Annotated in this window: 112 protein-coding genes and 1 tRNA gene (2 of these 113 running past the window's edge); 55 read left to right on the top strand and 58 right to left on the bottom strand. The window is 64.5% G+C overall.

All coding sequences use genetic code 11. The features are described 5' to 3' along the window. Together MAB_RS04985 and MAB_RS04990 are read right to left on the bottom strand one after the other, a co-directional pair. Positions 1-748, bottom strand: the 5' portion of a protein-coding gene (locus tag MAB_RS04985; RefSeq protein WP_005113367.1) for a sensor histidine kinase. It extends 566 nt beyond the left edge of the window; the window shows 748 of its 1,314 coding nt (coding positions 1-748); the start codon lies at positions 746-748; the stop codon falls past the left edge of the window. 105 nt (positions 749-853) lie between these two features. Beyond that, positions 854-1,564, bottom strand: coding sequence for a response regulator transcription factor (locus MAB_RS04990; protein ID WP_005063566.1), 711 nt, complete (start codon positions 1,562-1,564; stop codon positions 854-856). Positions 1,565-1,720: 156 nt separating this feature from the next. On the opposite strand from MAB_RS04990, the gene MAB_RS04995 reads away from it, so the two are divergent. Next, positions 1,721-2,302 carry a hypothetical protein gene (locus MAB_RS04995; protein WP_005063565.1) on the top strand — a complete coding sequence of 194 codons (582 nt, stop codon included), beginning with the start codon at positions 1,721-1,723 and terminating at the stop codon, positions 2,300-2,302. Here MAB_RS04995 and MAB_RS05000 read toward each other — a convergent pair. Further along, the gene (locus MAB_RS05000; RefSeq protein WP_005113368.1) at positions 2,282-3,379 is read right to left on the bottom strand and encodes an NAD(P)-binding domain-containing protein; all 1,098 of its coding nucleotides are present in this window, start codon (positions 3,377-3,379) and stop codon (positions 2,282-2,284) included. The two genes, MAB_RS04995 and MAB_RS05000, sit on opposite strands and share 21 nt — an antisense overlap. Positions 3,380-3,394: 15 nt before the next feature. Between MAB_RS05000 and MAB_RS05005 the strand changes: the two genes are divergently transcribed. Beyond that, positions 3,395-4,126 carry an enoyl-CoA hydratase gene (locus MAB_RS05005; RefSeq protein ID WP_005063562.1) on the top strand — a complete coding sequence of 244 codons (732 nt, stop codon included), beginning with the start codon at positions 3,395-3,397 and terminating at the stop codon, positions 4,124-4,126. 2 nt (positions 4,127-4,128) lie between these two features. Next, positions 4,129-5,229, top strand: coding sequence for an MBL fold metallo-hydrolase (locus tag MAB_RS05010; RefSeq protein WP_005113369.1), 1,101 nt, complete (start codon positions 4,129-4,131; stop codon positions 5,227-5,229). On the opposite strand, the gene MAB_RS05015 is transcribed toward MAB_RS05010, so the two are convergent. Further along, positions 5,226-5,903 carry a class I SAM-dependent methyltransferase gene (locus MAB_RS05015; RefSeq protein WP_005063559.1) on the bottom strand — a complete coding sequence of 226 codons (678 nt, stop codon included), beginning with the start codon at positions 5,901-5,903 and terminating at the stop codon, positions 5,226-5,228. The genes MAB_RS05010 and MAB_RS05015 overlap by 4 nt on opposite strands. 117 nt (positions 5,904-6,020) lie before the next feature. Here MAB_RS05015 and MAB_RS05020 point away from each other — a divergent pair, with 117 nt between their 5' ends. Beyond that, positions 6,021-8,423, top strand: coding sequence for a cation-translocating P-type ATPase (locus MAB_RS05020; protein WP_005113370.1), 2,403 nt, complete (start codon positions 6,021-6,023; stop codon positions 8,421-8,423). 29 nt (positions 8,424-8,452) lie between these two features. Here MAB_RS05020 and MAB_RS05025 read toward each other — a convergent pair whose 3' ends face one another. Beyond that, entirely contained in the window at positions 8,453-9,286 is an 834-nt protein-coding gene (locus tag MAB_RS05025) for a class I SAM-dependent methyltransferase (RefSeq protein WP_005115127.1), read from the bottom strand. 54 nt (positions 9,287-9,340) lie between these two features. Between MAB_RS05025 and MAB_RS05030 the strand changes: the two genes are divergently transcribed. The 4 genes from MAB_RS05030 to MAB_RS05045 all read left to right on the top strand — a co-directional run bounded on the left by MAB_RS05030 (position 9,341) and on the right by MAB_RS05045 (position 11,594). Next, positions 9,341-9,556, top strand: a complete 216-nt coding sequence (locus tag MAB_RS05030; RefSeq protein ID WP_005063556.1) for an antitoxin — start codon at positions 9,341-9,343, stop codon at positions 9,554-9,556. A 22-nt stretch (positions 9,557-9,578) separates the two neighbouring features. Next, entirely contained in the window at positions 9,579-10,715 is a 1,137-nt protein-coding gene (locus tag MAB_RS05035) for a lipase family protein (protein WP_005122091.1), read from the top strand. A 36-nt stretch (positions 10,716-10,751) separates the two neighbouring features. After that, positions 10,752-11,195: a type II toxin-antitoxin system Rv0910 family toxin gene (locus tag MAB_RS05040; RefSeq protein WP_005073393.1), complete on the top strand. Its 444-nt coding sequence runs from the start codon at positions 10,752-10,754 to the stop codon at positions 11,193-11,195. Between the two features lie 111 nt (positions 11,196-11,306). Continuing rightward, the gene (locus MAB_RS05045; protein WP_005083106.1) at positions 11,307-11,594 is read left to right on the top strand and encodes a hypothetical protein; all 288 of its coding nucleotides are present in this window, start codon (positions 11,307-11,309) and stop codon (positions 11,592-11,594) included. Between the two features lie 9 nt (positions 11,595-11,603). Here the strand turns inward: MAB_RS05045 and MAB_RS05050 are convergent, their stop codons facing one another. Next, positions 11,604-12,524 carry an LLM class flavin-dependent oxidoreductase gene (locus tag MAB_RS05050; RefSeq protein ID WP_005113373.1) on the bottom strand — a complete coding sequence of 307 codons (921 nt, stop codon included), beginning with the start codon at positions 12,522-12,524 and terminating at the stop codon, positions 11,604-11,606. A 91-nt stretch (positions 12,525-12,615) separates the two neighbouring features. On the opposite strand from MAB_RS05050, the gene MAB_RS05055 reads away from it, so the two are divergent. Next, positions 12,616-13,179 carry a TetR/AcrR family transcriptional regulator gene (locus tag MAB_RS05055; RefSeq protein WP_005113374.1) on the top strand — a complete coding sequence of 188 codons (564 nt, stop codon included), beginning with the start codon at positions 12,616-12,618 and terminating at the stop codon, positions 13,177-13,179. Here MAB_RS05055 and MAB_RS05060 read toward each other — a convergent pair. Then, positions 13,130-15,142, bottom strand: coding sequence for an MDR family MFS transporter (locus tag MAB_RS05060; protein ID WP_005122092.1), 2,013 nt, complete (start codon positions 15,140-15,142; stop codon positions 13,130-13,132). The genes MAB_RS05055 and MAB_RS05060 overlap by 50 nt on opposite strands. 144 nt (positions 15,143-15,286) lie before the next feature. Here MAB_RS05060 and MAB_RS05065 point away from each other — a divergent pair, with 144 nt between their 5' ends. The 4 genes from MAB_RS05065 (at position 15,287) to MAB_RS05080 (ending at position 19,610) form a co-directional block, all read left to right on the top strand. Then, positions 15,287-15,685, top strand: coding sequence for a PaaI family thioesterase (locus MAB_RS05065; RefSeq protein ID WP_005113376.1), 399 nt, complete (start codon positions 15,287-15,289; stop codon positions 15,683-15,685). A 75-nt stretch (positions 15,686-15,760) separates the two neighbouring features. Continuing rightward, complete coding sequence (gene adh, locus MAB_RS05070; protein WP_005090806.1) at positions 15,761-17,281, top strand: aldehyde dehydrogenase; 1,521 nt, start codon at positions 15,761-15,763, stop codon at positions 17,279-17,281. Continuing rightward, positions 17,262-17,696, top strand: a complete 435-nt coding sequence (locus MAB_RS05075; protein WP_005115778.1) for a DUF779 domain-containing protein — start codon at positions 17,262-17,264, stop codon at positions 17,694-17,696. The genes adh and MAB_RS05075 overlap by 20 nt, the downstream gene beginning before the upstream one ends. A gap of 93 nt (positions 17,697-17,789) precedes the next feature. Continuing rightward, positions 17,790-19,610, top strand: a complete 1,821-nt coding sequence (locus tag MAB_RS05080) for a PspC-like choline-binding domain-containing protein (protein ID WP_005092767.1) — start codon at positions 17,790-17,792, stop codon at positions 19,608-19,610. Here MAB_RS05080 and yaaA read toward each other — a convergent pair. Beyond that, a complete protein-coding gene (yaaA, locus tag MAB_RS05085; RefSeq protein ID WP_005083089.1) occupies positions 19,600-20,346 on the bottom strand; it encodes a peroxide stress protein YaaA in 747 nt (248 codons plus the stop codon). The two genes, MAB_RS05080 and yaaA, sit on opposite strands and share 11 nt — an antisense overlap. Positions 20,347-20,471: 125 nt before the next feature. Here yaaA and MAB_RS05090 point away from each other — a divergent pair, with 125 nt between their 5' ends. Then, positions 20,472-21,254, top strand: coding sequence for a VOC family protein (locus tag MAB_RS05090; RefSeq protein WP_005113379.1), 783 nt, complete (start codon positions 20,472-20,474; stop codon positions 21,252-21,254). A 25-nt stretch (positions 21,255-21,279) separates the two neighbouring features. Here the strand turns inward: MAB_RS05090 and dinB are convergent, their stop codons facing one another. Continuing rightward, positions 21,280-22,485 (bottom strand): DNA polymerase IV, encoded by a 1,206-nt coding sequence (gene dinB / locus MAB_RS05095; protein ID WP_005113381.1) that lies wholly within the window; start codon positions 22,483-22,485, stop codon positions 21,280-21,282. 353 nt (positions 22,486-22,838) lie between these two features. On the opposite strand from dinB, the gene MAB_RS05100 reads away from it, so the two are divergent. The 3 genes from MAB_RS05100 to MAB_RS05110 all read left to right on the top strand — a co-directional run bounded on the left by MAB_RS05100 (position 22,839) and on the right by MAB_RS05110 (position 25,905). Next, positions 22,839-24,956 carry a hypothetical protein gene (locus MAB_RS05100; RefSeq protein WP_005113383.1) on the top strand — a complete coding sequence of 706 codons (2,118 nt, stop codon included), beginning with the start codon at positions 22,839-22,841 and terminating at the stop codon, positions 24,954-24,956. 89 nt (positions 24,957-25,045) lie between these two features. Continuing rightward, positions 25,046-25,474: a MarR family winged helix-turn-helix transcriptional regulator gene (locus tag MAB_RS05105; protein WP_005083076.1), complete on the top strand. Its 429-nt coding sequence runs from the start codon at positions 25,046-25,048 to the stop codon at positions 25,472-25,474. Then, positions 25,471-25,905, top strand: coding sequence for a hypothetical protein (locus tag MAB_RS05110; RefSeq protein ID WP_005114003.1), 435 nt, complete (start codon positions 25,471-25,473; stop codon positions 25,903-25,905). Before MAB_RS05105 ends, MAB_RS05110 begins: the two co-directional genes overlap by 4 nt. Here MAB_RS05110 and MAB_RS05115 read toward each other — a convergent pair. From MAB_RS05115 to MAB_RS05130, 4 genes are read right to left on the bottom strand one after another with little or no spacing between them, the layout of a single operon-like run. Continuing rightward, positions 25,885-26,550: an enoyl-CoA hydratase/isomerase family protein gene (locus MAB_RS05115; protein ID WP_005063534.1), complete on the bottom strand. Its 666-nt coding sequence runs from the start codon at positions 26,548-26,550 to the stop codon at positions 25,885-25,887. The genes MAB_RS05110 and MAB_RS05115 overlap by 21 nt on opposite strands. 4 nt (positions 26,551-26,554) lie before the next feature. Continuing rightward, complete coding sequence (locus MAB_RS05120) at positions 26,555-26,998, bottom strand: acyl-CoA thioesterase (protein ID WP_005063533.1); 444 nt, start codon at positions 26,996-26,998, stop codon at positions 26,555-26,557. Next, entirely contained in the window at positions 26,995-28,104 is a 1,110-nt protein-coding gene (locus MAB_RS05125) for an alcohol dehydrogenase catalytic domain-containing protein (protein ID WP_005083072.1), read from the bottom strand. Before MAB_RS05125 ends, MAB_RS05120 begins: the two co-directional genes overlap by 4 nt. After that, complete coding sequence (locus MAB_RS05130; protein WP_005083071.1) at positions 28,091-28,729, bottom strand: TetR/AcrR family transcriptional regulator; 639 nt, start codon at positions 28,727-28,729, stop codon at positions 28,091-28,093. The genes MAB_RS05125 and MAB_RS05130 overlap by 14 nt, the downstream gene beginning before the upstream one ends. A gap of 74 nt (positions 28,730-28,803) precedes the next feature. Here MAB_RS05130 and MAB_RS05135 point away from each other — a divergent pair, with 74 nt between their 5' ends. Both MAB_RS05135 and MAB_RS05140 read left to right on the top strand, forming a co-directional pair. Further along, entirely contained in the window at positions 28,804-30,315 is a 1,512-nt protein-coding gene (locus MAB_RS05135) for a flavin-containing monooxygenase (RefSeq protein ID WP_005113385.1), read from the top strand. A gap of 52 nt (positions 30,316-30,367) precedes the next feature. After that, the gene (locus MAB_RS05140; RefSeq protein ID WP_005113386.1) at positions 30,368-31,123 is read left to right on the top strand and encodes an ArsR/SmtB family transcription factor; all 756 of its coding nucleotides are present in this window, start codon (positions 30,368-30,370) and stop codon (positions 31,121-31,123) included. Positions 31,124-31,126: 3 nt separating this feature from the next. Here the strand turns inward: MAB_RS05140 and MAB_RS05145 are convergent, their stop codons facing one another. Then, positions 31,127-33,997 carry an MMPL/RND family transporter gene (locus MAB_RS05145; protein WP_005113388.1) on the bottom strand — a complete coding sequence of 957 codons (2,871 nt, stop codon included), beginning with the start codon at positions 33,995-33,997 and terminating at the stop codon, positions 31,127-31,129. Continuing rightward, positions 33,994-34,437: an MmpS family transport accessory protein gene (locus MAB_RS05150; RefSeq protein ID WP_005083059.1), complete on the bottom strand. Its 444-nt coding sequence runs from the start codon at positions 34,435-34,437 to the stop codon at positions 33,994-33,996. Before MAB_RS05150 ends, MAB_RS05145 begins: the two co-directional genes overlap by 4 nt. A 66-nt stretch (positions 34,438-34,503) precedes the next feature. Between MAB_RS05150 and MAB_RS05155 the strand changes: the two genes are divergently transcribed. Then, a complete protein-coding gene (locus MAB_RS05155) occupies positions 34,504-35,118 on the top strand; it encodes a TetR/AcrR family transcriptional regulator (protein WP_012296371.1) in 615 nt (204 codons plus the stop codon). On the opposite strand, the gene MAB_RS05160 is transcribed toward MAB_RS05155, so the two are convergent. Then, complete coding sequence (locus MAB_RS05160; RefSeq protein ID WP_005113389.1) at positions 35,047-36,378, bottom strand: HNH endonuclease signature motif containing protein; 1,332 nt, start codon at positions 36,376-36,378, stop codon at positions 35,047-35,049. The genes MAB_RS05155 and MAB_RS05160 overlap by 72 nt on opposite strands. Before the next feature lie 109 nt (positions 36,379-36,487). On the opposite strand from MAB_RS05160, the gene arsC reads away from it, so the two are divergent. After that, a complete protein-coding gene (arsC, locus tag MAB_RS05165; RefSeq protein WP_005092775.1) occupies positions 36,488-36,829 on the top strand; it encodes an arsenate reductase (glutaredoxin) in 342 nt (113 codons plus the stop codon). Here the strand turns inward: arsC and MAB_RS05170 are convergent. Further along, a complete protein-coding gene (locus MAB_RS05170; protein WP_005083055.1) occupies positions 36,826-37,719 on the bottom strand; it encodes a LysR family transcriptional regulator in 894 nt (297 codons plus the stop codon). The genes arsC and MAB_RS05170 overlap by 4 nt on opposite strands. A gap of 164 nt (positions 37,720-37,883) precedes the next feature. Between MAB_RS05170 and MAB_RS05175 the strand changes: the two genes are divergently transcribed. Beyond that, complete coding sequence (locus MAB_RS05175; RefSeq protein WP_005092776.1) at positions 37,884-38,765, top strand: SDR family oxidoreductase; 882 nt, start codon at positions 37,884-37,886, stop codon at positions 38,763-38,765. Continuing rightward, positions 38,758-39,663 carry an LLM class flavin-dependent oxidoreductase gene (locus MAB_RS05180; RefSeq protein ID WP_005115781.1) on the top strand — a complete coding sequence of 302 codons (906 nt, stop codon included), beginning with the start codon at positions 38,758-38,760 and terminating at the stop codon, positions 39,661-39,663. The genes MAB_RS05175 and MAB_RS05180 overlap by 8 nt, the downstream gene beginning before the upstream one ends. Before the next feature lie 264 nt (positions 39,664-39,927). On the opposite strand, the gene MAB_RS05185 is transcribed toward MAB_RS05180, so the two are convergent. After that, on the bottom strand, positions 39,928-41,112 hold the full coding sequence (locus MAB_RS05185) for an FUSC family protein (RefSeq protein WP_005115131.1): 1,185 nt from the start codon (positions 41,110-41,112) through the stop codon (positions 39,928-39,930). Between the two features lie 121 nt (positions 41,113-41,233). Here MAB_RS05185 and MAB_RS05190 point away from each other — a divergent pair, with 121 nt between their 5' ends. The 5 genes from MAB_RS05190 to MAB_RS05210 all read left to right on the top strand — a co-directional run bounded on the left by MAB_RS05190 (position 41,234) and on the right by MAB_RS05210 (position 45,737). Further along, on the top strand, positions 41,234-42,124 hold the full coding sequence (locus MAB_RS05190; RefSeq protein ID WP_005083045.1) for a LysR family transcriptional regulator: 891 nt from the start codon (positions 41,234-41,236) through the stop codon (positions 42,122-42,124). A gap of 156 nt (positions 42,125-42,280) precedes the next feature. After that, on the top strand, positions 42,281-43,465 hold the full coding sequence (locus tag MAB_RS05195; RefSeq protein ID WP_005083042.1) for an NAD-dependent formate dehydrogenase: 1,185 nt from the start codon (positions 42,281-42,283) through the stop codon (positions 43,463-43,465). Positions 43,466-43,583: 118 nt separating this feature from the next. Then, a complete protein-coding gene (locus MAB_RS05200) occupies positions 43,584-43,970 on the top strand; it encodes a hypothetical protein (RefSeq protein ID WP_005083040.1) in 387 nt (128 codons plus the stop codon). A gap of 77 nt (positions 43,971-44,047) precedes the next feature. Then, on the top strand, positions 44,048-44,446 hold the full coding sequence (locus MAB_RS05205; RefSeq protein ID WP_005113392.1) for a DUF4345 family protein: 399 nt from the start codon (positions 44,048-44,050) through the stop codon (positions 44,444-44,446). A gap of 10 nt (positions 44,447-44,456) precedes the next feature. Then, a complete protein-coding gene (locus MAB_RS05210) occupies positions 44,457-45,737 on the top strand; it encodes a thiolase family protein (protein WP_005083037.1) in 1,281 nt (426 codons plus the stop codon). 79 nt (positions 45,738-45,816) lie between these two features. Here the strand turns inward: MAB_RS05210 and MAB_RS05215 are convergent, their stop codons facing one another. From MAB_RS05215 to MAB_RS05260, 10 genes are all read right to left on the bottom strand, one after another. Next, positions 45,817-46,566 (bottom strand): DUF3298 domain-containing protein, encoded by a 750-nt coding sequence (locus MAB_RS05215; RefSeq protein WP_005092780.1) that lies wholly within the window; start codon positions 46,564-46,566, stop codon positions 45,817-45,819. An 87-nt stretch (positions 46,567-46,653) separates the two neighbouring features. Then, entirely contained in the window at positions 46,654-47,343 is a 690-nt protein-coding gene (locus tag MAB_RS05220) for a YfgM family protein (RefSeq protein WP_005083032.1), read from the bottom strand. A 37-nt stretch (positions 47,344-47,380) separates the two neighbouring features. Further along, positions 47,381-48,631, bottom strand: a complete 1,251-nt coding sequence (locus tag MAB_RS05225) for an MlaD family protein (protein WP_005073462.1) — start codon at positions 48,629-48,631, stop codon at positions 47,381-47,383. Beyond that, positions 48,628-49,938 (bottom strand): MlaD family protein, encoded by a 1,311-nt coding sequence (locus tag MAB_RS05230; protein WP_005113393.1) that lies wholly within the window; start codon positions 49,936-49,938, stop codon positions 48,628-48,630. Before MAB_RS05230 ends, MAB_RS05225 begins: the two co-directional genes overlap by 4 nt. Beyond that, a complete protein-coding gene (locus MAB_RS05235) occupies positions 49,938-51,065 on the bottom strand; it encodes an MCE family protein (protein ID WP_005113394.1) in 1,128 nt (375 codons plus the stop codon). Before MAB_RS05235 ends, MAB_RS05230 begins: the two co-directional genes overlap by 1 nt. Continuing rightward, complete coding sequence (locus MAB_RS05240) at positions 51,065-52,111, bottom strand: MlaD family protein (protein ID WP_005066067.1); 1,047 nt, start codon at positions 52,109-52,111, stop codon at positions 51,065-51,067. The genes MAB_RS05235 and MAB_RS05240 overlap by 1 nt, the downstream gene beginning before the upstream one ends. Then, complete coding sequence (locus MAB_RS05245; RefSeq protein WP_005073472.1) at positions 52,104-53,162, bottom strand: MlaD family protein; 1,059 nt, start codon at positions 53,160-53,162, stop codon at positions 52,104-52,106. Before MAB_RS05245 ends, MAB_RS05240 begins: the two co-directional genes overlap by 8 nt. Further along, positions 53,159-54,727: an MlaD family protein gene (locus tag MAB_RS05250; protein WP_005083024.1), complete on the bottom strand. Its 1,569-nt coding sequence runs from the start codon at positions 54,725-54,727 to the stop codon at positions 53,159-53,161. Before MAB_RS05250 ends, MAB_RS05245 begins: the two co-directional genes overlap by 4 nt. After that, positions 54,728-55,585 (bottom strand): MlaE family ABC transporter permease, encoded by an 858-nt coding sequence (locus MAB_RS05255; protein WP_005083018.1) that lies wholly within the window; start codon positions 55,583-55,585, stop codon positions 54,728-54,730. A 1-nt stretch (position 55,586) separates the two neighbouring features. Beyond that, positions 55,587-56,444, bottom strand: coding sequence for an MlaE family ABC transporter permease (locus MAB_RS05260; RefSeq protein ID WP_005063496.1), 858 nt, complete (start codon positions 56,442-56,444; stop codon positions 55,587-55,589). A gap of 431 nt (positions 56,445-56,875) precedes the next feature. On the opposite strand from MAB_RS05260, the gene MAB_RS05265 reads away from it, so the two are divergent. Further along, the gene (locus tag MAB_RS05265) at positions 56,876-59,254 is read left to right on the top strand and encodes a hypothetical protein (protein WP_005113396.1); all 2,379 of its coding nucleotides are present in this window, start codon (positions 56,876-56,878) and stop codon (positions 59,252-59,254) included. Here MAB_RS05265 and MAB_RS05270 read toward each other — a convergent pair. Genes MAB_RS05270 through MAB_RS25285 form a run of 7 tightly spaced genes read right to left on the bottom strand, consistent with a single transcriptional unit; the run spans position 59,251 to position 65,702 of the window. Continuing rightward, positions 59,251-60,396, bottom strand: coding sequence for a glycosyltransferase (locus MAB_RS05270; protein WP_005113397.1), 1,146 nt, complete (start codon positions 60,394-60,396; stop codon positions 59,251-59,253). The two genes, MAB_RS05265 and MAB_RS05270, sit on opposite strands and share 4 nt — an antisense overlap. A gap of 10 nt (positions 60,397-60,406) precedes the next feature. Then, positions 60,407-61,021 carry a YdcF family protein gene (locus tag MAB_RS05275; RefSeq protein ID WP_005083011.1) on the bottom strand — a complete coding sequence of 205 codons (615 nt, stop codon included), beginning with the start codon at positions 61,019-61,021 and terminating at the stop codon, positions 60,407-60,409. Beyond that, positions 61,008-62,012 (bottom strand): CgeB family protein, encoded by a 1,005-nt coding sequence (locus tag MAB_RS05280; protein ID WP_005113398.1) that lies wholly within the window; start codon positions 62,010-62,012, stop codon positions 61,008-61,010. Before MAB_RS05280 ends, MAB_RS05275 begins: the two co-directional genes overlap by 14 nt. Next, positions 62,009-63,307, bottom strand: a complete 1,299-nt coding sequence (locus tag MAB_RS05285) for a lipopolysaccharide biosynthesis protein (RefSeq protein WP_005092783.1) — start codon at positions 63,305-63,307, stop codon at positions 62,009-62,011. The genes MAB_RS05280 and MAB_RS05285 overlap by 4 nt, the downstream gene beginning before the upstream one ends. Continuing rightward, positions 63,300-64,484 carry a glycosyltransferase family 4 protein gene (locus MAB_RS05290; RefSeq protein WP_005113399.1) on the bottom strand — a complete coding sequence of 395 codons (1,185 nt, stop codon included), beginning with the start codon at positions 64,482-64,484 and terminating at the stop codon, positions 63,300-63,302. Before MAB_RS05290 ends, MAB_RS05285 begins: the two co-directional genes overlap by 8 nt. Further along, positions 64,481-65,551: a glycosyltransferase family 4 protein gene (locus tag MAB_RS05295; protein ID WP_005115135.1), complete on the bottom strand. Its 1,071-nt coding sequence runs from the start codon at positions 65,549-65,551 to the stop codon at positions 64,481-64,483. Before MAB_RS05295 ends, MAB_RS05290 begins: the two co-directional genes overlap by 4 nt. Positions 65,552-65,573: 22 nt before the next feature. Next, the gene (locus tag MAB_RS25285; RefSeq protein ID WP_005066086.1) at positions 65,574-65,702 is read right to left on the bottom strand and encodes a hypothetical protein; all 129 of its coding nucleotides are present in this window, start codon (positions 65,700-65,702) and stop codon (positions 65,574-65,576) included. A gap of 620 nt (positions 65,703-66,322) precedes the next feature. On the opposite strand from MAB_RS25285, the gene MAB_RS05300 reads away from it, so the two are divergent. Then, on the top strand, positions 66,323-67,789 hold the full coding sequence (locus MAB_RS05300; protein WP_005092787.1) for a sugar transferase: 1,467 nt from the start codon (positions 66,323-66,325) through the stop codon (positions 67,787-67,789). A gap of 113 nt (positions 67,790-67,902) precedes the next feature. Here MAB_RS05300 and MAB_RS05305 read toward each other — a convergent pair. Next, positions 67,903-67,975: transfer RNA gene (locus MAB_RS05305), tRNA-Arg, on the bottom strand. Positions 67,976-68,263: 288 nt separating this feature from the next. On the opposite strand from MAB_RS05305, the gene MAB_RS05310 reads away from it, so the two are divergent. Beyond that, positions 68,264-68,737 (top strand): MarR family winged helix-turn-helix transcriptional regulator, encoded by a 474-nt coding sequence (locus MAB_RS05310; protein ID WP_005082966.1) that lies wholly within the window; start codon positions 68,264-68,266, stop codon positions 68,735-68,737. Positions 68,738-68,744: 7 nt separating this feature from the next. Next, positions 68,745-70,160 (top strand): alpha/beta hydrolase, encoded by a 1,416-nt coding sequence (locus MAB_RS05315; RefSeq protein WP_005113402.1) that lies wholly within the window; start codon positions 68,745-68,747, stop codon positions 70,158-70,160. A 4-nt stretch (positions 70,161-70,164) separates the two neighbouring features. Here MAB_RS05315 and MAB_RS05320 read toward each other — a convergent pair whose 3' ends face one another. Continuing rightward, positions 70,165-71,259 carry an oxygenase MpaB family protein gene (locus MAB_RS05320; protein ID WP_005113404.1) on the bottom strand — a complete coding sequence of 365 codons (1,095 nt, stop codon included), beginning with the start codon at positions 71,257-71,259 and terminating at the stop codon, positions 70,165-70,167. A gap of 86 nt (positions 71,260-71,345) precedes the next feature. Here MAB_RS05320 and MAB_RS05325 point away from each other — a divergent pair, with 86 nt between their 5' ends. Both MAB_RS05325 and MAB_RS05330 read left to right on the top strand, forming a co-directional pair. Continuing rightward, a complete protein-coding gene (locus MAB_RS05325; RefSeq protein ID WP_005113405.1) occupies positions 71,346-71,948 on the top strand; it encodes a TetR/AcrR family transcriptional regulator in 603 nt (200 codons plus the stop codon). Between the two features lie 108 nt (positions 71,949-72,056). Beyond that, positions 72,057-72,956 carry a hypothetical protein gene (locus tag MAB_RS05330; RefSeq protein ID WP_005088797.1) on the top strand — a complete coding sequence of 300 codons (900 nt, stop codon included), beginning with the start codon at positions 72,057-72,059 and terminating at the stop codon, positions 72,954-72,956. Positions 72,957-73,010: 54 nt separating this feature from the next. Here the strand turns inward: MAB_RS05330 and MAB_RS05335 are convergent, their stop codons facing one another. After that, on the bottom strand, positions 73,011-73,943 hold the full coding sequence (locus MAB_RS05335) for an MPT63 family protein (protein ID WP_005097886.1): 933 nt from the start codon (positions 73,941-73,943) through the stop codon (positions 73,011-73,013). A 119-nt stretch (positions 73,944-74,062) separates the two neighbouring features. Here MAB_RS05335 and MAB_RS05340 point away from each other — a divergent pair, with 119 nt between their 5' ends. Next, positions 74,063-75,052, top strand: coding sequence for an immunity 63 family protein (locus MAB_RS05340; protein ID WP_005087926.1), 990 nt, complete (start codon positions 74,063-74,065; stop codon positions 75,050-75,052). A gap of 3 nt (positions 75,053-75,055) precedes the next feature. On the opposite strand, the gene cynS is transcribed toward MAB_RS05340, so the two are convergent. The 3 genes from cynS to MAB_RS05350 all read right to left on the bottom strand — a co-directional run bounded on the left by cynS (position 75,056) and on the right by MAB_RS05350 (position 76,255). Then, positions 75,056-75,496 carry a cyanase gene (gene cynS / locus MAB_RS05345; RefSeq protein ID WP_005082956.1) on the bottom strand — a complete coding sequence of 147 codons (441 nt, stop codon included), beginning with the start codon at positions 75,494-75,496 and terminating at the stop codon, positions 75,056-75,058. A gap of 36 nt (positions 75,497-75,532) precedes the next feature. Next, on the bottom strand, positions 75,533-75,661 hold the full coding sequence (locus MAB_RS25290; protein ID WP_005063472.1) for a hypothetical protein: 129 nt from the start codon (positions 75,659-75,661) through the stop codon (positions 75,533-75,535). A 99-nt stretch (positions 75,662-75,760) separates the two neighbouring features. Continuing rightward, positions 75,761-76,255, bottom strand: a complete 495-nt coding sequence (locus MAB_RS05350; protein WP_005109716.1) for a MarR family winged helix-turn-helix transcriptional regulator — start codon at positions 76,253-76,255, stop codon at positions 75,761-75,763. A 54-nt stretch (positions 76,256-76,309) separates the two neighbouring features. On the opposite strand from MAB_RS05350, the gene MAB_RS05355 reads away from it, so the two are divergent. Beyond that, entirely contained in the window at positions 76,310-76,720 is a 411-nt protein-coding gene (locus tag MAB_RS05355) for a DUF5313 domain-containing protein (RefSeq protein ID WP_005082955.1), read from the top strand. Between the two features lie 182 nt (positions 76,721-76,902). On the opposite strand, the gene MAB_RS05360 is transcribed toward MAB_RS05355, so the two are convergent. The 3 genes from MAB_RS05360 to ku all read right to left on the bottom strand — a co-directional run bounded on the left by MAB_RS05360 (position 76,903) and on the right by ku (position 79,310). Then, on the bottom strand, positions 76,903-77,085 hold the full coding sequence (locus tag MAB_RS05360) for a hypothetical protein (RefSeq protein WP_005066334.1): 183 nt from the start codon (positions 77,083-77,085) through the stop codon (positions 76,903-76,905). Between the two features lie 89 nt (positions 77,086-77,174). Then, a complete protein-coding gene (locus tag MAB_RS05365) occupies positions 77,175-78,404 on the bottom strand; it encodes an Nramp family divalent metal transporter (protein ID WP_005082954.1) in 1,230 nt (409 codons plus the stop codon). A 96-nt stretch (positions 78,405-78,500) separates the two neighbouring features. Continuing rightward, positions 78,501-79,310: a non-homologous end joining protein Ku gene (gene ku, locus MAB_RS05370; RefSeq protein ID WP_005066336.1), complete on the bottom strand. Its 810-nt coding sequence runs from the start codon at positions 79,308-79,310 to the stop codon at positions 78,501-78,503. Between ku and MAB_RS05375 the strand changes: the two genes are divergently transcribed. Beyond that, positions 79,300-81,651, top strand: a complete 2,352-nt coding sequence (locus tag MAB_RS05375; protein WP_005109719.1) for an ATP-dependent DNA ligase — start codon at positions 79,300-79,302, stop codon at positions 81,649-81,651. The genes ku and MAB_RS05375 overlap by 11 nt on opposite strands. Here the strand turns inward: MAB_RS05375 and MAB_RS05380 are convergent. After that, positions 81,619-81,936 (bottom strand): DUF4873 domain-containing protein, encoded by a 318-nt coding sequence (locus MAB_RS05380; protein WP_005073751.1) that lies wholly within the window; start codon positions 81,934-81,936, stop codon positions 81,619-81,621. The genes MAB_RS05375 and MAB_RS05380 overlap by 33 nt on opposite strands. After that, positions 81,933-82,847 (bottom strand): AurF N-oxygenase family protein, encoded by a 915-nt coding sequence (locus tag MAB_RS05385; protein WP_005066339.1) that lies wholly within the window; start codon positions 82,845-82,847, stop codon positions 81,933-81,935. The genes MAB_RS05380 and MAB_RS05385 overlap by 4 nt, the downstream gene beginning before the upstream one ends. A 110-nt stretch (positions 82,848-82,957) precedes the next feature. Between MAB_RS05385 and MAB_RS05390 the strand changes: the two genes are divergently transcribed. The 6 genes from MAB_RS05390 (at position 82,958) to MAB_RS05415 (ending at position 87,494) form a co-directional block, all read left to right on the top strand. Then, the gene (locus MAB_RS05390; protein WP_005082949.1) at positions 82,958-83,611 is read left to right on the top strand and encodes a TetR/AcrR family transcriptional regulator; all 654 of its coding nucleotides are present in this window, start codon (positions 82,958-82,960) and stop codon (positions 83,609-83,611) included. Positions 83,612-83,617: 6 nt separating this feature from the next. Then, complete coding sequence (gene cobF, locus MAB_RS05395) at positions 83,618-84,367, top strand: precorrin-6A synthase (deacetylating) (RefSeq protein ID WP_005109722.1); 750 nt, start codon at positions 83,618-83,620, stop codon at positions 84,365-84,367. A 15-nt stretch (positions 84,368-84,382) separates the two neighbouring features. Continuing rightward, positions 84,383-85,246: an Fpg/Nei family DNA glycosylase gene (locus tag MAB_RS05400; RefSeq protein WP_005082947.1), complete on the top strand. Its 864-nt coding sequence runs from the start codon at positions 84,383-84,385 to the stop codon at positions 85,244-85,246. A gap of 9 nt (positions 85,247-85,255) precedes the next feature. Continuing rightward, positions 85,256-86,005, top strand: a complete 750-nt coding sequence (locus tag MAB_RS05405; RefSeq protein WP_005087938.1) for an SDR family oxidoreductase — start codon at positions 85,256-85,258, stop codon at positions 86,003-86,005. A 53-nt stretch (positions 86,006-86,058) separates the two neighbouring features. Next, the gene (ppk2, locus tag MAB_RS05410; protein WP_005082944.1) at positions 86,059-86,967 is read left to right on the top strand and encodes a polyphosphate kinase 2; all 909 of its coding nucleotides are present in this window, start codon (positions 86,059-86,061) and stop codon (positions 86,965-86,967) included. Positions 86,968-87,059: 92 nt separating this feature from the next. After that, positions 87,060-87,494 carry a pyridoxamine 5'-phosphate oxidase family protein gene (locus MAB_RS05415; protein WP_005082943.1) on the top strand — a complete coding sequence of 145 codons (435 nt, stop codon included), beginning with the start codon at positions 87,060-87,062 and terminating at the stop codon, positions 87,492-87,494. Here MAB_RS05415 and ctaD read toward each other — a convergent pair. The 3 genes from ctaD to MAB_RS05430 all read right to left on the bottom strand — a co-directional run bounded on the left by ctaD (position 87,491) and on the right by MAB_RS05430 (position 90,606). Then, positions 87,491-89,170, bottom strand: coding sequence for an aa3-type cytochrome oxidase subunit I (ctaD, locus tag MAB_RS05420; protein WP_005098822.1), 1,680 nt, complete (start codon positions 89,168-89,170; stop codon positions 87,491-87,493). The genes MAB_RS05415 and ctaD overlap by 4 nt on opposite strands. A 72-nt stretch (positions 89,171-89,242) precedes the next feature. After that, positions 89,243-90,115, bottom strand: coding sequence for an NAD(P)-dependent oxidoreductase (locus tag MAB_RS05425; protein ID WP_005082939.1), 873 nt, complete (start codon positions 90,113-90,115; stop codon positions 89,243-89,245). After that, positions 90,112-90,606 carry a VOC family protein gene (locus MAB_RS05430; RefSeq protein ID WP_005082938.1) on the bottom strand — a complete coding sequence of 165 codons (495 nt, stop codon included), beginning with the start codon at positions 90,604-90,606 and terminating at the stop codon, positions 90,112-90,114. The genes MAB_RS05425 and MAB_RS05430 overlap by 4 nt, the downstream gene beginning before the upstream one ends. A gap of 81 nt (positions 90,607-90,687) precedes the next feature. Between MAB_RS05430 and MAB_RS05435 the strand changes: the two genes are divergently transcribed. Continuing rightward, on the top strand, positions 90,688-91,248 hold the full coding sequence (locus tag MAB_RS05435; protein ID WP_005092807.1) for a CGNR zinc finger domain-containing protein: 561 nt from the start codon (positions 90,688-90,690) through the stop codon (positions 91,246-91,248). On the opposite strand, the gene MAB_RS05440 is transcribed toward MAB_RS05435, so the two are convergent. From MAB_RS05440 to MAB_RS05450, 3 genes are read right to left on the bottom strand one after another with little or no spacing between them, the layout of a single operon-like run. Next, complete coding sequence (locus MAB_RS05440; RefSeq protein WP_005109725.1) at positions 91,245-92,381, bottom strand: GTP-binding protein; 1,137 nt, start codon at positions 92,379-92,381, stop codon at positions 91,245-91,247. The genes MAB_RS05435 and MAB_RS05440 overlap by 4 nt on opposite strands. Positions 92,382-92,403: 22 nt before the next feature. After that, positions 92,404-93,291, bottom strand: coding sequence for a dihydrodipicolinate synthase family protein (locus tag MAB_RS05445; protein ID WP_005109726.1), 888 nt, complete (start codon positions 93,289-93,291; stop codon positions 92,404-92,406). Continuing rightward, on the bottom strand, positions 93,291-94,097 hold the full coding sequence (locus tag MAB_RS05450) for an aldolase (RefSeq protein ID WP_005082932.1): 807 nt from the start codon (positions 94,095-94,097) through the stop codon (positions 93,291-93,293). Before MAB_RS05450 ends, MAB_RS05445 begins: the two co-directional genes overlap by 1 nt. Before the next feature lie 114 nt (positions 94,098-94,211). On the opposite strand from MAB_RS05450, the gene MAB_RS05455 reads away from it, so the two are divergent. Further along, complete coding sequence (locus MAB_RS05455; protein ID WP_005109728.1) at positions 94,212-94,733, top strand: helix-turn-helix domain-containing protein; 522 nt, start codon at positions 94,212-94,214, stop codon at positions 94,731-94,733. 3 nt (positions 94,734-94,736) lie between these two features. Here MAB_RS05455 and msrB read toward each other — a convergent pair whose 3' ends face one another. The 4 genes from msrB to MAB_RS05475 are packed head-to-tail and all read right to left on the bottom strand — an operon-like array spanning position 94,737 to position 98,145. Further along, complete coding sequence (msrB, locus tag MAB_RS05460; RefSeq protein WP_005109730.1) at positions 94,737-95,267, bottom strand: peptide-methionine (R)-S-oxide reductase MsrB; 531 nt, start codon at positions 95,265-95,267, stop codon at positions 94,737-94,739. A 45-nt stretch (positions 95,268-95,312) separates the two neighbouring features. Then, positions 95,313-96,950: a glucose-6-phosphate isomerase gene (pgi, locus tag MAB_RS05465; RefSeq protein ID WP_005109732.1), complete on the bottom strand. Its 1,638-nt coding sequence runs from the start codon at positions 96,948-96,950 to the stop codon at positions 95,313-95,315. A 42-nt stretch (positions 96,951-96,992) separates the two neighbouring features. Further along, positions 96,993-97,811 carry a hypothetical protein gene (locus MAB_RS05470; RefSeq protein ID WP_005109734.1) on the bottom strand — a complete coding sequence of 273 codons (819 nt, stop codon included), beginning with the start codon at positions 97,809-97,811 and terminating at the stop codon, positions 96,993-96,995. A 43-nt stretch (positions 97,812-97,854) separates the two neighbouring features. Next, on the bottom strand, positions 97,855-98,145 hold the full coding sequence (locus MAB_RS05475) for a chorismate mutase (RefSeq protein ID WP_005092817.1): 291 nt from the start codon (positions 98,143-98,145) through the stop codon (positions 97,855-97,857). A 361-nt stretch (positions 98,146-98,506) separates the two neighbouring features. Here MAB_RS05475 and pcrA point away from each other — a divergent pair, with 361 nt between their 5' ends. Continuing rightward, on the top strand, positions 98,507-100,864 hold the full coding sequence (gene pcrA / locus MAB_RS05480) for a DNA helicase PcrA (protein ID WP_005109736.1): 2,358 nt from the start codon (positions 98,507-98,509) through the stop codon (positions 100,862-100,864). Between the two features lie 108 nt (positions 100,865-100,972). On the opposite strand, the gene MAB_RS05485 is transcribed toward pcrA, so the two are convergent. Further along, positions 100,973-102,019, bottom strand: a complete 1,047-nt coding sequence (locus MAB_RS05485; RefSeq protein WP_005092819.1) for a M23 family metallopeptidase — start codon at positions 102,017-102,019, stop codon at positions 100,973-100,975. Positions 102,020-102,442: 423 nt separating this feature from the next. Here MAB_RS05485 and sucC point away from each other — a divergent pair, with 423 nt between their 5' ends. From sucC to MAB_RS05500, 3 genes are all read left to right on the top strand, one after another. Further along, positions 102,443-103,612: an ADP-forming succinate--CoA ligase subunit beta gene (gene sucC, locus MAB_RS05490; RefSeq protein ID WP_005109739.1), complete on the top strand. Its 1,170-nt coding sequence runs from the start codon at positions 102,443-102,445 to the stop codon at positions 103,610-103,612. A gap of 35 nt (positions 103,613-103,647) precedes the next feature. After that, positions 103,648-104,550, top strand: a complete 903-nt coding sequence (sucD, locus tag MAB_RS05495) for a succinate--CoA ligase subunit alpha (protein ID WP_005063434.1) — start codon at positions 103,648-103,650, stop codon at positions 104,548-104,550. Between the two features lie 241 nt (positions 104,551-104,791). Beyond that, complete coding sequence (locus MAB_RS05500) at positions 104,792-105,394, top strand: hypothetical protein (protein WP_005109742.1); 603 nt, start codon at positions 104,792-104,794, stop codon at positions 105,392-105,394. Here the strand turns inward: MAB_RS05500 and MAB_RS05505 are convergent. Further along, positions 105,391-106,239 (bottom strand): LLM class F420-dependent oxidoreductase, encoded by an 849-nt coding sequence (locus MAB_RS05505; RefSeq protein ID WP_005073792.1) that lies wholly within the window; start codon positions 106,237-106,239, stop codon positions 105,391-105,393. The two genes, MAB_RS05500 and MAB_RS05505, sit on opposite strands and share 4 nt — an antisense overlap. 119 nt (positions 106,240-106,358) lie before the next feature. On the opposite strand from MAB_RS05505, the gene sfnG reads away from it, so the two are divergent. The 6 genes from sfnG to MAB_RS05535 form a co-directional block, all read left to right on the top strand. Next, entirely contained in the window at positions 106,359-107,480 is a 1,122-nt protein-coding gene (gene sfnG, locus MAB_RS05510; RefSeq protein ID WP_005092820.1) for a dimethylsulfone monooxygenase SfnG, read from the top strand. 137 nt (positions 107,481-107,617) lie between these two features. Beyond that, positions 107,618-108,643: a DUF5336 domain-containing protein gene (locus tag MAB_RS05515; RefSeq protein ID WP_005082920.1), complete on the top strand. Its 1,026-nt coding sequence runs from the start codon at positions 107,618-107,620 to the stop codon at positions 108,641-108,643. A 60-nt stretch (positions 108,644-108,703) separates the two neighbouring features. Beyond that, positions 108,704-110,035, top strand: a complete 1,332-nt coding sequence (locus MAB_RS05520; protein WP_012296377.1) for a cell division protein PerM — start codon at positions 108,704-108,706, stop codon at positions 110,033-110,035. Continuing rightward, positions 110,032-110,697 carry a phosphoribosylglycinamide formyltransferase gene (purN, locus tag MAB_RS05525; protein WP_005109748.1) on the top strand — a complete coding sequence of 222 codons (666 nt, stop codon included), beginning with the start codon at positions 110,032-110,034 and terminating at the stop codon, positions 110,695-110,697. Before MAB_RS05520 ends, purN begins: the two co-directional genes overlap by 4 nt. Beyond that, the gene (purH, locus tag MAB_RS05530; RefSeq protein WP_012296378.1) at positions 110,667-112,247 is read left to right on the top strand and encodes a bifunctional phosphoribosylaminoimidazolecarboxamide formyltransferase/IMP cyclohydrolase; all 1,581 of its coding nucleotides are present in this window, start codon (positions 110,667-110,669) and stop codon (positions 112,245-112,247) included. The genes purN and purH overlap by 31 nt, the downstream gene beginning before the upstream one ends. Before the next feature lie 22 nt (positions 112,248-112,269). Beyond that, positions 112,270-112,701, top strand: the start of a protein-coding gene (locus MAB_RS05535) for an ABC transporter ATP-binding protein/permease (protein WP_005092824.1). Its footprint extends 1,434 nt past the window's final position; 432 of the gene's 1,866 nt are visible here — the first part of the coding sequence; it begins with the start codon at positions 112,270-112,272; its stop codon lies beyond the right edge, outside the window.

The following is a 112,701-nucleotide window of genomic DNA, read 5'->3' on the forward strand; positions in this document are numbered from 1 at the left end:
TGGAGAGCACTTCGAGATTGGTCCGCATCGCGGTGAGCGGGGTGCGCAGCTCGTGTGAGGCGACGGCCGCGAAATCACGTGCGGATTCCAGTGCGGCCTTGGTCTTTTCCTGTTCGGTGTTGATGCGCTCGAGCATCCCTTCGACGGCCTCGGAGATCTCGACGGCCTCACGTACACCGCGAACGTTCACGTCATCGGGGTTGGACTGTGCGTTGATCAGACGGGCCTGCTGCGCCAGCAGCCGGAACGGGCTTACCACGATGAGCGAGATGACCCAGCCGACGATCACGGTGCCGATCAGCACGCCGCCGCAGATCGCCAGGATGCGCATGTGGTACCGGTCGATCTGGCGTTGTGTCTCGGCGACCGGGGCTCCCACCGCCACGGGGATGTTTCCCGGGGCGATGAACGACCGGACGCGGTATTCGACACCATTGATCTTGGTGTTGGCGTAGCCCGGCTCCAACAGCGGAAGCTCGGTGTCGGTAGGGATGGATTTGGTGAGGCCGGCCACGCGGGCGGTGAGCACCAGGCCGTCGGGGGTGTCGAGTTTCTTGTCGGAGCTGATCACCGAATTCAGCAGATTCGACACGGCACCGAGGCTGGACACCGAATCAAGGCGCCGATCCAGCTGGCTGTACTGGTCTTCCTCGACGCCCAGCCACACCCAGGTGCCCAGTGTCACCACCAGCACCATCACGCCCAGCGCGGCGATGGCGACCAGGGTGCGCAGCGAGAAGATCCGCATGGGCTTCTCCAATAACCGGTAGGACAGATCGGTGATCCGTTGACTGCGGTGCTTGCTGGGGCGGCCCATGACTGGCGGGTTCTCGTGCGAGGTGCTCATCCGTCGCTACTGCGAACGCAGCACGAACCCGACACCGCGCACGGTGTGCAACAGCCGGGGTGCACCGCCGGCCTCCAGCTTGCGGCGCAGGTAACCGATGAACACGTCGACGACGTTGGTGTCGGCGGCAAAGTCGTAGCCCCACACCAGCTCCAGCAGCTGGGCGCGTGACAGCACCGCGGTCTTGTGTTCGGCCAGTACCGCCAGCAGATCGAACTCGCGTTTGGTGAGATCGACCTCGACACCGTTGATGCGGGCGCGCCGGCCCGGAATCTCCACCTCCAGGGGCCCCACGGTGATGGTTTCCGTCGACGACGTGGCTACTGCGCCGCGGCGGCGCAGCAGCGCTTTGACGCGGGCCACCAACTCGGCGAGCACGAACGGCTTGGTCAGATAGTCGTCGGCACCGGCCTCCAGGCCGGCGACCCGATCGTCGACCGAGGTGCGTGCGGAGAGCACACAGACCGGTACGTCGTTGTCCATCGCGCGCAACGCGGTCACCACACTGACACCGTCCAGCACCGGCATGTTGATATCGAGCACTATCGCGTCCGGACGGTGTTCGGTGGCGCAGCGCAGCGCCTCGGCGCCGTCGCTGGCGGTATTCACCTCGAATCCGGAGAGGCGCAGGCCGCGTTCCAGCGAGGCGAGCACGTCGGCGTCGTCGTCCACCACCAGTACGCGCGGGGAGCCCTGCCCATCAACCATGCCTGCCATCTTGCCCGATGAGATGGGTAAAACGGTCGAACTATCGTCGCCGGTGCTGTGCCGGGCGTCGCCAGTATCATGAAAGCTGATAATCCGGCGTCTCATACCGAAAGCTTGCGCATGTCGACATCAGTACCTGTAAAGCTAGTTTCCTATGTTGCTGGCGTGTGTGCAGCGCTTGGCGTTGGGCTGCTTTCCGGAGGTGCGGCCGTTGCGCACGCGGACCCGGCCTTCCCCGATTTGAGCGGGTTCGCCGTGGTGCCGCCCGATGGTTTCTTCGTCACCAACGAGAACTCTTCGGTGCGATCGATTCACTTCTCCACCCCTGACGGCATCGGGTGCATGTTCCGTGCCTCCCCGAACATGACACCCACCTCGCGTCAACGACTCAGCTGCGACGGCGCGGTTCCCGGGATTCCCGGAGACGCCCCGAACGCTCCGAATGTGCCCGGTATCGGTGGCGCGAGCGCGAATGTGCCCGGGCTGGGCGGTGTGAACATCCCCGGCGTCGGCACCTGCCCCATGGGCACCGTCGCGCAAAAGGGTGACGGCGCCTTCGAGATCAGCAAGGGCGCGTGGTCGTGCGGTACCAAGCCTGAAGCACCGTTGCTCAATGTCGGCCAGAAGCTCACCTATGGCAACGTCACGTGTGCCGTCGGGGCGGGTAGCGTCACCGCCTGCCAGGTGGTCACGGGCGATCAGAAGCACGGTTTTGTCCTGCAGCCCTCAGGCAGTACGTCCTTCTAGATAGTTCATCAGCTCGACCACGGCGGCACGGGATGCGCGGTTGGCTCCGATGGTGCTTGCCGACGAGCCATAGCCGAGCAGATGGATGGCGGGCTGCCCCGCGACCTGAGTGAGCAGCCGGCCGGTCATGGTGATGCCGCCGCGTCCGTTGCGTAGGTGCAGGGGTGCCAGGTGGTCCAGCGCGTGCCGAAATCCGGTGCACCACAGGATCACGTCGACTTCCAGGGAGCTGCCGTCGGGCCAGGTGACCCCGGTCGGGGTGATCCGGCTGAACATGGGGCGTCGGGTCAGGACCCCACGCCGCGAGGCTTCGGCGGTTTCCGCGGTCCACGGCAGCCCCGTCGCCGAGACCACCGACCGCTGCGGTTCGCCCCGACGCGACCGCTCATCGACACCCGCCACCGCCGCGCGCAGCCGCTCGACGGTGAGGTCGGTGACGAACACCGGCTCGCGCCGGGTCACCCACGAGGTGGTGACGGAGGCGATCCCGGAGATTTCCATGAGCAGCTGCACGGCCGAGATACCGCCGCCCACCACGAGCACATGCTGGCCGGTGAACTCCTCCGGTCGCTGGTAGTCGTGGGTGTGCAGCTGACGTCCCCGGAAGGTGCCGGCGCCGGGCACGAACGGGACGAACGGTTTGTCCCACGTCCCCGTGGCATTGATCAGCCCGTCGACGGGAAATTCGCCCACCGAGGTGTCGATCGTGAAGCCTCTCCGGGCCGGCCGCACCGCGCGCACGTGAACCGGCCGGCGCACATCGAGGGCATACCGGTCCTCGTATTCGCCGAAGTACCTGGGCATGGCGGTGGAGGCCCGGATGGTCCCCATCTCGTCGAACGGCAGCCCGGGCAGCTGGTAGATGCGGTTGGTGTTATCCAGCGTCAGCGTCGGCCAGCGGAACTGCCAGGCCCCGCCCGGGCCGGGCGAGTGATCCAGGATGACGAACCGGTGGCCGGGCGCATCGGCGGGCTGTCGCCGGCTCAGCGGCTCCAGACCGCGCCGGCGTAGGAAGTATCCCGCCGCGATCCCGGCCTGCCCGCCACCAATCACGGCGACGGTAGTCATGGGCGCCATATTAGGGTGGTTGCCATGATCGGTGTAACTAGCGACGGTCCCGTCACCACCATTGAGCTGCAGCGCCCGGAGCGGCGTAACGCGGTGACCTATGAGCTCGCGCTCGCCTTCGCCGAGGAGGTCAAGAAGGCCGCGGAAACCGCACGTGCGATCGTCGTCACGGGGCAGGGCACGTCGTTCTGCGCCGGCGCCGACCTGTCCAGCGGCGCTCCTGATCCCGACAAATTCGCCGATGCGTGGCAGCACTCGATCAAGAGTGTCGATGCGGCCGACATCCCGGTCATCGCCGCCGTCAACGGCCCCGCGATCGGCGCGGGCGTCATGCTGGCAATGGTCGCCGATCTGCGGGTGGTCTCCGAGACCGCGCGTTTCCAGTTCCCCGTCGCCAAATATGGCATCGCCCTTGATAACTGGAGTATCCGTCGGCTGACCTCGCTGGTGGGCTACGGGCGCGCGCGTGCCATGCTGCTGGCCGCCGAGCCGCTTGACGCGCAGACGGCATTGCAGACCGGCATGGCCAACCGCATCGGCGAACTCGCCGATGCGCAGGCCTGGGCGGCCGAGCTCGCCGGGTTCGCACCACTTGCTCTCAAGCACGCCAAGCGCGTGCTCAATGACGACGGCGCCTTCGAGGACCAGTGGCCCGAGCACAAGGAACTGTTCGACAAGGCGTGGGGCAGCCAGGACATCATCGAGGCCCAGGTCGCCCGAATTCAGAAGCGTCCCCCCAACTTCCAGGGAGCCTGAGCGTGCGGGCGCTCTGGGTTGGTGCCGGCGCAGCCATTGCGTCGACGTGGATCGGGCGCGCCCTGCGTGATGTCCCGCAGACGCTGGGTGCCAGCAAGGGGCGCATCGCCGAGGTCGCCAAGGGGTCCCCGCAATACCGGGGTGGCACTTTCCACAATGCCGAACCGGCGCGGCAGTTTTCGCCCGATGCCGAGACCACCACGGTGGTGTGGGATGTGCTCACGCGCCGCGGTGTGGGGACCCCGAAGGGGCAGGTACCGCTGGCGGTGCCGGAGCTCTCCGGCCCGCCTGCCGATCTGGCGGCCACCTGGTTCGGGCATTCCAGTGTGCTCGTCGAGATAGACGGCTATCGCGTGCTCACCGATCCCGTCTGGAGCGACAGATGCTCGCCCTCGCGTGTGGTGGGGCCGCATCGGCAGCACCCGGTGCCGGTGGAACTTTCGGCGCTGCCCGCGCTGGACGCGGTGGTGATCAGTCATGACCACTACGACCATCTCGACATGGATTCGATCATCGCCCTGACGCGCAGCCAGAACGCCGTGTTCGTGGTGCCACTGGGGGTGGGAGCGCATCTGCGTGGCTGGGGTGTCTCACCGGCTCGGGTCATCGAGCTCGACTGGGATCAGAGCCATCAGCTCGGAAAGCTGACGCTCACCTGCACCCAGGCCCGCCACTTCTCGGGTAGATCGATCACCCGCAACACCACGCTGTGGGCGTCCTGGGCCTTCGCCGGACCGAAGCACAAGGTCTTCTTCGGTGGCGATACGGGATACACCAAGGCGTTCAAGGTGATTGGTGACACGTACGGGCCCTTCGACCTGACCCTGTTGCCGGTCGGCGCCTACAACACGTCGTGGGCCGATATCCACATGAATCCGGAAGAGGCGGTTCAGACACATCTGGATCTGGCCACTGCGCAGGCACCGCTACTGCCCATTCACTGGGCCACGTTCAATCTGGCGCTGCACCCGTGGGCCGAGCCGATCGAGCGGGTGCTCGCCGCCGCTGAGGAGCAGGGGGTCACGGTGGTCGCGCCCAGGCCAGGACAGCGGGCCGATGCTCGGCAGCCCGCCGCCCCGGACGGCTGGTGGCGTCTTACCTAACGTTTGTGCGCCTGCAGCAGGAACGCGGGCTGCTTGTTGCGTCCCTTCTCGTCCTTGTGGAACACCGGCATCTCGAAGTTCGCGCCGGGGATCACCTCGGGGATGTTCGAGTGGATATACGCCGAACTCAGCTCGTCGATCGCCCAGTAGGGTTCGACCGCCGCGCGTAGCTCGTCTTCGGTGACGGCGTTGGGGCCGATACCCGGTGGGAAGGCGCCCACGGCGAACACCAGCACGAAGTACGACGCGTCCGGAGCCGCCGCGCGTGAGATCGACTGCAGGTAGGCCTCGCGCGCCTCGACCGGGATGGAGTGGAACAGCGTGCTGTCGACGATGGTGTTGAAGCGCCCGTCATAGCCGGAGAAGTCGGTGATATCGGCCACCTCGAAGGTGGCGTTGGTCAGTCCGCGCTCGGCCGCCGCGGCTCGCGCCGCCTCAATGGCGGTGGGGGATAGATCGAGCCCGACGGTGGTGTGTCCCAGCGCCGCCAGCCGCAACGAGGTTTCGGCGTGCCCGCATCCGACGTCGAGAACCGTGCCGTGGAACTTGCCGGCATCGATCAGCGCGGCGAGTTCGGGCTGGGGCTCGCCGATATTCCACGGTGGTTCACCCTGGAAAAGCTCGCCCTTGCCCTGATAGGTGGCGTCCCAATCCGGGAGCTCATTCGATGTCATACCAACTGACATTACCCGCGTCGGAGGGGAACGTGGCGTGACGATTGCGCCAAATAATCGTGCGAAGTTGGCGCTCGATGGCCGTGCCGGGCGGTCACAGGTCGCTACTGTGCAGGGGTGGCAACGATCGAGGGATTGACCATCAGCGGCCTGACCGCCGCCGAGGTCGCTGAGCGCGTGGCGCAGGGGAAGACCAATGATGTTCCGTCGCGTGCGGCACGCAGTGTGTCGGACATCGTGCGGGCCAACGTGTTCACCCGGATCAACGCGATTCTCGGGGTGCTGCTCATCATCGTGCTGTCCACCGGTTCGATCATCAACGGCGCATTCGGTCTGCTGATCATCGCCAACAGTGCCGTCGGCATCATTCAGGAGCTACGCGCCAAGCAGATACTCGACAAACTTGCCATCGTCGGCCAGACCCGGCCCTTGGTGCGGCGCGACGGGGCGGCCACGGCACTGGCGCCCAATGAGGTGGTGCTCGACGACATCATCGAGCTCGGGCCCGGCGACCAGATCGTGGTGGACGGAGAGGTCATCGAGGAGTCGGCCCTTGAGATCGACGAGTCACTGCTGACCGGCGAGGCCGATGCCATCGAGAAGACCATTGGTTCGCAAGTGCTTTCGGGTAGCTTCGTGGTGGCCGGCAGCGGTGCGTACCGGGCCACCAAAGTGGGGCGGGAGGCCTACGCGGCCAAGCTCGCCGAGGAAGCCTCCAAGTTCACCCTGGTGCACTCCGAGCTGCGCAACGGTATCAACAAGATTCTGCAGTTCATCACCTATCTGCTGCTGCCGGCGGGCGCGCTGATCATTTACACCCAGCTGTTCACCACCGATGACAGCTGGCAGGAATCGGTGCTGCGCATGGTGGGCGCGCTCGTCCCGATGGTGCCCGAGGGCCTGGTGCTGATGACGTCGATCGCCTTTGCGGTCGGCGTGATTCGGCTGGGGCGGCGCCAGTGCCTGGTGCAGGAGCTGCCTGCTATCGAGGGGCTGGCCCGGGTCGATACGGTGTGCGCCGACAAGACCGGGACCCTCACCGAGAACGGGATGCGCCTGGCAGACGTGCACTTCCCCGACCGTGACGGCGACGAGGACGCGCTGGCGGTGCTGGCGCAACTGGCTGCCGACGATCCCCGGCCCAACGCCAGCATCGCTGCCATCGCCGAGGCTTATGACACCCCGCCGGGGTGGGAAACGACTGCGATAGCCCCATTTTCGTCGGCCAAGAAGTGGAGTGGCGCTTCGTATGGGGAGCATGGCAACTGGGTGATCGGTGCGCCGGATGTGCTGCTGGATCCGGCCGACGCCATTGCCACCGCCGCCGAGGAGATCGGGGCGCGGGGCCTGCGAGTGCTGCTGCTGGCCTCGGCCGAACTGTCCGTTGACGACGCGCATGCACCCGGTGCGGTGACTCCCCGGGCGTTGGTGGTGTTGGAGCAGAAGATCCGGCCCGACGCTCGCGAGACGCTGGACTACTTTGCTTCCCAGCATGTCTCGATCAAGGTGATTTCGGGTGACAACGCGGTGTCGGTGAGTGCGGTGGCCCAGACGCTGGGGCTGACGGGCGCCGCGGTGGACGCCCGCACACTGCCAACCGACACCGACAAGCTGGCCGCCACGCTGGCCGACGCGACCACCTTCGGCCGGGTGCGCCCCGACCAGAAGCGGGCGATGGTCAAGGCGCTGCAGTCGCACGGGCACACGGTCGCGATGACCGGCGATGGCGTCAACGATGTGCTGGCCCTCAAGGACGCTGATATCGGTGTCGCGATGGGAGCGGGTAGTTCGGCCTCCCGCGCGGTGGCGCAGATTGTGCTGTTGGACAACAAGTTCGCCACCCTGCCCTATGTAGTTGCCGAGGGGCGGCGTGTGATCGGAAATATCGAGCGGGTGTCCAACCTGTTCCTCACCAAGACGGTGTATTCGGTGCTGCTGGCGCTGACGGTGGGACTTGCGGGGCTCGGCTCGAAGATCTTCCATTACGGCGCGGTGCCGTTCCCGTTCCAGCCGATCCATGTCACCATCGCGGCCTGGTTCACCATCGGCATCCCGGCATTCATCCTTTCGCTGGCACCGAACAACGAGCGCGCGCAGACCGGATTCGTGCGCCGGGTGATGCTCTCGGCGATTCCGTCGGGCCTGACGGTCGGTATCGCGACGTTCCTGTCTTACCTGTTGGCACGCCAAATCCTTCACGTATCCGGTAACAGCACACAGGCCTCGACCGCCGCACTGATCACGGAACTGGTGGCGGCGGTGTGGGTGCTCGCGGTGGTGGCCCGGCCGTACCAGTGGTGGCGGGTGGCACTGGTAGCGCTCTCGGGCCTGGGTTATGTGGCGATCTTCGCGATCCCGTTGGCGCGGAAGGCATTCATGCTCGACCCGGGCAATCTGGCCGTCACCGGTCCGGCCTTGGGTATCGGCATCGCGGCGGCCGCGGTGATCGAAGCGGTGTGGTGGCTGCAGGGCAAGTGGTCCGGCCAGCCCCGGCACTTCTGGGCCACGGGAGACGACTGACCGCCCCTCGTCTGCTCGCGAGGTTAGGGCTAGAAGGAAAACCGCATGATCCTGCCGATGTCGCGCAGGGTGGGGATGTGGGAGATGACTTTCATCTGGATGCGGCCGGATAGTGGCAGGTGTTCCTCACCCGCCACATCGGTACTGCGCAGATCGCTGACGCAGCGCAGGCCCGGGTGCAGCGCCTCGATCTGTCCGGGATCGTCGATTCCCCAATGCAGTGTGGCTCCCGCGTTGCGCACCGCCGGCACCAATTTCTGTAGTTTGATGCCGATGCTGCCGTAGCAGTCGAAAGCCAATTGACCACTGGGGAATCGGCCGGTGATACGCCGGATGAGTGACTGCCCCTCGGCCTCGGTCAGGTACATCGTCAAACCCTCGAACACCGCGAGAGTGGGACGGTCGGCCGGGATGCTGTCCAGCCACGTCGCCTCGCTGACCGAACTTCCGATCATCCGGTAATCGCCGTCGCGGCACGGGAGCAGTGCGCGGCGCAGGGCGATCACATCGGGATAGTCGACATCGGCCCAGCGCACCATCTCGGATGGGTTGATCCGGAAGACCCGGGTATCCAGGCCGCAGGCCAGGTGCAGCACCGTTGCCTCATGGTGTGCGGTGAGAAACTCCGAGGTCCAGTCGTCGAGTTGACGGGCACGCAACGCCACGCCGATTGCCTGGGTGCCCTTGATCTTGGTCTTGGAGAAGTCGTAGTCGATGCGCGCGACGGCCTCGGCGGCGTAGTGGTCATGAAGAACCGAATCGGGTGATGTGGCGTCCTGCGCCCTGCCGTACAGGGTGGCCAGCATCGTCTCGGGAGCCCCGGTCAGCGTGATTTTCACTGGGTCCGTCACTCGAACCAACATACGCCCCGATCTCGTATTACAGTTGCGCCGTCCCAGACGAAGGAGAACAAGCTCATGGCTGATTTCAAGGGCCTCATCGACAAGCTGAAGAGCCTGTTGGCGGGCAACAAGGACAAGGTGAACGAGGCCGTCGACAAGGTCGGCGACACGATCGACTCCAAGACCGGTGGCAAGTACTCGGCGGTGGTCGACAAGGTTCAGGACGCTGCCAAGAGCGCGGTCGAGAAGGTCGAGGGTGCGGCGGCCCCGAAGGACGGCGACGCCCAGTAGCCGACTGGCGCCGCTGCTTGCGGTGCTGGTGTTGATCACGGCGGCCTGTGCTCGGGTCGAGGCGGAAGGTGTTGCGCCCCAGCCCCCGTCGCCCCCGCCGGGTGAAGTGCTATCCGACGTGCCGTTGTCGTTGGCCCCGGATCTTGATGCCATCGCCGATGGTCATCTCATTCGCTATATGTCGACGTCGGGTGCCACCGGTACACCCACCGAGGTGACCGGTGTCGTCTTCGCGCCGAAAGGCGAACCACCGCAAGCGGGTTGGCCCATCGTCTCGGTGGGCCACGGCACCACAGGGCTGGACGACGAGTGTGCGGTCTCGCGTGCCCCCGACTTGCGGGGTTACATCTGGCTGGTGCGCAATCTCAGCAAGCGTGGCTGGGTGGTGGCCATCACGGACTACGAAGGGCTGGGCGTTCCGGGGCCGCATCCGTATCTGGAACCCAGATCGGAAGGATTCAACGTCATCGACGCCGCCCGCGCCGCGGTATCGCTGATTCCAGGGGCGTCGACGAAGTGGGCGGCTATCGGTGCGTCCCAGGGCGGCCAGGCGACCTGGGCCGCGTCCGAGCTGGCCGGCGACTATGCCTCCGAGCTGGAGTTCGTCGGCTCGGCCAACCTGTCACCGGCCGCCGACCTCACCGACATGGCGACGCATGTGGGCGACGGCAGGTACCACTGGAGCCAGCTCTCGATGATGCCGACCTTGCTGACGGGATTGTCGGTGACGGTCCCCGAGTTGCGGCCGGAGAATTTTCTGCACGGCTCTTTCCAAGATATTCCGCGGGACAAGGCTCTGCTGTTGGGATGTCACAACGGACTCGATCCCGCTCGATCAGCTGCCATAATTAGGTTGCGCGCCAAGGATTTTCACGGCACCAGTCCCGCAGACCCGATCGTCTTCGCCGCCGCACTGAAGCGGATCGCGTTGCCGTTGGGCCCAGCCTCCGGGCCGATGTTCGTCTACGCCGGCGGAGCCGACCGGCTCATCGAGGCGGGCTGGATCCATGCGGCGGTCCGCCGGGCCTGCGCGCTGGGGGACACGGTTCAGGAGGTCGTGTCGCCGGGTAAGGGCCATGTGGATCCCGAGGGAGAGCGGCTCGGGGTGCAGTGGATTGCCGACCGGTTTGCCGGACTACCGGCGCCCAGTAACTGCTAGCGGTCTGTTCGGATCTCTCCGGTATCGTCTGCCCACGTGGCAGCCAAACTGAATTCCTCCATCGATGTGCCCCTCCCTCCCGAGGAGGCCTGGGCGCACGCCTCGGATCTGCGGCGTTTCGATGAGTGGCTCAGCGTTCACACAGCGTGGCGCAGTGCGTTGCCCGAGACCCTGGAAAAGGGCACCGTCATCGATTCGATCGTGTGCGTGAAGGGCATGTACAACCGCGTCAAGTGGACGCTGCAGAAGTACGACCCGCCGACGGGCCTGTTTCTGGACGGGCAGGGCAGGGGTGGGGTCAAGGTGAAGCTCAGAGTCACGATCTCTCCCAAGGGCTCCGGTTCGGTCGTCGATTTCAACCTGCACCTGGGTGGGCCTGCGATGTTCGGCCCCATCGGTGCGGTGGTGGCCGCCGCGTTGCGCAGCGATATCGATGCTTCGCTCGCGAAATTCGTGCAAGTTTTTGCGGCCACGCCGTAGTCGCCATTTTCGCGGTCTACCTGCGAAAACATAAGCGACGGTTTGTGATTGGCGAGCACCGAATTCGTGTCGGTGTTTGGCATGCTCCGAATTCAGTAGCAATATGGATATATGTCAATCACACGGAAGATCATCGGAACGGTGTTCGCTGCTGGTGCTGGCGCGGCCATTATCGCTGCCGCGCCTGCCACCGTGATGAGCACCGGGGTGCCGACAACCACGTCCAACCAGGTCGTTCTTGCCGATCCCGGCGGCTCGGGCGGCGGTGACGCGGGTGGTGGAGGCGGCTGCTACAACGGCGTGTGCGGTGGCTGGAACCCCAGCCAGGGCGGCTGGGGCCACGGCTGCTACAACGGTGTGTGCGGCGGCTGGGATGGCCAGCGCGGCTGGGGCAACTAGCCCCTGCGGCTAATCCGTTTCGTTCGAGAGCGGGCGCAGGGCCTGAGCCAAGGCGTCATAGGCGTCGCGGCGTGCTGATCCGCTGCCCAGCAGATGGTCGGGCAGGATCACCTCGTCGACGCCCTCCTGTGTCCACGGTGCCATCTGTTCGGCGATGCGTTCCGCGGTGCCGTACAGCACCGGAATCGGCGATGCCGCAGCGGTTTCCGCCGCCCGCGCTTCGGATTGCGGGCCATCGGTGACGATCACGCGCGCCTGTGTGGAACGCCAGATGGTGGCGGGATCGCGGCCGATCTTCTCGGCCGCGGCATCCAGGCGGCCGGATACCTCGCGGAAAGTGCCGGGCGACGACCACTGATTCCATTCGTGGGCGTAGCGGGCGGTCAGGGCGAGCATCCGCGGCTGAGTCGCGCCGATCAGGATCGGTAAGGGCCGTTGCAGCGGTTTGGGCTCGCAGATCCCCTCGGCCAGCCGGTAGTACTGGCCGTCCACCGTGGTCACTGGCTCGTTGAGCAACCCCGTGATCACTTGTAGTCCTTCGGAAAACCGGTCGACTCGCGCTCCCGGCTTACCCAGCTCGAGGCCGTAGCGTTGGTGCTCGTTCTCCTGCCAGCCGGCCCCCAATCCGAGCGTGAAACGCCCCTGGCTGACGTGGTCGACGGTGGCGGCCCAGTTGGCAAGCACGGCCGGGTGGCGGAAGGTCATCGACAGCACCAGGGGTGCCAGCCGGATCCGGGAGGTGGCGGCGGCGAGCGCGGCAAAGAGGGCAGTCGCCTCGTGGAAATCGGTGCGCTCCTCGGCCGTGTCGGCATGGGACATGAAGTGGTCGGCGGCGTAGAAGGCGCGCCAGGTTCCGTCGTCGGCGTACTGCGCGATGTCCAGCAGATCTGCCCAGGATTGGTTGGTTTGTCCCCATATCGAAAAGCGCATGACTCCGATCCTAGGGGCGATCCACATATCGCCGTTATGGCGTACTACCCTCGCAGTGGTGGAGGAGCAACCGAGGGGCCGGCGGGCAGAGGTGCTCGCGGCCGCCATTGAAGTGGCGGGCACCATGGGTATTGGTGGGCTCACCTACCGCTCGGTAGATGCGGCCGCTAACGTGCCGAGTGGCACGACCTCGAATCACTTCCGTACTCGTGATGCCCTGCTGCTGGGTGCCATTCTGGAGATCGAGAAACTGCGCCGTGCCTTCTGGCGGGCGCTTGTCACCGAGATCAACCCGACCACGGTCTCCGATCTGGTGGGTATCGGCACCGCGTATGCCAACGGCGCCGTCGGGGCGATGAGCACCCGGGTGCGGGCCTATATGGCGCTGCTCATGGAAGGCTGGAGTCATCCGGAATTGAGGGAGCCACTACAGCGGGGCAGGGATGCGCAGATTCCCCGCACACTGCACTTGATGTGCAAGGTCGATCCGAAGACGCCCCAACTGCATGCGGAAATTTTCCAGGACTACCTCACCGGCATCATCTACCAGCAGCTGGCCAACCCGGTGGCCGATTTCAACCCCCGCCCGGGGATCGAGGCACTGCTTACCGCGCTGGTGACGCCGCCCCAGACGCCGCGGGCAGCGCAGCGATAGGGTTCTCGCGCCAATCGGTGTCGGTGACAATTCGGCGCGAAATGCGTTCCAGTGCCGCCTGAATCTGCTCCCGGTCTGCGCGATCTTCGAAATCTGGTGTACGGGAAAGCCGTTCGATCAAATACTGGTTGATGGCCTCGCTGATCTTGTCGACCTCTTCCCGGCCGCTATCGGTGAGCCAGATGTGATCGTTGGTGCGCAGGGCGTAGCCGTTGGCGACGAGTTCGTTGAATGCGGGGTCGACGATCTCCGGCGGTATGCGATACCACTGTGCGATGCGGGACACCTCGGCGGAACCGGTTGCCCGCAGGAAGCGGTTGGCCTGCACCAGTGCCCACAGCGGCGCGATGGGCATCGAGACGCCCGCATGTTCGCGCAGCTTATGCAGGCCCACGTGCGGGAATCCACGCATCGCATTGCCGATCGCGATCTCCAGCAGCTTGTCCGGCGAGACAGAATTGGGCATACCGAAGCCTTCGCCCATATCCACGGCAAGGCTCGTGTCGGCACCGCGCAGCGGGACCTCCTTGAGGAACAGCGCGAGCACGAACCCGACGGCGGCGACCGGTGCTGCGCACAGGAACACCAGGTCCAGGGAATCGGCATATGCGTGGATGACGGGTACCGCCGCGTCATGCGGTAGTGCGTGCAGCGCCTGCGGCGATTGGGTGGCCTCGGGAGGTGTGTTCACCGAGCTGAGTTCGCGCGTAAGGAAATTGGAGAACAGTGAGCCGAATATGGCCGCGCCGAAGGAACTGCCGATGGTGCGGAAGAACGTGACACCCGATGTCGCGACGCCCAAGTCGTCGAAGCGGGCGGTGTTCTGCACGATGAGGGTGAGCACCTGCATGGATGCGCCGATGCCTACACCCAGGATGAACAGGTACAGCGACTGCAGGACGAACGGCGTGGAGTCGTCCATCCTGGATAGCAGTGCCAGCGCGATGGCCATGATGGCGGTACCCGCGACCGGGTAACGCTTGTACCTACCGGTGCGTCCCACCAGGGTGCCGGTTCCGGTGGACGTGATGAGCATGCCCGCCACCATGGGCAGGGTGCGTAGGCCGGAGACGGTGGCCGAGACGCCGTTGACGAACTGCATGAAGGTGGGCAGATAGGTCATCACGCCGAGCATGGCGAACCCGACGACGAAGCTCAGCACGCAGCAAATGGTGAACACCGGGTCACGAAACAGGCGCGGAGGCAGGATCGGTTCGGGCACTCGGGATTCCACCCAGACGAAGGTGCCGATCGCGGCGATCGAGCTCGCGAACAGGCCGATGATCACGGGCGAGGACCAGGGGTACGTGGTGCCGCCCCAGCTGGTGGCCAGAGTCAGCGCGGAGGCGCCCAGGCCGATGAGCACGATGCCCCAGTAGTCGATGACGGGGCGCGTCGCCTTCGCCAACGCCGGGATGGCTCCGGCGGCAACCATGATCACCACAACGGAGATGGGCAGATTGATGTAGAAGGCCCAGCGCCACCCGAGATGGTCGGTGAACAGCCCGCCGAGCAGAGGGCCGATCACCGTGGTCACCCCGAACACCGCGCCGAGAATGCCCTGATATCGGCCGCGTTCGCGCATCGGGATGATCTCCCCGATCAGGGCCGTCGCCGTCACCATCAGGCCACCGGAACCGAGCCCTTGAATGGCGCGCGCACCCACCAGCATCGCCATGGAGCCGGCCATGCCGCACAGCAGCGAGCCGCCCGCGAAGATGACGATGCAGGTGATGAAGACGGTTCGCCGTCCGAACAGGTCACCGAACTTGCCCATCACCGCGGTTGCCACCGTGGAGGCCAACAGGTAGCTGGTGACCACCCAAGACTGGTGTCCCGCATCGCCGAGATCGGCGACGACGGTGGGTAGAGCGGTGGCGACGATGGTGCCGTCCAGCGCGGCGAGCAGCATTCCTAGCAGGACCGCGACGAAAATCAGGTTGCGTCGCTGCACGCTGATCATGGAGCTAGCCGCTTCCTGGTCGACTGTTCCGGACTCAGCTGAGTGCTTGTGTGATTCGGCTGGCATGACTTACCCATGCTAAAGGTATGCGGCCTCGCGCATCATGAAGCTGCGTTGCTCGCCCGCCAACGGACAGGAAGCCAGATGACAAGCGAACACCTGCCCACAGACCAATTTCCCGGATTTCTGGGCATCGAGTCGGTCTCGTTCGACGACGGCCGGGTCACTGCCGAGTTGCCGATTCGTGGAGAACACTTCGCCCCGAACGGCTTCGTGCATGCTGCCGTCATAGTGGGGCTCGCGGACACCTTGTGTGGCTACGGATGCCTGGCCTCGTTGCCCGAGGGGGCATCAGGATTCACCACTGTCGAACTGAAGACGAATTTCCTGGGCGCCGCCCGTGAAGGCAAGCTCACCGCCGTCGCCGTGCCGGTACATCGCGGACGTTCCACGCAGCTGTGGGATGCGACGGTGACCTCCCGCGACGGGCGCACCGTGGCGGTGTTCCGCTGCACCCAACTGGTGCTTTGGCCGCGCGGCTGACGGGCCGTGTCTGTGCTGCTGACGCGGGTGTAACGTACGTCACAGGGCTGGTATCGATATCGACAGGAGCAGGCAATGGCGAAGTACGCGGCACCCGGAACCGAGGGCAGTGCAGTCACTTTCGCGCCCAGGTACGACAACTTCATCGGCGGGGAATGGGTTGCCCCGGCGGATGGCCAGTACTTCGAGAACGCCTCTCCGATCGACGGCAAGGTGTTCACCCGGGTTGCCCGCGGTACCGCGCCGGATATCGAGAAGGCGCTGGACGCGGCGCACGCCGCGGCCGAGGCGTGGGGTAACACCTCGGCCGCTGAACGGTCGAACGCCTTGCTGCGGATCGCCGACCGGATGGAACAGCACATCGAGAGGCTCGCGGTCGCCGAAACCTGGGATAACGGCAAGCCGATTCGGGAAAGCCTGAACGCTGATATCCCGCTGGCAATCGATCACTTCCGCTACTTCGCCGGCGTGCTCCGAGCCCAAGAGGGTTCGATCTCCGAGATTGACCACGACACCGTGGCCTATCACTTCCATGAGCCGCTGGGCGTTGTCGGGCAGATCATCCCGTGGAACTTCCCCCTGTTGATGGCCGTGTGGAAGCTGGCTCCGGCGCTGGCGGCGGGCAACTGTGTGGTGCTCAAGCCCGCCGAACAGACGCCCGCCTCGATCCTGGTGCTGATGGAGCTGATTGCCGACTTGCTGCCATCCGGAACCGTCAACGTGGTCAACGGTTTTGGTGTGGAGGCGGGTAAGCCGCTGGCCTCCAGTCCGCGCATCGCCAAGATCGCGTTTACCGGCGAGACCACCACGGGGCGCCTCATCATGCAGTACGCGACGGAGAACATCATCCCGGTCACGCTGGAACTCGGCGGTAAGAGCCCCAACATCTTCATGCCCGACGTGATGGCCGCCGACGACGCCTTCCTGGACAAGGCGCTTGAGGGCTTCACCATGTTCGCGCTCAACCAGGGTGAGGTGTGCACCTGCCCCTCGCGTGCGTTGGTGCACGCATCCATCTACGACGAGTTCATCGCGCGTGCCATCACGCGCGTGGAGGCGATCGTAGGCGGTGATCCGCTCGACGAAGACACCATGATCGGTGCGCAGGCAAGCAATGACCAATATGAAAAGATCTTGTCGTACATCGATATTGGGCGGCAAGAGGGTGCGCAGGTACTGACCGGCGGAGATGCGCGCAAGGTTTCCGAATATCCCGACGGCGCCTACATCCAGCCCACGGTGTTCGCCGGTACCAACAACATGCGCATCTTCCAGGAGGAGATTTTCGGCCCGGTGCTGTCGGTGGCGAAGTTCGACTCATTGGATGAGGCATTGAAGATCGCCAACGACACCCTGTATGGCCTCGGCGCCGGGGTGTGGTCGCGCGATATGACCAACGCCTACCGGCTGGGTCGCGGTATCAAGGCCGGGCGGGTGTGGACCAACTGCTACCACCAGTACCCGGCGCATGCCGCTTTCGGCGGCTACAAGAAGTCGGGCATCGGGCGTGAGAACCACAAGATGATGCTCGACCACTATCAGCAGACCAAGAACATCTTGGTGAGCTATTCGCCCGATGCCGCGGGCTTCTTCTGATGAGGGTTCACCGGAAGAAAGTGGGATCCTGATCAATCGCGTCGAACTCACGCCGGCTGCGGCGGAATTGTTGGCTTCGCTGGTGGCCAAACATGGCCCTGTGATGTTCCACCAGTCCGGTGGCTGCTGTGACGGCAGCGCGCCGATGTGTTATCCGCGGGGAGAGTTCCGCGTCGGTGCATCGGATGTACTGCTCGGCGAAGTTAGCCGCGATACCCCATTCTGGATGAGTGCAGACCAGTTCGAGTACTGGTCGCATACACATCTGACGGTCGACGTGGTACCTGGGCGGGGATCGGGATTTTCGCTGGAGGCACCCGAGGGGGTGCGGTTTCTGATCCGCTCCAGGCTTTTCACCGATGACGAGGTGCTGGCATTGGCGAATCAGCCGGTCCGAACCGGCGCCGACGGCTGAGGCGGCCGCACCGCGTTCGTGTTGTCCGCGGCGCGGGTAGGTAGTAGTTTGCCCTTGTCGGAGTCGGTCTGGTTGGCCGTGGGGAGTGTTGTTATGCACGTAGGTATTCGGACGGTTGCGGTCGCCGCGGTGTGCGGGCTGTGTGTTGGCGCGGGCGTTGATGCACGGGCGGTTCGGCCGAACCTCTCCATAGCAGGCACGCCCACAACGCGTTCCGTATCGAGCCAGGCGGTCTCGCTCGCGTCGTTCTCTGATCTGCTGGCGGCCGCTGCGCCACAGAACGATGCTGCGGCGCAAATGAATTCGGTGGGCGGCGGCGCGGTGAGTAGTACCGACTTGATCGGCACTGTCGCCAAGCTCCTCGCGACACCGAATATCACTCAGAGCGGCGTGACTCCGGGAATCAACACCGCGGCCGTCGGTACTGTCGATCCGCCGAGCAGTGAACCCGTTGATCCGCCGACCGGGCAGCCCACCGATCCGCCCGCCGCCGACGAGCCGGCACCGCCCACCAACTTCCCGGGTGAACGTCCGGCGTTTGGCACTCCGTCCTATTTTGCGCAGTTGGCGTTCGCTGTCTTCCATGTGGTCGCGTTGCCGATCACCGTGCCCGTGCAGTTCTTCCTGGGCAGCGCCGAGGGCGTGCCGACGGTGATCGCCGCGGCCATCAACGACTTGTCGGGCCTGCTGGGCCAGATACCCGGCCTGTCGCCGCAGCAACCTACCGAGCCACAGCCACAGCAGATAGCGCAGAGTTCTTTGCCGCTGCAGAAGCTGGCGGCGGCGGAGACTGACCCGACCACCGACCCCGAGCCTCCGGCGGAGCCGCTGCCCACCAACTTCCCGGGTCCCCGTCCGGCGTTCGGTACTCCGTCCTATTTTGCGCAGTTGGCGTTCGCGGTGCTGCACGTTCTCGCCCTGCCGATCACGGTGCCCGTACAGGCGATCATCGGCAAGACCGAGGGAGTGCCGTCGGTCATCGTGGCGGCGCTGAATGACTTGTCGAGCCTGCTGGGGCAGGTGCCCAAGCCGTCGGCGCCCGTGACCGATACCAAGACCACACCGCAGGACTCCACCTCGCAGCAAGCCGACAAGGCTGCTCCCACAGTGGATTCCGCGTCCGAAAAGCCCGGGGGCGCCACGTCCGGCGCCGATGCGAAGGCCTCGAAGATCGAGCGCAACGAGCATGAGGGCAAGACGGCGGACAAGGCCGCCGAGGTGCCCAAGGCGGAGCATGAGACCAAGCCGGGCGCGGCGTCGGAGGAGACGCCGAAGACAGACCCGGCCAAGGAGGTCGTTGAGCCCAAGGTGGATCCGGCGAAGGTTGTTGAGTCGAAGACTGATCCGACCAAGGCCGTCGAACCCAAGGCTGATCCGACGAAGGTTGTTGAGCCCCAGGTTGTCGAGCCCAAGGTTGACCCGGCGAAGGCCGTCGAACCGAAGACTGATCCCGCCAAGGCCGTCGAACCCAAGGCAGATGCGGCGGCGGAACCCGCCAAGCCCGAGTCTTCCAAGCCCGAGTCTTCCAAGGCCGAGGTCGCCAAGCCTGTCACCGCTAAACCGGAGACCAAGGCACAACCGGCCAAGCCCGAATCCGCGGGCCCGGTAAAGGTTACTCGCGACAGCCTGAAGTCGACGCCAGGTGAAACCGGAACCACCGGCGGCACCAAGACAACCGAGGGGTCCAAGGGCTCGGTGACCGACAGCAAGACACCCGCCGCGTCTACCGACACCAAGGTGCATGACGGCCTGAAGCCGGCCGTGGGCGCTAAGCCCGACAAGCCCGCCGACAAGCCATCGACGGAGAAGTCTTCGTCCGAAAAAAGCGGTTCGTCGTCGGAGGGCAGCTCGCATTCCTCCGAGAGCAAGTCGCACTCCTCGGAAGGAAAGTCGCACTCCGGCTCTAAGGACTGACGACGATCGTCAGCGTATTGCCGTCGCGCTCGACATGTAGCCCCGCGCGGCGGGCGACGGTGGCCACCGACGCGGCGTCGTTGGGTTCGGCACGGCTTCCTGCCAGGATGCGCGCCAGTTTCCCCTTGTGCGCCTTGTTGAAATGGGTGATCACCGTGCGCCGGCCATCGGGATGCTCGGTGAGGCAGTCGACCGTCACGGCGTGGGGTAGCCGGCCCAGGCCCGCATAGGAACCCGAGCGCAGGTCCACCACCAGCTCGCCTGCCGCCAGCTCGGCGAGCACCGGCTCCAATACCGGCCGCCAGCGTGCGGCCAAGGTGGGCTTTCCGGGCAGCTTGGACGACGCCGACAGACGGTAGGCAGGCACCGGATCATCGGCCCGTAACAGCCCGAACAGTGCCGAACCGACAGCGAGGCGTGCACGTGCCCTGGCGGCGGAGGCGCCACGCAGCGATGTCACGTCCAGGTTGTCGTACAGCACGCCGGTGTACCGGTGCAGGGCGGGCATGGTGGGGGACATGCGCAGCTCGGCGTTGCGCTGAATCTCCGCATCCTGGGATGCGGAGATGCCCAGTGCCTGCCTGCACGCGTCTGGGTCGGCGGCAAGGGCGATGAGCTCGTCCACCAGTGCTTCACGCACCGGGTTCAGCGTGGGCGTTGCCAATTCGTTCAGGCGCAAAGGTGGGCCGTCGCCGCCTTCGTGTTTGGTTTCCGAGGGCGGCAGCAGCACGATCACGCAGAGACCGTAGCGAACTGGGCTGCTGTCCGTCGCGCTGAGGTGGTCAAACCCCTTCCGCGATGAGTTTTCGATCCGGCAGTGGTCGATACCGGTGAATGCCCCTTCCAGCTCAAGGAGACCCCATGCCCACTCGTGACGAAACTCCGCTCGGAGCCCCAGCATGGATCGACCTCGCCTCGTCGGACCTCGAGAAGTCGAAGGCGTTCTACAGTGCGCTGTTCGGCTGGACGTTGCAGGAGGCGGGCCCCGAGTACGGCGGCTATATCAATGCGTACAAGGACGGTAAAGCCGTTGCGGGAATGATCACCAACAACCCGGAGTGGAATGCTCCCGACGCGTGGACCACCTACTTCGCTACCGAAGACATCGATGCCACCCTGCAGAAAGCGGTGACACACGGCGGTACCAACTGCTTGCCCCCCATGGAAGTTCCACAGCTTGGCTACATGGCCCTTTTCGCCGACCCGGCCGGTGCCATGGTGGGTTTATGGCAGCCATTGGCGCACAAGGGGTTTCAACTGGTTGGCGAGGGTGGCGCGCCGGTATGGCACGAGCTCAATACCCGGGAGTATGACCGGGCTGTGGACTTCTACACCACGGTGCTGGGATGGAACACCAAGATAGAGGGCGATTCCGCGGATTCCCGGTATGCATGTGCACAGCATGACGGTGCGCCGATCGCGGGTGTCAACGATGCGTCGGTGGGCCAATGGGCACTTCCCGAGGGGGTGCCGGCGCATTGGGCCGTGTATTTCGGCACCGACGACACCGACGCCGGCGCGGCCAAGGCCGCTGAACTGGGTGGTGCGGTACTCGCTCCGGCTCAGGACACGCCGTATGGCCGGATGGCGCTGATAAGGGACACCACTGGCGGCACCTTCTGGCTGTGCTCCGTGGACTCCTGATCATGGCCCGGGCGTCCCGGTCTCGCTAGAGGTCTTCGAAGGTCGGGATGCCCCATTCCTCCCGCCCGCCTCCGTGCAACAGGTTGGCGCGGGTGACCGACCGGGTTCCGAACCTGTCGCGCAGCCCATCAAGGGTGCTGTCGAGCGCCAAGGTGTTTTCCGCCGCATCCGAGAAGGGCAGCTCCAACTGTGCTGCGCCACAAGGGTCGAAGTTGGATACGGAGAATCCGATCAGAGTGATGCCCCGTTCTTTGATGAGCGGGCCGGCGTCTTTGACAAGCTCGCGGGCCACTGACAGGAGGCGTTCGGTGGACGTGGTGGGTCGCGGCACGGTGCGTGAGCGCGTGGCGCGGGTGTAGTCGCCGAAACGCAGTCGTAGCACCACCGTGCGACAGCTGCGGCCGGTGCCGCGCATGCGGCGGGCAATCCGCTCCATGAGTTGTGTTGCGATGGCATCGATCTCGCTGTCCGCTCGTGGCCCGCGGCCAAGCGCGCACTGCGCACCGATCGAGCGCCGCCGCCGTCCACCATCCACCCGTCGTGGATCGATATTGTTTGCCAGACAATGCAATTGATGCCCCATGGCGCGTCCGACCATCGACGCCAGGGTGGACTCGCCCAGATCGGCCACGTCCGCGACGGTACGGATGCCATACACCCGCAGTTTCTCGGCGGTGACCGATCCGACTCCCCACAGCGCCTGCACCGGCAGCGGGCGCAGAAACGACAACTCCTCGTGCGGCTCCACCACCAACAGTCCGTCGGGCTTGCCCTGGCGGCTGGCGACTTTGGCCAAGAACTTGGTGCGGGCGATGCCGACGGTGATCGGTAGTCCCGCCCGGCGCCGCACCTCCAAGCGCAATGCGGCCGCGATATCGCTTGGCGCCCCTGAGATCCGCTGCAGACCGGACACATCCAGAAACGCCTCGTCGATGGACAGCGGCTCGACCAGGGGAGTGGTATCCCGGAAGACCTCGAACACCAACTTGCTCGCGGCGCTGTAGGCGTCGAAACGCGGTGGTACCACCACCGCGTGCGGGCAGAGCCGTAGCGCCTGACGACCTCCCATGGCGGTACGCACGCCACAATGTTTTGCTTCGTAGCTGGCGGCGAGCACGACACCGCCCCCGACGATCACCGGGCGGTCGCGCAGTGCCGGCGCATCACGTTGCTCGACGGAGGCGTAGAACGAGTCCAGATCGGCATGCAGGATGCTGGCTGTCCCGGTCATGATCCGATGCTCGCACCGGGGTCCGACAGCCGGATCGGGTTGATTTGCCCAACCGGCGGTTGATTCGGAGAATCACTGGGCAATCCTTGATGGCGCCCGGGAGATATTTGACTTACGGCTAGGAAAACTATCGAATCCGTGGTCGGCGGCATGGTGCAGTGTGCCCTACGTTTATTGCGAGTTCTCCAGGTTCTTTTCAGCCCATTGACATTCTTTGCCCAGAAGGGGTGGTTCACGTGCGCGTCCGTCTCCGTGCCACGGCCACCGCGGCGGTTTGCAGTGTCTGCATCGCCGCGTCGGTTTCCGTGCCTACGATCCAAACTCTCAGCGCCAGTCCGGAACAACATCGGACCGTGTCGACTCAGGCCTACGTCCTGACGTCGAACGACGGGACGCTGTCCCCGGCCAGCATCGGCTCGCTGGCCGCCTTACCGGGGGTCACCACGGCGGCCGCTCCGACTCCGCCCGAGGGATCGACGTGGCCGTCGGCGAATCCCTTGGTGAATCTCGCCGTGGGTCCGTTGCAATTCGACCCCAAGTTCTCACGGTCGCCGGTGTTGGCGTCGCCGTTCACGATCGTCAATGCGCCGTTCCAGCTGCTGACCGGGCAGTCGATCGTGAACCCCAACGGCACCACCTCTGCACCGACGGTGCAGAACCTGATCAACGCCGAAACCACCGCGCTGGGGCTGCTGGCAGGGGTGCCGGCCGCATACGTGGCGAACACCATCGCGGTGGTACAAGCCATTGCCCAGAACCCGGGATCGCTGCTGCCGTCCGGACTCGTGCCCACGGCGACGACGTTGTCGGCGGCGAACACCACGGCGGTGAGCCCCACGACGAAAACGCTTGCCTCCACGGCCGTTACGGCCTCGGCTGCGACGGCTCCTGCTCCGACGGCCCCTGCGGGGTCGACGTGGCCGTCGACGAACCCGGTGGTGAACCTGCTGGTGGGTCCGTTGCAGTTCAACTCGAAGTGGCAGTCGCCGGTGTTGGCGTCGCCGTTCACGATCGTCAATGCGCCGTTCCAGCTGCTGACCGGGCAGTCGATCGTGAATCCGGACGGCACCACGGTGGCGCCGACGGTGCAGAACTTCATCGCCGCGGAGACCAAGGCGTTCGGTCTCTTGGTCGGTCTGCCGGGTGCCTACGTGGCCAACACCATCGCGGTGGTGACGGCACTTTCCCAGAACCCGGGATCAATACTGCCCTCGGGCCTGATCCAGCCGGCGACGACGACGGCGAATCCCACGGTCGCCAAGACCACGGCACTGTCGCTTCCCGAATCGTCGACGACGGCAACATCCACCACGGCGAACACGCTTGCGGCCCCGACGGCCTCGGCTCCGACGGGCTCGGCTGTGACGGCTCCTGCTCCGACGGCCCCTGCGGGGTCGACGTGGCCGTCGACGAACCCGGTGGTGAACCTGCTGGTGGGTCCGTTGCAGTTCAACTCGAAGTGGCAGTCGCCGGTGTTGGCGTCGCCGTTCACGATCGTCAATGCGCCGTTCCAGCTGCTGACCGGGCAGTCGATCGTGAATCCGGACGGCACCACGTCGGCGCCGACGATTCAGAACCTGATCAATGCCGAAGCCAAGGCCTTTGGTCTCTTGGTCGGTCTGCCGGGTGCGTACGTCTCCAACACGATCGCGGTGGTGACGGCGTTGACCCAGAACCCTGCGTCGCTGCTGCCGGCGGGTCTGAGCGCGCCGGCGGCGACCACAACCGCCACAAGCGTCAAGGCTCCGACGTCGATCCTCTCGGCGCTGAGCAAGACCTCTACCACTGCGGCGAAGACCGCGACGGCTGAGCAGAAGACGGCGGTCGAGGGAACCAAGGCGGCCGAGTCGAAGGCGACCACGTCGAAGTCTTCTCCGGAAGCGGAGCCCGCCAAGGCCGGTGCGACCAAGCCCGCCACCCCGGCCGAGGCGGTTACCCCGGCCGAGCCCGCCAAGCCGGCAGAGCCCGCGAAGTCCGCTACTCCGGCCGAGCCGGTGAAGGCGGCCGAGCCTGCCAAGCCCGCCACCCCGGCGGACGCGGCTACTCCGGCGGAGCCCGCCAAGCCGGCGACTGCTGCCGACGCCGCTGCCAAGCCGGTGGACGCGGCCAAGCCCGCGGAACCCAAGGTGAACGTGCCTAAGGTCAAGCTGCCCACCCCGGTCACCAAGGTCGGAGAGGTCAGTGGCGGGGTTGCGCCGAAGACCGATGACTCTGCCAAGGCCGACAAGAGCGAGAAGACCGATTCCAAGACGGACAAGGCCGACAAGGGATCCACCCCGAAGAAGCCCGAGAAGGACTCTTCACCTGCGAAGAAGCCCGAGGCCGCGGCGTCGTCGAGCACCAAGTCGGAGTCGGGCTCTAGCTCCTCGTCCAGCGATTCGCACGCGGGTTCCTCCAACGGCTCCTCGTCCAGCGGCTCCTCGTCCAGCGGATCGTCGCACAGTGACTCGCACAAGGCGTCGCGAAATTAGTCCCCGGTAACAAGCACAAAGGTCCCCGCGCCCGACACGGCGCGGGGACCTGCTTGTAAGCGGCACTGACATAAGTCAACATCATTGACATGGAAATCGACGGCACCGCGAGCCTGGGGTACTTGCTGACCCGTACCGCGACATCACTGCGGGGCAAGGTCGCGGCCCGTTTGGAGCCGATCGGCTTGAGCCTGCCCGAGTACATCTGCATGCGGATTCTGCGTACCTACCCCGGCATGTCCAACTCCGAACTGGCCAGGCAGGCCATGGTCACCCGGCAGGCGATGAACGCGGTACTGCATCGGTTGGAGGAGGAGGGCCTCATCAGCCGGCCCGAGAGTGCGGACCACGGCCGGTCGCTGCCTGCCCGCCTGACCCGGCGCGGTAGCACCCAACTGGAGAAGGCGGTGGAGGCAGTGACCGCGGGTGAGAACGAGGTCATGGAGAAGCTGACCGCCGACGAGCAGCGCGCGTTGAAGGCGATGCTGGCCAAGTGCGTGCCGAGCCAGCTGCCATGAGACGTGCCGGCTGGCTGATCGCTTTCACTGGTCTGGTGATCGGGTTCAGCGTGTGGCTGCCGTGGCTGCGCACCTCGGCCAGCGGTGGAGGCAGAGCCAATGCCATCGGCGGCGCCACCGGATCGGTGGTTCTGCCTGCGGGATTCGGCGCCGGACAGCTGATCTTGCTGGTTTCCGCGCTGCTGGTGGTGGCCGGATGCATGGTGGGGCAGCACATCCTGCACCGCATCGCTCCGGTGGCCGCGGGTGCCCTGGCCCTGGTGCTGTTGGCGCTGGAGCTCCTGTACTACCGCACCAACATCAAGCCCCCGATCGTGACCGGGTACGGCTTTTGGGTCGCGATCTGTGCGTCGGCTATCGCCGTCGCGCTGGCGATCGTGGCACTGCTGTCACGGCCCTCGCTGAGTCGCTCAACCCAATCCGGCAAGTAGCAGCGGGACGATCGAGCTGTACATCCCGTTTTTGATGGTGCTCAGTGTGCCGCGGTTCTTACCCACCAGCGGCTCTACGAATCCCTTTGCGGTACTGATCACTTCGTCTTCGAGAACGGCGGCGTCGACGATCTGTAGTCGTACGCAGTCGTCGCCGCCGTAGCGCTGACCGCTCGGCATGGTGGCCGACGCCGCCTGTGGGGTCATGCGGCCCTGACACAGCGCGGACATGCCCGGTGTGAAGGGCAGCCCCACGTTCACCTCCGGCAGGCAGAAGAACCCGCGATCGGAGCGCATCACCCGATAGTCGCAGCTGAGCGCAACCATCGCTCCCGCTCCGTAGGCGTGTCCGTTCACGGCGGCCACGGTGGGTACCGGGAGGGTGAGCAAGCGGACAAAAATCTTCTGAACCTCGGTGATATACCAACCGAGCTTGTCGGGGTTGGCGCCCAGATACTCGACGTCGAGCCCGTTGGAGAAGAACTTGCCGCTTCCGGTCACGACAAGAGCTGTGGGTTCCTCGTCGGCCACGATCTCGTCGATCCGTGCGTTGACCTCGTCGATGAAGGGCAAGGTGAACCGATTCTCATCGGTGCCGAGCACGAGGGTGGCGATGGCGCCGTCGCGGGTGAGAGTTGCAGACACGTTGTTACCTCAACTGTTCGAGAGCTGTCGCTACTTGCTCGGGGATGGGGACGGGTGTGCGGGCATCGGAGTCCACGTAGACATGGACGAACCGACCCAGCGCACGCGGCGTGTCCTCGACAACACCGTCGACGACCTTGAACACCGCAAGCTTGTAGATGACACTACTGCGTCCGCTGTGCTCAAGTGCCAGGCCGATCGACAGCTCGTCCGGAAAGGACACCTCTGCCAAGTACTTGCACGAGGTTTCGGCCACGACCCCGATGGCGGGCAGGTCGCGGATATCGCACCCGGCCGCCTCCATCAGCCAGCCGTTGACGGCCGTGTCGAACCAGGCGTAGTAGACCACGTTGTTGACATGCCCGTAGACATCGTTGTCGGCCCAACGAGTTTGGTGCCTCCGGTGCACCGGGAAGTCAGCCTTGGTGGGCAGCTCGGGTTTGGTCACGCGCTCACTCCCGGGCGCAGGATCTGACGCACCGCCTGGCCCTCGGCAAGGGCGTCGAGCGCGATATTGATATCGGACAACGGCAGGTCATCGGACTTGAGCTTCTCCACTGGCAGGCGCCCCGCCCGCCACAGCGCCAGCATGGCCGGGATGTCCTGTTGCGGTTGCGCCGAACCCATGTATGAGCCCAGGATGCTGCGGCCCTCCGCGACGATATTCAACGCGGGCAGGCTGATTCGTGCATCGGGATGCGGTAGGCCCACCGACACGGTGCCGCCGCCGCGCCCGGTGAGCGCGTAGGCCTGCTCCAGCACGGCGGCCGAACCGACCACCTCGAACACCCAGTCATGTCCGCCGGGGGCTTCATCCGGCGCGCAGGCGCTGGTGGCGCCGAGCTCAAGGGCGAGTTCGCGTTTGGCGGGCACGGGGTCGATAGCCAGTACCTCACCCGCGCCGGCGGCGGCCGCCGACATCACCACGGCCAGACCGACGCCACCCAATCCGAGGACCGCCACGGAGTCTCCGGGGCGCACGGACGCGGTGTGGGTAACCGCGCCAAAGCCGGTGAGCATGGCGCAGCCAAAGAGGGCAGCGGTGTCGAGAGGAACGTTCTCATCGATGACGACCACCGAATTGCGATCCACCACAGCATGATCGGCGAACCCGGAGACACCAAGATGGTGACGTACCTCGGTGCCGTCCAGATCGTGCAGCCGGGTGCCGCCGCGGATCAGGTCACCGCGGCCGTTCGCCGCGGCGGCGTCCGGGCATAGCGCCGGGCGACCGGATGAGCAGTACCTGCACGCGCCGCAGCTCGGTACATACACCAGCACCACATGATCACCGGGGGAGACGTCGCGTACGCCGGGGCCCACCGCGGCGATGACACCGGCCGCCTCGTGTCCGAGTGCCATGGGTACCGGACGTATCCGGTTCCCGTCGACCACCGACAGATCCGAGTGGCACAGGCCCGCGGCTTCGATGCGTACCAGCACCTCGCCGGGGCCCGGCGGGTCGAGTTCTAGCTCAATGACTTTCAGCGGGTGGGTGTCGCGGTACGGCCTTTCGATCGGTGCCGCGTGCAGCACCGCACTACGAATTCGCACAAACCCCTCCGTAAATCGCGTTGAGCCAGACGTGGAGCAGCGTATCGACCACCTTGCCGTCGTCGACGGCGGGTTGCTGCCCGGTGAAAGTGGCGCGCATCATCGCCTGGTTGATGAGGTTGAGCGCGATCGCGATATCACGGGCGGGTACCACGCTGGGCGCCGCGCCACGAGCGCGTTCGGCCTCAATGCCCACCGTCGTATTGGCGACCCAGTTCTCGGTCACCTCGGACCAGCGCTGGTCCAGCTCGGGGCTTGTTCCTTGCATGCTGGACAGCGCGACAGTGAGGGCCCGGTGGGAGCCGAAGGCGTCAAAGTAGGCCTTGATCACGGCCCGCCAGTACTGCGCGGGACTTGTCATGGCCGCGGGATCGATGCTCGCGACATTGGCGTCGGCCTCCTCGATGATTCGCTCGGCGAGTGTGAGGAGTACGGACTCTTTGGAGGAGAAGTAGAAGTAGAAGGTCGGCCGGGAAATCCCGGCTCCGCGCGCCAGATCATCGACCGAGACATCGGCAAGCGGGCGCTTGCCGAGCAGTTCTTCGGCGGTGGCCAGGATCGCTTGTATCCGCTCGTCCCCGGACGGGCGCGTCGTTTTGCGGCCTCTCGTAGCCGGTTTTGTCACGTCTACCTGCGCATTCTTTAAAGTTATCGACACACTGTTGACTTTCTCAACACTGCGTCGATAGCCTAGCTGTCATGACCGAACATGTCGACATTGTCATCGTGGGCGCCGGGATCTCGGGTATCGGCATGGCGTGCCGTGTCACCCGTGAGTTGCCGGGCAAGAAGTTCGTGGTGCTGGAGGCGCGCGAGCGCATCGGCGGCACCTGGGATCTGTTCCGCTACCCGGGTGTGCGCTCGGATTCGGACATGTTCACGCTCGGCTACAACTTCCGGCCCTGGACGAGCACCAAGGGCATCGCCGACGGCACCTCCATCCGCGAGTACGTGACCGAGACTGCGCGCGAGTTCGGTGTGACAGAAAAGGTCCGATTCGGCCACAAGGTCGTCGGCGCCGAGTGGTCCTCCGAGCGTGGGCTGTGGACGTTGCAGGTCGAGCGTGCGGGAGAGACGGTCGAATTCACCACCCAGTTCCTGTTGGGCTGCACGGGTTACTACCGCTACGACGAGGGCTTCACGCCCAAGTTCGAGGGCATCGAGGATTTCGCCGGACAGGTGGTCCACCCGCAGCACTGGCCCGAGGATCTGGACTACTCCGGTAAGAGGGTCGTCGTCATCGGCAGTGGCGCCACGGCCATGACCCTGGTTCCCGCGATGGCCGGAACGGCAGGTCATGTGACCATGCTGCAGCGTTCGCCCACGTATGTGGTGTCGCTGCCCTCGACGGATGCGCTCGCCGTGGCGCTGCAGGGCAAGTTGCCTGCCTCGCTCGCGTACCCGATCGTGAAGTGGAAGAACCAAATGGTCAGCTTCATCAGCTACCAGACAAGCCGTCGCGATCCCGAGCGTATGAAGGGGATCCTGCGCGCGCTGCTGAAGCGGCAGTTGCCTAACTTCGATCTGGACAAGCACTTCACTCCTAAGTACAACCCGTGGGACCAGCGGCTGTGTGTGGTGCCGGATTCGGACCTGTTCCGCGCGCTGCGCAAGGGCACCGCGTCCATCGTGACCGATCGGATCACGCGCTTCACGCCGAAGGGCATCCTGCTCGAGTCCGGTGAAGAGCTCGAGGCCGACATCGTGGTCACCGCCACCGGCTTGAACGTTCAGCTGGCCGGGGGACTGCGGCCGATCGTGGACGGTGTCCAGCTGAATCCCGCAGATTCGGTGAGCTACAAGGGTCTGATGCTGACCGGCCTGCCGAACTTCATCTTCACGTTCGGGTACACCAATGCCTCCTGGACGCTGCGCGCCGACCTGGTGTCGCAGTACACCTGCCGGCTGCTCAAATACATGGACAAGGAAGGGCAGACGGTGGTGTGGCCGGTCGAGCCGGACACCGCCGAGCGGCTGCCGTTCTTGGAGGACTTGGTCTCCGGATACGTCACGCGCGCGGAGAACGCGATGCCGCACCAGGTGCCGCTGGCCCCGTGGCGCTCCTATCAGAATTACTTCCGCGAGCTGCCGGTGCTCAAGTACGGCAAGGTCGCGGACAAGGGTGTCCGTTTCAGTTCCGGAGCCGCAGGGTCGGCGACGTCCGGCAGGGGAAATGCTTCGCACGAGGCCCCCGTTGCAATAGGCAGGTAAATACCTGCATAATGGCCGGGTGCAGTCAGCACCCGGCCATTCTCATTGGGACGTGGTTTTCAAGGCTCTCGCCGATCCCACGCGGCGCGAGTTACTAGACCGGCTGCATGAACGCAACGGTCAGACGTTGAGTCAGCTATGCGAGGGCGTCGCCATGGCCCGTCAATCCGCGACCCAACATCTGGGCGTACTCGAATCCGCCAACCTGATCAGCACCGTGCGACATGGCCGCGAGAAGCTGCACTATCTCAATCCGGTTCCGCTGCACGAAATTCAGGAACGGTGGATCGACAAGTTCGAACGCCCGCGGCTGCGGGCGTTGAGCGCCATCAAGCAGCGAGCGGAGGAGCGGGACATGTCTCAACCAACTTTCGTCTACACCACCTACATCAACAGCACACCCGAAAAGGTGTGGCAGGCCATCACCGACCCCGAGCTCAGCGGCCAGTACTGGGGACATGCGAATGTCTCTGACTGGCAAGAGGGTTCGCGCTGGGAGCACCGGCGCACAGACGGTTCGGGCATCGCCGATGTGGTCGGTACCGTGGTGGAAAGCGATCCACCCCGCAAGCTGGTGACCACCTGGGCGGATCCGGCCGACGGCGCCGATGCCGCGGTGTCCACCGTCACGTTTCTGATTCAGCCCTATCAGAACATCGTGCGGCTGACCGTGTCCCACGCTGACCTTGCGGATCCCGCCGAGTACGCGCAGGCCAGTGGTGGATGGGCGGCAGTGCTGTCAAACCTCAAGTCGTTCCTGGAGACCGGCGCTCCGCTGCCGACGGAGCCGTGGACCCAGCCCGGCTGAAAGCTATCCGCTCACCGGGATCGGCCCGGTGGTGTCGTCGGCGCCGGTGGGTTTTGGCCCAAAAGGTTTCGGGGCCGGGCGCGTACGTATGTTGATAGGCCACCAGAACCAGCGGCCGAGCATGGTGGCGATGGCCGGTGTGAGGAACGAACGCACCACCAGGGTGTCGAAGAGCAACCCGAGGCCGATGGTGGTACCGATCTGACCGAGAACACGTAGATCGCTGAAGACGAAGGACGACATGGTCACCGCGAAGACCAGACCGGCGGCGGTCACCACGCCACCGGTGCCGGCGATGGCGCGGATGATGCCCGTCTTCAATCCCGCGCCGGTTTCCTCCTTGAATCGGGATATCAGCAGCAGGTTGTAGTCGGCGCCGACTGCCAACAAGATGATGACCGCCAGCGGGAAGATGACCCAGTACAACGGAATCCCGAAAATGTACTGCCACACCACCACTGACATGCCGAACGATGCCGCCAGCGACAGCGCCACCGTGCCCACGATCACCAGGGCGGCGACCAGACTGCGGGTCAGGAACATCATGATGAGCAGGATGAGGCCCAGCGAGGCCAGCGCGGCCATCAAGAGGTCGTACTTCTGGCCGTCGGCAATGTCCTTGTACGCCGAGGCAGTCCCGGCGACATAGATCTTGGCGTCGGCCAGTGGGGTGGCCTTGACGGCGTCAAAGGCCGCTTCCTTGATCGCGTCGATGTGCGCGATGCCCTCGGAGGTCTGCGGATCCCCCTGGTGAGTGATGATCATCCGCGCGGCCTTGCCGTCGGGGGACATGAACAACTTCATGCCGCGTTTGAATGCGGGGTTGTCGAATGCTTCCGGCGGCAGGTAGAAGGAGTCGTCGTTCTTCGCGTCATCGAAGGCCTTGCCCAATTCTGTTGCGGTGCGCGTGGACTCCTCGTTCTGGGTGTTGGTGCCGTTGTTGATCGCATAGTTCGACAGGGTCAGGTCGCGGTTCTTTTCCTGGATGGCGATCTGCGGGGGGATCAGGTCCACAAGTTTGGGTTGCAGGGCGTCGAGCTTGGTGAGGCTCCCGGTGACCGATTGCAGTGCGTCGACCAGCTCATCGATACCGTCGAGGGCATCGAAAACGGATCGCAATGCCGCGCAGAAGGGGATGTCGAAGCAGTGCGGCTCCCAGTAGAAATAGTTTCGGATGGGCCGGAACTGATCGTCGAAGTTGGCGATCTTGTCCCGCAGATCCTGTGCCACCGCGACGGTCTGTTGGAACCCCTCGGTCTGTTCATGTGTGATGGCGGCACTTTGTTTCTGCAGCGCCAGTTGCTGTCTCAGCACAGCGATGGTGTTCGTCATCTGGTCAGCCTGTTGTGAAAGGTACAGCGCCTGATTCTGCTGCTGGGAAAGATTCATCAACTGGCTGGCGCTCGATGCGCTGATCTGAAACGGGATGGACGAGTGGGTGATTGGTGTGCCGAGGGGGCGGGTGATCGATTGGACCAGGGCCACACCGCGGGCATGGAGAACGGATTTGGCGACGCGTTCCAGCAGCACCATGCCGGCCGGATTGCGCATATCGAAGTCGGTTTCGATCATCAGAAGTTCGGGGTTGAGGCGCGCGACGGAGAAATGGCGTTCGGCGGCGGCATAGCCGACGTTCGACGGGACCGAGCTCGGCATGTAGATGCGGCCGTCGTAGGTGGTCCGGTATCCCGGTAGCGCGAGTAGGCCAACGAGGGTGGCGATGCACGACACCACGAGAATCGGTCCGGGCCAGCGCACGATCGCCGTACCGATCCGGCGCCAGCCGCGGGTGCGCATGGCCCGCTTGGGTTCCATCAAGCCGAAGCGCCCTGCGATCACCAGCACGGCGGGCGCCAGGGTAAGGGCGGCGGCGAGCGTCACCAGCACTCCCAGAGCAGCCGGGACGCCCAGGGTTTGGAAGTAGGGCAAGCGTGTGAACGACAGACAGAACAACGCTCCCGCGACGGTCAAGCCTGAGCCGATAATCACGTGAGCGGTCGACTTATACATCGTCTGATAGGCGGACGGGCGATCTTCGCCTGCCGAGCGTGCTTCCTGATAGCGGCCGACGAAAAATATCGCATAGTCGGTGCCGGCGGCGATGGCGAGCATCGTCAAGAGGTTGGTCGCATAGGTGGATAGCCCTATGACACCCGTATGTCCTAGTGCTGCAACGATTCCCCGCGCAGCGGAGAGCTCGACCATGACCATGGCCAGCACCAACGCGGTGGTGATGAGCGAGCGGTACACCACCAGCAGCATGACCGCGATGACCGCGAAGGTGATGATGGTGACTTGGGCCGCGCCCGCATTGCCGACCTCGAATTGATCGGTGATGGTCGGAGCCTCACCGGATACATAGGCCTTGATCCCATCGGGCGCGGGTGTTTCCGCGATGATGCGGCGCACGGCGTCGACGGACTCGTTGGACAACGCCTCGCCTTGATTCCCGGCGACATAGACCTGCACGTAGGCGGCCTTACCGTCCTTGCTCTGCGAGCCCCCTGCCGTGATCGGATCGCCCCAGTAATCGGCAACATGCTGGACGTGTTCGTGGTCGTCATTCAGGCGCTGCACCAACGTGTTGTAGAATTGATGTGCCTGCGCGCCAAGGGGTTTCTCGCCTTCAAGTACCACCATCGCCGAGCTGTCGGAGTCGAATTCGTTGAACACCTTGCCGATATGCCTCATCGCCAGTGTCGACGGTGCGTCGGCCGCGTTCAGCGGGGCAGATCGTTCCTCGCCGACCACTTCCAGTTGGGGGACGGTCGCGTTGGTCACCGCGGCAATCGCTACCCAGAACAAGACGATGGGGACGGCAAGCCGACGGACGATCTTCGCCGCACGTGACTCGTGGGCGTGATTGGCGCTCATGCGGACTTGTCCAGGCAGGTGGTGTAGCCGTTCACGATGGTGACGGTCCTTTCGTCCTTGACGATGCCGTCCACGGTGATCCGGCAGCTGGTGGTATCACCGGTGCCCTGGGCACGCAGGTCGGCGAACAGGGTGGGGTCGTTGGTGACCAGCTCGTGCGCCCACGGCAGGGGAGCGTTGTCGACACGGTGCGGTTGCGCCATTTCGTCGAGAAAGTTGATGGTTGCGGTGCTCCCGGCGGTGCCGAAGACTTCGAGGAGAACGCGTTTGGGGTTGTAGTTGGTGTTCTCCATGGCCTCGGTGCCGGGGCGTGACAGTTCGATGTTTGAACCGAAAACGCCGTGTAGCCGGCTGACTCCGAACGCCACCACCGCCACCACGGCCGCCGCAACGACGAGCGTCCACCAGCGCTTGAGGAGATTCCAGAACCAGCCTTGCATCAGCGCCCACATCCTCTCGATGGTCGGCTGCCCGACTTTGGCGGAACGGTACGGTACCGTACTCTCATGGCGAGTGATGTGTCAACGGGGTTGACTAAGGCGGCGCGGGGGCGACAGGTTTCCCAATGGACTCCCCGCGAGGTGGAGCTGCTCAAGGTCACATTGCGCCTGCTGCAGGAACACGGATACGACCGGTTGTCGGTCGATGAGGTCGCCGCGGAGTCGAAGGCGAGCAAGGCCACGATCTATCGGCGTTGGCCATCCAAGGCGGAGCTGGTGCTGGCAGCCTTCATCGAGGGTATGCGCGCGCAGTTGGTCCGCCCGAACACTGGCTCCCTGCGTGAGGATCTGCTGCGGATAGGTACCAATGCGCTCGCCGATGTACGTCGCAATACACCCGTGATGCGGGGGCTGTTGATCGAGATTGAGCGAAATCCGGCCTTGACGAAGGCATTTCGAACCAAGTTTGTCGACGAGCGCAAGGCGCTGATCGACGACGTGCTGTTCGCCGCCGTGCAGCGGGGTGAGATTGACGCGGACGCCGTCAACGAGGAACTCTGGGATCTGCTGCCCGGGTATCTGGTGTTCCGCTCACTGCTGCCGGTGAGGTCACCGACTGCCGACACCGTGCGGACACTGGTCGACGATGTCATCATGCCGAGTCTCACCCGGGAGCGCTAACTGCGGTGGGGGTATCCATTCGGTGGTGCCGTCTTTGCGTTTTCGGGTGGTCCAGCCGTGGCCTAGGAGGCGGTGATGCGGTGCGCAGGCGAAGGTGAGGTTGTCGATGTCGGTGGGTCCGTCGTGGACCCATTCGGTGATGTGGTGGGCTTGGCAGAGGTATCCGGGCACATGGCAGTCGGGGTGGGTGCAGCCACGATCGCGGGCGTGCAGCACCAGGCGCTGATCTGGCGAGGCGATGCGTTGAGAACGCCCGAGGTACAGGGCACGGCCGTGGTCATCGAAAATCGCTAGGTAGTGGTGGGCGTGGGTAGCCATCCGGATCAGGTCCCGCATGGGGAGGCGGGTGCCCGCGCCGGTGATCGCGATCCCAGCCGCATCTTCCAACTCTTTGAGTGTGGTGGTGACGACGACGGTGACGGGTAGTCCGTGATGCGAACCCAGCTCTGTGCTCACCAAAGTGGAGCGCAGCGCTGCGCGTAGGGCGTCGTGGTGGCGTTGCGCCACGGTGCGGGTATCGCGTTCGGCGGCATCGTCTGCGGGTTGGCCGTCCACGAGTGGGCTTTGATCATTCGGGTTGCACATGCCGGGGGCGGCGAGTTTGGCGAATACCGCATCCAGGTAGGCGCGGGTCTCCGGATCCAATAAACCCGAGATCGCTGACATGCCGTCGAAGCCTTGCGGCCCGATCGTGATGCCGCGCCGCCGCGCCCGATCCGCATCAGAAAACTGCCCGTCCGGGTTGAGCAGCGCCATCATCCGGTCGGCACCTACCCGCAGCGCCTCGGGCCGAAACTGGGTGGCCATCACCGCCAGCTGCGCCTCGGCCGCCTCGCGGGTCGCAGCATCGACCACTACCGGGAGCCGGTCAAAGAAGTGGCGGATGATCCGGAGGTGTTCCTCACCAATGTCGCCGCGCCCCAACGCCTGCGCGGTATGGGGCAGCTGGGGTGCCAGCTGCTCGCCGGTGATCGCGCGCCGCGGCGCCAACAACTCGGCGTCGGCGATCCGCCGGCGCGCCGCCCGCTTACCCATATGCATGCGCCGCGACAACACCTCGGCATACGACGTGCCGCCCAGCTGCATCGGCGAGGCCTGCCCGGTCACGGCGGAGACCAAACCCAGCCCCCGCGAGGCTAACCGGCGCTGCACTACCTTCAGGCGCGCCAACATGGCCAACGCCTCACCGGCGGTCAGGTCCTCGATCGATTCGGCGCAGAAGGCATCAACCGCCGCCTCCACCACCCCAATCGAACTCATGTTCGAATACTAACGACCCCCACCGACAGCCGCCAGAGCAATGTGACGGCAGAAACTGTTGTGGCAGAAGAAATTTATGTCGCGGCTTGCGTACCTGTAGGTTGAACGCGTGGACGCGACCATTTACCACAATCCCAGATGCACGAAGTCCCGTCAGGCTCTGGCGCGGTTGGAGGAGGCGGGGATTAACGTCACCGTCGTCAAGTACCTCGACGATGTGCCCACCACGACGCAGCTGAAAAAGCTGATCGCGGACGCGGGGCTGACGGTGCGGGAGGCAGTGCGCACCGGGGAGACCGAGTACAAGGAATTAGGCCTTGCTGACGCATCCGATGACGCCTTGCTCGACGCAATGGTTGCGCACCCGCGGTTAATTCAGCGTCCGTTCGTGGTGACCGCCAAGGGGACCCGGATGGCCCGGCCCACGGAGGCGGTCGACGAGATCCTCTAGCCCGGTCCGGTCAGGACGGCTTGCGCGACCTTGCGGAACGCTGCGACGAGTCGTCCCCGGTCGTCGGCGCGGGTGGCTATGGCCACGTGGCTAGGTTCCACCCCCTCAAGTGGGACGGCCACGATATCGGGCCGCATGGTGCTGCCGTGCGCGCCCGCCGATAGGGAGATGGCCTGGCCTGACGCAATTACTTCGAATTTGTCCTCGATGGCATCGATGACGGGCCCGTCAGGTGCCAGGCTGCCATCGGGTCGCGGCTCCACGCGCCAGTAGGCACTCCATGACGGGTCGGCATTGCGTATCCGTGGCATCGGTTCGTTCGCGATGTCGGCTAGGGTCAGCGAGTCATGTTGAGCCAGAGGGTGATCGGATGGCAGCAGCACGACGCGCGGTTCGTCGTACAGGATCGTGACGTGCAACTGGTCGGTGGAGAAAGGTAGGCGTGCCACCACCGCGTCCACCCGGTGATCAAGCAGCGCGGCCCGCGCTTCGTCCCATTTCAGGTGGGTGGCGCGGATATCGGCGTCTGGATGCTTCTGACGCATCTGTAATACGGCGGGCGTCACGATGATCCCCATCGAGTAGCCGACCGTGAGGTGGCTGGGTTGCGCCGCGGCACGCGCATGCGCTGCGGCCTGATCGGCCGACCGCAACAGGGTCTTTGCCTTGGGGAGGAAGACCTCGCCTGCTTCCGTGAGTGTGGTGCCTTGCGGTGTGCGGTCGAGCAGCCGCACACCGAGCTGCTGTTCCAGTCTGCTGATTTGGCGGCTCAACGAGGGTTGCGCCACCCGCAGCTCGGTGCTGGCCCGGCCGAAATGTCGCTGCTCGGCCACCACGGTGAAGTACCGGACCAGGCGTAGGTCCAGGTCCAGCGGGGCGGTCTCTGCCATACCCACATGGTATGCGTATGAAGAGCGGCAATGTGAGAAATAGGCACTCTGAAATGTAGTGATGCCTGATTGGTATTGCCCGATGAGTAATCGGTCTTGGACGTTTGGCCGCACATTTCGCAGGCTTGATGTACATCCACCACCGAGACTTTCAGGAGGACAGCATGCGCGTATTCGTTACCGGCGCCAGCGGCTTTATCGGCTCGGCAGTTGTGCGTGAACTCATCGATTCCGGACATACGGTGACCGGTCTGGCCAGGTCCGATTCGTCGGCGGCCGCACTCACCGCCGCCGGAGCAGATGTGCATCGCGGTTCTCTTGACGATCTGGAGAGCCTTCGTGCCGGCGCCGTAGCCGCCGATGGCGTCGCGCATCTCGCCTTCGTGCACGACTTTGAGAACTACGCCGAGGCAGTCAACGCGGACAAGCGGGCCATCGCCACAATCGGCGAAGCGCTTGCCGGGACGGAGCGGCCTTTCGTCGTCACCTCCGGTTTGGCGGGCTTCGGCCTGGGCCGCCCGCTGACGGAGGAGGATGCGGCCGCCCCGGAATCGCCGCGGTTATCGGAGGAGGCGCTGAACCTTGCCGACCGGGGCGTGCGAGTCTCGGCCGTGCGGTTGGCTCCCTCGGTGCACGGGGAGGGGGACCACGGGTTCGTGCCACGTCTCATCGAAATTGCCCGGGCCAAGGGCGTTTCGGCATACCCGGGCGACGGGTCCAATAGATGGCCCGCCGTGCACCGCCTTGACGCCGCCCATCTGTTCCGTCTCGCGCTGGAGAACGCGCCCACGGGTTCGAGGCTGCACGGCGTGGCCGAGGACGGCATCCCGGTACGTGACATTGCCGAAGTCATCGGCCGCCATCTGAACCTGCCGGTCGAATCGGTGCCCCTTGCGCAGGCATTTGACCATTTCGGTTGGTTGGGCGGGTTTTTCGCTATGGACCTGCCCGCGACGAGCGTGCTCACCCAGGAACGTCTGGGCTGGCGTCCGGTGCAGCCTGGCCTCATTGCGGACCTTGAGAAGGGACACTACTTCGATGAGTGACGTCGTCGCAGCGGCGCGCCGTGCCTTAGGAGCAGTTGGCGCGTTTCTGCCCATGCACTTCACCAGCATGCCCTCGGTGGGTGAGCAGCGTGCAGCGGTGGTGCGCATGGAAGCCGCTGGTTATCGCACCACATGGCTGAATGAACCGGTCGGAGGCAAGGACGTTCTGGTGCAGGCGGGTCTTCTGCTGGCCGCAACCGAGCACATGACGTTCGCGACGGGGATCGCAAACATCTGGGCGCGGCCCGCGGTGACCGCGCACGGTGGCGCGGCGATGCTTGCGCAAGCCTACCCAGATCGCTTTGTGCTCGGACTTGGGGCTGGCTACCCTTCGCAAGCTGAACTGGTCGGATCCCATTTCGGCAGCGGGTTGGGTGCCATGCGCGACTACCTGTCGCGCATGGGCGAAACGACTCCGCTACCGGCTGTTGATGTGCGGTATCCGCGGATTGTCGCGGCCAACGGCCCGAAGATGTTGGCACTGGCCCGCGATGCTGCCGACGGTGCCATGCCCGCGGGCCGGCCTCCTGCATTCACCGCACAGGTGCGACAGGCGCTGGGCCGCGACAAGCTGATCGTGGTCGGTATTGACGTGATTGTCGCCGGAGACGGCGATGACACGAAAACCATTGCTCGCAATATGGTTTCAATGCGGCTGGAGCTACCAGGTGTGCGTGGCGGATTGAAAAGCTTGGGGTATGCCGATGAGGAGGTCGCCGATATCAGCGATCGTTTGGTCGATGATCTGGTGGCATACGGTTCGCCAGGGGACGTCGCGACGATGGTGGACAGACATCTTCAGGCGGGAGCCGATCACGTGGTGCTAATGCCGGCCAATGTCGAGACGGAGGTGGGTGTGCGGTATCTCGAACAGCTTGCCCCGGCGTTGCTGTCCTAAATCCGATCACATCTGGCACGGAGCGGCCGGTTTCGCGGGGCGAGAGTTGGCACCATAGGGAGCATGACTCCAGAATCTGCCAACAACGAGTTGGCGGGCGCGCTGCGAGGTCTGGCGATCGGACGGATCGTCTTGGGCATTGCCTCCTTGGCGGCGCCGAACCTGCTCGCCAAGGCCGGACGTGTTCCCGCCGCGCCCGAACTCACCTATATGACAAGAATATTCGGTATCCGGGCCATGGCCCTGGGTCTGGGTTATTTGACCTCAGCGGCCTCCGAGCGGTTCAGGTGGCAGCGGCTCGCCTTGATGGTGGATATCACCGACACTACGCACGGTGCCCTGCATCTGGTGCGAGGTGACCTGCCCCGCGCCACTGCCGCCGCCATGGTCGCGCTGACCGGGGGTTACATGAGTGTCGGTGCCACCCGGTTGATCAAGGATCTGACGGCGGCCTAGCAGCATCGCGGCCACCACTCCGGCCGCGACACCGATCACCGTGTCGAGACCGCGGAACAGAATGAGGCTGAATGGGTCTGTGGGGTCGGCCAATTCGGTCATCAGCATGACCAGCGGGGTGAAGAACCCGACGGCCAGCGCGTAGTGGCGCGCCATGAACAGCTCGGTCGGGAATAGCAGCGTAATCACCAGCGCGCCGATGGCGATCGGCGCAAGCCCCAGTGCCAGTAGCGCTCCGGTGAGTATCAGACCCGCGAATGTGCCTGCGGTGCGGTGCCCGGCACGCGCCAGCACCCGCGCGATATCTCGATCTGACGGACGCGCGCTGTCTATCGCGCTCAGCGGCACCGCGGCGGCGGCCATGGCCCAATTGGCATGGTCAAAGCCGAGCAGCAGTCCGGCCCCGCCCGCGGCCGAGACCGCGAGTGCGTACCGCAGCGCGTGCGTGCCCACATCCGGTGGCAGCCGATCGGGCTGTTCGGCCGTCTGTGACTCCGTAGCGCGCGAACCGGCGCTGCCGATCAAGACCGACAACAGTGCGGTTCCCGCACACAACCCGAGAGCAGTCATCGGTGTCACCGGCCCGGCCGGAACGGTGGCGGTGGCGCCCATCGCGAAGATGAAGAAGAACGGCCCCGCGGGACGCAGGCGCAGCACATCGGCGATCACCGAGCCCGCCGTCGCGAACGCCACCTCGACCACCACCAGCATCCACGCGCTCGCGTGCAGCCAAGAGAGCGCGACTCCGAGAGCAACGCCTGCACAGAGCAGCAGACCGGCCTGGATCTGGTGCCGGGTGCGTAGCCAACCCGATTCGCCACGGGCGTAGATCCCGGTGAATGAGCCGAACACGCTGTACACCAACAGTTCGGGCCGACCAGCTGCCAACAGCAGTGCGCCCGGGAGGGCCAGACCGGCGGCCACCCGCAGCGCATGCCAGTGGTCCTGCCGGTCGGGCCGGGCGTGTACCCGCGTCCTCGCGGATGCGCCCACGGGTCTTCTCCCAACGTCTGCCGGTAATGCTCTCCAGTCTGTGTGGGCCGGAGCATGCCTGTCCAAGACGCGTTGCCGCTGACCTGATAGGCAGCGCCGATCGCTGGTGGTAGAACGAATTATGCAGTTCCGGCAGCTTGAATACTTCGTGGCGTTGGCGCGCGAGCGACACTTCGCGCGCGCGGCATCGGCGTGCTACGTCTCCCAGCCCGCGCTTTCGGAGGCAATCCGCAAGCTCGAACACGAACTGGGTGTTCCGCTGGTGCTGCGCGGCTCCAACTTCGAGGGGCTGACCCCGGAGGGGGATCGCCTGGTCCTCTGGGCGAGAAGGATCCTCGCGGACCGTGACGCGCTGGAGCATGAAGTGACCGCACTACGCAGCGGGCTTACCGGTGAATTGCGGCTTGGCGTGGTGCCCGGTGCGGCCACCCGGGTCGCGCTCATGGCCGACGCGTTGTGCGCCGAGCATCCACTGGTGCGCGTGCGCATCGAGTCCAGCCTGCGGTCGGTGGAGATCCTGGACCGCATCCGCCGGTTCGAACTCGACGCGGGGGTGGTTTACGACGACGGTCTGCAGACCGATGGGCTCGAGCTGACCCGTCTGTACGAGGAACGTTATGTGTTGGTGGCGGGCGACGGGTTGTTGCGGGATGCCCACGACCCGATCGACTGGTCAGAGGCTTTGAGCTTGCCGATGTGCCTGTTGCACAAAGGAATGCGCGACCGTGATCGGATAGACGAGGCGGCCGCCGAGCACGGGCTGGCGGTGTCACCCCGGCTGGAGGCTGATTCGGTGGCCACGCTGCTCGCGCTGGTGGGCACCGGACGCTGGGCGGCGATCGTCGCCCGGACCTGGTTCGCCACTGCCGCGCCGCCCGCGGGCACGCGCACCGTCGAGCTGCAGGCGCCGACGCTCGGCTCTCCAGTGGCCTTGGTCCGCGCCGCGGGTGATCCCGCCTCGCTGCTTGCCCGCGCGCTGGCGCAGGTGGTGGCCCCGCCCGACCAGCCCTGATCGGCCGCGCCTATCGGGCGGTCGGAACTTGGTCTTGGACACCTGTGCGCCTCGCGCCGGACACTGAGAATGCGTCGACAAGGCGCATCGGATGTCTGAAAAGTCATCTGTACCAACAGAACCGGCGGCCACAACGACCGCCGCAGAGGAGTGGTCATGGCAAAGATCTTGTGTGTGCTCTATCCCGACCCGGTGACGGGGTATCCCCCTGTCTATGCCCGCGATTCACTGCCGGTGATCGACAGCTACCCGGACGGGCAGTCCCTGCCGACTCCGTCGGCCATCGATTTCACACCCGGTGAGCTGCTGGGTTGCGTATCGGGTGAACTCGGGCTGCGCCGCTATCTGGAGGCGCACGGCCATGAGTTGGTGGTCACCTCCGATAAGGACGGGCCCGACTCGGTGTTCGAGAAGGAACTTCCCGACGCCGATGTCGTTATCTCCCAGCCTTTCTGGCCTGCCTACCTCAGTGCCGAGCGAATTGCCAAGGCGCCGAAGCTCAAGCTGGCATTGACGGCCGGTATCGGCTCTGATCACGTTGATCTGGATGCGGCCATCAAGGCCGGAATCACGGTCGCCGAGGTGACCTACTGCAACAGCATCAGTGTCGCCGAGCACGCGGTGATGCAGATCCTGGCGCTGGTGCGCAACTACCTGCCCGCTCATCAGTGGGTGGTCGACGGCGGCTGGAACATCGCCGACAGCGTCGAGCGTGCCTATGACCTCGAGGGATTCGATGTCGGCGTTATCGCGGCCGGGCGTATCGGTCAGGCCGTCTTGCGCAGGCTCAAGCCATTCGATGTGCGGCTACATTATTTCGACACCCGCCGGCTGCCCGCCGAGGTCGAGCACGAGCTCGGCCTGACGTATCACCCGGATGTGCAGTCGTTGGTACGTTCGGTCGACATCGTCGACATTCACGCTCCACTGCATCCGCAGACGTACCACCTGTTCGACGCGAACCTGATCAACTCGATGCGCCGCGGCTCGTACATCGTGAACACCGCGCGTGCGGAGATCACGGTCCAGGAGGACATCGTCAAGGCCCTGGAGTCCGGACAGCTGGCTGGCTACGCGGGTGATGTCTGGTATCCGCAGCCGCCGGCCCCGGATCACCCATGGCGCACCATGCCGCACGAGGCGATGACCCCGCACGTTTCCGGAACCACGTTGTCCGCGCAGGCACGGTATGCGGCCGGCACCCGGGAGATTCTTGAGGACTTCTTCGGGGGACGGTCCATCCGCGACGAGTACCTGATTGTCGAGGGCGGCCAGCTGGCCGGGACCGGAGCCAAGTCCTATACCGCCGACGGCTCGGCCAGCCCGGGCGCGGGCACTTAGGAGTCTGTGCCGGGTCACTACCGGGTGACGGACTCCTGGTGGTGACCCGGCCCGGGACCACTGAATGCCGACAACTCAATATCCACAAACAAATACCGACAAATCAATAGAGGTAGTCATGAGCACCACATATGCACGACTGTTTGTTCTCGCCCCCGCTATGACCGCTTTGGCGGCGGTGAACATCTGGTTGGGCGCGCCAACCGCTTCTGCGGGTCCCATCGCCCCGACTCCGAACCCGCCCATTCCCGGATCGGCCAACGCGCCGTCGCGCGGTTCGATGGCGAATCAGCCCGGCAACGACGGGAACACCGGATGGGGCTTCCTGCCCGGCGGCGCCGGCGCGCAGTGCCAGAACCGATGGGTCGTCTGCGGCGGCACCTATAACCCGCCCTCATCGAGCCTGGCCCCGGAGAACTACGACGCCGGAGGCTTCGTCAGTGCGCCGGGGCAAACCGGGGTGGTGTGCCAGAACCCGGGAGTCGTCTGCACCAACGTCGGGTGAGCGATTGGCATGGATCGGATGGGTCCTGGCACCGAATGGCAGTGTCAGGACCCACCTGCGCTGGCAGCATCGTTTCCATGAGCCACAACGCAGCGCTGCGCAACGCAGCGGCAGGTCTTTATGCGGGTATTGGAATCTTCGCGCTGGCGCAGCCCGCGCGGGTGCCGCAGATATTTGGGGGCACCGCATCTACCAGTGAGTCTCGCACCGAAATCCGCGCCGTATACGGCGGTATTCCCTTGGCCTTCGCATTGGCCCTGGTGCGGGCGGGAGGCGACGGCGCGCGATCAAAGGGCCTGCGGGCCGCCGTGCGGTATGCCAGCTTCGGCATGGGGTTGACGCGGTTGTTGTCGGGTGGGTTCGAGCGACAGGTCCTGCCGTGGCCCACAGGGTTTTTCGCGGCGGTTGAACTGGCAGCGGGTGCTGCGCTTTACGAACCAGACACCCGCGTAAACGGGCAACTGACTCGCGAGTAAGCTCGCCGCCATGACCGGATCTGCCAAGCGCCGCGCTGTCATTGTCGCGGGCGCACGCACCCCATTTGTTCGTGCCTTCGGTGAGTTCACCCGCATGGACACCATTGCGCTGGCCGACGAGGCGGTGCGCGGCTTGCTGGACAACACCAAGGTCTCTTCCAGTGAGATCGAGGCGATCGTCTGGGGCGGGGTGATCCTGCCCGCGGGCGCGCCGAACGTCGCCCGCGAGATCGCACTCGATCTCAAGCTTGGGCACGGCGTCGAAGGCCACACCGTCACGCGCGCGTGCGCTTCCGGTCTGCAAGCCATCACCACCGCGGCCGCCGCGATCGAGCGCGGCGAATACGACGTGATGATCGCCGGTGGCTCCGACTCCACCTCGAACGCGGGAGTCAACCTGCCGCAGAAGCTGATTCACGCGGCCGCCCCGTTGGCCCTGGGTAAGCCCAAGCCGAAGGATTACCTCGACGCCGCATGGAGCCTGGCCCCGTTCACCGGACTGCTGCCACGCCGGCCCAAGATCGAGGAGCGCACCACCGGTGAGGTGATGGGGGAGTCGGCCGACAAAATGGCCAAGATTCACGGCATCACCCGCCAGGCCCAGGACGAGTTCGCGGTCCGCTCGCACCGCCGTGCGGCCGCGGCCATCGCGTCGGGACGATTCGACCGGGAGGTCGTTCCCGTCGCGGGCGTGACCCGCGACGGCCTGGTCCGTGAGAACACCAGCGTGGAAAAGCTGGCCACGCTCAAGCCCGTCTTCAATCGCGACGGCACCGTGACCGCGGGTAACGCCAGTCCGCTCACCGATGGTGCCGCGGCGGTCCTGCTCATGAGTGAGGAGAAAGCCCGGGCGCTCGGCCTGCGGCCGTTGGCGGCCTTCCGCTCCTGGAGCTACGTCAGCGTGGATCCGGCGGACGAGGTGCTCATCGGACCGGCGATCTCGATGCCCCGTGCGCTCGAGAAGGCGGGACTCGATCTCGATGACGTCGACTACATCGACATTCACGAAGCTTTTGCCGCACAGACCCTTTCGGTGCTGGAGGCACTGGGCTCCAAGAAGTGGGCCACCGACCGGTTGGGGCGCTCGGAGGCGGTCGGCACTCCCGATATCGACAAGGTCAACGTGCACGGCGGTTCGGTGTCGATCGGACATCCGTTCGGCGCCACCGGCGCCCGCATGGTCACCACAATGGCCAACGAGCTGGCGCTCAGCGGGAAAGGCACGGCACTGCTGGGTATTTGCGCAGCAGGCGGTCACGGTGCCAGTGCGGTACTGGAACGGGTGGACTAGCCGGCGCTCCGGTCGCCGAAACGAAAAATGCCTGCCTACAAGCGTTGTCGCTCGTAGGCAGGCATTTTCAGCAGTACTTCTAGCCGCCGTATCCGGGACGCAGAATCGGGGCTACGGCACCGATCGGGATGTGGGCCTCGACGGTGCCGCCGTCCATCGACCACACCTGCGCGCCGGGGGTGTAGTCGATCGGATAGTCGTGCGCCACAGGGTAATCCGGCATGTAAATGACGAGCTCATCCGGGGTGAGGGCCCATGCCTTGTACCCGCCGGAGTACACCTTGTCGGGAGTCCAGCGTTCGGGGACGAATGGGTAGGTGCCCGGGCTGTGCGCCCAGGCGGCACGGTCGAAGCCCTCCAGGAGGTAAGGCTCGGCCAGCGGTGTGATGGCATCCAGTCCCAGGCCGGGCTTCAGGATGTCCACCAATTGCAGCCGCTTACCGGTGGACATATCCCAGGTGAAGGTGCGGTACGCGTTGTTCGTCTGTGGACCGTTAGCGTGATAGTCCTCGTGGAAGACCACTGACATCGCGTTGCCATGGTGGAACACCTGGAAATTCTCTTCGCCATAGCTGTCCTGAATCATGTCAGCGCCCTTGGCTTTCCAGTTGTTGTACAGGTTGCGCAGGTAGTCACGGATGGTCGGTCCGGTGGTTCCGTTGTCGACGAGATCTCCGGGGATGGCTACCTTGATGTCACGGTCGGCCTTGCGGGGCGAGGTGATCACCGTATGGCAGTACAGCCCGTCGAAATTGCCGCCGAGCTCACCGCAGAAGGACTGCGCCGACGCCCCCGCCAATGGTGCGCCGACGAGCGCGGTGCCCGCCATGGCGGCGGCGACCACCGTTCCGGCAACCCCTCGGGCTACCCGCCCGGCGAAGAGTTTAGAAATCCGCATGATTACCTTTCCGGTGGTCTACAGGTACTCGAGCTTGCTCGCTAGCCAACGGCCATCGATCTTTTCCATGGTGATTTTCATTCGGCTCTTGTCGACCCGTGGGTCCGGCCGCTGGGTGTTGGTGATGCTCTGGTCCACCATCATCAGCAGCACCACCTTGTTGGTGGACTTGTACTGGATGGCCGAGTTCACCACCTTGCCATGCGAGGCGGCCTTGTTGTCGAGCAGCAATTGCCGCAGCTGCACGCTGGCCGGGGTGAAGTCCTTCTTGAGATCGCCGGTCGCCCCGTTGAGGATCTTGCGGAAGCTCTCGTCGATGTCGTTGCTATCGATGCTCGTCAAGGTCTCGGTATAGGGGATGGCAACCGCCAGGGCCTGCTCGCCTGCCGCGTCGATCTGATGCTGTTGCCAGACCTTCCAGCCGAAGATGCCGGAGAACACCAGCGCGCCGACCATGATCGCCGCGACAGCACCCAAGGCGGCGTAGCGAACCCACGACGCCCCCTTGGCGGCATCCCCGTCCTCGTCCGAACTAGCAGTCTCCGAGTCAGAGTCAGCGCTTGATGCGGCATCGGTATCGGTCGAAGCAGCGTCCTCGGCAATCTCCGAATCGGTCTCGGCGGCAGAGTCGACAGTCTCTTTGTCGTCGGCGGTGTCCGTGTCGGCGTCGTTTGTGGAATCGACGTCTTCTTTGGTCATGGTGACCACGGTAGTAGCTCCTTGTATCCGATTCGCAGGTCAGGCATCAATGTGGGGGTTCGATCGGCAATGTCGGTCCACCATATGGGGTCGGTACCTGGAACCGGCCCTTCGGTGTCGGATCGGCCTTCTTGCCCATATCGGCCCCCATGGGCGGCCCCGCGGTGTCGTCCCCTGCTGGTCGCGGCGCATTCTTGGCGCCGCGGATCAGCACGGCCGGGTCCTCGTCCGCGCAATAGTTGGCGTACAAGAACGGTTCGGGGTAGTCGGCAGCTGAGCCCGGGAGTCGTGGCGTCGGGTAATCGCACACGTAGCGCGGGTACAGATCGGCGGTCGCCCAAATGCCGCCCTCGTGCATGATGCTCATCAGTGCGTCGAAGACCGAACCGCGATAGTTGGGGAACAGCGCGTTGAGCGCGGGAACGCGCAGATAGAGCAGCTTAGACGCGGTCGCCAGACTTCCCAATAGGGTCACCATGGTGTCCGAGTTGTCATCGAACAGGTTGTCCACCGAGTGCAAGGTGTTGGGGGTCCGGTCGACGAGCGTGCGGTAGCCGTTCTGCATCTTGTCGATACCGCGCAGTGTGCGGCCCAGTTCGTTCGCGGTGGCCTGGATGCCGGAGTTCTTGTCCGAGGCCAGGGTCAGCACCACACGGCTGGACCGCAGGATGCTGGTGGTCTCGGGCAGCACCGAGTCGAGGGTGTTCAGCAGGAAGGTGCCGCCATCGATGATCTCGGTGAGCTTGCGCGGGCCTTCCTTGCTCAGACTCAGTTCCTTCTTGATGAGCTCGAGCTTCTTGGGGTCCACCTGGGCCAGCAGCCCGTCGGCGTCGGCGAGCAGCTTGGCCAGCGTGACGGGAACCTGGGCGCCCTGGGAGATGACCGCGCCGTCCTTGAGGAATGGTCCTTGATCCGAGACGCCCTCGAAGTTGATGTACTGCTCACCGGCCGGCGAGAGACCGGTGACGCGCACCTTCGCCGAGACGGGGATCTTGTACTTCGACTGGATCTCGGCGACGGCGTCGACGCCCTGTTGGGTGATATCCAGCGACTGGACCGTGCCGATCTTGACGCCGCGCAGCGCGACATCCTGATTCGGCAACAGACCACCGGATTCCGGGAGCTGAACCTTGACGCGGTAGGTGCCGGAGAACGGGCTGACGCGCAAGGCGCCGACCGTCAGATAGCCGATGGCGATCAGTAGCACGGCTGCCAGCGCGATGCCGGAAAGCAGCATCTTCCTGCGATGTGCGGCCCGAACGGAGCCGACGAGGCCGTTGGCGATGGCGTTGATCATTGGCCCATCACCGCCGGCCCGGGGGCGGGCCCCGGTGGAGGAGCGGGCGCCGGTGTGGGCGTTGTCGTCTCTGCGGGGGCAGCAGCGGGAACTGCCTGCCCCGGTGGCGGGGGCACCGGGGCGCCCGGCGGTGGTCCGGGAACGCGCTCGATCACGCCCGGCTCGGTCGGGCTCGGTCGCATCGGGACGTCCTCGCCGTACACGCCCTTGCCTACGACACGTTCCTGCAGCCGCCACAACGTGTACTTGAAGGAGCCGACCAGCTGGGCCCAGTTGTAGCGCTTGGGACCGTGCGAACCCACATCACCCTTGAAACCCGCATCCGGGATCGAGCCCAGTATCAGTCGATCAATGCTCACCCGCACGGAGATCGTGTCACTCGGAGTGATCTTGATGAGGGATGCGAATTGTCGGTTGAGCGCATTGATGTCGACGGTTGGGTCCTGCGCGACATCGTTCCACGCCTTGGCGATGGTGTTCGCGTCCTTGATGATGCTATGGCCGCTGGTATCGGTACCCGCGATCGACGGGAACTTCTCCAATTGTTTGGTGGTGGCGCCGATCTGCAAAACCAACTGGGAGAGCTGCGCGGTGTTGGCCGCGAGAGTCTCGGTGGCTGGGTCGGCTTCCTTCACGATGTCCGTCAGGGTCTGGTTCTTGGTGTCGAGCTGGTCAGCCAGCTGCGCGGTCTGTGTGAGTGCCTCCGAGATCTGCGCGGATCGCGTATTCAATGTTCCCAGTAGGCGATTGGAGTCTTTGATGAGGTCGCCGAAGGCCTGGCCTTGATCGCCGGTGGCCTTGCCGAAACCGTTGATGACATTGGTCAGATTGCGCACCGCTCCGCCGTTGGAGACGAGCGCGGCCGAGCTCAGCACCGATTCCACCGTCGCGGCGGCCGTCGTCTCGTCCAGGCCGATGGTGTCGCCCTCCTTGAGGATCGGCCCATCTGACGGTGCACCCGCGGGGGGCCTGATCGAGACGAAGACGTCGCCCAGCGGGGTCGCCGAACGCAGCTCGGCGGTGCTGCCCTTGGGCAGGCGAACCCCGTCCAGAATGCGCAACGTGGTGATGGCGGTGTAGTTGCTCACTCGCATGTCATCGACCTGGCCGACGTCGGCGCCGGCCAGCTTCACCTTCGCATTGTTGGGCAGGTTCAGGATGTTCGAGAACAGCGCCGTGAGGTGGTAGCCGCCGGTGCCAACGCCCGGGGCGGGCAGCGGGAGGTCACCCAGACCGTTGGTCGCACAGCCCGACAGGGCGATGGCAGTCGCGGCGCCCACGGCCGCCAGCCGCTTACGTATAGCCATCACTTTTGTCCCATCGCCGCGAGCCCGTCGAGCACGTAGGTGAGGCCGAAGTCGGGACCGTAGTCCTGCAACGTGCCTGTGCTGCAACCCAGCTGGCGCAGACCCATCAGGTTGCAGATCTCCTTGCCGGTCTGGCTCTCGAACAGCAGCTTGTCGGTGAGAAACCGTGCGCGAAAAGAACCGTTGTCTTGATCCACCGTGTTGTACAGGTTCTCCACGGCCAGCGGCGCGACGTCGATAGTTTCCGCCAGCTCGCGTTGGTTGTCGACCACGGTCTTGAGGGCGGTGTTGCCGTTGAGTATGGATTGTTTGATGTGGTCGCGGTTGGCATCCAGGAGGTCGCCGGCTTGCGTGACCAGATCGTTGAGTTGGCGCCCGGTGTTGCCGGTGCCCAGGGCCTCGTCGTCGATGATGTTGCTCAATTGATGGATGGTGGTGGAGAATTCGCGCAGCTTCCCGTCGTTGGCGGCCGCGGCGTCGAAGAGCGAACTGACGTTCTTGATGATGGTGGTCATCTGCTCGCGGGTGGTCACGCCGCCTTCCGAACTGAGCCGCAGTGCCTTCGACAGCTCGTCGAGCCCCGACTTGATCTTGTCGCCATTGCCGTCGGCGACACCGGCGGCCGCGTTGATGATGTCGCTGACCGGTCCCTGACCGTTGCCGTCGCCCTTGAGTGATACCGACAACTTGTCGAGCATGCCCAGCACACGGTCGAACTCGACCGGCGTCTTGGTCTTGTCCAGCCCGATGGTGTCGCCGTCCTGGAGTGTCGGACCGCCACGGTAGGGAGGGGTCAGCTCGACCTGGCGGTCGGTCAGGATCGAGGTGGACAGCGTGACAGCCTGCACGTCGACGGGCACCTTGACGTCCTTGTCGACGGTGAATTCGACATCGACATATCCCGATTGCGGCGTGATCTTTGTGATCTTGCCGACCGGCATGCCCAGCACCGCAACCACATTCGATTCGTAAAGACCCGAGGCGTTGTCGAACTGGGCGGTCAGCGTGATGTGGTCCAGCTGCGATTTCACGTAGTAGACGCACGCGCCCACGATCGCCGCGGCCACTGCCGCGACGGTTGCGATGACGGCTATCGCTCTGCCTTTTCCAGCGCCCTTGCTGTTCATCACTTGCAGTCCTTGAAGTATTGGATCATGCCGAATTGCTTGGCGCGTCCACTGATTGCGCACATCCAGGAGTCGACCGCCAGACCGTTGGGTGCGTTGAACTCGATGGCGTTGCCGGTACCCGTGGCGTTCGCGACACCACGCAACGTGACCGGTGTGATCTGCAGGATGTTGCGTAGCAGGTCGTCATGCTGGCCGAGCATGTCGGTGAGTTGGTGCAGGGTTCTGAGCATCTCATCGAGCTGCGGGCGGTCCTTGATGGTGATCTTGCTGAGTTGTTGGACCAGGTTGGTCAGCGACTGCATCATGGCGTGAAAGGTGCCGCGGCGCACCACGAATTCACCGATCAGGTTCTGTCCCTGGTTGATCAGGGTTCCGATGCCCTGCTGCTGGTGGCGCAGGGTGTTGGTGACTTTCTCGGAGCTCTTCAAGAGTGTGCCGAGCTGATCGCGCCGTTCGGCGATGATCTGCGAGAGCGTCTGGATATTCTGCATGGCCTGCGGAACCACCTCGGGCAGCCCATCGAGCTGCTTGCCCAGGATGCTCAGCGATTGCGCCACCTTGTCGAAGTCGACCTGATCGAAGGTGTTCGTCGCGTCCCTGAGAGTCGCCTGCAGGTCGTAGGGGACTTCCGTGTGCGCCAGGTCGATGGTCTTGTTGGGCAACGATCCGGGGCCCTCGGGCTGCAGGTCCAGGTACCGCGATCCCAGGATGGTGGTCACCCGGATGGCGGCCTTGGTGTCCTTGCCCAGTTTGACGTCATCGCTTACCGAGAGCTTGGCCTCGACGTGATCGCCGACCAGCTTCATGCTGGTGACCGTTCCCATCGGAATGCCCGCTACCGTGATGGGCTGGCCCGCCCGCAGCGATGCGGCCTGCGCGAACTCCGCGGTGTAGGTGGTGTAGCCGAAACCGATCGCCTTCACCAGCAGCATTCCGCCCACCAGGGCGCCGATCACCGCGATAGCGATGAACCCCAGCCAGGTCTTGTTATAGGTCTCGACCGGCCTGCTCTTGATTTTCTGCCATCGTGATTGCTCAGCCATTGGCCAAATTCCTGCATCGTGGGGTGTGCTGGGCGACGTTGCCGGGCGTGGCCGCGTTGACGATGATCGGTACCACGTCGTTGAGCCCGGGGAAGAAGCCGGTGATGTTCAGATCGCAGATGTAGGCATTGCCGTAGGCGCCATCACCGGTGATGCGGGCCAGGCCCTTGAGAAGCAGCGGCAGGTTGCCGCCGAGGAACGCCAGCTTCGGTTCGATCTGGACCATGTGCTTGGCGAAGCCGGGCTGGCGGGTGATGAGTTCGTCGAGGGACGGATAGACCTCATCGGTGATCTTCGACAGACGCCGCATGGTCTGCGCCAGAGAGCCCACCGAGTTGACCAGTTCTGGCCGCCGAGAGTCGAAGTCCGCCACCACTTTCCGGGTGTTGGTGATGGCCTTGTCCAGGCTGTCGTTCTGCTGGGCCAGATTGCCCGTCACGGTGCTCAGGCTGGTGATCACATTGCCCAGCACTTGATCACGCCCGGCGAAAGTCTTTGTCAGTGTTGAGGTTTGGTCAACCAGGGAGGTGATTGAGGCCTGATCGCCCTGCAGGGACTGAATGACACCTTTGGTGAGATTATCGGCCTGCTCGGGTGAGAGTGTGCTGAACAGTGGCTCATAGCCATTGAGCAGCGTCGTCACGTCGAAGGACGGGTCGGTCCGTTCGACCGGAATCGTGGATCCGCCGGCAAGCACATTGGTGTCGCCCGTCTTACCGAGCGAAAGGCCCAAATACCGCTGACCCACGATGTTTTGGTAGGTCACCGAGGCCAGGGTGTTGCCGTAGAGCTTCTGGTCGTTCTGGACCACGAAGTCGACCTTGGCTTGCTTGTTGTTGACCAGCTCGATCTTCTCGACGCGTCCGACGCGTACACCGGCCATGCGCACGTCGTCACCGTCGCGCAGGCCGTAGACATCGGTGAAGATCGCCGAGTAGGACGTGGTGCCGCCGGCGACGTCGCGGCGCAGCGTGGCGTACACCAACCACGTCAACGCCAGCGCGACCGCCATGAAGACGGTCAGCGCGATCAACGGGCCACGGAACTTCATGGGGATCCTTCCTTCGCGAGCGAGACCGTGGTGCCTCGCACGACCGGGCCGAGCAGCAGCTGTGTGGCGGAGCTGGCCGGCTTATCGGTGATGACACTGAGCTGAGCACGTTCGACCTGGCTGCCCACCGGGCCTACCGTGCCGCCGAACGAGGCGGGCGCGATCGGTGCGCCGCCGCCGTCGCGCGCCCCGGGGGCTACCGGCGCGGCGGGGATCGGCGGGGGCGGGGGCGGCGGTGGTTCGAGCAGATCGGGATCGGCCGTCCCGGGAACGCGCGGCGACGGATTCGGCTGCCACGGCGGCAGAGGCGGGTTCGGATCTGTCAGGTTCGGTCCGCCCGGCGGTACGACATACGGGGGTCCCACGGCTATGAGGTTTCCGTTGGGCCCCACCACGGTCCCGCGCGGCGGCTGCAGATCCGCCGGCACCTTGTAGTTCTGCGGCAGCAGTGTTTCCGGCAGGTCGGGCCGCACCACGAGCTCGGGAGCGGTGAAGCAGCTCGGTCCCTTGAGATCCCCGTATCGGGGGCAGTCCGCGCGGGTGTAGGTGGAGCCGGGTGTCATGGACAGATTCACCCGCATGTTGGGAGTGTCCACTTCCGGCTTCCATGGTTCCTCGAACCACTTGTTTCCCAGCTGTGTTGCCTTCTGGAAGATCGTCTGGAACTTGGACGCGTTGTTCGCGAAGGTGCCGATGACGGGGGTGAGCTCGGTGGTGATGCCGATCAGCTGATCGGTGTGGTTGTCGAAGGCCTGACGAGTGGTGCCCACCGTGGTGAGGCCGCCGTTGATCAGGCTGGTCAGTTGCTCGCGCTTCTCGACGAAGGTCTGCATCGGCTTGACGGCCTGGTGCAGCGAGTCGATCAGTTCGGGGGCCGTCTGCTTGAGCCCCTCGGTGGCATCGAGCAGAGCCTTTACCGTGGACGGCCCGGTGTCGGTCACCACGATGTCATTGAGCTGGGCGATAAGGCGATTCAGCTGCGCACCGCCGGTAAGCAGCTTGACGCGGCGGTTGTCGGTCGCGGCGCCGACGGCCGCCAGGATGCCGACGGAGTGGTCGTCTCGGCCGCGGCCCGTGGCGACCAGAACGTCGCGCAGCTTGCTCACCGTGGTCTGGAACAGCACGGTCGGCAGTTGGGTGTCCTCGGCGATATGCGCACCCGCACGAATGGGAGCGCCCGGACCGCGATCCACCAGCTGCACCGAGGAGACCGCGAAGACGTTGCTCGGAACTACGCGGGCAGTGGCGGTGCTGGGAATGGATTTGGCGTACTGCGGCTTGAGGTTGATGTGTACGAAGTTGGGCTGACCGTTGGAGGCGGGGGTGACTCCATCGACCTCGCCGACGAGAACGCCGTGATACTTCACGTCGGACTTCTGCGGCAGGCCGTCACCCACATTGTTGAGGTCGGCAACTACGCGCACGAAGTCGTTGAGACGACCGGTGGATTTCAGCAGCATGAGCCCGGTGACCAGTGCGGCCACCACGATCATGGCGGCACCGGTACCCAACAGGAGTCGCTCAGAGGGGCCACGACCGTCTGTCTCAAAGGAATTCGACGCCATTTAGCCGCCCAGCCTGGCGCCGGCGTCCACGCTCCAGAGGGCCATGGTGAGCAGCATGTTGATGATGATCACCAGGGTGATGGCGGCACGCATCGCATGTCCGGCAGCAACACCCACACCCTCGGGGCCACCGCTGGCGTAGAAGCCGTAGTAGCACTGGATGGTCGAGGCGATCCAGACGAAGATGATCGCCTTGATCACCGAGTAGACGATGTCGATTCCGCTGACGCCGATACCGAAGTAATGCAGGTATGAGCCGATCGATCCACCGCTCATGATTCCCACCATGACCTGGCAGGAAAGGTAGCTGACGGCCAGGCACGCGACGTAGAGCGGAATGGTGACGACAATCGCGGCCATGAGCCGTGTGGTCACCAGATAGGGGATGGGCCGGATGGCGATGGAGTCCATGGCGTCGATCTCCTCGGAGATGCGCATGGCGCCGAGCTGGGCGGTGAAGCGGCAGCCGGCCTGGGTGGCGAACGCGATCGCGGCCATGATCGGAGCCAGCTCGCGGGTGTTCACCAGCGATGAGATGATGCCCGTCGCCGGTCCGAGGCCCAGCAGGTCAAGGAAGTTGTAGCCCTCGATGGCCACCAGTCCACCGGCGATGACGCCGAGGACGATCATGACGCCGGCGGTACCGCCACCCACGACGAGCGAGCCGTTGCCCCACGCGATATCGGAGAGGTGCCGCAGGAACTCTTTCCAGTAGTGGCGCAACACGATCGGAACACCGGCGATGGCCCGGAAGAAGAACGCGACCATGTGGCCCAGCCGGGTGACCGGTTTCTGGACCCTGTTGTAGATGCCGACGAAGGGCCGTGCAATCGGGGGTACATAAGTTGATGCGGTCACGTCACAGCCCCGTCCGCGGGAACATCATGATGTACAGCTGGCTGATGGCCAGGTTCACCGTCATCAGCAGCAGGATCGATTCGACGACGGCCGCGTTGACGGAGTTGGCGACGCCGATCGGGCCGCCCTTGGTGGACAGACCCTTCTGGCAGGCCACCACCGCCACGATCGCGCCGTAGATGACGGCCTTGATCAGGGCCAGGATCATGTCGCCGGGGGTGGCGAAGGCAGAGAAGGTGGTGACGAAGCTGCCCGGGGCGCCGTTCTGCCAATACACATTGAATAGGTATGCGCCGAGGAAGCCGACGAAGCAGACGACACCGGTCAGCGCGATGCCGATCATGATGGCGGCGGCGAAGCGGGGGACGACGAGCCGCCGGATCACCGAGACGCCCATGACCTCCATGGCGTCCGTCTCTTCCCGCATGGTGCGTGAGCCGAGGTCGGCGGTGATGGCCGAACCCACAGCGGCCGACATGAGCAGGGCGGCCACCAGGGAGGCGGCCTGCCTGATGATGGCGATGCCACTGGCGGCGCCTGCCAGCGAGGTCGCACCGACCTGGCCCGCAAGCAGGGCGAACTGGATCGAGAGTGTGACGCCGATGGGCAGCGTGACCAGAATGACCGGGACGACGGCAGTGCCTGCCTGGAAGGCGCCCTGCCGCACGAATTCCTGCCACTGGAAGTTTCCGGTGAACAGATCGACGAAGAACCATTGGATGGTGCGCACGCCGAGCATGAACTGCTCGCCGACTGTCTTGAGTGATTCCAGAGGGTGACGTTTGACGTACCCGGTGGTCCAGTCCTGGATCGCCGCGACGCCATCATTGGTAGCGCGGCGTTCGTCTTGTGTCGTCATCGCAGGTGACCCACACAGACGCAGCTCGGAGGGGTTGCGGCTACGGCGATCAATACAGCTCCCTGTGTGACCTGGAACACAAATCCCAGCAATCTACGAGTACGTCTCGGACATCATGGGCTATTCGGTTCCTGGATGCACCCAAAACGCCAAAATGGATTCACCTGTGAACGTAAATTGACGGTCGTCTACTGGGCTTGTAGTACCCCGTTGTCCTGGCTGTTCGCGTGTTTGCCTTGGCCGGCCGGTTGCTCGACGTAAACGCTTGTTGACGCTTCTAGCAAACTTTCATCAACCACTTTGCGTGAGTACGGCTGGCGCTCGGCCGGAATTTAGCGACCAACGCAAGTCTGGGCACGTGGTGTTACCAGACAAATCGCTGGTAGACACGATTTTCAAATGACGACTATGAGCTGAGTCACACGTTTACAGTGCTGCTCACGTTTCTGGATTCCCTCAAAGGAGAGGTTGCCGTCTTGTCCAAGCGACATCGAAAGTCATCCAAAAAGGTCGTCGTCCAACGCACTGTGACTGCTGCCGGGGCGGTCGCCGCGACGGCTAGCTTGGCTTTTGTCGGCCCGACCGCGCAGGCAGCGGCGGCGGCGCCGGACTACAAGGGCGCGGTCACCGACTATAAGAACGCGCTCAATAACTACTTATCCGGCACTAATGCGATCGGCACGGCGGCCGGCGGGGTCTGGAATCCGCTCGCCCAGGGTTCCGGAGGGCTGCTCCCGACCTTCGGGACGAGCCTGACCCACTCAAATCTGACCAAGATCGGCGATCTGCCCGATGTGTTGCGGAACCTCGCCAGTACGCCGCTCCCGACGGCCGTGCCGGGCGTCATCCCGGCGATCAAGATCCCGGGGCAGGGATTTGTAGACCTTCCGCTGCCCACCACCATCCCCGGCGCGAGTGTCCTCAACGGTCTTGCCAACGCGCTGGACGGGGTGTTCAACAATCCGGTTATTGGGCCCATCGTCAACCGGCTCCCACCCCTGAGCGACATCGTCGATGGCCTGATCGCAGAACAGGACACATTCACGGCGGGCTACAACTGGCCGCTGCTGCAGGCCAGTGGTCTGACGACCATCACGAACACGTTCGTGCAGACGCCGAGCGGGCTCAACATCAAGATTCCGGCCGCGCTGGACCCACTAGGCATCCTGCCCGACTCGGTACGGATCTTGCCCGACGGCACACTGCCCAATGTCACGGCGTGGGTCCCGATGGGGGCGGGGAACTACACATTCCCCTTGGGCATGGAGACGGGGTGGTGGGCTACGGCGCCCACCCTGATCGTTGACGGTGGTGCGGTAAATGTTCCGCAGACCGTGCTGTCCATCCCGATGTGGGCCAATGGCATCAAGGCGCCGCTGGGGCTCGGGCAGGCCGGCCAGTTCAACGCGCACGTGCTGATCCCGACGCAGAACGGTATCTATTCGCCGATCGGTACGACGCTCTCCAACTTCTCGATTCCGGTGCTCGGCCTCGGCATGACGAATCTGAATGTGACGACGGGAAATTACCTCGGTACCAACGGATTCAATGTCAACAATGGTCAGAACGTGATGGTGCTGCAGACTCCGTTCAGCGGGGCGCTGCCGGTGCCGCTCGTCTACTCCCTGGGCGGCTTTAATTTCGGGACCGAGGGCGCGGGTTTCACCTTGCCGTCGCTTTTCGGGGTGGGGCTGATGCCCAGCTTCCAACTGGGCACGGCGCCGGGGGCCAACACGCCGCTCGGTGTCATCCCGCCGAACCTGATTCCGACCGGCGCCGTAGTGCCCACTCAGCTGATCACGGTCTCCGGCTTGATCAGCACCGCGCTCGGAATCCCTGACCCCACTGTGGAACTCGCCAAGGCCCTTACTCCGCTGTACAAGGGCTTGGTCACCCCTGCCCTGACGCCGATTTCCGATCTGCTCACGCAGCAGTACGGCAACCTGTTCAACGGTGCGGCGTCGAACACCTTGCAAGCCTCGAAGTTCTACAAGGATGTCATGACACAGCTCGGCGGATTGATCGGTGCCGCCCCTCTCTCGTCTCCCGTGCCCAAGGCGTTGGCGGCGGCGGATATCCAAGCGCCGGCAGCCGAGCACGTTGCGGCTCCCGCACCGGCGGCGAAGGAGCCGACCGGCCCGGCCGCGCCCGAGGTCAAGCAGCTCGAAGCTCCGAAGCCGGACATCACCTCGAATCTTGTCGCCACCAAGGAGAGGATCGTCGAGAAGGTCACGTCCACAACACTTTCCGTATCGGCACCTACCGTGCCGGAACAGAGCGTGGTGTCGGTCGGCGAGACCGCGACTTCGCCCGCTGCGGAACCCGTCAAGAATGTCGCCAAGGAAGCGCCCAAGGCCGAGGTGAAAGACGCGAAGGAGGCAGACAAACCCGCCAAGCCGGTGGTCAAGGAGAAACTGCAGGACAAGGTCGACAAGGCCACCCAGGCGCTCAAGGATTCGGCGACGGGCTCCATCAAACAGACCAGGGGCGCGATCACCTCGACCATCACCAACACCGCTGAATCGGCCACCTCGGCGGTGACCGGCGGCGGCACGTCAGCGGCTGCCGCCGAGGGGACCAAGGACGCCAAGGCCAAGGACAGTGACTCCGGTAAGCATCACGAGGATGGCTCGGCCGGCAGCCCGAACAAAGTGAAGGTCAAGACCCCCAGCGAGTCTGGTGGCAAGCACCGTGCCCCTGATGCGTCCGGTGGCGGCTCGAGCGGATCGAATGCCGGTGGTGGTTCGGATGGTTCGGGTTCGCATGGCGGATCCGGTGCCGGTGGAGGCAAGCACTCAGCCGGCGACTAGGCGCGCACGGCACCCTGCACGGTTTCGGCGATCCGGGCACGAAATGCCTCGGGCGAGAACTCGCACGCTCGTGCCCGGATTGTGCCGGCGTCGTAGTCGGCCGGGTCGAAGTCACGCATCAGCGCGGCCAGCTGTTCCACAACCGCGTCATCGGGGCCGGCCCGCATGTGCTCACCGGTGATTCCGGGTGTCACCGTGTCCAGGGCGCCGCCCTCGCCCAGTGCGAGAACCGGTGTCCCGCATGCCATCGCCTCGACCGGGACGATGCCGAAGTCCTCTACTCCCGGCATCAGCAGGGCGCGGCACCGCCGGTACATGTCCAGGAGCACGTCGTCGGAGGCGGCGCCCAGGAACGTGGTCTCGGGCCCCGCGATGTCTTCAAGGTGTTCACGGAACCGTCCTTCCCCCAACACCACCAGGCGGCAGTTGGCCCGCTGCGCGGCCCGGATGGCAAGGTCCGCACGCTTGTAAGGCACCAGTCTGCCCGCGCACAGATAGAAGTCCTCGCGCCGGATCGATGGGTCGGGCGAGAAGCGGTCGATACGCACCGGTGGGCTGATCACCGTCGACGGCAGTCCCCACCAGTCACGTATCCGCTCGGCCACGGCGTGTGAGTTCGCGATGACGTGCGACAGGCGCGGTGCGGCGCGCAGCTCGCCGCGGCGTGCGAGCTTACCCAACGCGGACAGGGCGATCCGGCCCGCTCGACTTGCCATCTCGTGGTCGCGGAAGGTGCGATCCCAGGCCCAGCGGGCGGGACTGTGCACGTATGCGACAACGGGGGCTTCGGTGGCGAAGGCTGCCTGGGTCGCGAACGAGTGATGGCTGATCAGCACCGCGTCGACGTCGTCGCCAAGCGGAAGCTTCCCGAGGGCGCCGGGTACCAGGGGCAGCAGTGGTGCGTGCGACCTGCGTCCGGTGAGGGCATACGCGTCGTCCAGCCAGGTTCCGGAAATGGGTTCGTGCGGTGCGCCTTCGGTTCGGCCTGCGGCATGCATCACCTGCCGGCGGCAATGCGGTTCGGTGATGGGAGCGAAGACCTTGGCCTGCGGCCAGGTCTTCATGAACTCGGCGACCACCAGCTCCGAGCCGCCGAACTCGGTGAAACGTTCGTGGACGATGGCGACACGCGATGTGCTCATAACATGCTCCTCAGCATCCGAGGGTCAGGAAGGCCTTGACGTAGCTGCCGGACTGGCGGATGAACATCCACGACCAGAAGGCAACGCCGGAAGGTGCGGGACTGGCGACCATGGTGAGTTCCCCGTCGAAGCACTTTCCGACGATGTAACGAGCTCGCGAAACATGCGGGGTGAAAGTGATCACGATGATGTGATGCCAACCTAATTCCTGTGCCTTGGAACGTATTTCCTGCGCCTCGCCCTCAGTGGTCCACGGATCTGGGATGAAACAGCTCACCGTGAACGTGAAATGGCCCTTGCAGTATTTGTCCATGTTGCGGTCGTCGGCGCCGGTCGACTGCGAGATCAACAGGTACGGTGCATACCCCCGTTTAGCCAGGTCCAGGCCGACATCGAAACGCTCGTACGGGGTGCCGCCCAGGACGACGATGGCGTCGGCCGGTCGCAACGGGTCGGTCTGCGGATTCATGTACACCCGCCACCCTGCGGTGATGAAACCGGCGAGCAGGACCGTGACGGTGATGCACACCAACAGAATCCGTCGCCGCCGCGGTTTGGGTTCCGGGCTGGGCGCGACGGGCGAGTCCTCGGTAACAGGTGTCTCCTTCGCGTCACTGAAGCTCATCGATGATCTCCCTGGCCCGGTCGACGTAGCGGTGTGCGTCCTGGGTCACCCGAGCATGGCCGGCCTCCGCGATCTTGGCGGCCTGTGCGGGATGGCGGGCACACCAGTGCAGCACTTCGCGAAGTTCTGCCTCGTCGGAGAACAGCAGGCATTCGGTTCCTTCGTTGAGGAGCTCACTGTGTTCATCGGTGCGTTCCCCCACGAATAGACCTCCACACGCGGGGATTTCGAAGGTGCGGCAGGTGTGGGTGTCGCGATTATCGGAGTTGAGCAGTACCAGGTTCGCGGTCACCGACGCGACGGCGGTCGCGAAATGGTCGCCATAGACGGCGCCGCCGATCGTGGCTCCGGTGGCGCGCAGGGCCGGCACGCGCCGCCAGCCCGGGCCGCGGACAAGCAGGTCCTGTCCATGCTCGCCGCCGAGGCGGGTCATCAGGGCCGAGCGGTCTGGACGCCGGGCTCCGATGAATCCCACCAGATATTGCCGCGCCACACGTTTGGCGCAGGGCCGGTGCCACGCCGGGTCATAGGCGCTGTGTACGAACTTCACGCGCCGCGCGCCGCGTTCCAGGAGCTCGGGCACGTTGTGTCGTTTGGTGGTCACCACAAGATCCCAACTGCCCTCCTGCGCCAGGTAGTCGGGTGTCGTGTTGTAGGGATTGCCGACATCGTCCGGGCTGTAGTGCACCCGGACGGCCGCGGGCACCTGAAGGAGACGAGCCTGGTCCAGATGGATCGACTTGAATCCAAACAGCATGTCGGGACCGAATTCCTGGGCAATGTGTTCGATCTGCCGGTGCGCCGATTCCTGCAGCCACGGCGCACGGCGGCGCATCGCCTTCGAATACACCCACGCCGGTGACAATCTGGTGGGCAGGGTGACCGGGGTGGTGTCGACCACGATCACCTCATGACCGGCCTGCCGAAATCCGTCGGCCATGGAGCGTGCGTTGCTGCCCACCCAGTCATCGCCGATAAAAAGTATCTTCATCGCGCAGCCTCTTCCTGCGCGGTTTCAGCGGTGGCCGCCGCGCCCCGCTCGCGCCCGGAAAGGTGCCGTACCCGAGCCAAATACCACAGCGCCACACAGAATTCAGCGCCAATGACACCGCCCGTGAGGGCCCACACCGAATGGGTCCACGAGGCGGCGAGCAGCCCGGCCATCGCTGCCGTGGTGCCGACCACCGCGGCGATGAGAACGCCGTGGGTGTCTTGGCGGACGGGTAGGAGCGCGGTACTGATGTATGAGCTGATGGTGCTCGCCGGAAGAATGAGTAGTTCGGCACGCAAAAGGCCAACGGCTCCGAGGAATTCACTGCCGAAGATGAGGTGGACAATTGGGGTAGCCAGCACCCACAGTAGTGTCGCGGCAAGCACGGCCACCGCGACGGCGCCCCGCAAGCCCTGAAAACCGCTGCGCCAGAAGTGCTCATGGCCACTGCGTTTCGCCATCCGCGGCAACAGAACCAACCCGATCATGTCCAAGAGCGACTGCATCGCCCTGACCAGGCGGTCGCTGGCCGAGAACAGTCCCAGGGACACCGCGTCCAGCATTGCCGAGTAGATGGCGGGCGCCCCCTGGCCGTAGCCGGTGGTCAGCAGTCGTGAGGTAACGATCGGCCAACTGCTGCGCAGGATTTGGCCTGGCGCGTACGGACGACACAGCGAACCGAATGTCCGCAGGCTGTCCCACCAGGTTCCTGCGACCGTGAGGATCGAGGAGCCCAGCAGACAGAGGATGGCGGTCGCCGCATGGGGGGAGTGCGGAAGCAGTACGACGAGCAGAAGCAGGTAGGTGATGCGCCCCGAACCTTGGTATATCGCCGATGCGATAAAGCGTCCCTGCCCGATCAGGAGCCAGTCGTCGGAGGCGGCCCAGAACCCACCGGTGAAGAGCCCCAGCAGAATCATGTGCACGTACGGAGGCACCCCGGCGATCCAACCGGCGCCGAGTGCGGCGCCGAGGACTCCGAGGGTCATCAGTCTCACGGTGAGGTAGTCGGTGCGAACCTGCTGAAGCTCGGCCGGGGTATTGCGCAGTTCGGGCACGCGGGCGGCGAGAAACGGTGTCATACCCAAGTCGACGACTATCGAGCCGAAGAAATAGGCGGCCATTCCGACCGCCAGCAGCCCCATGCCCGCCGGGCCGAGCACCCGCGCGAGCAGTGGCACCGTCGCGAAGGTGACCAGATACTGCCCGTACTTTCCGAAGACGACCGCCCCGAAATCGCGGGCCAGCCGCAGGGCCCGGGGCAGCGTGGTGCTACTTCGAGGTTCGTTAGACACGGCGCCCTGCCAGTGGCGTGGTTGAGCGCCGGGCCAGCATGTCGGAGAGGAACGTCCCCACCGTCTGCGCCGAGTCGGCGATGTCGAAGCGCCGCGCGCGGTCCCGCCCGGCCTGCGCCAAACGGATTCGAAGGTCACGGTCTTCGATGAGGTGGTCAAGGGCGTCGGTCAGTTGGCCGGTGTCGCCGGCCCGCACCAGTAGTCCGTGTACACCCGACTCAATGGTTTCGGCGGGGCCGCCGGGCTGGGTGGCGATGACCGCGCAGCCTGCACGAAGCCCCTCGACGACCACCTGCCCGAAGGGTTCGGCGATCACGGAGCAGTGCACGAGGATATCGGCGATGGACAGGATGTCCGTGGGATCGTCGAGATGTCCGGTGAACGTCACCGGCAGCTGCAGCTCGCTGGCCAGGTCCTCCAATTCGGTACGAAAGGACTCCTCACCGAAGAAGGTGCCGCCGACCAGATACACCCGCTGCGGTCGGACTCTCGTGTTGGCCAGTGCGCGCAGGAATACGTCTTGTCCTTTCCACTGCGTGAGCCTGCCAACGACGGCGATCACCGTCTCCGCGGCAGGTCGCTGCGGTGCGTGCTCCACGGCCGGGGTGTGCTGAAAATCCAGTCCCGGGTAGGCGATCACGCCCGGAAGGCGTCCAGGCCGAAGCGAGCTTTCGGTGGACCGGCTGTTCGCGATGTACCCGTCGGCGACCAGCTTGCCCAGTATGCGAATGAGGAATGCCAAGGCGGCACCGAAGTATTCGGCCGATATCCGATCGTGCACATGCCAGATCAGGGGGATTCGTGCTCGCTTGGCCGCCACGGCGGACATGATGAGGGCCTTGGTACTGCCGGCGACGAGCACGTCGGCCCCGTGCTCGCGTACAGCGGCGCCGAGAGACCAGCCGACGCGAACCAGCGAGGTCGCCCCCGCCAAGCGGCGCAACCAGCCGGAGCCCCGGATGGTGACGCTTCGGCTGTCGAAGGTGTTGGCCAACACCGAAGTTGAGATGCCTTGTGACTTCATCGCGTTCACCATCGGCCCGTCCTCGGTGTAGACCACCGACGGTTCAAGGATGAGCCCGGTCGATGAGTTGCGTACCGCCGACAGCAGCCGCAGTGTCGCGAGCTCGGCGCCCGAGGGTGCCGCGGTGTGTGCTACGAATGTCGCCCGGATCATGCGCTCAGCTCCGCGTACACGGCATGGTGGCGTTGGGCGGCAGCAGCCCAGGAGAACGATTCGGCATGTTGGCGGCATTGCGCCGGATCGGGGAGTGCGCCATCGAGTGCCGAGACAAGGCGTGCGGCAAGCGCTTCGGCGTTGTCGGCGGGCACGATCAACGAGGAATCCAGGCCACGCACCGCGTCGGGCAGGCCGCCGCAGTCGGTGACGACAGCGGGGCGGCCGGTGGCCAGGGATTCGAGTGCGATCAGTCCGAAGCCTTCCAGGGCTACCGACGGCACCACGGTGAAATCCGCGAGTGTGTAGAGCTGGGTCAGGGTCAGGTCGTCGACGCGCCCGGTGAAGTGGACACTGTCGTCCAGACCGGCAGCGGCTACCTGGGCCCGTAGGTCTTTCTCGGCGGTGCCCGTGCCCACGATCATCAGACAGGCGTCTGGGTGCGCGGACACGACCGTAGGCCACGATTCGATGAGGCGGTGAATACCCATGCGGTGCTCGAGTCTGCGCACGCACAGCACCGTTCGTCGGCCGGTGGGGGCGTCCAATCGTGGGAGTACGCCGAATCTGTCCAGGTCGACGCCGGGAGGGATGACCTCGATGCGATCGGTGGGTATCCGGTAGTCCTCGACGAGCACATCCCGGAAGCGATCCGACAGCACGATGACTCGCTCGGCCCCGGCATAGCGGAGACGTTCGACGACGTACTTGGCGCGTGCCCGCAGCGGCCCGGCTCCCGCGAATCTGCTTTCCGCCGCCCACGGCCCGTGGAAATGTACGACTAGCCGGCTCCGGGTACCCCACCCGATGGCCGCGGGCCCGTAGAGACAGAAGTGGCGGTCGAGGATGCCCGGTTGTTGGAGCCCCGACCGATCGTTGAACGCGGCGAGGACCCGAGACCTGGTGGATCCGCCGGTGCCACCCCAGGACGATCCGCCGTCGGAGGGAACCCCGAAGGCCGCGGCCGATAATTCAATGTCGCCGCGGGTGCGCAAGGCGGTGAACAGATCGGTGAAGTATCTGTTGAGCCCTCCGGGCAATGAGGAGAACCATTCCGACCCGGTCATGTGCACTCTGATGGGCGCCAAATCAAGCCTCCACCCGGTAGCTGAGATGTCTGTCGATACGTGGCATCTGGTGCACCGTTCCGACGTCGGGAGCTATCCGCTGCTGGGTCTTCTGCTCCGGGCCCCGACCCCATGTCTCATGTTTGTTCATCGTTCAGCCCACCCACCCGAGCAGCCGACGCGGCCTTGGTGATGGGCGGTGTCTACTCATATGTGCCAATGCGGGCCGCATTTCATATCGCGAGTAGCGCGATACCGCTCGCGGGCGAAATCCGGCGTGCGGTTGTATTTGACGCACGCTCATTCATGCCGCCTGCAAGCCGACCCATACTCAGCCTGCAACACCGGCGAGTCATGCGCAACCGCAGGCGACACGGATCTAGCTATTGCGCATACTAATTTCGCCCTGCGGGGCTTTTGCCCGCAACGGAGACCACGATGGGTGCGAAACGACGCTACCGTCGGTAGTTTTGGGCGTATCAGTATTTGCTTGTATATCTACTGAGCTGCTTATGTTACCAAATTGTTATTTGCTAGTGAGCGATACGTGATTGGTTGGGTTATTAGCAAAGCCTGGCCCGGTCAGATGTTTGTTAGATGATTCTTATTTACCTCCAATGAAACTTTCACCGTACTTTCGATTGAACGTGATCCCCATCACGTGGCACGATTCGAATCGCTATGGAAACGTAAGCGTGTAATTGGGTCGGGTTCTATTGCCGAAATCGTCCATACGTATCACCGATATGAACGAACAGGTGAAGTGCACTTATGGTTATCAAGAGCGTCGTTAATGACGAAATTCAACAGAGGGTAGAAAAGCGTCCAGGCGGGCTGTTCTACCTGCATCGACGATGGGCGCCGGCGGCCGATTTGGTGGCCATCGTTCTCACCTCGCTGCTGTCCTACCAGCTGGCGCACCACCTGCTGTCGGGGCGGCAGGACCTCGGTGGCTGGTATGTGGCCACGGATGCGGTGATAGCTGTTGTGTGGTTTGCGGCGCTGTCGTTGCACACTGTGGGGCCGGGCAAGGCCCTGCGGGCGGTGCTCCAGGAATGGCAGACGGTGGTGGGCGTCACCTTCCAGTTATTCACCATCGTGCTGCTGACTTATCTGATTTCACGCATCGAGCTGATCGACATCCGCCATCTCATCATCGAGATACCGCTCGGGCTGGTGGGCATTTTCATTGCCCGGCACGTGCTGCGCCGTGTCTGGGGTTCGGAGGCTCGAACCTCGGTGCTACTGGCCGGTGATCACGATGCCGTCCGGGAGATGGTGACCGCGTTCGATCGTCATCGGGACAGTGGATTCGAGGTGGTGGGTGCATGCACTCCCGCGACCGATACGCGTTACGGTGCAACGGAAATCGAGGTTGGCGACCGTCGTGTTCCCGTCGTCGGTGATGACCGGAACGTGATTGAGGCGGCGCAGCGCACATCGGCGCAGATCGTCGCCGTCGCGATGACCAACGAGCTGGGACGTAAGGAACTTGTCGGCCTTGCCTCCGATCTGGGGGATCTGGGAATCGAGCTCGCCGTCTCGCCGGGCGACGTCGATGAGACCGCCGTGACGACGGCCGATCGGGGCCTTGAGCGAGTGCACATGCTCGAGATGTTGGCCCCGGGGTATCGGCGGGCGCGGTCGATGTCCAAGGAAGCCTTTGACATGGTGTTCGCCACCGCGGCGATCCTGGCCACTGCGCCGGTGATGCTCGCCATCGCCGCGGCCATCAAGCTCACCAGCACGGGCCCGGTGTTCTATGTGTCCGAACGAATCGGCTTGGACGGCGTGCCGTTTCGCATGATCAAGTTCCGCAGCATGTACACCGGTGCGGACCTGCAGACCGCCGGCATGATCGATTCGGCAGGCAGCACGCCCGTCTTCTTCAAGGCGAAGGAGGACCCGCGGGTGACCCCGGTCGGGGCCTTCATCCGCAAGTACAGCCTCGACGAGCTGCCGCAGTTCTTCAACGTGCTGTTCGGCGACATGAGCGTCGTCGGGCCTCGTCCGCAGGTGCAGCGGGAAGTCGACGCCTACGACGACACCATGCGGCGGCGGCTCCTGGTGAAGCCCGGTGTCACGGGCCAGTGGCAGGTGAGCGGGCGCAACGACCTATCGGTTGACGAGTCCATCCGTCACGACATCTCCTATGTCGACAACTGGTCCATGGGCCTGGATATCCGGATCATCTCCCGGACCGTCGGCGCGGTGGTGCGCAGCGAGGGCGCGTACTGACGACGGTCGGGGACGAAGGGCTGCGGTGGCAACCCGGTCAGGACCCGTGCGGGATATCCCGCTGGTGTCACGCTTTCACCGGATCCGTCGAGTGCATGAGCGCTGCGTAAAAGTGCCCTCGGCAGGATTCGAACCTGCGACACCGGCTTTAGGAGAGCCGTGCTCTATCCCCTGAGCTACGAGGGCGGGGGCCGCCAGCGGGTGGTTACGCAATCCGGTCCGGCGCCGAGGTAGGACTCTACTCGGTCTGCGCGCAGGGGCCCGAACATGCGTGGGCACGGCCACGTGCGCGCACGGGAAACGCTGGCGGAATGATCCGTCGCTACCGGGTGAGTCCGCCAGCGTTCCCTACGGGCCGCGCATCCCATGGTCGCTGCTTACGCGGCGCGCCACAAACAGTAGCACTCTGCAATAGTTGCCACTAGGTATGGTGAGATCTCGATACGGCCTGTCACGGATTCGAAGGGGAAACAAGTGACCGTTGACGATGTCGACCTCGACGAATCGCTTGATGCGCTTGCAGATTCGCTGCTAGTCGCGTCACGGCTGCTGCTGGCGATTTCCGCGCGCTCGATCGCGCAGGTTGACGAGACCATCACCTTTCCTCAGTTCCGCACACTGGTGATCTTGTTCAATGAGGGGCCCATCAACCTGGCGACCCTCGCGCAGTCGCTGGGGGTACAGCCCTCGACGACGGGGCGGATGGTGGATCGATTGGTCAGTGCCGGTCTGATCGATCGCCGCCCACATCCGCGGTCGCGTCGCGAGCTGGTGGCAGAACTGACCGCGCATGGCGAGGGTGTGGTGCGAGAGGTCATGGCGCAGCGCCGTGCCGAGATCGCCGAGATCGCGGCGCGGATGCCCGCCCGAGAACGCCGTGGCCTGGTACGCGCGCTGGACGCGTTTACCGCGGCCGGTGGCGAATCTGCCTCGCCCGTCGACGTTTAGGTGCCGGATGCGTCATTACATTGGGCAGCTGTCGTTGATTCACGGCTGGTTGCCGATGCTTGCTCAGGTCGGCACCGCGGCCGTGCTGAGCTACGCGGTGTACCGCAGATCTCGGTTGATGCCCGTCATCGCAGGACTCGCCATGGGTGTGGTGCTGGCCGCCGTCGCGTACTGGTATCTCGACGCACTGGGTGTCGCCGGTGAACCGGCGCCGCCGTGGCTGTGGCTCTGGATCGCCGGCATCGGGCTGTCGGCCGGGCTGACGGGGGCCGATTGGCGCGGGGTGCGGTGGTGGCGCCGGTCGCTGACGGTCCTTGCGATACCGCTGTGCGTGATATGTGCCGGGCTATCGATAAATGTATGGATCGGCTATTTGCCCACCGTGCATTCGGCGTGGGCCCGGCTCGTGTTGGCTCCGGTCCCCGGCGAGGTTGATCGAGGCACGGTGTTGGCCATGCAGATCGCCGGTGTGCAGCCGCCGTCGGGAGTCGTTACGCCGGTGACGATTCCGGCCGATGCCTCCGGATTCCGGCACCGCACCGAGTTGGTCTACCTGCCGCCCGCATGGTTCGGGCGCAACCCTGCGCCCCGGCTTCCAGCGGTATTGATGATCGGGTCGGCGCTGAACACTCCCGCGGACTGGATATGGGCGGGCCACGCCACACAGGCCGCCGACGACTTCGCCGCCGGGCACGGTGGATACGCGCCGGTGCTGGTGTTCGCGGATGCCACCGGGGCGTTCAACAACGACACCGAGTGCGTGAACGGTCGTCGTGGCAATGCCGCCGACCATCTCGTCAACGACGTGGTGCCGTACGTGACCTCGAACTTTCGGGTAGGTGATGACAGGAGCCAGTGGGGAGTGGCCGGATGGTCGATGGGCGGCACCTGCGCACTCGACTTGACGGTGATGCACCCCGAGACCTTCAGTGCGTTCGTTGACATTGCCGGTGACGCCAGCCCCAACACCGGCGACCAAAAGCACACGATTGCAACGCTGTTCGGCGGTGATGAGGCCGCGTGGTCCCGATTCGATCCGGCGACCGTGATCAATCACCACGGGCGGTACGGCTCGCTCGCCGGGTGGTTCGACATCCCCGGTGGCATGAAGCACAGGTTACTGACGGCCGCCGGCATCGGATCTGTCAGCGACGGTCCGCATGACGGAATCGCCAACCCGGAGGGGCAAGACATCGCGGCCAATGCGTTGTGTGGGTTGGCCAGTGCCCATGGCATCCGCTGCGCCGTCTCCGCGCAGCCCGGAAGGCATGACTGGCCTTTCGCCGCACAAGCTTTCGACGCCGCATTGCCCTGGCTGGCGGGCCGCCTGGGTGTGCCGCAGGCAGCGCGGATCCCGCTGCCCGGCCTGACGCCGGAGCCCAGCACGTCCGTAGCGTCTTCGGTTCGAGCGGCGGGTAGTTAGCTGTTCACCCGAACGGGCAGGCTCCTGTCGGCCGTTCCGGAGCGGCGAAGCTGTCGAGGCGATAGCCGTGGTAGAAGTTCGCCAAGCGCGCATTGCGGCGCGTCAAGGATCGGGCCAATTTGTCATACCTGCGTTGGGCGGCAGGTGAACTATCGAGTTGTGCCCGAGCGTTGTCGATTCGAATGGTGTTGTACAGCATGGGTTCTATGAGCAGTCGTTCCGGCGTCACGCGCCATACCAACTGCAGCACCCGGGTGTACAGCGCGAATTCGAGTGTATGGCGGCGTTTGAGCTCGAACCCGATCATCTCGCGTATCTGCGGATGCATCGCCGTGGCGGAGCACACCTGGATCACCCGGCCCGCTATCGGGCGAATCGCGAGCCAGAGTGGAAACAGGGCGGGACGCAAGGCGGTGGGCAGTAGCAGCGTCGGCAGCGGTAGACGCATCAATCCGGCGAATTGGTCCCGCAGGAAACCATTGGACTGCAATCTGTTCTCCACCATGTCGTCGTAGTAGTCGGTGAAGGCGGCATACGTCGGGGGGAATTTACCTTTGGCGCTGGGCAATTCCAGGTCCTTGAGTAGATACCGCTGGTACTGATACGCGGCCTCTTTCTCCGTTGCGGTCAGCGTGTAGCCCGTGCAGTGGGGAAAGGCCTCCATGGTGGCGTTGATGGCGCTGGCCGCGATCCAGATCCACAGCTCGGGATCCAACGCGCTGTAACGGATTCCTTCGTACTCGCCGACACCGGTGCCACGGACCGCGCGATGTTGCTCCTTGAGCCACTGTGCCGTGTCGGCCCGTTGTTGCCGGTCTCCGGCGAATACCGATATCGCGCTGAGGGCGCTCCGGATGCCGCGGTCGGTGAAGTTCTCCCGGAACCGCCCTGAACGGTCGACGGATGCTGCCACCGGCACCAAGGCCACCTCATCGAACAGCACTCCGCCGAAGACGCCGACGAGAGGGCTGCCCAAATGCTTGCGAAACGCGTCCATGACGTGCGGGCGCACCCCCTCCGAGCGCAAGTACGCGAGCCCGTCCTCGTGCTCCTCGGCGTGGTCATCACGTTCGGTGTCGCGCGGCAGTACATGCGTCATTGCATCCTCCGTCATGTTATGAACTTATCTAGAAGCTAACATCGCAACATTGGTTTGGGAAGTGTTTCTGCGTGAGAGACTGAGATGTGTCTGCAGATCCGGATCCCACCGGCGAGCGCATCCTCGAAGCCGCGCTACAGACCATGCTCAGTTTTGGTATCCGGCGCGCGACGGTCGATGAGATCGCACGGCGTGCGGGTGTCTCGCATATGACGGTGTACCGCCGCTGGTCCAATAAGACGGACCTCGTCCTTGCGGTCCTCATGCGGGAGGCGCAGGCGATTTTTACTTCGGTGGACGCCGAGATCGCGGCCCTGGACAGCCCCGAGGAGAAGCTTGTCGCAGGTTTTACCGGAATCTATTGGCACGTGCACACACACCCTTTGATGCGGCGCGCGGTGGAGACCGATCCGGAGTCGGTGCTACCGGTCATGACAAGTGGAGCGGGCCCGGCACTGGATATGGCGACTACGTACCTGGCCGGCCACGTGAGTCAGAGCGCCGGTGACCTCGTCGATGATCCGTACGGCATCGCCGAAGTATTTGTGCGCCTGACGCATTCGCTGATCCTTGCCCCCAGTCCCCGCCGGGAGCTTGCCACCAGGGAAGACGCCCAGCAGTATGCCCGCCGATACATATTGCCCATCGCGCAGGCTTTGGTTCCGGCTGCCAGCCCGGCGGTTCGCTAGCGGCGCGACGGCAACTCTGCGTGCTTTGGGCCCGTGCGCGACCGGGCCAAGTAATCTTGTGCATTGACCATGGTCGGGGACATAACGACTAGATATCGGGGGTAGCGGATGGATACGGATACCGGAGCGGGCTCGCCGGCGTCCGAGGGCTCGGCTGACGCCGCGGACACCGCACCGCTGCCAGTCCTCAATGCGCTTCCCGGCATGTTGTCCGACCCTGGACCGTTCGCTCCGTCGGAGCAGGACTTCGGTCAGCCCCCGTTCGTCGAGCAGCCCGCGAGCCCCGATCCGTACTGGTCGGCCCCTGCTGCGCCGACACCCCAGTTCGCTGGTGCTTCGACTCCGCAACCGATAGGTGAGAAGCCTTGGGGCAGTGGCGCTTCGGCGTCCACCGTAGACTTCGCGTCATGGGCGGATAAGGGGCCCGAGAGAAGCAAGCGGCCATTGATCATTGGTGGCGCGGTGCTTGCGGCGGTGGTGTTGGTGGGCGGCGTTATCGCCATTTTTGCCAGTGGGGGCGGCGACGACGCTCCCACGGAGCCCACGGCCGCGCCACCGACGACCACGGTGTCCAGCAGAGACACCGATGCGGAGACGCGGCTGCTGTCCATGCTGCCGGCGGGCTATGCGGCATCGGCGTGTAAGGCCGTCGAACCGGCCAATGAGGCAGTCGCCCAAGTCAAATGCGGTCGCAGCGACGATCCGGATGGGCCGATAGAGGCCAGCTACTCGCTGGTCAAGGACAAGTCCGCGCTGGCTGCCGGGCTGAGCCGCCTGACCAAACGCAACGCGGTGGTGGTGTGCCCCGGCCGCATCCAGTCGCCGGGGCCATGGCGGCGCAACGCCACGCCCGACCAGGTCAGTGGCACGGTCTTCTGCGGGACCAATCAGGGACACCCGGTGGTCGCCTGGACCGATGAGGAGCGTCTACTGCTCAGCGAGACACGTTCGGGTGCCACCGGTCCCACGCTGGACCAGCTGTACGCGTGGTGGTCTTCGCACTCATAACAAAAACCGCCGGCCGCACATGGCGGCCGGCGGTCAATGCCAAGACGGTCTTACTCAGCCTTCGGTGGAAACGGGTGTTCCCTGGCTTCCCGCTGCACGCTGCCCGTGCGGAACGCTGTCGGACGCCGGCACCGCGGGGACTCCGGGTACCGCGGCGACCGGCGGGGTGCCCGTCTGCGGGGCGGCACCCTCAGGAACGGGAACGGCCGGTGTAGCAGTCGCGGGCGCCGGCGAGGCGGGCACTGCGGTGCTGTTCAACGGCGTGCCTTCGGCGCCCGGCGTGGGAGTGGCCGGCGCCGGGGTCGGGGTGGCGGTCACCGGCGCCACGGTCGGCGTCGGGGTGGCCGCGGGCGCCTGCTCGTCCACCGGGGTGCCCTGGCTGCCGGCGGGCAGCGGGGTGCCCTGGCTGCCGGCGGGAACCGCGGCGGGCGCCGGGGTGGCGGTGGTGGGCGCGGTGCTGGTGGCCGGCGCGGGGGTGGAGCCGTGCGACTGGGTCGAACCACCCGAGCGCTGCGCGGGGGCGGCGGCCGGAGCGGCCTTCCAGGTAAGCAGATCCTCGTCACCGGAGGTGTAGGTCACCGTCTCCGGATTGGCGCCGGTCACGTCGAAGTAGATCTTGCCGGTGGTCTTCTCGCCCTGCGACAAGGTGCCCGGGTTCACGCCCTGCGCGCTCGCGACGCCGTACAGCACCCGGTAGGTCTCGCCGTCGTTGGCCTTGGCGTTGAAGTTGGCGACGATCGGGATGACGCTGCCCTGGATGGCCTCGTCGGTGGCGGTGGCCTCCCACAGGGTGCCCTTGGGCTGGTAAGGCAACTGGTCGGTGCTGACCTTCAGGTCGCTGATGGTCCACGCCTGCACGACGTCGCCGTTGGTCAGCCGCCCCTGCTGCCCGAGCGTAGTGTCGGCGCCGGCGGTGGGCATGAGGGCCAGTCCCGCAGCCGCCGCGGCGGCCGCGACGGCGGCGGTAATGGGCACATTGATCTTCACGATGCGATCTCCTTGACGTCCGAATTGCTCCCCCCAGCGGGGACGGTCTGTCGGTAAAACTAACAGGTCTGGGTGCACCATCGTCGCCCGAAGTTCACGATTGCCATACGGTTAAGAACATGACGGTTGATTCCACCGGTCACGAGGGGGCCGCGCCGGAGCCAGACGACTGGCCGCCCGACGCACGTACGTTCACCATCCGCGCCGCGGCGGACGACGCCGCGCCCAGTCTGGCCGCCGAACTACCCATTACCGCAACAGAACTCGGCATGCTGGATGGCGATGGCAACCATCCGGTGCAATTCTGCAGCGTCCTGCTGGAGCCCCCGGTCAAACACCGGTTCCAGGCTGCCGACGCGGATCGGTACGAACGCGAATACTGCGACCGGGACGACGACGGTGAATTCTTCATGGTTCATGTCGCGCTGTTGGGCCCGCGGCGCCCGGGAGTTTCCCTGGCGCCCGGTGCCCGGGACGTGCTGGTGGACGTCGCCTACGTCGTCGATCTGTCGTTGGAAGAGGACGGAGTGCTCAACCCCGCCAAGGTCGATTGGGCGGGTGGGGCGATCGTCGACGTCGCAGGTAACGCACCCACCGAACACGTGGCATCGGCTCCGGCGGATCAGCCGACCGCCACTGCCCCCGCTGCCAGCCCGGCCGCCGCAACCCCGGAGCCGGGGAGTCCTGGCAGCTCCGAGTGGGTCCGTGAGCAGGTAGACGTGCGCATCGCGGTGCTGAGCCGTCTCGCCGGAGAGGTGGCCATTTCCGAGGTGCCGGTACCCACCGAGCTGGCCAAGGGGGAACGGCACTCGAACACCGCCCCGCAGTACGTGCTCGATGGAGCCCAGTTCTGGTACCACACGCGTGATCCGAAAAAGGGTTTCGTGTGGAAGACGACGACCAATCCGAATGAGCTCATCTATTGGTGCATCGACGATGTGGCCAGGGGACTGGCATGGCGGTGGACACAGCAGGCAGCCACCTACAAGACGATGCCCCCGGCGATGGCACAACGCACCCTGTGGGCGCCGTACTGGCAGCTGCTGATGAATGCGCTCGACACCAAATGGGGTGCCATTACGGGCCGCAACATACGTGGCCTGCTGTGAGCGTCACCAGCGGTAGTCGAGGAACTTTCCGTCGAAGGTCAGCACCACGCGATCGCCATCGGGGTCCGGCCGCCGCGTGACGTCGACTTTGAAATTGATCGCGCTCATGATGCCGTCGCCGAACTCCTCGTGGATGGCCTCCTTGATCGCCGGGCCATAGACGCTCAGCGCTTCATAGAGCCGGTAGATCGTCGGGTCCGAGGGCGCACCGCCATCGAGCGTGCCGCGGTACGGCTGCGCGCGTAGTGCGGTGGCGACCTGCGGCTCCAGGTCGAGAAGCTCGGCCACCCTATTGGCCTTGACTTCGGGCACCGGATGCTGGCCCAGCAGGGCGGCGATGGTCCAAATCAGCGGTGAATCAATGGCTTCCGCGATGTGTTGCCATGTCAGATTCTTTTCCACGCGGCGCGCGGCGATCAGTTCGGCGGCTTCGTTCTTGGTCATGACGTCAGACAAACAGACGTCCACCGCCGGCGCAAACTAGCGCTGCCACAACCCTTTCTGCGCGTCGCGTTGGTAGTAGTTCATCGAGTTCTCGCCACCGGCCGTCCAGAGCATGGCCATGGTGATGAGAACAATCGCGATGAGTACGCCGGTATCCGTCCACATGACGACCTCCTTGGTAGATCGATCGGTCTACCAATCATTGGACCATGTGTACCGATCGGTGTACATGGGATGTGTCGGGCGTCACACGGGTTGTGCTGATTACTCGGTATCGAGGGCTCCGGCGGCCAGTGCGGCGGTGTTGACCCTGGTCAGCACCTTGTGAAGGTTCTCGAGCTCGGCCAGGTTGACACCCAGGCGTTCCACCACTGCGGCGGGGACGCTGAGGGCCTGCTCGCGAAGCGCGGCGCCCCGGCTGGTCAGGGTGACGTGCGTGGTGCGCTCATCGGCGGTGCTGCGTGGGCGGGTGATCAGTCCGAGTGATTCGAGTCGCTTGAGCATGGGGGAGATGGTTGCCGAGTCGGTTTGCAGCAGTGCAGCTATCTGCTTGACGGACAAGGCTTCTCGCGTGTCGTCGGCGCCGCTTTTGGCGTGATCCCAGAGCGTCAGCATCACCAGGTACTGCGGGTGGGTGATTCCTAGGGGTGCGAGCAGTGGTCGATACACCGCCAGCACCGCGCGGTTGGTCACGGCCAGCGCGAAGCACACCTGTCGCTCCAGGGCCAGCGGGTCTACCTCGGGCGAGACTGCGGTCATTCTCACTATCCTTGCTATTAGTTAGTGCACTAATTATTAGTCTACAATCTAGTTATGGCCGCCGATCGTCCGAATCTCATCCAGTACATCGCCTACTGCTACGGGAAACGCCTGCCTGACTCGATGAGGGACTGGGTCGCCCATGATCTGGCAGGCAAGGGAGCGGTTCGACGGCATATCCTGCGGTGCGCAATTCCGCCGCTGTTCATCCTGGCGCCGTTCTGGCTGCTGCCCGCATCGCTCTATGTCCACATGGAAATGACGGTGCCCATCTATGTGTGGGTGTTGATCATGGCGCACGCCCTGAACAAGGTGTGGCGCCGCCATCGGCTGGTGCAGCACGATCTGGACCCGGGGCTGGTGGACGTGCTCAAGCGTCAGAAGGACGCGCGCATCCATGAAGACTATGCCCGCAGGTTCGGCCCGCGTTCGGGTGACGGCTACTCCAGTAGCGGACCCATCTGACCCGTCGTGGTGTAGTGCTGGTGCGCTGACGCACTATTCGGGCGGTAGATAGTGGGCGACGACAACGCCCGGGCTGGAATCAGCGCCAGCGCGCGCGGTACGGCGGCGCGGCTAATCACGCCGCGGAGTGCATCCGGGCGTTGCTTCGGTGGAGCTCGGTTAACAGCCAGCGACGCCGGCTGTTAGTCCCAGTGCTTCCAGTGGCCCTTGCCGCGCCAGCCGTTGTTGCCGTGCCAGCCGCGATCCCAACCGTTGTCCCAACCGGAGTCGGCGCACACGGTAACTCGGGGATAGGTATCTACCGAGCCGCAAATGTCAGGATCGGCCTTTGCCGGGGTTGCGGAGGCGATACCGCCCAAGAACAAACCACTAGCAACGACTCCAATTGCCAGCCCAAATCGGCTGGCTGAGGGCAGGATTCGTTTCATGATTCACAGCCTACTCCCAGACGAAACTAGTTCGCAAGGGTAAGGAAAATCAGGACAACGTTGAGCGCCGAAATTAGCGCGGCAATAATCCAGCCCAGCAGCGTGGTCACCCGATGATTGGCATCGCTGCCCATCAGCCGGCGGTCGCCGGTCAATCGGATCAGCGGTATGAGGGCGAAGGGAATGCCGAAGGACAACACCACCTGCGATATCACCAGTGCGCGGGTGGGGTCGATGCCCGCCGCGAGAATCGCCAGCGCGGGCAGCAGGGTGATCAGCCGTCGCGCGACGATGGGGATGGATCGGCGCAGTAGTCCTTGCATGATCATCGCGCCGGCATAGGCGCCGACCGATGACGATGCGAGCCCGGATGCCAGCAGGCCGATCGCGAACAGCAGCGCCACGGTGGGTCCCAGGCTGTCGCGGACCGCGGCGTGCGCACCCTCGATGGTGTCGACGCCGTCGCGTCCCCGCAGATTGGTGGCGGCCGCCAGCAGCATGGCCATGTTGACGGCGCCCGCGAAGACCATCGCCAGGCATACGTCCCAGCGCGTGATGCGCAGCAGGCGTCGTCGCGGCTCGCCCTCCGCGGGTCTTCCGTGTCGGTCCCGGGTCAGGCCGGAGTGCAGATACACCGCGTGTGGCATCACCGTCGCGCCCAGCATCGCCGTTGCCAGCAGCAGGCTCTCGGTGCCCTGAAAGTGCGGGATGAGCCCGGCGGCGGCTTCGGGCAACGGCGGCGGCTCCACCACGACACTGGCCAGGAAACCGATGGCGATGATGGCCAGTAGGGCGGATATCACGTATTCGAAGGAGCGCTGGCCGCGGCGGTCTTGCACGGTCAGCAGTGCCATCGAGACTATTCCGGTGATGACACCGCCAAGGAGTAGCGGCAGGCCGAACAATAGATGTAGCGCGATGGCGCCGCCCACTACTTCAGCCAAATCCGTTGCCATGGCGACTAATTCGGCCTGCAGCCAAAATGTCAGCCGAGTGGGCCGTGCCATGCGATCGCCGATCGCCTCCGGTAGCGACTGTCCGGTGACGAGGCCCAGCTTCGCCGAGAGGTATTGCACCAGGCCGGCCATCACGTTGGCGGTGACGATCACCCAGACCAGCAAGAAGCCGTACTTGGCCCCGGCGCTGACATTCGAGGCGACGTTTCCGGGGTCGACGTAGGCAATGGCTGCGACGAAGGCGGGGCCCAGTAGGGAGAGCCCGCGCAATGGCCGTGCCTGCTTCTGTCGCTCCAGCACACCTACCTCCTGTTTCAAGCACTCCGAATAGAAAAGTTAGAGTAGCCGAAACTTTGAGGTCATGCGAGTCCGCGCCGGGGCGGGGGCGCCCGTTGGCTAGTTGGTGCTGGCTTTTTCCGCCTGGCGCTTTTTGACGCTGGCCTCGAGCTTGGCCAGCAGATCGGATACGTCGGTGGCGTCGAGTTCGGTCGGCGCCTCTTCCTTGGTGAATGCCTCGCCGCCTTCGAGTTTGGCCTCCACCATCTCCAGCAGCTGTGACTGATAGGTGTCGTTGTATCGGCTGGGATCGAAATCGTCGGCCATGGACTCCACGACTTGTCCGGCCATTGCCAGCTCTGCCGGTTTGATTTTGACTTCCTGGTCCAACACCGGGAAGTCGGGTTCCCGTATTTCGTCGGGCCACAGCAGGGTGTGGATGATCATCACCTGGCGTTCGCCGAAGTCCTTGACCCGCAGCGCCGCAAGCCTGGTCTTGTTGCGCAACGCAAAATGCACGATCGCGACCCTGTCGGTCTGCGCGAGTGTCTGTGCCAGCAGCACATACGATTTGGAGGACTTGCTATCCGGTTCCAGGTAGTAGCTCTTGTCGTACATCAGCGGGTCGAGCTCGGCGGCGGGGATGAACTCCAACACCTCGATCTCACGGCTGGATTCGGCGGGCAGGCTCGCCAGATCCTCATCGGTGATGACGACCGTGCGGCCGTCTTCGGCCTCGTAGGCCTTGTTGATGTCCCGGAACTCCACAACCTCGCCGCATTCCTCGCAGGTGCGTTTGTAGCGAATCCGGCCGTTGTCCTTGTTGTGCACCTGATGGAACTTGAGGTCGTGGTCCTCGGTCGCGCTGTATACCTTGACAGGGACGTTCACCAGCCCGAAGGCGAGGGAGCCCTTCCAGATGGAACGCATATCCCCAGTATGGCCCACCGGAGCCGCGGAGTCGGCGACATCCGGCCCCGGGGCAACCGCGTTCGTCCGGCTGTCCAACGCCGAGAAAGTGCTGTACCCGGCCACGGATACCAGCCCGGCCACCACCAAAGCGGATGTCTTTGGCTACTACACCGCGATCGCCCCCTTCATGTTGCCGCATATCGCGGGCCGGCCGGTCACCCGCAAGCGGTGGCCCAACGGCATTGACCAGCCGTCGTTCTTCGAGAAGGACCTGGCTTCTTCGGCGCCCGACTGGCTGCCGAGGCGCCGCATCGAGCACAAGTCCCGCTACGTCAGCTACCCGCTGATCGACACCTCGGTCGCCTTGGCGTGGATCGCGCAGCAGGCGGCGCTCGAGGTGCACGTGCCACAGTGGCGATTCGCCGGTGAAAATCCAGGTCCGGCAACCCGGTTGGTATTCGACCTAGACCCGGGCGAGGGAGTCGGCATGGCCCAACTGGCGGAAGTGGCCAGGGCCATCCGGGATGTGCTGGCCGATATCGGCCTGACGACCTTTCCGGTGACCAGTGGAAGCAAGGGCCTGCACTTGTACGTGCCGCTGGCGCAACCAGCCAGCTCGTCCGGTGCGGTCGCCGTGGCGAAGAAGGTTGCCGTCCAGTTGGAGCAGGTGATGCCCGACCTGGTGACGGCGACGATGACCCGACAGCTACGCGCGGGCAAGGTCTTCGTGGATTGGAGCCAGAACAGCGGTTCCAAGACGACGGTGGCGCCCTACTCATTGCGTGGCCGGGCGGTGCCGACCGTCGCCGCGCCGCGCACGTGGGAAGAACTGGACGACCCCGGCCTGCGTCAGCTGCGATACGACGAAGTACTGACGCGGGCCCAGCGTGACGGCGACCTGCTGGCCGGGCTCGACGATGTTGAGATCGCCGAGGACAGGCTGTCCACCTATCGCAGCATGCGCGATCCCACACGCACGCCTGAACCGGTACCGGCAGTCAAACCCGAAGCTGGGCAAGATAATTCATTTGTCATCCAGGAGCATCACGCCACCGCGCTGCACTACGACTTCCGGCTGGAGCGCGACGGCGTGCTGGTGTCGTGGGCGGTGCCCAAGAACCTGCCCCTGGAACCGTCGGTCAATCATCTCGCGGTGCACACCGAGGATCATCCGCTGGAGTACGGCTCCTTCGAAGGCACCATCCCGAAGGGGGAGTATGGGGCGGGCGAGGTGACGATCTGGGACTCGGGCACTTACGACACCGAGAAGTTCATCGACCCGCGCGACGATTCAGGAGCCGACGGCGGGCAAAAAGGTGAGGTCATCGTGACCCTCCACGGCAAGCGAATCACCGGGCGGTACGCGCTGATTCGAACCAACGGCAAGCAATGGCTGGTGCACCGGATGAAGGATCAGCGGCCCGCCGGTTCGATGCCCGTCGGTCTCGCGCCGATGTTGCCGACCACCGGGTCGGTGGCGGGTCTGACCGCCGAAGAATGGGCGTTTGAAGGCAAATGGGACGGCTATCGGCTGATCCTGGAATGCGATCGCGGACAGCTCAGAGCATTGGCGCGCAGCGGGCGCGACGTCACGGCCGAATTCCCGGCGTTGCAACGGCTTGCGCATGAACTGTCCGATCACCGGGTGGTACTCGACGGCGAGGTGGTGGTGCCGGATCGTAAGGGCCTGCCCAGCTTTGCGCTGCTGCAGAATAGGACACCAGGCGCCGACATCAGGTTCTGGGCCTTCGATCTGCTGTATCTGGACGGAAAATCGTTGTTGCGTACCAAGTATCGGGACCGACGTCGACTGCTTGAGGTGCTGGTTACCGGCACCGAATCGATGACAGTCCCGCAGCAGTTGAGCGGCGACGGCGCCGCGGCCCTTGCGTACTCGCAGGATCAAGGCTGGGAGGGGGTGGTGGCCAAGAGGCTGGATTCCACCTACGTTCCCGGCCGAACACAGTCTTGGATCAAGGCAAAGAACTGGAGTAGTCAAGAGGTCGTCATCGGCGGCTGGCGCAAGGGGCAGGGCGGCCGCAGCAGCGGAATAGGGTCCTTGCTCATGGGAATACCCGTCGAGGGTGGTCTGCGCTATGCGGGCCGGGTCGGTACCGGATTCACCGAGAGGGAACTGTCATCGCTGAAGGAGCGTCTAGAGCCCCTGCACCGTGCCGAATCGCCTTTCGATGCGCCGCTGTCCACCGTCGAGGCCAAGGATGTGCAGTTCGTCGAGCCGGTGTTGGTGGCCGAAGTCCGATACGGTGACCGCACCCCGGGCGGAATTCTGAAGCACTCAAGTTGGCGCGGACTGCGCACCGACAAGTCAGTTCGCGACGTCGAGCTCGATCTCGGATAGCGGGTACGGCGGCGCGCCGACGCCGGCCACCGAGAAGTGCCCCCACGGCGTCTGCTCGGTGATGCGTCCCTGTGCGCTGGTGTCACCCACGGCAATGATGACCTGCGTGCCGCCCCTGAGCTCTCCACCCTCGGGTTTGGCGTAAATCGTTCCCTGCCAGTGAAATTTGCCGTCCAAAGGATTGAAGAAGCCGATCAGCCGCACCCGCGATTCGGTGGTGAACTCGCCCGCGGTGATGACGGCCGTCCCGTCGAAAATGTCGTCGTCCGTGCCGTGCTCGCTCACGCGACGAAACCCGTTCTGCGCCACATTCGCCGGGACAACCGGCCCATCAGGCCGGTTTCCTCGAGGAATTTGTACAGCGGCGCGAAGCCGGTCTGCGAGGCTTCCTGGAACGCCGGATTGCTGCGCGCCAGCCGCATGGTCTCGCGGCCCGGAAGCCCGACAGCCTCATACATTTTCTTGTTGGTCAGCAGGTACCGGAAGATCGGTCCGCCCAGACCGTTGGTCAGTCGCAGGATGACCTTGACGCGGGTGGGGGTGCGGTCCAGACGCTGGCGAATGCCGTCACGCGCGAACTGAATATGCCGGGCCTCCTCGGTGACGTGAATCCGCATGAGCCGCTGTACAAGTGGCTGTAGCTCTGGGTCGTCCATGATCTCGCGCTGCAGGGCATCGAAGATTTCCTCGCCGATGAGGGCGGCGACCCAGAGCACCGGGCCCTTGAGCGCCAGAGGTAGCAGGTTGGCCATCACCCGCTGATACCACGGCATCCGGTACGGGGGCAGGCCGGTCTTTTCGATGGCCTTGGCAAACATCGTCATATGCCGTGTCTCGTCACCGATCTCGGCGAGCGAGTACAGCGTCTCACTGCTGACGGGGTTGGCGTGCATCATCACCCGCAGCAAGCCCTGGTTGAGCATGTTCTCGAACCAGATGCCGGTGGAGAGCAGATTCACCATCTCGTGCCGCGACAGCTCGATCTGCTCCGCGCGTGACATGCGGTTCCACACCTCGGTGCCATACAGCGAGACGACCTTGGGCGGCAGGTAGTACTTGTCCGGATCTAACGGCGCGTCCCAATCCAGATCCACCATCGGCTGGTATGAGCGCCGCACCGTGCCCTTGAGGAGCCGGTCGGAGTATTCCTCCCGATTGGGGGTCCGAGCGGGGCCGTTGTTGAGGGTAGCCGTCACCGTTGACAGTCCTTTCCGTTAAGATGTCAAACGTAAACGTTGCAGGTTGAAGGCGTCAAGTGGGACGCGAAGTGCCACGTAATTGTCGTGGCGAATGAAAGTGAGCACCGATGAAAGTGAGCCGGTCGAGCCATCGCGGACGCACCCGCGACCACGGTGAGATTCGCCGTCGTATCCTCGATGCCGCTGAGGAATGCTTGCTGGAGCACGGCTATGAGGCCCGTCTGCACGCGCTGATCGCCAAGAAGGCGGGCCTGTCGCGACCCACCGTCTATAAGCACGTGGGTGATCAGGCCGCGATCATCGAGGCACTGTTCCACCGCGAGTTTCTCCGGTTCGGTGAAATGCTGGAACCCGTCTTCGCGGCTGCCAAGAATCCCCGCACCGGGTTCATCGACGCCATCGTGCGCATTGTGCAGCACGGCCGCCATCACCCGTTGCTACAGAAGGGGCTCAAGGAGAACCCCGAACAGGTGCTGCCGTATCTGACAGTGAAGGCACGCCCGTTCATCGACCAGACAACGATCTTGCTGGCGCCGTACTTCCGTCAGCTGCTCACCGAGGAACAGCTGGCCTCTATCAACGTCAAGGCGGCCGCCGAATGGAGCTTCCGGATTGCGGCCTCACTGTTGGTGACCCCGGGTGTCGTCGAGACCCAGACCGATGAGCAGCTGGGCGACTTCATCGGGAATCTGCTCAAGGTCTCGGCGATCACCGAAGAGATCTCCGCGACGGTGTTGGCTCCCGATTCGGCTGCTTCGTAAGTCGCAATGCGACGGATTCGCGTCATCGGGATCGGCGCCGGCCACCCCGAATATTTGACGGTGCAAGCCATCGCCGCGCTCAATGAGGTCGACGTGTTCTTTGTCGCTGATAAGGGCGATATCAAGGACGACCTGGTCGAGCTGCGCCGACATATCTGCGAGCGATACATCACCGACCCCGACTATCGCTTCGTCGAATTACCTGATCCGGTGCGCGGTAAAGGTGAGTACCGGGGCGCGGTGACACAGTGGCATGCCGAGCGGGCAGCCCTGTGGGCCAAGGCAATTGCGTCTGATCTGCCTGACGGTGGTACCGGCGCGTTTCTTGCGTGGGGCGACCCCTCCCTGTATGACAGCACCCTGCGAATCCTGGATGCGATCCTGGTCGACGACCCGGCCGCCTTCGAGTACGACGTACTGCCGGGAATCACCGCGATCTCCGCTTTGACCGCCCGGCACCGGATCGTGCTGAACGGCATCGGCGAACCGGTGCTCATCACGACGGGGCGCCGGCTACTGGATGAGTGGCCCCGCGCAGGAACGGTCGTGGTGATGCTGGACGGTGATTGCGCGTTCCGGCAGCTGGATCCGTCGACCCAGATCTGGTGGGGGGCGTACCTGGGCACCGAACATGAGCTGCTGGTGGCGGGCACAGTCGGTGAGGTGGGTGACCGGATCGCGCAGGTTCGTACGGAAGCCCGAGCTGACCACGGCTGGATCATGGACACCTACCTGCTGCGGAGTGTCGGCGCGTAGGGGCACACTGGGCCCATGCCCGAACTACCGGAAGTCGAGGCGCTCGCGGATCACCTGCGCCGCCACGCCACCGGGGCCACCATCGGCCGCATCGATATCTCGGCCCTGTCCGTGCTCAAGACCTTCGATCCGCCGATCACCGCTTTGCACGGTCAGCCGGTGACGGGTGCGACTCGCTGGGGCAAGTATCTGGGACTGCAAGCAGGGGATCTGTATCTCGTCACGCACCTGTCCCGTGCGGGGTGGTTGCGCTGGTCGGACAAGCTGGCGGCGGCACCCCTTAAGCCGGGAAAGGGCCCCATCGCGCTGCGGGTGCACCTCGGAACACCTGGTGATGCGCCAGGATTCGATCTCACGGAGGCCGGCACCCAAAAACGGTTGGCCGTGTGGGTGGTGCGAGATCCCGCCGCGGTGCCGCAGATAGCGTCCCTGGGGCCCGACGCGCTCTCTCTCACTGCCGACGGGCTGGCCGACATATTGGCCGGGACCACTGCGCGCCTGAAGAACGTGATCACCGACCAACGGGTGATCTCCGGAATCGGCAACGCCTACAGCGACGAGATCCTGCATGTGGCCAAGCTGTCACCCTTCGCCAGCGGAAAAACGCTGTCCGAAGGGCAACTGACCGCATTGTACGAGGCGATGCAGTCGGTGCTCACCGATGCGGTAGAGCGTAGCGTCGGACAACAGGCGGCAACTCTTAAGGGGGAGAAGCGATCCGGGTTGCGGGTGCATGCCCGCGCCGGGATGCCCTGCCCGGTGTGTGGCGATGTGGTGCGGGAGGTGTCATTCGCCGATAAGTCGTTCCAGTATTGCCCGACCTGCCAGACCGGTGGCAAGGTGCTAGCCGACCGTCGGCTCTCGCGACTGCTCAAATAAAGTGGCAACGTGACGCGACAGAAGATCCTCATCACCGGGGCGAGCTCCGGCCTGGGTGCCGAGATGGCCCGTCAGTTCGCTGCGAAGGGACGGGACCTGGCGCTGTGCGCCCGGCGCACCGAGGCGCTCGAAGAACTCAAGGCAGAGTTGCTGGGCGCCAACCCGGGAATCAAGGTCGCGGTGCGGGCGCTGGACGTCACCAACCACGAATCCGTGCCGGTCGTATTCGGCGAGCTGCGCGACGAGCTCGGCGGCCTGGATCGGGTAGTGGTCAACGCCGGCATCGCCAAGGGTTGGCACCTCGGTGGCGGCAAGTCGTGGGCCAACATCCAGACCATCGAAACCAACCTCATCGGTGCACTGGTACAGATCGAGGCGGCGCTAGCCCTGTTCAAGGAACAGGGCTACGGGCACCTGGTCCTCATCTCCTCGGTGACAGCGGCCAAGGGGCTGCCTGGCACCAAAGCCGCCTATGCGGCCAGCAAGGCCGGACTTTCCTCGCTGGGTGAATCACTGCGATCCGAATATGCCCGCGGCCCAATCAAAGTCAGCACCATTGAGCCTGGCTACATACAGACCGATCTGAGCGCCAAGTCGCCGACCACCCCGATGATGGTCGACACACTGACCGGCGTGACGGCAATGGTGAACGCCATCGAGAAGGAGCCCGGCCGCGCGGCGGTGCCGCGATGGCCGTGGGAACCGGTGATGGCGGTCATGCGGTTGCTGCCGCCCCGGCTGGCGGGGCGCCTCGCGTAATCGGCCGAGGGTTTCCCACATGGGACTTTGTGCCCACGTGGGATGCTGAACCCATGGCCGATCAAGAGAAACCGAACACTTCAGTCACGGTGGACTACGCCGCCGAACTCGACGAACTCGCGAGCCTGCGTGGCGGTATCAGCCGCACCAAAGAGGCCAAGGACGCCTGGAAACAGGGCTATCCCTATGACGAGAAGCTCAGTCGCAAAGAGTATGAGAAGACCAAGCGCAAGCTGCAGATCGAGCTGCTGAAGCTGCAATTGTGGGTCAAGGAACGCGGCGAAAAGATCTGCATCATCTTCGAAGGCCGGGATGCCGCCGGGAAGGGCGGATCGATCAAGCGGTTCACCGAACATCTCAACCCCCGTGGCGCGCGCGTGGTGGCGCTGGAGAAACCCACCTCGGTGGAACAGACGCAGTGGTATTTCCAGCGGTACACCGCGCATCTGCCCAGCGGCGGCGAGATCGTGCTGATGGATCGCTCCTGGTACAACCGGGCGGGTGTCGAGCGAGTGATGGGTTACTGCACCCCCGCGCAGGTCGCCGAATTCCTGCGCGAGGCCCCGGAATATGAACGCATGCTGGTGAATTCGGGAACTCACCTGATCAAACTGTGGTTCTCGGTGAGCCGCAAGGAGCAATTGGCTCGCTTCGAGGCCCGCCGCACCGATCCTGTACGCCACTGGAAGCTCTCGCCGACAGACCTCGCGTCCCTGGATAAATGGGACGCCTACACCGAGGCCAAGGAGGCCATGTTCTTCTACACCGATACCGATAGCGCGCCGTGGACTGTCGTGAAGAGCAACGACAAGAAGCGTGCCCGGTTGGAGGCAATGCGGCACGTGCTTTCGCAATTCGACTACGACAACAAGGACGCAGCCGTCGTGGGCACCCCGGACCCGCTGATCGTCGGCCCGGCCTCGGCGATTTTCGAAGAGGGCGAGAAGGCCGGCTCGCGTTAGCCGCCTCAAGGACTTTCGCTGATTGATCACCGCACTGAGGCAGGGACCTTGGCATCTATCGCCCGATGTGGTGATGGGCGATCATCGGCGTCATGACGCCCGATTCGCAACCCGTGACCCTGCTGGAAAAGTACGAAAGTTGGACCCTGTTGTCCAGCGCCAAGTTGGGGAGGCTGGTGGTGGTGATCGACGGTAAGCCCGAGATCTTCCCCATCAATTTCGTGACCCAGCGCGGTACCGTCCTATTTCGAACAGCGGAGGGCACCAAGCTTTTTGGTGCGGTGGTCAGCGACCAGGTGCTCTTCGAGGCGGACGACTACAACGATATCGGCGGCTGGAGTGTTGTTGTGCGCGGCGCCGCGCAGGTGCTCAGCACCTCGGTCGAGATCGACGAAGCCGATGGCGCCGGACTGTATCCGTGGATCCCGACCCTGAAACTGCATTATGTGCGGATCATTCCGGCACAGATCACCGGCCGCCGGTTCGTGTTCGGGCGTGAACCGGACGGCGGTCACGTGCCGGGCTAGTGCCCGACGTGCGCCTCGGCGCGCATGCGTTCGACCATGTGTGGATAGTGCAGCTCGAATGCCGGACGTTCCGAACGGATTCGGGGCAGCTCGGTGAAATTGTGCCGCGGTGGCGGGCAGCTGGTGGCCCACTCCAGGGAGTTGCCGTAGCCCCACGGATCGTCGACCGTGACAACCTCGCCGTAGCGGTAGCTCTTGAACACATTCCAGACGAACGGCAGCATCGACGACCCGAGGATGAAAGCGCCGACCGTGGACACGATGTTCAGCGCCGTGAAGCCGTCGGTGGGCAGGTAGTCGGCGTACCGGCGGGGCATGCCCTCGTTACCCAGCCAGTGCTGCACCAGGAACGTGGCGTGGAAGCCGATGAAGGTCAGCCAGAAGTGGAACTTGCCCAGGCGCTCGTCGAGCAGGCGGCCCGTCATCTTTGGGAACCAGAAGTACACCCCGGCGAAACTTGCGAACACAATGGTGCCGAACAAGGTGTAGTGGAAATGCGCCACCACGAAGTACGAATCGGTGACGTGGAAATCTATTGGGGGAGCGGCGAGAAGGACACCGGTCAGGCCGCCGAAGAGGAACGTCACCAGGAAGCCGATCGAGAACAGCATGGGGGTCTCGAAGGTCAGTTGCCCCTTCCACATGGTGCCGATCCAGTTGAAGAACTTGATACCGGTGGGAACCGCGATCAGGAACGTCATGAAGGAGAAGAACGGCAGCAGCACCGCGCCGGTCGCGTACATGTGGTGCGCCCACACCGCGATCGACAGCGCTCCGATTCCCAGGGTGGCGAAGACCAGCGTGGTGTAACCGAAGATCGGCTTGCGGCTGAACACCGGGAAGATCTCCGACACGACTCCGAAGAATGGTAGGGCCAGCACGTAGACCTCCGGGTGTCCGAAGAACCAGAACAGATGCTGCCACAGCAGAACCCCGCCGTTGGCGGGGTCGTACAGATGTGCCCCGAGCCGGCGATCCGCCTCCAGTCCGATGGCCGCGGCTGCCAGCAGCGGGAACACCAACAGCACCAGCACGCTGACCACCAGGATGTTCCAGGTGAAGATCGGCATCCGGAACATCACCATGCCGGGCGCACGCATGCACACGATGGTGGTGATCATGTTTACCGCGCCCAGAATGGTGCCCAGACCGCCCACCGCGACGCCCAAGATCCACAAGTCGCCGCCCGCACCCGGAGAGTGGATGGCGTCGGAGAGCGGCGTGTAGGCGGTCCAGCCGAAGTCGGCGGCACCGCCGGGTGTGATGAATCCGGCCAGTGCGATGAGCGCACCAAATAGGAACAGCCAGAACGAGAGTGCGTTCAGTCGTGGGAAGGCGACGTCGGGGGCGCCGATCTGCAGCGGCAGCACCACATTGGCGAAGCCGAACACGATCGGCGTGGCGTAGAACAACAGCATCGCGGTGCCGTGCATGGTGAACAGCTGGTTGTACTGCTCATTGGAGAGGAATGCCAGCCCCGGCGTGGTGAGCTCGGCGCGGATGAGCAGCGCCATCAAGCCACCGACCATGAAGAAGGCGAAACATGTGACCAGATACATGATGCCGATCAACTTGTGATCGGTGGTGGTAACAAGCCGGTAGATAAGAGAGCCTTTAGGCCCTACGCGCGGGGGAAAAGGACGACTTGCCGTCAGCTCGACAGATGATGTAGCCACAGGAAACCTCCATACGAAAACAGTGCGATTCGCCTGTGTACGTGAGGCATTCCTGCGGACATCATGCCATAGTCACTCTGCGTCGCGCGCCCGCTGTAGGTCGGCGATGGAGGACCAGTCCAGGTTGGCGTGTCCGCCCGCGAGTGCCTCATCGAAAACCGTTCGCAGGATCTCGCCGAACGGGAGCCGCAGCCCGGTATCCGCGGCCACCTCTAATGCCAGACCGACATCCTTGCGGCCCAGGGTGGTTGTGAATCCGGCTGGTTCGTAGGCCGAGGTGGCGATGAGCTTGCCGTAGCTGCTGTAGGCGGGTCCCTGAAACAGGGTGCTGGTCAACAGTTCCACCAGCAGTGCGGAGTCCACTCCGGAGCGTTCCGCCATGCTGACGGCCTCACTCAACGACTGGATGGCCGATGCGATGAGGAAATTTCCGATGATCTTGACGACATTGGCTTGCCGTGGGGCATCGCCCAATCGCCACGTACGCGCCCCGATGACGTCGAAGAACGATTGAGCCTTGTCGATCTGTGCGGCCGCACCCGCCGCCAATACCTGTAACTGTCCGGCTTGCGCGACGGGGACGCGGCCGAACACCGGTGCCGCGACGTATCCCACGCCGTGCTCGTCGTGCAATGCCGTCGCCCGATCGGCCAGCCGGGCGCTGACGGTGGCCAGGTTCACGTGCAGCGCACCATGCCCGGCCGCGAGGACCTCTGGGGTCAACAACGTCTCCGTCACCGCGTGGTCATCGGCCAGTACCGAGAAAACCACACCGGAGTCGAAGGCCTGTGCCACGGAATCCAATGGGCGGGCGCCGACCGCTGCGAGCTCTGCGACGGGAGCGGGTGAGCGGTTCCACACGGATACCTGATGTCCTGCCTGAACGAGATTGTCTGCCATGGCCTTTCCCATGGCTCCCAGTCCGATGACGGCAATTGTGCTCATGAGTGTGCTCCTGTTTCGGTGGGCCAATGGGTAAAGATGTCGGTGTAGTCGTGGCTCATCAATTCGATGACCGTGCCCCACGGGTCGGTCAGATAGGACATGGTCCATGGTCTACCCGACACGACCCGTCGTGGCGCGGTGATCACCCGGCCGCCGGCAGCGGCGACAGATCGCGTCTGTCGCTCGACATCGGAAACCGTCAGGCACAGATGCCAGGTGCCGCGCCGGGTGTACTCGACGGGTACCTCCGGCGGTGGATCGGTCACGGGATCGATGAATTCGAAGAGTTCGACGCCCACGCCGTTCGCCGTCTGTAGGCCGGCCATTCGAGCCTGGCCGAATCGGGCGTCCAGCCCCGGCGGCAGTTCGCCGGCCGGGCCGGGTTCGAGGGTGCGTGGCCCCATGACGCACTCGAAGCCGAACACATCGCGGTACCAGTCGATTGCCGCTGCGATATCGGGCACGGTGATCCCGACGTGGTTGACGGACATCTCTCCTCCACCTGAACCGGTTAAGACGGTTCCACCGTAGAGCACTGTTGAGGATCTGTCGAACCGGTTAATGTGGTTCACATGGCTGGTGCGATCCGGGAGGCGCGGTCGATGTTCCGTCTGGACAACGCGGTGCTGGCCTTCCGGTTCACTGCGACGGTGATTGATCGTGCCGGCGCGGCGACCGAGCGACTTATCGATCCGGACCGTCTGTGGTTGTGGTTGCGGGCTAATGGGTTGGACTTCTCCGGCGCCAGGTTGACCGATGCTGATCTGGTGTCCGCCAAAGAACTGCGCGAGAGCATCCATCGTGCGGGCACCGCGGTGGCGGATGGTGAGCGGATCGACCCGGAGATACTTCGGGTACTGAATACGTTCTCCCGCAGCGGAAATCCGCACAGAGTGTTCGAGGGTCCGGACGCGGGCTGGCAGGGCGCGGGCGTCGCGGACGCGCTCTCGGTGATTGCGGCCAATGCGATCGAGACGCTAGGCGGTCCCGATCGCGATCGCGTGAAGACGTGCGCGGACGAGCACTGCCATGGCCTGTATGTCGATACCAGCCGGGCCAACAATCGGCGCTGGTGCAACATGAACACCTGCGGGAACAGGGCCAAGAAGGCGGCGCTGGGCCGCCGGGGCTAATGAGCGTGCATGACGCCCCAGGCGGGGAGGGGATCGGTGAAGCTACGCCACAGCTCGGGCCCCCCGGCGAGTTCGTCGTCGGTGAGTACCGCGGATTCCAGGAGATGTTGTACGCGGGGCCGGTCCAGGCGGACGCCGATGAAAACAATTTCCTGCCCGGGTGCGATTTCGGTGCTGTGCCAGAACTGAGCGGGTTCGATGGTCAGGTTGGGGCCGGCTTGCGACCAGATCGCGGCGATATCGTCGCGGCTCGCGATCCAGCAGAACCCCTTGCTGCGTAGTAGTCCCTGCATGTTTTCCAGCGCCGTGTTGAGGCGGTGCGGATGGAACGGGCGATCCGAGCGGAAGGTCATGCTGCTGATGCCGTATTCCTCGGTTTCGGGGGTGTGCCCGTCGGCGATTTCCTCATCCCAGCCGGGCGTCTGGGCGGCGAGGTCGGGATCGAACAATCCGGTCTGTAGCACCAGGTCCAGGTCGACGACGCCAGCGGTGGACCGCACGATCGTCGCCGTGGGATTGAGCCGGCGCAGCAGAGTTTCCACCATTCCGAGCGTCCGCTCGTTCACCAGGTCCACCTTGTTGAGGATCAGGACGTCGGCGAATTCCACCTGGTCGGTGAGTAGGTCGGCGATGGAGCGTCCGTCGCCATTCGCGGCGGCCATCTCCCGGTCGGCGAGCGACTCGCCGCGGGCCAGCTCGGGGAGAAAGGTGGACGCGTCAACGACCGTCACCATGGTGTCCAGTCGTGCGACCTGTCCCAGGCTGGTCCCATCCTCGAATTCCCAGGTGAACGACGCGGCCACCGGCATGGGCTCGGAGATTCCGGTCGACTCGATAACGAGCTGGTCAAATCGGTTCTGTCGGGCCAGGTTTCCGACGGCTTCGATCAGATCCTCGCGCAAGGTGCAGCAGATGCAGCCGTTGGTGAGCTCGACGAGCCGCTCCTCGGTGCGGTCCAGGTGGCCGGTGCCCGCAACGAGGGCGGCGTCGATGTTCACCTCGCTCATATCGTTGACGATCACCGCGACACGGCGTCCCTCGGTGTTGGCCAGGATGTGGTTGAGCAGGGTGGTTTTTCCGGCGCCAAGAAATCCGGAGAGCACGGTTACGGGGAGAAGCTGGGCTGTGGTCACATGATAATGATAACCATTATCATTAAGGAGTCGATGCCAGGATGCCCTTCAGCGTCTCCCGGCCCTCGGGATCAAGCGGAAGTAACGGCCGTCGCGGATCGCCCACGGGGCGTCCTTGCAGTTCCAGCCCGGCCTTGACGGTAGTAGGGAGGCCGCCTGCGACGATGAATTGCAGTAAGGGCTTGAGTGCGGTGTAGAGGGACGCGGCATCGTCGTCGCGTCCGGCACGTACCGCCTCGTACAGATCCAGACAGGGCTGCGGTGCTAGACACGGTGCGGCAGTGCACCATCCGGATGCACCGGCGTTGAGTGCGTCGAGCACCAATGGATTGCTGCCGTTATAGAAGGGCAGCAATCCATTGGTGAGGCGCTTGATCTCGAGCATCCGGTTCAGGTCGCCCGTCGACTCCTTGACCATGGTGAAGTTGTCGATATCGCCGAACATCGACACCAAGAGTTCGGGTTTCATGTCCACTCCGCTGGTGGCGGGGTTGTTATATGCCATCAACGGGATATCGATCGCCGCGGCCACCGAGGCATAGTGCTGAGCGATCTCGCGATCGCTGAGTTTCCAGTACGAGATCGGCAGCACCATCACGGCGTCGGCGCCGGCCTGCTGGGCGTGGCGGGCGCGCCGAATGGTGTTGGCGGTGGTCAGATCCGAGGCTCCGACGATGACGGGCACTCGCTTGTTCACCGCCGCCACGGTGGTGTCGACAACCGCGTCGAACTCGCGCTCCTCGAGATACGCGGACTCGCCGGTGCTGCCCAACGGTGCGATGGCGTGGGCGCCGTCGTCCACGAGCCGGGACACGAGCTCGGCGAGCCGGTCGATGTCGACGGTGTCATCGGGGAGGAATGGGGTGACCGGGTAGGCGATGATTCCGTGGAACTGGGGTGTGGATGTCATTAGGAATTCCCTTGTGTCGTCGGCAGGGTGAGGGTTTCGGGGTGATGGGCGAGTGCGGTGCGGGCGTAGTAGGCGAAGTTGGCGATGCTGCGCTTGGGGGTAAGGGTCCAGTCATGCGCCTCGCGGGCTAGCCGGTCGGGCAGCGGCGCGATGGTTCCCGCCGCCATCGCGGCCAGTTGCAGCTTGGCGCCTCTCTCTATCAACACCGCCAGCGAGCAGGACTCTTCGACGGAAGCGCCCGCGACGACGTGACCGTGGTGGGCGAGCAGGATCGCCTTCTTGTCTCCGAGTGCGGCGGAAATGATTTCGCCCTCCTCGTTGCCGACGGGAACGCCTGGCCAGTCCGGCAGGAAGGCGCAGTCGTCGTACAGCGGCGCGATGTCCATCTGCGAGACGATCAGTGGCGTCTCCAGCATGGACAGTGCGGCGACGTGGAACGGATGGGTGTGCACGATGCACTGCACGTCCGGACGAGCCCGGTAGATCCAGCTGTGGAAGCGATTGGCGGGGTTGGCCATTCCTGAGCCTTCGAGAACGTTGAGATCCTCGTCGACGAGAAGCAGGTTCTCCTCGGTGATCTCGTCGAATCCCAGGCCCAGTCGCTGGGTGTAGAAGGTGCCGGGTTCCTCGGCGCGCGCGGTGATTTGTCCGGCGAGGCCGGAATCGTGGCCCCGGTCGAAGAGCGCTCGGCATGTCAGCGCCACCTTCTGGCGGGTGGTCCATTGCGAGTCGGAGAAGTGGGTCTGCATGCTGCGCTCGGCACGATCCATCAGTTCGGATTTGGTGTCGTGAAGGGTGCTGGCCATTTTCGTGCTCCTTTCTGGTCTCGGTGGGTGGACATCACGATAGGACACAAGGTGTCATATCGTCAACAGTGTTGCATCGCGAACGCCGCGGACACCTCGTGTCACACTGACGGGATGGCATCGCTGGTTCGCGCGCTGCGCCGGGAGCGTGGCCTCACCCTGGAGGAACTGGGTAGTCGTACCGGTCTGACCAAGAGCTATCTCTCGAAAGTCGAGCGAGAACACAGCACTCCGTCGGTATCGGTAGCGATGCGCATCGCGGGGGCTCTCGATGTCGACGTGAGCCGGCTGTTCACCAACGATGCGTACGAGTCTCGGGTGGTGGTGGATCGCGGTGCCGACGAGTGGGATGACGGTAAGTTCCATGCGCTGAGCACCGAGATGCTCGGCAAGATCATGACGCCGTTTCTGGCGAGTCCGTCAACCGAATTCGCGGAACACAAGTCGTCGCATGAAGGTCAGGAATTCGTGTTCGTCCACCGCGGATCGATCGAACTGCAGTGCGGCCAAGACGATGAGGTGGTGAGTTACGAGCTGGATGAAGGGGATAGCGCTTATCTCGATGCCACCCGCACCCACCGGATACGCCGGACGTCCGAGACCCCGGCGCTTGTGGTGATCGTCGCCGCGACCTAGCGATTACGTGGGACGGAAGTTCATCGCGGCACCGTTCATGCAATAGCGCAGCCCGGTCGGTTTGGGCCCGTCGTCGAACACATGGCCCAGATGTCCCGCACACCGGCTGCAGAACACCTCGGTACGACTCATCCCCAGGCTGTTGTCTGGTCTTTCGGACACGGCATGCGGCAATGGTTGCCAAAAGCTCGGCCACCCGGTGCCGCTGTCGAACTTGGCCGCCGACGAGAAGAGGTCCAACGCGCAACCGGCGCAACTGAAGACGCCGGTTCGGTGCTCATTGTTCAGTGGGCTGCTGTACGGGGTTTCGGTGCCTGCCTTGCGGAGAATCTGGTACTGGCTGGGGGTTAGTAGCTGGCGCCATTCGGCGTCGGTGTGGACGATCGATGGAACGGGTGCGGATGGCGTCGAAGGATCTGCCGCCGCGCTGTCATACCTGTCCAAGCACGCCAGGGCGCACACGGCGACCACGCCGACGAGCAATTGCCGTCGGGTAAGGGCCGGGTCAGCGGCCGAAGGCGACCAGCGCCGCATAGCGCCAGAGTAGGCCGCCTGCGACGCGCTGCAAAGACCTCGCGGTTACGTGGTTCTGCCTCGCGCGTTGCGGTAGTGGCGTACCAGGGTGTCGGTGGAGCTGTCGGTCTGCTGGGCCGGGGATGTGTCGTCGGTGATGACGGGCAATAGGGCGATGGCCTGTTTTTTGCCCAGCTCGACACCCCATTGGTCAAAGGAGTCGATACCCCAGACGGTGCCGGCGGTGAATACCTGGTGCTCGTAGAGCGCGATCAGCTGTCCGACGGTGGAGGGGGTTAGCTTGCTGGCCAGGATCGTTGTGCTGGGCCGGTTTCCGGGCATGACCTTGTGCGGCACCACATTTGGCGCGGTGCCCTCGGCCGTAATCTCCTCGGCGGTTTTGCCGAACGCCAGCACCTGTGTCTGGGCGAAGAAGTTGCTCATCAGCAGGTCGTGCATGCTGCCGGTGCCATCGGCGGTGGGCAGGTCGTCGGTGGGCTCGCTGAAACCGATGAAGTCCGCCGGGATCAACCGGGTGCCCTGGTGTAGCAGCTGGTAGAAGGCATGCTGCCCATTGGTTCCCGGCTCGCCCCAGTAGATGTCGCCGGTATCGACCGAAACGGGTGCCCCATCGGCCTTGACCGACTTGCCGTTGGATTCCATGGTCAGCTGTTGCAGGTATGCCGCGAACCGGGACAGGTCGTTGGAATAGGGCAGTACCCCACGTGATTGGGCGCCAAAGAAATTCGAGTACCACAAACCGATCAGGCCCAGCAGTGCCGGAGCGTTCTGCTCAAGCGGCGCGGTGCGGAAGTGTTCGTCGACAATGTGGAACCCGGCCAGAAATTGCCCGAACGCCTCACGCCCGATGACCGCCATCACCGACAAACCGATCGCCGAGTCCACCGAGTACCGGCCACCGACCCAGTCCCAGAAGCCGAACATGTTCGCCGTGTCGATCCCGAACTCCGAGACCAGCTTGGCGTTGGTGGAGACGGCGACAAAGTGCTTGGACACCGCCTCATCGCCCAGGGCGGCCACCAGCCAGCGCCGTGCCGCGGTGGCATTGGTCAGTGTTTCAAGGGTCGAGAATGTCTTGGAAGCGACGATGAAAAGTGTTGTGGCCGGGTCAAGGTCGGCGAGCGTGGCCACCAGATCGGCAGGGTCGACGTTGGAGACGAATCGTGCCGAGATTCCGGCGTCGGCGTAGTGGCGCAGCGCCTGATAGACCATCACCGGTCCCAGGTCTGAACCGCCGATACCGATATTGACCACGGTGGTGATGCGCTTGCCGGTGGCCCCGGTCCATTCGCCGCTGCGCAGCCGGTCGGTGAAATCGCCCATGGCGTCCAGTACCTGGTGCACGTCGGCGACCACGTCCTGCCCGTCGACCACCAGCTTGGCATCGCGGGGCAGGCGCAGGGCGGTGTGCAGCACCGCACGGTCCTCGGAGGTGTTGATATGCGCCCCGGCGAACATGGCGTCGCGGCGCCCCTGCAGATCGGCGGCCTTGGCCAAATCGACCAGCAGCGCCAAGGTTTCACGATTCAGCCGGTGCTTGCTGTAATCGATGTACAGATCACCGACGGTGACGGTCAACTCACTTCCCCGGGCCGGATCCTCGGCGAAGAACTCTCGAAGGTGAGTGGAGGCGATCTGCTTGTGATGAGTTTCCAGTGCCTGCCACGCCGCTGCGAGTGTCATGCGACCGAGCCTAGTAGGGGTGATCGCGTGGTGCAGTGCTGCCTATTGGTTGGCGCAGGTTACCCATCGGTTGCTGATTCGTGCGAACCCGGCGATGCCCGACTTTGTCTGGGTCTTCCCGCCGGCGGTCGCCGTGATGGTCACCCGTGACGAAGCGGTATCGCCGTTGATGACAGTCTTCTCGACCTTGTCCACGGTGATCTTCAGGTCATCGGCCTGGCCTTCGAGATCCTCGTCGGTGATCTTCACGCAGGACAGCGCGTTGAGCACCTCGAGGTTCTTGGCGCCCAGCGCGGCATAAAACGCCTTGAGCACGTTCGTCAGCTGATACTGCTCGTCCTTGGTCGCCTCACGTGGCACCGAGGTGGTGGTGGGTCCGGGCACCGAGATGCTGGTCGTCGCTGAAGTGGCCGTGGTCGCCGTCGTGGCGGTGGCGCTTGCACTGGTCGTCGACATATTCGTACCGCCGGTCGTGGTACTGGTCGTCGTTCGGGTCCGCGACTTTGTCGTGGTGGTCGTGCTGGATGTGGTCACCTCGGGATTGACCAACGGCACACCCAGCTTCACGGTCGGGCGGGCCTGCGGGATGTCGTCGACGGTCCGGTTGTTCTCGACCCATAGGCCGACGGCAACCGCGGTCACGGCGGCAAGGCAGACCGCCAGCACACCGATGACGATTTTGGTCGCGTGCCGGGCGACGAACTTGCCGGTGGGCGTCCGCTCGGCGGCAACGGCGGCTTCCAGCTCGTAATCCACCGGCCTGTCGTCGGCCGTCGCCGGCTTCGCGTCCTTCGGGGTGGTCTTGTCCGTGGAGTTCTCCTCGGCGTCGGGCTTGTTGTCACCCTTGTCTTGGTCGCTCAACGAATCCCTCCCTCATCGCGATCCCCGCCGGGATCTGGCCCGATCAGTGTCCCAATCTGCCGCGGCCCAGGCGCAGCAGCAACATGGCGAGAGTATGACCCTCCTGGCCGAGCTCGCTGTAGCGTTCCAGCACTTTCATCTCGCGGCTGTGTACCAGGCGTGGTCCCCCGGAGGCCATGCGTGCCTTGCCGATCTCGCGGGAGACCTCGGTACGGCGCTTGATAGCGGCCAGGATCTCCGCGTCGAGGCGGTCGATCTCCTTGCGCAGCTCGTCGATATCGAGGATGGGATCCCCGGCGCTCTGGCTGGCCTTCTCGGTCATGTGGGTAGTCATTTCTTTCTCAACACCTTCTCTTGGAGCGGTCGCCCCGCGTGCCACCCCGGAATTCGGCCTCACAAGAGATGAGCCCCGAAGTCCGGTAGCGGACTGCGGGGCTCGTGAATCGGCTAGACCACGGGCACCGGAGTCCGGTACCCGTAAAAAAATCGTGGGTGAGCTGCTTGCGCGAAGACAACGCGGCTCTGAGGGTGGTCAAGCACATCGAAGAGTGTAGCCGACATGCGGTGAATGCCGGCGTGAAGAGCATCAAGCCGAGATTGTCCCTTGTCAGCGGTAAGTTAGATCGGTCATGGCGAATCTTTCCGAACCAGCACTTTTTGACATGCCCAGCGACTCGAGTGCCTCCAGCGACGCGTTGCTCGACGGCCTGAACCCGCAGCAGCGGGCTGCCGTCGCCCACCAGGGCGCACCGCTGCTCATTGTCGCCGGTGCCGGCTCGGGCAAGACCGCGGTGCTGACCCGTCGCATCGCGTACCTGCTGGCCGCGCGGGACGTCAGCCCCGGTCAGATCCTGGCGATCACCTTCACCAACAAGGCGGCGGCCGAGATGCGCGAGCGCGTTGGGCGGATCGTGGCGAATCGGGTGCAGTCCATGTGGGTGTCGACGTTCCACTCCAGCTGCGTGCGCATCCTGCGTAACCAGGCCTCGCTGCTGCCCGGGCTCAACTCCAATTTCTCGATATACGACTCGGACGATTCACGGCGGCTGCTGCAGATGATCGGTCGCGATATGGGCCTGGACATCAAGCGCTATTCGCCACGGCTGCTCGCCACCGCGATCTCCAATCTGAAGAACGAGCTCATCTCTCCCGAACAGGCGGTGGCCAACCTCACCGCCGGCGGCCAGGATGGGGAGCTGCGCGGGGATCTTCCGCAGATCGTGGCCGACGTGTACGGCGAGTACCAGCGCCGGCTGCGCGCCGCCAACGCCTTGGACTTCGACGATCTGATCGGCGAGACCGTGGCCGTGCTGCAGCAGTTCCCGCAGATCGCGCAGTTCTATCGCCGCAAGTTCCGGCACATCCTGGTTGACGAGTACCAGGACACCAACCACGCCCAGTACGTGTTGGTCCGCGAGCTGGTGGGAGCTCATGTCGACCGCACTGTGGACCCGGATGGTCCGGAGCCGGCCGAGCTGTGCGTGGTGGGTGACGCCGACCAGTCCATCTACGCGTTCCGCGGCGCGACCATCCGCAATATCGAAGAATTCGAGCGCGACTATCCGAACGCGAAAACCATTCTGCTGGAGCAAAACTATCGGTCCACGCAGAACATATTGAGTGCGGCGAACTCGGTCATCGCCAAAAATGCGAACCGCCGGGAGAAGCGGTTATGGACCGATTCCGGCGAGGGAGAGCTGATCGTCGGCTATGTCGCGGACAACGAACACGACGAGGCGTCCTTCATCGCCCGCGAGATCGACGGGCTCTTCGATCGCAGCGATGCCAACTATGGTGACATCGCGGTGTTTTACCGCACCAACAACAATTCCCGGTCGCTGGAAGAGATCTTCATCCGTACCGGTATTCCGTACAAAGTTGTTGGGGGAGTGAGGTTTTACGAACGCAAGGAAATTCGCGACATCGTCGCCTACCTGCGGGTGCTGACCAACCCGGGCGATGCGGTGAGCCTGCGGCGGATCCTCAACACCCCTCGCCGGGGTATCGGCGACCGGGCCGAGGCCTGTGTCGCGGTACACGCCGAGACCAATGGCATCGGATTCGGGGAAGCGCTGGCCGACGCCGCCGCGGGCAAGGTGGCGATGCTGAACTCTCGTTCCGAGAAGGCAATTGCGGCCTTCATGGATATGCTCGACCAGATCCGTGTCACCCTGCGTACCGATGATCCGGGAGCGCTGCCCGATATCGGCGACGTGGTAGAGGCCGTACTGAACCACACCGGATATCGCTACGAACTGGAGAACAGCAGCGATCCGCAGGAGCTGGCACGTCTTGACAACCTCAATGAATTGGTCAGCGTCGCACATGAATTCAGTGCGGACGCGGCCAATGCGCAGGCCGCCGGGGAAGACGTGCCGGGTGACGATGAGGATGTCGGTGCCCCTCCGGGCAGCCTCGAGGCATTCCTGGAGCGGGTATCCCTGGTCGCCGATGCGGACGAGCTGCCCGAGTCCAGCGCCGGCGTCGTCACCATGATGACCCTGCACACCGCCAAGGGGCTGGAGTTCCCGGTGGTGTTCGTGACCGGCTGGGAAGACGGCATGTTCCCGCATATGCGGGCACTGGGTGACCCGGTGGAGCTCGCCGAGGAACGGCGGCTGGCCTATGTCGGGATCACCCGGGCTCGCCAGCGTCTCTATCTGAGCCGGGCCAAAGTTCGTTCGTCGTGGGGGCAGCCCATGATGAATCCGGAATCACGCTTCCTGCAAGAGATTCCGCAAGAACTTATCGACTGGCGGCGCACCGATCCGCTGCCTGGGCGGATCGCGACGGGCGCCGGCGGTTACGGCGGTGGAGGGTACGGATCCGGCGGATCGCGTGCGGGCGGCGGCTCGCTGGGCGCTCCCTCCAAAAAACGCACCAAGCCGCTGATGGTGCTGGAGGCCGGGGACCGGGTGAGCCACGACAAGTACGGATTGGGTCGCGTCGTGGAGGTGACCGGTGTCGGCGAGAGCGCCACTTCGCTCATCGACTTCGGCAGTGAGGGCCGCGTGAAGTTGATGCACAACTTCGCACCCGTGCAGAAGCTCTAGAACTCACAACGGGCCAGCCGAGCCATGCGGGCCCGCTGTGATGGCACGGCAGGGCAAAAAAGGCCGGGTGTGAGCAACGTTGCTCACACCCGGCCTTGGAAGCTGTGATCAGTCGCCGAAGCGAGTGAAGGTGAGGCCCTTGTTGGCCAGCCAACCCTGCGGGTCGATGCGCTGCGAGCCACCCAACAGCACTTCGAAGTGCAGGTGCGGACCGGTGGAGTTACCGCGGTTACCGATGGTGGCGATGCGATCGCCCGCCATCACCCGCTGGCCCACCGAGACTTCCCAGGTATTGATGTGGCCGTAGAGGGTCACGGTGCCGTCGGAGTGGCGGATCTTGACCCAGGCGCCGTAGCCGGCGGTCGGGCCCGTCGCGATGACGACGCCGTCGGCGGCGGCCACGATCGGGGTGCCGATGCTGTTGGCGATGTCGATGCCACCGTGCAGCGCGCCCCACCGGTAGCCGAAGCCGGAGGTGAAGGTGCCGTTGGTGGGCATCACGAACCGGGGAGCCAGTAGCCGCTTCTCGCGGTCGGCACGCTCGGTCGCGAATGCGGTGGCCTTCGCCAGCTGCTCATCGGTTACCGACGCATCGGTCGCGAGAGGCGCGGAGACCAACTGCGGGCCGTGGGTGGCCATCACCGCAGCGGAGTTACCCAAAGCCAGGCCGTGGTGATCGGCGGCCGTCGCGGCGTCGTGCTCGCTCAACGCGTTGTATCCGGCCGCGGCGGCAGCACCGGCGGCCATGGCAGCCAGCGCGAGGCGTGTCTTGCCTACCTGCCCGATTTCACGGCGACGGTGTACGCCCCCGCTGCTGATCCTGGGCAGTTTGTCGGTGGGGGTGTCGCGAGGGTCCCGGGTGCGTGCGGCAGAGGCGGCGAACCAGTCAGCGGTGGCCTCGATAGAGGCGCGGATCCGGTCGGCTTCGTCGGTGTCTTCTTCCCAGTCCTGCTCCAGCTGATCCAGAGCGGTCTGGTCCTCGATCTCGGCGCCCTCTTCCGGGGCGTCTTCGTAGACGTCGTAGTCCTCAAGTTCGGGGCGTTCCAGCGCGTCACTCAGGCCGAACTCGTCGATCGGCACGATGTTGGTGATCTCGTTCTCGCTTAGTTCCGCGCCTCGGCCACCACGCGTGCGTATCGCTCGATGCTGTGTCAAAACCCTGCCAGTCTTCCGTTCGACGCCACGACCTGACGTGACCAAAACGTGATCTAACCCAAGAGAAGGTAACGGTTGGGCAATGGGAGTCGCAACTCAATGCGCGGATACGCATATAAATGTGACTTGTGTCACGAAGTCGCTGATAGGACTCCCGAGCCCGGGCATCGTTGCCGAATCTCGCAGGGGCTACCTCACCACAGATCACGCACGTATGGCGAGCCCCCGTGACCGAACTGAAACCGGTTGCACATGTGTTCGAGTCCTACCGGCGGATGACAAGCCGATGAATTTTACGACTGACCAGGTGGTGAAATCGGCCACTTACTCAGAAGTAGTGAAGGGCCTTGCTGTGGCCTTGGCTACAGTCCCTAGTGCAATAGTGCCGACCCCGACGTTCGATGAGGAAGATGGGCTAGCTAGATGGATCTTTTCGAGTACCAGGCCAAGGAGCTGTTCGCTAAGCACAATGTGCCGACGACGCCGGGCCGGGTTACCACCACCGCCGAGGATGCCAAGGCGATCGCCGAAGAAATCGGCAAGCCGGTGATGATCAAGGCTCAGGTCAAGGTTGGCGGACGTGGCAAGGCCGGTGGTGTGAAGTACGCCGCCACCCCCGATGACGCTCTTACTCACGCACAGAACATTCTGGGCCTGGACATCAAGGGCCACATCGTCAAGAAGATCCTCGTCGCCGAGGCCAGCGATATCGCCGAGGAGTACTACATCTCCTTCCTGCTGGACCGTGCCAACCGCACCTACCTGGCCATGTGCTCGGTCGAGGGCGGTGTCGAGATCGAGGTAACCGCCGAGGAGAACCCCGACGCACTGGCCAAGGTGCCCGTTGACGCCGTCAAGGGTGTCGACCTGGCGCTGGCTCGTGAGATTGCCGAGAAGGGCAAGTTGCCCGCCGAGGTACTGGACTCCGCCGCGGTGACCATCCAGAAGCTGTGGGAGGTCTTCGTCGGCGAGGATGCCACCCTGGTGGAGGTCAACCCGCTGGTGCGCACCCCCGACAATCAGATCCTGGCGCTGGACGGCAAGGTCACCCTGGACGGCAACGCCGATTTCCGTCAGCCCGGCCATGCCGAGTTCGAGGACAAGGACGCCACCGATCCGCTGGAACTCAAGGCCAAGGAGCACGACCTCAACTACGTCAAGCTCGATGGTCAGGTCGGCATCATCGGCAACGGCGCAGGTCTGGTCATGTCCACCCTGGATGTCGTCGCGTATGCGGGCGAGAACCACAACGGCGTGAAGCCTGCCAACTTCCTGGATATCGGTGGTGGCGCCTCGGCCGAGGTGATGGCTGCCGGTCTTGATGTCATCCTGGGTGACTCGCAGGTCAAGAGCGTTTTTGTGAACGTGTTCGGTGGCATCACCGCATGTGACGCGGTGGCTAACGGCATCGTCGGCGCCCTGAAGACTCTCGGTAACACGGCCAGCAAGCCGTTGGTGGTTCGTCTCGACGGCAACAAGGTCGAAGAAGGACGGGCGATTCTGGCCGAGTTCAATCATCCGCTGGTGATCCAGGCCGAGACCATGGACGCCGGTGCCGACAAGGCGGCCGCCCTGGCGGCCGCATCCAACTAGAGCGCCGAGTCCGCAGATTAAGGGAGCTTGAACCAATGTCTATCTTTCTGAACAAGGATTCGAAGGTCATCGTCCAGGGCATCACCGGTGGTGAGGGCACCAAGCACACCGCGCTGATGCTCAAGGCCGGTACTCAGGTTGTCGGCGGCGTCAACGCCCGCAAGGCCGGAACCACCGTGTCGCATGTGGATAAGAGCGGTCAAAGTGTCGACTTACCCGTGTTCGGCAGTGTCGCCGAGGCCATCAAGGAGACCGGGGCCGACGTGTCGATCGCCTTCGTGCCGCCGGCCTTCTCCAAGGACGCCATCATCGAGGCAATCGACGCCGAGATCCCGCTGCTCGTTGTCATCACTGAGGGAATCCCGGTGCAGGACAGCGCGTATGCGTGGGCCTACAACGTCGAGAAGGGCAACAAGACCCGCATCATCGGGCCCAACTGCCCCGGCATCATCACCCCCGGCGAGGCGCTGGTGGGTATCACTCCTAACAACATCACCGGCACCGGTCCGGTCGGTCTGGTGTCCAAGTCCGGCACCCTGACCTACCAGATGATGTACGAGCTGCGCGATTTCGGCTTCTCCACCGCCATCGGTATCGGCGGCGACCCCGTCATCGGCACCACCCACATCGACGCCATCGAGGCGTTCGAGAAGGACCCGGAGACCAAGATCATCGTCATGATCGGTGAGATCGGTGGCGACGCCGAGGAGCGTGCGGCCGACTACATCAAGGCCAACGTGTCCAAGCCCGTCGTCGGCTACGTTGCGGGCTTCACCGCCCCCGAGGGCAAGACCATGGGCCACGCCGGTGCCATCGTGTCCGGCAGCTCGGGTACCGCCCAGGCCAAGAAGGAGGCCCTCGAGGCCGCCGGTGTGAAGGTCGGCAAGACGCCGTCCGAGACGGCCAAGCTGGCGCGAGAGATCCTGCAGAGCCTGTAGGAGGTTTCCTGCGCAAGGGCCCCACCGGTTTTCCGGTTGGGGCCCTTGTTCTTTCGGCCCCGTCCGGTGTGAAGTTGCTGCGGAAATCAGGCCGAATTGCCTTTGTAGCTTCACGCTCAGTGGCCGTGAAATCTACTGGTAGGCGATATTTGGTTTCGTTCAGTGAGATTGCGTGACCTACGCATGAACAATCGGATGACATGCCCTGCGGGCCGACGCTGGGCGGCTACCTTTCCGATTCGTGGAGCTCTCGTTCGACACATCCGGACTGGTGCCGAGCGAGGATGGTTGGTACGACCCGGCTACCGGCGATCAGTTCTGGGTCTCGCATTCGCGGGGCGCCTATCTGTCGGTGCCGCTGAATGATGTGGGTGCGGTACGGCGAGTGCTCGTGGAGACCGTGCTCAATAGACGCGCGGGAGTTGTCGAGGCGTTCGTCGTCGGAGTCGACGCGCTACCTGGACTGCTGTACGTGGTGAAGGTGCCCAAAGCCGATGCCCCGCAAGGGCTCACCTTCATGGCCTCCATTGTGGTGCCGCGTGCGCACTCCTATGCGATGGTCTGCGGGGCGTTCGCGGAGGGGCCGGTTACCGGGACCCGAGAGGCGACTGTGCTCGAGGAGTTGCTGGCGGCCGGCGGCCCATCGTCGCAGATGTGGCCCCCACATCCGTACGCGCCAGATTTGGAACCAGGAATTCCGTACAACATCGCCGATGAAATGCGGTGGGATGAAAGGTTTCCTGATCACCCGCTGACGCGGCTGCGCCGGTGGGTGGCCGGAGTGACGCCGACCATCCGGGTGGCGCACAAGTTCGCCGCCCTGCCGCCGTTCTCGGTGCGTTAGGCGAAAGCGGCGAGTTTTCCGGACAGCCTGTCGATGTACGCCCGCACCTCTTCCTCGGAGCGGTCGGGCATCCCGAAGATCGCCTCGGTGACGCCCAGCTCGCGCCACGCGGCCAGCTGCTCGGGGTCGGGCTTGCCCGCCAGCACGTAGATCAGCGGGTCGCCGTCGCGCCCGGCCGCCTTCCATGCCTCCTTGAGCGCCACGATCTTTCCGGCGATGTCCTCATCGCGCGGAGTGGACATCCAGCCGTCGGCATTCTTGGCGATCCACGTGAAGTTCTTCTCGGTACCGCCCGCGCCCACGATCACCGGCACGTGCTTTTGCACGGTCTTGGGCCAGGCCCAGCTGGGCCCGAAGTTGACGAATTCGCCTGAGTAGCTTGCTTCTTCCTCTTCCCAGAGCCTGCGCATCGCTTCGATGTACTCGCGCAGCATGGTGCGGCGGCGCCCCGCGGGAACATGGTGATCGGCCAGCTCGTCGGTGTTCCAGCCATAGCCGACCCCCACGGTGACACGCCCGCCGCTCATGTGGTCAAGGGTGGCAATCGATTTGGCCAGGGTGATGGGGTCGTGCTCGACGGGGATGGCGACCGCGGTGGCGAGGCGAATCTTCGAGGTGACCGCGCAGGCGGCGCCCAGGGACACCCAGGGATCCAGGGTGCGCATATAGCGGTCGTCGGGCAGCTCGGCTCCGCCGGTGCCGGGGTGGGCGGCCTCGCGCTTGACCGGGATGTGGGTGTGCTCGGGAACGTAGAAGGTGCTGAACCCGCCGTCCTCGGCGGCCTTGGCGGCGATGGCCGGCGAGATGCCGCGGTCACTGGTGAACAGAACGAGGCCGTAGTCCATCCATCAATTAGAACGTGTTCCAGTTTTGTTGTCGAGGGCGGGTGCTGAATCACGCAGGGAACGGATCACGGTGAGCCAGACGGATGACCGCCCTGCGGGTTCGCTGTTTGCATACCTTCATGACGACCGAACGGATCTCCGACCACGTCAAATTCGCCTACTGGGTCCCCAACGTCAGCGGCGGGCTGGTTACCAGCACCATCGAACAGCGCACCGACTGGGGTTACGACTACAACGTCAAGCTGGCGCGCACGGCCGAGGACAACGGCTTCGAGTACGCGCTGACCCAGGTGCGTTACGAGGCGAGTTACGGCGCCGAGTATCAGCACGAATCCACCAGCTTTTCTCTCGCGTTACTGCTGGCCACCGAGCGGCTGAAGGTGATCGCCGCCGTGCATCCCGGGCTTTGGCAGCCGGGCGTGCTGGCCAAGCTGGGTGCCACCGCGGACCATCTCTCGGGCGGCCGTTTCGCCGTCAACGTGGTCTCGGGGTGGTTCAAGGATGAGTTCACCCACTTGGGCGAACCCTGGCTCGAGCACGACGAACGGTACCGGCGCAGTGCCGAATTCCTCCAAGTGCTGCGCAAGATCTGGACCGAAGACGATGTCGACTTCCGCGGCGACTTCTACCGGATTCACGATTTCACGTTGAAGCCGAAGCCGCTGCACACCCCCGAGCTGTTCCAGGGCGGCAACTCCACAGCGGCCCGGCGCAACGGCGGTCTCTACTCCGACTGGTACTTCTCCAACGGCAAGGACTTCGCCGGTATCACCGACCAGATCGTGGAGGTCCGGGACCACGCCCGCACCGTCGGTCGCGAGGTCAATATCGCGCTCAACGGTTTCATCATCGCCCGTGACACCGAGGCCGAAGCGCGCGACGTGCTGCGGGAGATCGTCGAGAAGGCCAATCGGCCCGCCGTGGAGGGCTTCCGTGCGGCCGTTCAGCAGGCGGGTGCCGCCACCGGTGACAAAAAGGGAATGTGGGCAGACTCCTCGTTCGAAGATCTTGTCCAATACAACGACGGATTCCGTACCCAGCTCATCGGCACACCCGAGCAGATCGCAGAGCGGATCGCCGCCTACCGCCGCCGGGGTGTGGACCTGATTTTGGGCGGCTTCCTGCACTTCCAAGAGGAGATCGAATACTTCGGTGCGAAGGTGCTGCCACTGGTCCGCGAGATCGAGGCGGCCGACTCTCAGGAAACGCTCAGCGAATACAGGGTGCCGGTCTTGAGCTAATCGGCGCCGACCGGGCCGTGTCTGGCCTCGTCTCGGCTTGGCTTCGGCTTGTCTCCGCCCCTGCGGGGATGGACGTGCAGTAGCGTGGAGGCGATCTACCCCGAGACCACGACCGAAACCGTGACGTAGGAGATGTAATGACGTATTCGACCGGTGGGCCCGGATACCAGCCCGCGCAGCCGTCCAACCCGTACGGCACCCCGTCTTTCGTGGCCGAGCCCAACACGGGCGCGCTGGGGGTTTACCTGCCCGGTGGTGTCCTGGTGCTGAGCCTGATCGGCTTCATCGCCGGCTTCGGGCCGTTCTACACCGGCAAGGCCAGTTCCGGAACGTCGGGCAGCTTCGGTGGGTTCGACCTTCTGGCGCTTTCCCCGGTCTTCGGCTTCGCCCAGTTCGCCCTGCTGATCGCCGGTCTGACCGCGGGTGTCTCGCTGCTGTCCGGTAAGGACGACAAGCAGGCCCCCGTCGCGATTCTCTCGATTGTCGGTTTCCTCTTCGTGCTCGGCGGGCTGTTCGGCAACCCGTTCGCGGCCGCCGTCGGCGAGGTCGGCATCGGTTGGGGCCTGATCACCCTTGCCGTGGTCTCGGGCCTGCAGGCCGCAGTGTCGGTGTACTCCCTGCTCAGCGAGGTGGGTGTCATCAAGGCTAAGACTGCGTCGCCGGCGGCCAACCCGTTCGGCAACCAGTATCAGCCCCAGCAGAGCTACTACACCCCGGCACAGCAACAGCCGCAGCAGCAGCTGCCCAAACAGGGACAGGGACAGAGCTACGGACAGGCTCAGGGATACGGCCAGCAGCAGGGATACGGCCAGCAGCAGCCCGCGCAGGGCTATGGCCAGAGCGGCGCCCAGGCAGCTCCCGGCTACGGTCAGCAGCAGTCCGCTCCGGCGGCTCCGCCTTCGTACGGTGGCTACGGTCAGCAGCAACCGCAGTCGGCCCCTCCGACCCCGCCGCAGGGCTTCAGCAGCTCGGGCTTCACGCCTCCGTCGTCACAGCCCGCCCAGCAGGCAGCTTCCTCACAGCCGACCCAGCAGTACCCCACCTTCGGTGCGGCCAGCGGTCAGGCGGCGGGCGGTGAGCAGCAGAGCAGCGCAGGCGCTGGCGGTGGGTCCGCCTCTGCCAGTGGTGACGATCTGTTCGGCACCTCGCGTCCCTCCAATTAAGACTGTGTTCACGGCTTGGATGAGCCGCTGGCGCGAAGACCATCGGCTCCCGATCGGCGCGTGAACCAACCCTCGCGCGCCAATCCCGCACAGGCTCGCGCACTGCTGACGGTCGCATTTGGGCCGTCAGCAGTTGCGTTGGTCATCATTGCGGCAATCGTTCTGGTGCAGTTGGTGATCGCCAACAGCGATATGACCGGGACGTTCGGTGCGGTGGCCAGTATGTGGCTGGGCACTCACTTGGTACCGATCTCCATCGGTGGTCGCGTCATCGAGGTACTGCCGCTCCTGCCCACGGCGGCGATGGTGTGGGGTGTCGCCCGGACGGTGGCCTCGGCCCTCGCCCCGACCACGTCCTGGTACGTGATCCGGTGGGTGATCGCTTCGGCGCTGGCAGGCCCGCTGCTCATGACGGCCATATCGCTGGCGATCATCCATGACGCGTCGACGGTGCTGACGCAGCTGCAATCACCGAACGCTCTGCGCGCCTTCGGCTGCGTATTGGGTGTGCATGCGGTAGGTGCGGTCATCGGCGTCGTGACGCGAGTCGGCAGGCGGATCGCGCTCGTTCTGCAGCTGCCGTCGTGGCCGATGGATGCCGCCCGTGGTGCCGTCGCCGGCGTGCTGGCGCTGTTCGGGCTCTCCGGGGCCGTCACGGCCGGCTCGCTGGTGGTCCACTGGGCGACGATGGATCAGCTGTACTCGGTTACCAACGATTTTGTCGGTCAGCTCAGCTTGACCCTGTTGGCGATCCTGTACGCCCCCAATGTGATTCTCGGCTCCTGCGCACTGGCTGTGGGCTCCAGCGCGCACGTGGGGACCGCGACCTTCAGCGCTTTCGCGGTGTTCGGGGGGCAGCTGCCGGCGGTACCCATTCTGGCGGCGGTCCCCACCCCGCCGCTGGGGCCGGCCTGGGTCGCGCTGATGATCATCGGTGCGGTATCCGGGGTGGCCGTCGGTCAACAGTGCGCGCGCCATCCGGTGCCGTGGCCCACCGCGATCCACAAAGTGGTGACGGCGGCCCTGCTGGCCGCCACCTTCCTGGCGATCGTCGGCAAGCTGGCCGGCGGACAGCTCGGGAACTTCGGGCGTCTGGGTATCGACCAGGGCACCTTTGGCCCCGGGGTGTTCTTCTGGTTCCTGGTCATCGGCTTGCTGACGGTGTTCATGCTGGGTGGGGCGACCCGCCTGCCCGCCAGGACGCGGCGCGATCCGGAACCCGCACCCGAGCCCGAGATGGATCCGGAACCCGCACCCGCACCCGAGCCGGATCCGGAACCCGCACCTGAACCTGAACCACAGCGCGAGCCGGAACCCGAATCAGAACCCGAAGCCGACACGGATGAGGGTCCCGAGATCGACCCCAGCGACCCTCCGGAATCGGCCAAGTGACCAGCCCGGCTACGCTCAGCGGCGTGTCGGTGCCCAGTCAGTCAGTCGAGATCGCGCCATCTGCTCCCGCGCGGGTCGTGGTCTTGGCCTCCGGTACCGGTACCCTGCTGCGTTCCCTGCTGGACGCGGCCACCGGCGATTTTCCCGCGCGCATCGTCGCGGTGGGCACCGACCGACCGTGTCCCGCCCTCGATATCGCTGCCGACGCACAGCTCCCCAGCTACATGGTGCGACTCGGCGATTACGACTCCCGCGAACAATGGGACGCGGCGATCGCCGAGGCCACCGCGGTGCACCGCCCCGACCTCGTGGTGTCCGCCGGGTTTATGAAGATTCTTGGACCGCAGTTCCTTTCGCAGTTCTTGGGCCGCGTGATCAATACCCACCCTGCGCTGCTGCCGTCCTTTCCCGGCGCGCACGCCGTGCCCGAGGCCTTGGCGCATGGCGTCAAGATCACCGGCTGCACCGTGCATCTGGTCGACGCGGGGATGGACACCGGGCCGATCCTTGCCCAGCAGGCCGTCCCGGTAGACCGGGACGACGACGAGGCGAGTCTGCATGAACGCATCAAGGTAGTGGAACGGACCCTGCTGGTAGATGTGCTGGCCGCGGTGGCCACCAAAGGTTTGACATGGAACGGAAGAAGGGCCTCCATCAAGTGAGTACGCAGCGACCCGTACGTCGGGCATTGATCAGCGTTTACGACAAGACCGGGCTGGAGGAGCTCGCCAGCGGTCTCCATGCGGCCGGTGTGGAGCTGGTATCCACCGGATCCACGGCGAAGACCATTGCGGCTGCGTCAATTCCAGTGACGCCTGTGGAGGATGTCACGGGTTTTCCGGAGGTGCTGGACGGCCGGGTGAAGACTCTGCACCCGCATGTGCACGCCGGCGTGCTGGCCGACACCCGCCGCGAAGAGCACCTCACCCAGCTCGAAGAGCTAGGGGTGCAGGGCTTCGAGCTGGTGGTGGTCAACCTGTATCCGTTCGCGGCCACGGTGGCCTCGGGCGCCTCGGAAGACGAATGCGTCGAGCAGATAGATATCGGCGGACCTTCGATGGTGCGCGCCGCGGCCAAGAACCACCCGAGCGTCGCGGTTGTCGTCGATCCGGCCGCGTACGGCGAGGTGCTGGCCGCGGTCACCGCCGGAGGCTTCACCCTGGAGGCGCGGAAGGTTTTGGCTGCCAAGGCGTTCCGGCACACCGCAGAATACGATGTGGCGGTCGCGGGGTGGCTCTCCGGTGTGGCAGAGCCCGGGGACGCCGAGCTGCCCTCATGGATCGGCGGCACGTGGAACCGTTCGGCGGTGCTGCGCTATGGAGAGAACCCGCACCAGCAGGCGGCCCTGTATATCGGTGCCGCCGGGCAGGGCCTTGCTCAGGCCGAGCAGCTGCACGGAAAAGAGATGTCGTACAACAACTACACCGACGCCGACGCCGCGTGGCGTGCCGCATGGGATCAGGACAAGGCATGCGCGGCGATCATCAAGCACGCCAACCCATGTGGTATCGCGGTGTCGGACATCTCGATTGCCGATGCGCACCTCAAGGCGCACGAATGCGATCCATTGAGTGCGTTCGGCGGCGTGATCGCCGTCAACCGTGAGGTGAGTGTGGAGATGGCCGAGCGGGTGGCCGACATCTTCACCGAGGTGATCGTGGCCCCGGGGTACGCCGATGGCGCCGTCGAGGTGCTGAGCCGCAAGAAGAACGTGCGGCTGCTGCGTGCCGCACAACCCGAGTCGGGCAGCACCGAGTGGCGCCAGATCAGCGGTGGCCTGCTGGTCCAGGAGCGCGATGCGCTGGATGCGGAGGGCGACGATCCGGCCAACTGGACGTTGGTGGCCGGAGCCGCTGCCGATGCGGACACTCTGGCGGATTTGGTTTTCGCGTGGAAGGTGGGGCGGGCCGTCAAGTCGAACGCGATTGTCATCGCCTCGGGCGGTGCCACCATCGGTGTGGGCATGGGACAGGTCAACCGGGTTGATGCCGCGCGGCTCGCGGTTTCGCGTGGCGGAGACCGGGTCAGCGGTGCCGTCGCTGCCTCGGATGCGTTCTTCCCCTTCCCCGACGGCCTGGAGGTACTGAGCCAGGCCGGTGTGCGCGCGGTTGTTCATCCGGGCGGTTCGATGCGCGATGAGTTGGTAACCGACGCCGCCAAGGCGGCGGGTATCACCCTCTACACCACCGGAGCACGCCACTTCGCCCACTAAGGCGCATCACGAGGGAGAGCCGATGGTTCAGCCCAGTTTGGATTGGCCGGGCGAGCCACTGCGCTCGCTGGTGTGGACCCTGCAGGCCTGGGCCGTCACCATGCTGGTGTTTCTCGCGGTGGCTGTCATCGTCGCCCGTTTTACCCAGTGGGGACAACAGTTCTGGCGGGTGAACGCGCCTTTCTTCTGGGGGCGTGGCACCTGGCGCACGTGGGCGCTGTTGGCGTTCGTCATGTGGCACACCGTGTATATGGCGCGCGTCGCGGTCATCTTCACGTACCAGTACAAGGACCTGATGAATGCGTTACAAGTCGGGTCCGAGGCGCTCGTCACGCACGATTCCGCGCTGCTGACCGACGCGCGACAGGCGTTCTTCACGTCGTTCGCGATCAGCGGCGTCTTGGTCGTCCTGACGGTGACGTATACGGTGGTGGACCTTTTTCTGCGAAGGGTC

The sequence above is a fragment of the Mycobacteroides abscessus ATCC 19977 genome (genome assembly GCF_000069185.1).
Lineage (GTDB): Bacteria > Actinomycetota > Actinomycetes > Mycobacteriales > Mycobacteriaceae > Mycobacterium > Mycobacterium abscessus.

What these genes read in the sequence shown, in the direction of transcription:
- MAB_RS04990 (WP_005063566.1), bottom strand. Translation starts at nt 1,564, where the DNA reads ATGGCAGGCATGGTTGATGGGCAGGGCTCCCCGCGCGTACTGGTGGTG.
- MAB_RS05000 (WP_005113368.1), bottom strand. Translation starts at nt 3,379, where the DNA reads ATGGCGCCCATGACTACCGTCGCCGTGATTGGTGGCGGGCAGGCCGGG.
- MAB_RS05005 (WP_005063562.1), top strand. Translation starts at nt 3,395, where the DNA reads ATGATCGGTGTAACTAGCGACGGTCCCGTCACCACCATTGAGCTGCAG.
- MAB_RS05015 (WP_005063559.1), bottom strand. Translation starts at nt 5,903, where the DNA reads ATGACATCGAATGAGCTCCCGGATTGGGACGCCACCTATCAGGGCAAG.
- MAB_RS05025 (WP_005115127.1), bottom strand. Translation starts at nt 9,286, where the DNA reads ATGTTGGTTCGAGTGACGGACCCAGTGAAAATCACGCTGACCGGGGCT.
- MAB_RS05030 (WP_005063556.1), top strand. Translation starts at nt 9,341, where the DNA reads ATGGCTGATTTCAAGGGCCTCATCGACAAGCTGAAGAGCCTGTTGGCG.
- MAB_RS05045 (WP_005083106.1), top strand. Translation starts at nt 11,307, where the DNA reads ATGTCAATCACACGGAAGATCATCGGAACGGTGTTCGCTGCTGGTGCT.
- MAB_RS05050 (WP_005113373.1), bottom strand. Translation starts at nt 12,524, where the DNA reads ATGCGCTTTTCGATATGGGGACAAACCAACCAATCCTGGGCAGATCTG.
- MAB_RS05060 (WP_005122092.1), bottom strand. Translation starts at nt 15,142, where the DNA reads ATGATCAGCGTGCAGCGACGCAACCTGATTTTCGTCGCGGTCCTGCTA.
- MAB_RS05065 (WP_005113376.1), top strand. Translation starts at nt 15,287, where the DNA reads ATGACAAGCGAACACCTGCCCACAGACCAATTTCCCGGATTTCTGGGC.
- adh (WP_005090806.1), top strand. Translation starts at nt 15,761, where the DNA reads ATGGCGAAGTACGCGGCACCCGGAACCGAGGGCAGTGCAGTCACTTTC.
- MAB_RS05075 (WP_005115778.1), top strand. Translation starts at nt 17,262, where the DNA reads ATGCCGCGGGCTTCTTCTGATGAGGGTTCACCGGAAGAAAGTGGGATC.
- MAB_RS05080 (WP_005092767.1), top strand. Translation starts at nt 17,790, where the DNA reads ATGCACGTAGGTATTCGGACGGTTGCGGTCGCCGCGGTGTGCGGGCTG.
- MAB_RS05090 (WP_005113379.1), top strand. Translation starts at nt 20,472, where the DNA reads ATGCCCACTCGTGACGAAACTCCGCTCGGAGCCCCAGCATGGATCGAC.
- dinB (WP_005113381.1), bottom strand. Translation starts at nt 22,485, where the DNA reads ATGACCGGGACAGCCAGCATCCTGCATGCCGATCTGGACTCGTTCTAC.
- MAB_RS05105 (WP_005083076.1), top strand. Translation starts at nt 25,046, where the DNA reads ATGGAAATCGACGGCACCGCGAGCCTGGGGTACTTGCTGACCCGTACC.
- MAB_RS05110 (WP_005114003.1), top strand. Translation starts at nt 25,471, where the DNA reads ATGAGACGTGCCGGCTGGCTGATCGCTTTCACTGGTCTGGTGATCGGG.
- MAB_RS05135 (WP_005113385.1), top strand. Translation starts at nt 28,804, where the DNA reads ATGACCGAACATGTCGACATTGTCATCGTGGGCGCCGGGATCTCGGGT.
- MAB_RS05145 (WP_005113388.1), bottom strand. Translation starts at nt 33,997, where the DNA reads ATGAGCGCCAATCACGCCCACGAGTCACGTGCGGCGAAGATCGTCCGT.
- MAB_RS05150 (WP_005083059.1), bottom strand. Translation starts at nt 34,437, where the DNA reads ATGCAAGGCTGGTTCTGGAATCTCCTCAAGCGCTGGTGGACGCTCGTC.
- MAB_RS05155 (WP_012296371.1), top strand. Translation starts at nt 34,504, where the DNA reads ATGGCGAGTGATGTGTCAACGGGGTTGACTAAGGCGGCGCGGGGGCGA.
- MAB_RS05160 (WP_005113389.1), bottom strand. Translation starts at nt 36,378, where the DNA reads ATGAGTTCGATTGGGGTGGTGGAGGCGGCGGTTGATGCCTTCTGCGCC.
- MAB_RS05170 (WP_005083055.1), bottom strand. Translation starts at nt 37,719, where the DNA reads ATGGCAGAGACCGCCCCGCTGGACCTGGACCTACGCCTGGTCCGGTAC.
- MAB_RS05175 (WP_005092776.1), top strand. Translation starts at nt 37,884, where the DNA reads ATGCGCGTATTCGTTACCGGCGCCAGCGGCTTTATCGGCTCGGCAGTT.
- MAB_RS05180 (WP_005115781.1), top strand. Translation starts at nt 38,758, where the DNA reads ATGAGTGACGTCGTCGCAGCGGCGCGCCGTGCCTTAGGAGCAGTTGGC.
- MAB_RS05190 (WP_005083045.1), top strand. Translation starts at nt 41,234, where the DNA reads ATGCAGTTCCGGCAGCTTGAATACTTCGTGGCGTTGGCGCGCGAGCGA.
- MAB_RS05195 (WP_005083042.1), top strand. Translation starts at nt 42,281, where the DNA reads ATGGCAAAGATCTTGTGTGTGCTCTATCCCGACCCGGTGACGGGGTAT.
- MAB_RS05200 (WP_005083040.1), top strand. Translation starts at nt 43,584, where the DNA reads ATGAGCACCACATATGCACGACTGTTTGTTCTCGCCCCCGCTATGACC.
- MAB_RS05205 (WP_005113392.1), top strand. Translation starts at nt 44,048, where the DNA reads ATGAGCCACAACGCAGCGCTGCGCAACGCAGCGGCAGGTCTTTATGCG.
- MAB_RS05210 (WP_005083037.1), top strand. Translation starts at nt 44,457, where the DNA reads ATGACCGGATCTGCCAAGCGCCGCGCTGTCATTGTCGCGGGCGCACGC.
- MAB_RS05215 (WP_005092780.1), bottom strand. Translation starts at nt 46,566, where the DNA reads ATGGCGGGCACCGCGCTCGTCGGCGCACCATTGGCGGGGGCGTCGGCG.
- MAB_RS05225 (WP_005073462.1), bottom strand. Translation starts at nt 48,631, where the DNA reads ATGATCAACGCCATCGCCAACGGCCTCGTCGGCTCCGTTCGGGCCGCA.
- MAB_RS05230 (WP_005113393.1), bottom strand. Translation starts at nt 49,938, where the DNA reads ATGGCTATACGTAAGCGGCTGGCGGCCGTGGGCGCCGCGACTGCCATC.
- MAB_RS05235 (WP_005113394.1), bottom strand. Translation starts at nt 51,065, where the DNA reads ATGAACAGCAAGGGCGCTGGAAAAGGCAGAGCGATAGCCGTCATCGCA.
- MAB_RS05240 (WP_005066067.1), bottom strand. Translation starts at nt 52,111, where the DNA reads ATGGCTGAGCAATCACGATGGCAGAAAATCAAGAGCAGGCCGGTCGAG.
- MAB_RS05245 (WP_005073472.1), bottom strand. Translation starts at nt 53,162, where the DNA reads ATGAAGTTCCGTGGCCCGTTGATCGCGCTGACCGTCTTCATGGCGGTC.
- MAB_RS05250 (WP_005083024.1), bottom strand. Translation starts at nt 54,727, where the DNA reads ATGGCGTCGAATTCCTTTGAGACAGACGGTCGTGGCCCCTCTGAGCGA.
- MAB_RS05260 (WP_005063496.1), bottom strand. Translation starts at nt 56,444, where the DNA reads ATGACGACACAAGACGAACGCCGCGCTACCAATGATGGCGTCGCGGCG.
- MAB_RS05270 (WP_005113397.1), bottom strand. Translation starts at nt 60,396, where the DNA reads ATGAGCACATCGCGTGTCGCCATCGTCCACGAACGTTTCACCGAGTTC.
- MAB_RS05275 (WP_005083011.1), bottom strand. Translation starts at nt 61,021, where the DNA reads ATGAGCTTCAGTGACGCGAAGGAGACACCTGTTACCGAGGACTCGCCC.
- MAB_RS05280 (WP_005113398.1), bottom strand. Translation starts at nt 62,012, where the DNA reads ATGAAGATACTTTTTATCGGCGATGACTGGGTGGGCAGCAACGCACGC.
- MAB_RS05290 (WP_005113399.1), bottom strand. Translation starts at nt 64,484, where the DNA reads ATGATCCGGGCGACATTCGTAGCACACACCGCGGCACCCTCGGGCGCC.
- MAB_RS05295 (WP_005115135.1), bottom strand. Translation starts at nt 65,551, where the DNA reads ATGACCGGGTCGGAATGGTTCTCCTCATTGCCCGGAGGGCTCAACAGA.
- MAB_RS25285 (WP_005066086.1), bottom strand. Translation starts at nt 65,702, where the DNA reads ATGAACAAACATGAGACATGGGGTCGGGGCCCGGAGCAGAAGACCCAG.
- MAB_RS05300 (WP_005092787.1), top strand. Translation starts at nt 66,323, where the DNA reads ATGGTTATCAAGAGCGTCGTTAATGACGAAATTCAACAGAGGGTAGAA.
- MAB_RS05315 (WP_005113402.1), top strand. Translation starts at nt 68,745, where the DNA reads ATGCGTCATTACATTGGGCAGCTGTCGTTGATTCACGGCTGGTTGCCG.
- MAB_RS05320 (WP_005113404.1), bottom strand. Translation starts at nt 71,259, where the DNA reads ATGACGCATGTACTGCCGCGCGACACCGAACGTGATGACCACGCCGAG.
- MAB_RS05330 (WP_005088797.1), top strand. Translation starts at nt 72,057, where the DNA reads ATGGATACGGATACCGGAGCGGGCTCGCCGGCGTCCGAGGGCTCGGCT.
- MAB_RS05340 (WP_005087926.1), top strand. Translation starts at nt 74,063, where the DNA reads ATGACGGTTGATTCCACCGGTCACGAGGGGGCCGCGCCGGAGCCAGAC.
- cynS (WP_005082956.1), bottom strand. Translation starts at nt 75,496, where the DNA reads ATGACCAAGAACGAAGCCGCCGAACTGATCGCCGCGCGCCGCGTGGAA.
- MAB_RS25290 (WP_005063472.1), bottom strand. Translation starts at nt 75,661, where the DNA reads ATGTGGACGGATACCGGCGTACTCATCGCGATTGTTCTCATCACCATG.
- MAB_RS05350 (WP_005109716.1), bottom strand. Translation starts at nt 76,255, where the DNA reads ATGACCGCAGTCTCGCCCGAGGTAGACCCGCTGGCCCTGGAGCGACAG.
- MAB_RS05355 (WP_005082955.1), top strand. Translation starts at nt 76,310, where the DNA reads ATGGCCGCCGATCGTCCGAATCTCATCCAGTACATCGCCTACTGCTAC.
- MAB_RS05375 (WP_005109719.1), top strand. Translation starts at nt 79,300, where the DNA reads ATGGAACGCATATCCCCAGTATGGCCCACCGGAGCCGCGGAGTCGGCG.
- ku (WP_005066336.1), bottom strand. Translation starts at nt 79,310, where the DNA reads ATGCGTTCCATCTGGAAGGGCTCCCTCGCCTTCGGGCTGGTGAACGTC.
- MAB_RS05390 (WP_005082949.1), top strand. Translation starts at nt 82,958, where the DNA reads ATGAAAGTGAGCCGGTCGAGCCATCGCGGACGCACCCGCGACCACGGT.
- cobF (WP_005109722.1), top strand. Translation starts at nt 83,618, where the DNA reads ATGCGACGGATTCGCGTCATCGGGATCGGCGCCGGCCACCCCGAATAT.
- MAB_RS05400 (WP_005082947.1), top strand. Translation starts at nt 84,383, where the DNA reads ATGCCCGAACTACCGGAAGTCGAGGCGCTCGCGGATCACCTGCGCCGC.
- ppk2 (WP_005082944.1), top strand. Translation starts at nt 86,059, where the DNA reads ATGGCCGATCAAGAGAAACCGAACACTTCAGTCACGGTGGACTACGCC.
- MAB_RS05415 (WP_005082943.1), top strand. Translation starts at nt 87,060, where the DNA reads ATGACGCCCGATTCGCAACCCGTGACCCTGCTGGAAAAGTACGAAAGT.
- MAB_RS05425 (WP_005082939.1), bottom strand. Translation starts at nt 90,115, where the DNA reads ATGAGCACAATTGCCGTCATCGGACTGGGAGCCATGGGAAAGGCCATG.
- MAB_RS05430 (WP_005082938.1), bottom strand. Translation starts at nt 90,606, where the DNA reads ATGTCCGTCAACCACGTCGGGATCACCGTGCCCGATATCGCAGCGGCA.
- MAB_RS05435 (WP_005092807.1), top strand. Translation starts at nt 90,688, where the DNA reads ATGGCTGGTGCGATCCGGGAGGCGCGGTCGATGTTCCGTCTGGACAAC.
- MAB_RS05445 (WP_005109726.1), bottom strand. Translation starts at nt 93,291, where the DNA reads ATGACATCCACACCCCAGTTCCACGGAATCATCGCCTACCCGGTCACC.
- MAB_RS05450 (WP_005082932.1), bottom strand. Translation starts at nt 94,097, where the DNA reads ATGGCCAGCACCCTTCACGACACCAAATCCGAACTGATGGATCGTGCC.
- MAB_RS05455 (WP_005109728.1), top strand. Translation starts at nt 94,212, where the DNA reads ATGGCATCGCTGGTTCGCGCGCTGCGCCGGGAGCGTGGCCTCACCCTG.
- msrB (WP_005109730.1), bottom strand. Translation starts at nt 95,267, where the DNA reads ATGCGGCGCTGGTCGCCTTCGGCCGCTGACCCGGCCCTTACCCGACGG.
- pgi (WP_005109732.1), bottom strand. Translation starts at nt 96,950, where the DNA reads ATGACACTCGCAGCGGCGTGGCAGGCACTGGAAACTCATCACAAGCAG.
- MAB_RS05475 (WP_005092817.1), bottom strand. Translation starts at nt 98,145, where the DNA reads ATGACTACCCACATGACCGAGAAGGCCAGCCAGAGCGCCGGGGATCCC.
- sucC (WP_005109739.1), top strand. Translation starts at nt 102,443, where the DNA reads ATGGATCTTTTCGAGTACCAGGCCAAGGAGCTGTTCGCTAAGCACAAT.
- sucD (WP_005063434.1), top strand. Translation starts at nt 103,648, where the DNA reads ATGTCTATCTTTCTGAACAAGGATTCGAAGGTCATCGTCCAGGGCATC.
- MAB_RS05505 (WP_005073792.1), bottom strand. Translation starts at nt 106,239, where the DNA reads ATGGACTACGGCCTCGTTCTGTTCACCAGTGACCGCGGCATCTCGCCG.
- sfnG (WP_005092820.1), top strand. Translation starts at nt 106,359, where the DNA reads ATGACGACCGAACGGATCTCCGACCACGTCAAATTCGCCTACTGGGTC.
- MAB_RS05515 (WP_005082920.1), top strand. Translation starts at nt 107,618, where the DNA reads ATGACGTATTCGACCGGTGGGCCCGGATACCAGCCCGCGCAGCCGTCC.
- purH (WP_012296378.1), top strand. Translation starts at nt 110,667, where the DNA reads ATGGAACGGAAGAAGGGCCTCCATCAAGTGAGTACGCAGCGACCCGTA.